Below are 111470 nucleotides of genomic sequence, written 5' to 3' on the forward strand. Positions count from 1 at the left end.
GGGTTGCCGGGGGCCTCGGGGGTGCGGGGGGCCGCAGCGTCTTCGGCGAGGGGGGCGCGGGGGGCGGCGGCGGCCGGGGCCCCCCCCCCCCCCCCCCCCCGGCCCCCCCCCCCCCCCGCCCCCTCATCGATCACCGCGCCGGGCCCCGGCCGACCGGACACGGCACCCGGGGCCCAGCGCCTGCACGTGGACACCCTCGTCCTGGAAACGGAGAACCCTCATGGCCGGAAGTTCCTGGCAGCGTCCGCTCGTCCTGGCGATGGCCTCGGCGGCTCTCGCCGCCGGCACCACATACGCCGTCCAGGCGGCGCAGAGCACCCCGGCAGGCTCCAGCCACTCCACCGATACCCGTCATCCGCCCGGCCACCACGCGGACTGCGGCAAGGGCGGCAAGGGCGGAGAGGGTGGCAAGGGCGGGGCGCCCGGCCGGCCGGGCGAGCCCGGCCGACCCGGTTGCTTCCGCCCCGGCGACCTGCTGCCGGACAAGCCGGAAGGATCCAAGCCCACAGGGGCGGACAAGATACGGATCGTGATGGCCGTGATGTCCGGACACACGACGAGCGCCCAGGCCGCCGAGAAGTACGACATCCCCCAAGACGAGATCGACACCTGGAAGCGGCAGTTCCTCGACGGCGACTGGCTCACACTGCTCGCGGAACACTCCGGCGAGGACTCCGGCGGGAACGGGCGGGGCACCTTCCCCTTCTCCCCGTGACGCACGGAGGCGCCCGCAGACCGCGAAACTCAAGATCAGACCCGGGGGCAGCGCACGTCCAGCGGTGGATGCCGATGAGCGGGCGCCGGCCCCTGCGGATCCCTCCACCAGGGCGCGAGGGGCCGCCGCCGGACGTGTGTCCCGGATGCCTCGGTGGAGGACCGGCGGACGGTCCTCGATCCTGTCGTGGAGAGGGGGCTGGAAGCGCCAGTACGCCGAGGGAGAGACAGAGGGCGCTTCCGGTGCCCCGGACGGAGGCCGTGCTGTCCCGCCCCGGCGGATGCCGAGTGCCCGGTCCCGCGGGTCCGGCCGGCTGCCGGTGTGTTGGCGATCTTCCGTTTCCATGCCGACGATGAGGTCGAATTCGACGTCGGCCTGCGGGAGTTGCAAGGCCAGGATCGACTTGACGTGTTCCGCGGATTCCTTCGGGAGACCGAGAGGCTGCGGCACGCCTGCGGTTCGAGTCTCGTGCTGCCGGGTTCGCGCCAACGGGTGGGTGCGATTCCCCGGGCTGCGGCCCGGCCGCCGCGCGTCGGCCGCGGCAGCCTTCCCGGACGGCGGGACCGCGCGGTGGTCGGGGGTTGCGGCGAGTGCCTCGGTGAGCAGGGTGACCACGGCGCGCGCCGGATCGGGCGTGTGCCGTGGCCGGCGGGTGCTGACGTTCAGCATGCCGACGTACCGGCCGTCGTCGGCGAACAGGCATGGGGCCACGCCGTCCTCGGTGCCGAGGGGACCCAGCACCTCCTGAAAACCCGGTGAGGCAAGCCAGGAACTGCCCGGGGAGGCGCCTGAGCCGGAGACCGCCCCGGGCCGGGCAGCGGAGCACGGGGAACACCGGGTCGTGGTGGAGACGGGTCTTGGTGTTCTCCGTGGCGTCGTCCGGATGATCCCCAGCCGGCGTGCTGTGGCGCCGGCTGAGCGGATCCCACCGCGCCGGCGAGGCGTGGTCGCGCAGCGAGCACGGGGAACGGGCGAAGCGGCGGTACCGGAGCAAGTCCGTCGTGCGCCTACCGGGGCAAAATGCCCGCTCCCCGGGACAGGCGCACGGTGGCCTGCCGGTTGAGCGGGGAGCAGCCGCCGACAGACGGCGCAGACGAGGGAGGGGAACTCGCGCACTCGGCCGAGGAGATCCCCCGCACCACACGGCGGCACGCCACCGCACTCCGCCCCTTCCGCGTTCCCGCAGGCCCGGAGCACCCCCCTTCCGTCGGCGCGGATGCACCTCGTGCATGATCGGTGGAGCCCCTCGACCTCCAAGGCGGGGAGGCGTCTACCGAACGCAAAGGAGATGGCGTTGACCATCTGGGAGTCACTGGCAGTCCTTGTCGCCGGTATCGGTGCCGGCACCATCAACACCATCGTCGGCTCGGGAACGCTGATCACATTCCCGGTGCTCCTCGCCACGGGGCTGCCACCGGTGACGGCGACCGTGTCCAACGCCCTGGGTCTGATTCCCGGATCCGTCAGCGGTGCCATCGGGTACCGGGAAGAGCTCAAGGGACAACGCTCACTGGTCCTGCGACTGGGTGTCGCCGCCGCGATCGGCGGGCTGGCCGGAGCGGTGCTGCTGCTCGTGCTTCCGGAGACCGCCTTCGAAACGGTCGTCCCCGTCCTCGTGGCGCTCGCGCTGGTCCTCGTCGTTCTCCAGCCGCGCCTCTCCACAGCCGTCCAGCGGCGCCGCACCCGGGCCGGAGCCGTCACGAAAACCGACGGCGGCCCCGTCCTCTTCGGCGGCCTTCTGCTTGCCAGCGTGTACGGCGGCTACTTCACGGCGGCCCAGGGCATCATCTACCTCTCCCTGATGGGCATGCTGCTCGACGACACCCTCCAGCGCCTCAACGCCGTGAAGAACGTCCTCGCGGCGATCGTGAACAGCATCGCGGCACTCTTCTTCCTCTTCGTCGCCGACTTCGACTGGACCGCCGTCCTCCTCATCGCCGCGGGCTCCGCGGCAGGAGGGCAGATCGGTGCGAAGATCGGGCGCCGGCTGCCTCCGACGGCGCTCCGCGTCTTCGTCGTCGTCGTCGGCGTTTGCGCCATCCTCCAGCTGCTGCGCTGAGCCCCTCGGGGCCGGCGGTGCGGGTCGGGCGCCCGGGCGGTCGAAGACACGAGCGCCTCGTGCAGCACCCCCTCGCCGGTGGAACCGGCGAGGGGGTGCTGCGGCCTGGACGAGTGATTCCTGACGGTGTCAGCGGTCGTCGGCGATCGGGGACCGGCCGACGTGCCCGGATCACCCGAGTGACTCACCCTGCTGACGGTGCGCCCGGGAGCACAGACGGGGCGTTCGAGACCTTTCCGTGGCAAGCGACCCGGACACCCCGCTCACCGCACCGCACCGCACGTGAAGACCGACGACGAGATCGGGGATACCCGATGGCCGGACCGCCCGCCGTGCCGGACGGATTCCTCCCGGATGTGCAGTGGGCCTTCGAGGACGTCGGCGAGACGGCACTGCCCGACCGGCCCTCCGCCGCCGGCCACACCCTCCGCCCCCCGAACCAGGAGGCGTTCCGGACGACACCGGACGAGCGTCCGGCCGCGATCTCCTTGCGCCTCGGGGTGCCCGGCGACCTGGCCGGTACCCGGCAGGGCGCGCCCCTGAGGCGGGCACCCCGTGGATCCAGCAGGTCACGGACGCCCGGCGGGCCGAGCAGGTCGGGGCATCGCGGGGACGACTCCCGTCATCGCCGCCGAGGTACGCGGCACGAGCAGGCCGGCCCGCAGCGACCGGTTCATGCCGCCGTTCCCACGGCTTCCCGAGGTCGCTGAGTACGCCCTTCCTCGCGGACGGGGAAGCGCATCCCGGGCGGGTACGACCGGCCGAAGCCGTTCCCCGTACCGTGGAGGCCGTGCTCACCTCGTCCCCGTGAGGGCGGACGACCACGGACGGCGCCGTGGAACCGGAGACCCCCGGGCATGCCGCGGGGGGCCGTCACCGTCCGGACGCTCGCGGGCCGCGGCCGCCCGGAGGGACGAGCGGGAAGGCCCCCGCCTCGAATTCGAATCTGACGCCCCGTTGACATGGGAGCGCCTCGGACGGGCATTCGGACAACCACGTAGGAAGTCAAGGAGTGTCTGGCCCGTCCGGGCCGTGCAACCGACAACCGGGAGTATCCCATGGCGAGTTACGGAAGTTCCTCTGTCGAGTCCTCCGGATCGCGCACCAATGGCCTGGCGATCGCGAGCCTCTGCTGCGGTGTCGTCGGACTGTTCGTTCTGAACATCGTCCTGGGCCCCTTGGCCATCATCTTCGGTGCCATCGCCCGCCGCCAGGCGGCGGTCAAGAACGGCGCCGGAATGGCGAAGGCCGGCATCATCCTCGGCATCGTCGACGTGGTGCTCTGGCTCGTGCTCCTGGCCGTCGCCGCCAGCAACGACGGATTCAGCTGGTACGTGGGCGGCTGATGCCCCCCGGGCAGACGCGAGGCATGCGGGCGGGCACCGCCGAAGGCCGGGTGCCCGCCCGCGCCGTGGCCGGAACGCCTCCGCTCTCATGCGTGCCGGGCGACAGCGGACGGGAGCCGGGGGACAGGACGCGGACGTGTCCCTCACCGCCGGCGACGCGGAACAGTTCCTCCGGGACCGTCTCCGCCGGGCAGCAGGAGATCGCCTCGGGCCTGGCGAGCCGCGGCGGGCGATGACCCGGTGTCGGTGGTCGGGCCGGTACCAGAGCCGTACTTCCGCGCGTGCCCGGTCGTCGATGCGGCCTGAACGATCGGCGCAACCTACGGTGCGACCGCCGTGACGGGTGCCGACGGCCTCAGCCCCCCTCCTGCTCCGGCCGGGCCCGGTGGGCCTTGAGCGACCCGGCGTGCGCCTTGCTGGTGGGATCACGACGAGTCTTGATCAGGCTGGCCACCGTGGCGACGGCAAGCACGATCCCGATGACCACAAGGCTGAGCGGAGTGGAGATCTCCGGAACGCTGTGTGAGATGTCCTCGTGCGCCCAGTGGAGGACGAGTTTCGCCCCGATGAAGGCCAGGATCACCGCGAGGCCCGTCGACAGGTAGACGAGTCGATCCAGCAGACCCTTGACGAGGAAGAACAGCGCTCTGAGGCCGAGCAGGGCGAACGCGTTGGCCACGAAGACGATGTAGGGCTCCTCGGTCACGCCGAAGACCGCGGGGATGGAGTCGAGTGCGAACAGGAGGTCGACGCTGCCGATCGCAATGAGCACGATCAGCAGCGGCGTCACCATCCGTCGCCCCTCCACCCGGGTGAGGATCCGGCCGTCGACATAACCCTCGGTGACCGGGAGCAGCCGCCGGGCCGTCCTCACCACGCCGTTGTCCTCCACGTCCGGATCCTCGTCCCGGTGCCGGTAGAGCTGCACGGCCGTGTAGATCAGCAGCAGGCCGAACAGCAGGAACATGAAGGAGAACGCGGAGATCAGCGCGGCTCCGAGCGCGATGAAGACGGCACGCATGACGAGCGCGAGCACGATACCGAAGGAGAGCACCTTCTGCTGGTGCTCCTCCGGCACGGTGAACGTCGTCATGATGATGACGAACACGAACAGGTTGTCGACCGAGAGGCTCTTCTCCACCAGGTAACCGGCGAAGTACTCGGTGCCGTACGTGCCTCCGTAGGCGCCCATGAACCACAGACCGAAGACGACGGCGGCCGCGACGTAGAACACGGACCAGGCGGCGGCCTCCCGGAAGCCGACGCGATGCGGCCTCACCCATCCCAACGTCAGGTCCAGGGCCAGCAGTCCCACGATGACCGAGATCGTCACGACCCACGTGGCCCCGCTGATATCGAGCATCCCCACACCTGCCTCTCCACTCGCACCTTGCGGCGACTGTACTGGCAGGAGCCTCCGAAACAGGCACAACCAGGACGGTCCGGCCTTCGGCGTTCCGCGAGAAGGCGCCGGCTCGCCCGCGCGCCCGGCGGGGACGTCGGGCCCTGCCGGGCCGTGACCCCGCCGCACGGGCCGATCCGGCTACACCGACCTGCTCGTCAGCCACTGCCGCGCGGCCGGCTTCGAACCCCGCACCGAACGCACCGCCCTCCAGGGCACACCGCCCACCACCGGCGTCATCGGCACCGACCGCCTCGCCTCCGTCACCACAGCCCCAGGCCCCGCTGCCGGCGACGCCGTCCGTGTCCTCGCCCCGACCCGCCCGTTCACGTGCCCCTGCGCGCCCTGTACCCCCGAGCCACCGCCCCCGCCAAAGACGCCTTCCTCGCCACCGCCGCCCTGTGACCGCACCGTCCTCGGCCGGCCCGTCGTCGTACCTGAGCCGATCCCGGTGCCGGGTCGTTCACCGCATGTGATCACCGACCGCGTCGGACGCGTCCGCGTCACCTTCTCGGGGCCAGCGGCCTTCGATGTACAGCCGGACAAGCGCGGCGTGGGAGAGCGGGCTGGCGGGATCGGCGACATCGCCGTTGGTGGTGTAATCCAGGAGCACGACGTCCTCCTTGTCGCGGAGCCGCTCGACCAGGTCAGCGACGCGGTGTTCGAGAACCCACCGGTAGGCCGGCAGGTAGATCCGGCGCCGGGCCGTCTCGTAGGACAGCAGCCGGCCGCCGCGCAGACCGGTGCGGTGACCCTGGACGGGGCCGTGTCGACGCACCGTCCGCTTCAGTCCCTTCACCGTGGTGACCTCGAGCTTCGTGGGGTCGACGTCGGAGCCCCGGAAGACCTTGAGGGCCTGCCAGATCCCCTCCACGGACTGGCTGGTCACGTCCTCGCAGTAGGGGACCGGGATGCCGCCGTGCGGGTAGAACGGGCTCAGTCGTACCCATGGTTCCGGTGCCTTGGAGGTCACATCGATGACCTCAGCGCCGGGGAACGCGGCGGTGAGCGACGCCATCGCACGGCGACGGCCGGCAACGCGGATCGACATCCGGGGACTCCCTGCCTCGGTGACACGGGCCGCCAAGCATCCCCGATGCCACTGACATCCGGGCCCTGACCCCGGTCCCTGGACACGGACCATGCGGCTTGCGCCGGCGTGGGGAGCGTCGTCCGGAAGGTGTTCGCGCAGGCGATCGGGTTGCGGTGACCGAGGTGGGAGTGGCGGCGTCGGGTGTCGTAGCGGTGCAGCCGTCGAGTACGCCTCGAGGCGGGCCTCGTGCTCGCTGGGCCGGGGGCTGCTCTGCCCGGTCGTCTGCACGCCGTCGACTCCGGCCCGGGCCACCGGCGCGGGCCGACCGGAGCGCTCGAGGCAAGCGCTGGGCGACGCGGTTGCCGGTGGCGGGGTGCCGGCCTGGTGTCCGGTCAGCGGGTGGCGAGCAACTCGAGCGTGTCGATCACGCGGTTCGAGAAGCCCCACTCGTTGCCGTACCACGCGACCACCTCGACGTGGCGGCCGTCGACGCGGGTGAGGGCCGAGTCGGAGATCGACGGGGCGGGGGTCCTCCACGTCGCACTCCACCGCCCGTCCCGTCCTTCGCCCCGTCCCCGGCCGATCCGGGACCACGCCCGCGCTCGAGGGAAACCTCTGCCCTTTTGTGCGTTCCGTGCCGGGCGGCCGTCACCCCGCTCCCCGGGGACAGCCCGTGTGCGGCCGCCGAACCGGCGTGCGGGGGCACCGCGGACGGCACGGCGCGGATCGAAGCGACGGCGACCGACCACGGCCGGGGCGGACCGGCAGAAGGACGCGCCCGGCGAGCGGCGCAGCCGTCACCTGATCCTCACCGCATCCAGTGTCCGTCGGTGCTCCATCCCAGAAAGCGCCGGGCGCGTCCGCCGTCCGCCGTTCCGTCACCGGCGAAGGCGCCGCCCCCGGCGACCATGTCCAGACCCGCCAGGGCAGGGGCCAGCCGGGCCGCGGCATGGGCCGGGTGGCGGGCCGTCTCCTCGTGCAGGCCTGCGATGACCCGCCGCTGCTCCGCGGGCGGGCACAGGGACAGGTGGAAGACCATCTGACGCCACGCGTAGGCGGCGTCCTTGACGGTGCCCAGCGGCCGCGGGTTGCGGTGCACACGGGAGGCCAGCCGACACACGGTCACGAAACAGCGGCGTGCCAGGTCGGCCCAACCGGGCCGCGGGGCGACGCCCACCCGGTGGACCAGCGTGGCCAGGTTGTGCGTGGTGAGGATCTGCGCCTGCTCGATCACCGCGCCGTTCGCCGCGACGGACCAGGACCGCGATGCCGTCCCGGCCCGCTCGGCGCACAGCCGCGCGAAACCGGGAGAGGTGTGGGCACCGTACGGACGGGTCAGGGCCGTGGCGGTCTCGACGATCGCCAGATCACGGACCGCCGCGTAGTCGATGCCGTAGTAACGCTCGTACAGCGTGCCGCCGAGCAGTTCACCCGCGATCCGCGCCGCCGTGAGGAACTTCGGGCTGAACGTGCCCATGAAGATGTCGGCGGCCAGCTCCTCCACGAACGGGGCACCCAGATCGCGCTGGCGTTCAAGGACACCGAACTCGCGGACCAGTGGATTGGGCAGGAGCGTGCCCGGGAAGGCCTGCACGGCCAACTCGCCCAGCTGCCGCAGCACGGCGAGCGCGCCTTCGCCGTCCGGCCTGCCCAGCACTGCGGACCGCTGCCCCGACACCGCCCGTACCCAGGGCAGTTCCTCGAGGCGCACCTGCCGTTCCAGGTTGAGCAGGAGCAGGGAGCGGCGGTTGCCGAACGCCCGGTGGTTCGCGGCCATCAGCGCTCGCAGCGCCTCGCCGCCGTACGCCTGTGCGGCGGTGACGGCGACCAGCTGCGGCACCAGCTCGGCCAGGACCTCGGCGGACGGGACGACGCCCCGCTCCACGAGCGTGCCGAGCGGTGCGCTCAGCGCGGACTCGACCACCTGGCGGATCACGGCCGGTGCGACCGCTCCGGCGGGCAGGCCGGTCTCCCGGCTCTCGTCCTCGGTCACCGCGTCCAGGAGCGGGGCGACGTCGGTGATGCCCGTCTCCTGCGGGAGCACGGCGAGCCGGCGCAGCATCAGCTGGGCCAGGGCGTGGTGGGAGGCGAGCGCCGCCTGCTCGCCCTGGCACCGGCGCAGGGCCGTGTGCGCGGCGGAACCCGGCAGACCGCGCCGCCGCACCATGGACTGCACCGCGTGCCGCAGCAGACCGAGCCGGCGCGCGTCCAGCGGCAGTCCGGCGGCGGTCTCCTCCAGGGCACCGCGCAGAATGCCCAGGTTCTCCTTGGGATTGCGGTGCTTGGAGCAACGGGTGTGCTCCGCGGCGAGCCGCCGGTAGCGGCCGAGCAGGACCTCGCCGTGCGCCAGCCAGCCGGCATCCGGGAGGATCTCCAGGACCCGCCCGTCCCGCGCCGTCCGCAGCCAGTGGACGAGCAGCTCGTCGCCGAACGGCTGCCACACGGCGAGCGCCTCGCGCTGGGTCTCGACGGCCGTGTTGGGCCGCCGCCGTGCCAGGGCGTCGACGGCCTCGGCGACGGTGTACCGGTGGAGGGCCGCGGTGGCGTCCGGCGCGGGCGCGTCCGCCGGGCGGGGCAGGAACCGCAGCCGGTCGGCGAACGGCTCCAGCTCCGCCACGAGGTCGAGTGCCGCGTCCCTCTCCCCGTGCCGGACCAGCCAGGCCACGGTGAGCAGCGCGGCCTCCTCGGGCACGCCGATCTCGTAGCGGCCGCTGTCCAGCCGGTCCCACAGCCAGGCGAGCCCGGGCTCGGTGAGGCAGTGCGCGAAGAGCGCGCGCCGCTCGGCGGGCACCCCGAAAGCGCGCGCGGCCTCGGTCTCGTACGCCTGGAGCGGACCGCCCGCGCTCGCGGTCCCGGTGGCGAAGCCGCCCCGGACCACCTCGGGAGTCACCAGGCCGGGAACCCGTCCACGGGCGTGCGCGAACCGACCGACAGCCGGCCCGCGGCCATTCCCGCCAGGACCTCCCGCCAGCGCTGCCCGCGCACCTCGGCGCGGCGCCGGGTGTCGGCGTCCTCGTGGGTCAGCGCGGTCACGAAGGCCTTGGCCAGCTGGGCCTTCGGGTAGGACGGGGCCGCGGTGAGGGGCTGCTGCTCAGCGTTGTCGTTCATAAGCCGGCGTGGCAGGTTCCGCCCCTGCGCCCTCCGGGTCTCGAGCCCGGTGCTCTGCTGCTGAGCTACACGCCGATGACGGCCGACGTTAGACGTCCGGGTGATCACCCTGCAACGGGGTTTCCTCGGACGCGGTCCCGGTCGCGGCGGTCGGTGCCGGCGGCCGGCGGACCGCGGGCGTGGTCGGCCGGCTCGGCCCGGTGCGCGGTGAGGACGGGGTGCTCTGCGAGGGGGCGCGGCGAGGAGCACCGCGTCGCGTACGTCCGCGCTGGCGTGGCCGAGGAAGGGGTGGACAGCGGAGAAGACCGCCGGACGCAGATCCCGGAACGCGCGCATCTCCCCGTTCTCGTCGAGGAACCCCTCGCCGAAGTGGCGTTCGCCGGCGGTGACGCACGCGTCGTGGGCGGTACCACCGAGCCACTCGAGCAGGCTCAGCAGGGTCGAGCGGTGCGGTGGCGCGTCGGCGTCGCGGCCGAAGGCGTCTTCCGCGACGGCCGGGGCGGGACCGACGACGCGTGCCGGCGCCGTCGGCAGGGACTCGCCCGTCCCGCGCGGTGGCGAGCGACGCCCAGTCCGTATCGTCCAGGAGCGCTTGGCGGCGAGGTGGCTCGCGGGGACCGGGACTCCCGGTCCGACTGCGGCGACAGGTCACGGGCGGAGGCTATGGCGTCACCGGGCCGACGTGGCGCGGGTGCCGTGTCGTCGGGCAGGGTGCGCTTCTGCAGGAGGTCGAAGCCGGCGACGACGGCGTCTCGGGCGGAGTCGGTTGCCGTTGGCATGCAACGAACCCGAACGGGCAGACGCAGGTCCGGAACGGGAGGAAACATGAGCATGGCGACGGAGTCGATCGAGAGGTCGGAGATCGAGGGGCCGGAGGCGGAGAGCGGCCGGTGCGGTGAGTGCGGCAGCCACGCCGTCCCCTCCCCGGAGGAGGCGCCGGAGACCCCGCGCGAGCGCGTCAACCGCCGGTGGAACGAGATCATGCAGGAGACGCGCGTCGCGCAGACGGGCGTCCAGATCCTCTTCGGCTTCCTGCTCAGCGTCGCCTTCACCCCCCTCTTCCACGACTTGGGCACGTTCGACCATGTCGTCTACGTCATCACGGTGGTGTCGGGCGCGGCGGCGACCGCCTCCCTGATAGCGCCGGTGTCGATCCACCGCTTCCTGTCCGGGCAGCGGATGAAGGACGAGATGGTGAAGACGGCGCACCGGCTCATGATGTGCGGCATGGTCCTGTTGGCCGTGACCATCGGCTGCACCCTGTTCCTGATCCTGCACGTCGTCGTGCCGGGTCTCATGGCGAAACTGCTCGTCGGCGGGGTGATGCTGTGGTTCGCGGTGTCCTGGTACGCCCTCCCCCTGTGGCTGCGCCATCGTTCGGCCCGCCGGGCGGCACAGCGGAACCCGTCCTGAGGGAGACCCCGCAGGCGTCACTCCGGCTGCTGGTCCGCCGACGGCCTCCGCGCCGCCGCCGAGCATCCAGGGCGACCGGTGAGAGAGCGGCGGGGCCCCGGGCCTCAGCGCCGATCCGTGTCCGCGCAGCCGGTGACCGAACCCGGACGCCTCTGCGAGCCGGCGGCCGGATCCCCGATCGACCGGTGACGCGTCCCGCACGGTGGTGCAGCGGGTCAACTGGAGTTCCTCCGGCGCCCCGCACCCGGGAGCCGCGTTCCGGAGCACCCGACGGCCCGCGCGTGCTCGGCGTCGAGGCCTCGACGGCTTCGGCGGGGCTCGGGGGCCATTCCCGATGTGCCGAGGCCGGGCCGGGCCGCTGGGAGCGGCAGACCGGCTCGGCCGATGCCCAGGCGGAGGGCCCAGCCGCGCACCGGGGCCCACGGCGCGCCCGTGCTCGGCGAGCGGGGACCGCCCGGACGTCACCCACCGCCCCGTCGCCGGCCCCGGCCGGGTCGGCGACGGGGCGGGACCCGGCCGACGGCACCGGTCCCGCCCTCCAGGACCTCGTCCGCCGTTGCGCGGACAGACCACGGCGGGAAGGGACCACCACCTGATCACACGGCCGGCGCCGACCGTGTTGCGCCGTCCATGTCTGTGAGGGCGTTGTCCGGGCATACGGATCCCATCCCCAGGAGAGGAGTTCGTTCATGCTCGGCATGGTCGCGGCAGTGCTGTTCTTCATCGCCTTCCTGATCAACGCGGCGGAGATCGGCACCAACGACGTGTTCTCTTCGGTGAACGTCATGCTGCTGGGAATGACTGCCCTGGCCCTGCACCTGGCGGGAATCGGGACCGGTCGGCCCCGCAGGCGCTGATCCGCTCTCGCCGAGGCCCGGTGACACCCTGTCACCGGGCCTTCGTACTGCCCGGGCCCCACCGGCCTCGCACGCGTGGTACCGCTCGCGCCGGGGGACGGCGACGGACGAGCGGCGGGGGCTGGCCCGCACGCGCACGACAGGGCGCGGCCGCGGCGGGACCGGGTGCCGGTGACCGACAGGACCCTCGAGGAGCGGCCTTGCCCTCGAGGCCGCGAGCACTCGCCGGTCCGTCCGTTCACGGACGGTCCGGCGGCCGCCGTTCACTCGGTGTCCGGCAGCCGCAGCCACTCCTCCCACGTCAGGTCCCGTCCGATGAACCGAGGCTGTTCGAACGGCCAGTCCTCGGCGATCCAGCGCGGCACGAACGCGTCCAGCGCCCGCTCCAGCGCACCGCCCACTTCCTCGTCCACCACCCACCAGGAGATCTCGGCGTCGGCTCCCCGCTTCTCCGGCGGGTCGATGTAGACGCAGCCGCGCAGGGCGGTGCGGTCCGCGTTCTCGACGGTGTAGTTGAACGACTGGTGGGCCTCGATCTCCGCGGCGTGCCGCTCCAGGTCCGCGTGGTTCGCCTCGTACGACATCGTGGCCGGCGGCCAGCCCCAGGCGGCGCCGAAGAGCGACCACAGCCGCTCTCGCGAGCCCATCACCGCGGGGTAGTCGAGCGGTGCGTCCGCACCGCTGATCGGACGCAGCCGGTGACCCCCGCCGCCGGGTATGTCGACGTGGAGGGGATGGACGAAGTCGTGAGGAAGCCAGGTCATGGGCGTGAGCCAACCACGCCGGAGCGCACCGGGCAAAAGGATTTGACCCCCCATCGCACCGTCCGGCCGCTCCGGATGCAGCCCGAGCCGGCACGGCGTCCGAGCGGCCGGGGCACCTGCCCGGGGCCGTCCGGTTGCCGGCGCCTGTCCTTCGCGGGCCTTCCGCGGCTCGACCTCGTGGCCGACGGAAGGACGCAGGGGCTTCACCCCGGTCCCGTCACCCAGCCGCTCCGTGCGGGCCCGGGTGGGGACGTCTGGGAGGATGGCACACGTGGACGCAGTATTCGCCCGGACGGTCTGGCGGGCCCTGGAACCCCTGCACGCGGTCACGTACTTCGCGCCCGAGAGCCACGAGGCCAACCGCGCGGTCGGCCTGCGCGGCTTCTGGATGGGCTACTTCGCGGCCCGGGCCGCACCGCTGGGAGCGGTGGCCGCGGGTGCGGTGGAGGCGGTCTTCTACAACTTCCATCCCGCCATGGTGCGACGTGCCATTCCCGACGCATGGGGGTTCGCCGCGCCCGAGGCCGTGCTCCGCGCCCGCGTCGAGGCGGCCGCCGCAGCACTGCGCCGGGTGGTGCCGTCGGTGCCGGATGCCGCGGCGAAGGCCGTCCCTCTGCTGGAACGGGTGGTCGCCGTCGCGGACGGCGCCGGGCGCCCGCTGTTCGCCGCCAACCGCGACCTGCCCGGCCCCGGGGACCCGGTCAGCGCCCTCTGGCAGGGCGCCACGACGCTGCGCGAGCACCGCGGCGACGGCCACGTCGCCGTACTGACCGCCGAGGGCCTGGACGGCTGCGAGGCCCATGTGCTCCTCGCCGCGTGCGAGGAGGTGCCTGCGGCGGTCCTGCGGGACAACCGTGGCTGGTCCGAGGAGGACTGGCAGGCGGCTGTGCACCGCCTCACCGCACGGGGACTGCTGGAAGGCGGCGGACACCCCACCGCCGAGGGGCGCGGCTTGCGCGCCCACATCGAGGTCCGCACCGACGCCCTGGCCGTCCGGCCGTACCGCGCCCTCGGCGCAACGGAGGTCACCCGGCTCATCGGTTTGCTCCGTCCGTCGGCCGAGCGGGTTCTCACCTCCGGCGTCATCCCCTTCCCCAATCCCATGGGCCTTCCCCGTCACGCACCGGCCTGACGAGCCGGGGAACGGTGCGTGGCACGGCTTCCCGCGCCACGCCGGGGCACCGCCGGGTCACGCTCGTCGCGTTCGGTCCGCGGGCAGCGTGCACCCCGCCGGCCCACCGGGCAGGTGCCGGCGGTTGTTCGCCACGAGCCGGTAGACGGCGTGGGCCGCCCAGCGCAGCGGCGGCAGGGTGAGGAACGCTCCCGCGAGCGTCCAGGCGCCGCCGGCGCTCAGCAGCAGTTTCGCCACCGCTTGGGCGCCGCCGTACACCCTTCCGGTCGGTGTCACCCAGAGTGCTTCGTGCCGAGCGCGTTCCCGGGTGACACCCAGGGCCGCGAGGTCGGCCCGCTGCCAGGGGACGGCTTCACACCGGGGACGCACCACTCGCTCGATGAAACGCACCGAGCTGGTGCAGAACCCGCAGTCCCCGTCGAAGACAAGCACAGGCCGGATCCGCATACCCCCCATCATGCCGTGCTCGCCCCGGCGGCCGTGGGAACGAGCCCTCGGCGATCAGGTGGTGGCCTACCGGGTCGCCGGTCGGACCGCCGGCGGCGCGGCAGACGTGGGCACCGGGCGGCATCGGCGTCCGTGCCCGGCGTCTCGCCGTCGACCGGGCGCGATCTCGTCAGGCGGCGTGATGGACGGCGAGCTTGAACTCCGCCAGGACGATGTTCCGCGCCACACTGTCGTCGTGGGTGGCTCGTACGGCGAGCGGGACGGCCGGGTCGACGAAGATGCCCCACTGCTTCGTCCAGCACTGCATGCCGGGACTCGGCGGCCGGTGTTCCGTCGCCGTGGTGTCGCCGGGCGCCGGAGTGAGGCCGAGCGGATCCCGGACGAACTGGTCGCGCAGTTCCTCGTAGTCTCCCGCCTCCCACTGGATCATCGCGTACAGGACGCCCCAGCCGGCCGTACTGGGCCATATCAGCCCGGACCGGTCGTCGGTGTCCCAGTTCGTGATCACGTACCCGTCCGGCTGGTTGACCTGGTGCATGGCGAACCGGTCGGTGGACTCGGCGGTCCCGAAGGGGAATCTGATGACCGTGTAGGGGCTGTTCGCCGGGATCGACTGCGGCGTGTCCCGCTTCAGTGAACACACCTGCACCCCGGGCGGAGCCGTCGTGTCGGTGGGCATGGTTCAAAGCTGCCCATCGCCGGCCGGTTTGATGTCGCTCCCGTTGTTCCGGTGCGAAGGCGGGCCCGGACGAGGTTCCCGGTCCGGGGAGGGCGGATGAGCTCCGTCACGCGGGCCGGCGTCGGCGAACGGGTCCGGCCGGTGAAGGTCTGCCGGTGGCCCTTTCGCGGCCCGCCCCCCGGTGCGCGGCGCGAACGGGATCCCCTTCGCCCGGGTGACGACAGCAGGAGCGACCGCGATCGCGTGCGGCGAAGCCGCGTGACGGGGGGACCGGCAGGGCGACGTGCGGCGGAACGGACCGGGAGGGCGAGGACGGATGCGGTGAGCCGGTTGCGGCGGCTCAGGGCCGTGTACGCGGGCGGTGCGGTCATCTGGTCCTTCTGTCTGGAGGAGGTCTTCCGAACGGGGAGTGGCGGCCCTCCTGAAGGTCGGCCCGGCCCTTGATCCGACTGCGGTACCCGGGCTCGTCGGCCGGGCGCAGGATGTGGAGGGCCTGGCGATCCGCCCGTGGTGCGGGGAGCACACCGATGACCTCGCGTGTCCGGCTGTGCGTGGGGCTCCCCGGTGACCGTCTGCGTTCGTGCCGACAAGCCGGCGGACAGGGGGAGGGGCTGGCACCGCGGCTGTCCGCGCCCGGCGGGCGCTGGGCGAGGCCGCACGCCCAGTCCGGGTCCGGGACGCGCGGCTACACCCTTCGGTCGCCCGACGCCGATGTCACGCAGCAGACGGAGGAGCGACAACCGGTGGGTTGAGGCGGGCGAAACCTTCCTGGCGCTGGTAGGGGAAGTACGGGTAGGGCGCCGTCTTGCCGCTCGCCGCATCGAGTTTCGCCGTCTGGTCGGGCGTGAGCGTCCAGCCGACGGCGCCGAGGTTCTGGCGAAGCTGCTTCTCGTCGCGGGCACCGATGATGACGGAGGAGACGGTCGGTCGCTGCAGCAGCCAGTTGATGGCGATCTGCGGAATGCTCTTGCCGGTCTCCTGCGCGATCTCGTCGAGGGCGTCGACCACGCGGTAGAGGTGTTCGTCCTCGACCGGCGGGCCGTAGTCCGCAGTGTGGTGCAGTCGGCTGTTGGCCGGGAGCGGCTGGCCGCGGCGGACTTTGCCGGTGAGCCGTCCCCAGCCGAGCGGGCTCCAGACGAGGGCTCCGAGACCCTGATCGAGCCCGAGGGGCATCAGCTCCCATTCGTAGTCGCGGCCGATGAGTGAGTAGTAGACCTGATGTGCGACATAGCGCGGGCGGCCGTATCTCTCCGCGCTCGCGAGGGACTTCATCGCCTGCCAGCCGGAGAAGTTGGAGATGCCGAGGTAACGGACCTTCCCCGCGCGTACGAGATCGTCGAGTGTGGACAGGACTTCCTCGACCGGCACGCCGGCGTCGAAGGCGTGCAGCTGGAACAGGTCGATGTAGTCGGTGCCGAGCCGGCGCAGGGCGTTCTCGCACGCGGTGATCAGGCGCGAACGGGAGGAGCCCGCATCGCCTGGGCCGTCGCCCATCGGCAGGCCGGTCTTGGTGGACACGATCACCTGGTCCCTGCGGCCTTTGATCGCTTCGCCGAGCACCTCCTCGGAGGCCCCGCTGGAATAGACGTCGGCGGTGTCGAACATCGTGATCCCGGCGTCGAGGCAGATGTCCACGAGACGGCGGGCTTCTTGCGCATCGGTGTTGCCCCAGGCGCCGAACAGCGGCCCTCGGCCGCCGAAGGTGCCGGCGCCGAAGCTCAGTGCGGGGACCTCGAGGCCGGATGCGCCCAGCCGCCTGTACTCCATAGCTGTTCCTCTCTCGTCACCTGATCTGGCTAACGGTTCTGGAGTTCCGTTAGGGTGTGACCCAACATAGCAGGTGCGAGCAATTAACGAAACTGGAGTCCCGTTATGGGGTTTGAGGATGCGCGTCCGGGGACCGTCCGTCCTGGTGGGCGCACGGCGCGGGTGCGGACGTCGGTGCTGCGGGCGGCCGGGGACGCCCTTGCGGAGCATGGCTTCGCCCACCTGGACCTCGCCGACGTCGCGCGCCGTGCAGAGGTGGGCAAGACCACCGTCTACCGCCGCTGGGGAACGGTGACCAGCCTGGTGGCCGATCTGCTGCTGGACATGGCAGAGCAGTCACTGCCGCGCACCGAGACCGGCTCCCTGCTCGGTGATCTCAAGGCCAACGCCCGGCTCGTGCAGCGCACCTTGGCCGACCCGCGGCAGGGAGCGCTGTTCAAGGCAGTGATCGCCGCCGCCACCTGCGAGGCGAAGACGGCCGAGGCCCTGCACCGCTTCTACGACATCCGCGTCAAGGAGTGGGCACCCTGCGTCCAGCAGGCCGTCGACCGGGGCGAGGTGCCCGAGGGCACCGATGTCCACGAGGTGATCCGTGCTGTCTCCGCCCCCCTCTACTACCGCCTGCTGACCAGCAGCGCCCCCCTCGACGAAGCCGCCGCGGACCAGGCCGCCGAGGCCGCAGTGGCTGCAGCGCGTGCGGGAGCGTACCTGCGGGGCGACGGAGGTCGTGCGTGACCGGCTCCCCGCATCCGTCGCTGAACGCGGGTGCGACGGGCCGGCGGTCCCTGCCCGGGCGAGTCGGCTGCCGCCGCCGGACTCGGACACCCCGGTGCGCTCCAAACCGGCGACCGACCGGCTGACCACCCGCCGGGACCTCCGTCTGCGGGAGAAGACGCTGTGGCGGATGCCCTACGAGACGTGCGCCCGCTCCGAGGAGGTCCCGAACGTCAGCACCGAGGACCCCGACCCGGTCGGCCGTCGCTGCCCGTGAGGGCCAAGGACACCCACGGGACGCCGGGACCGCCCGGATGGCTGGCCCGGTTGCCCGAGCCGCGCCCGCGGGCCCGTGTTCGTCACCCACCGCCGTCCCGGCCCCGGCGAGGTGGTCAGCCCGCGCGACGCCTGCCCGGACACCGGGCCCGCCCTCCTCTCCCGCGGGCAGGCCCGCGCGCTGCTCGATGAGCGCACCACGGTGCGCGGGCCGGGCACGGGCCGGGACCTGCACGAGCACCGCCGTTCCGGCCTGACCCGCCTCGGTGGAGCCGGGGCCGGCCCGCTGGCGCTGACGGCGAGGTCACGGCACGAGAAGACGGAGAGTGCCAGCCGCTGCTCCAAGCCGTTCCCGGACACGACAGGCGACAGGCGGCAGCAGGACTCCTCGCGGCAGAACGGAGAACCGGGACCTGCTTCCGGTCTCCGGCTCTCCTGCCGTACGCGTGGGTCGGGCCGGCGTGAGTCGGCGGTCGGCGAGGGCGGAGCCCGGCGCCGCGCGCCGTCGCACCGCCGTGGAGGAGCGGACGGAGTTCCGCGTCAGCCCCGGCCGAGGACGCAGAACTCGTTGCCCGCCGGGTCGGTCATGACGACCCAGGAGACGTCACCCTGACCCACGTCGGTCCGTGTCGCGCCGAGGCCTTCGAGCCGGGCGACCTCCCTCGCCTGGTCCTCGACGGGGTCGGACATCACGTCGAGGTGGACACGGCTCCGCACGATCTCGTCGTCGGGCGTGCGGCGGAACTCCAGGTACGGACCGACGCCCTTGGCGGAGCGCAGCAGAGCGCGGTCGTCGGTCAGTTCGTGGACGGTCCAGTCGATCGCCTCGCCCCAGAACCGGACCATGGCCCGTGGGTCGGCGCAGGCGACGACCACGGCGGCTATCGGCCCGGTGTCCCGGTAGAGCTCCCGGGGTTCCAGAACGCTGAACACGTTGCCCTCCGGGTCGGCCATCACCGTCCACGGCGCATCGCTCCGGCCCACAGCGGCGGGCGTCGCCCCGAGCTCCTTCAGACGTGCGACCACCTCCGCCTGATGGGCGTCGGATGTGGTGGCGAGCTCGATGTGCACGCGGCACTTCACCGTCTCCGGGTCCGGCACGCGGACGAGATCGATGCAGACGGCGGACGGATCCGGCCAGTCGAAGCCCACGGGCTCCAGGTTGGTGACGCCGGGTCCTTCGCTGGAGACACCCCAGCCGAGCGCCTCCGCCCAGAACCGGCCGAGCGCCGAGTCGTCCCGGGCCTTGAAGTTCACCTGAACAAGTTGCAGCGTCATGCCGCAGTACCTTAGGTGATCCCCCTCGGGCAGGCGTGCGAATCCGGGCATGCCGGTGGTCAGGGGGTGCGGACGGCGTCGTGCTGCCGCACGGTCCTGCGCCGGAGGCCGGCGCGAGCGTCGATCCGGCAGTGTCCGGGCCGGTCGGGCCAGCGGTCCGGGGCCTTCAGCACGGTGGTGGGCGGGACCTGGCCAGGACGCGCACGCTCCACCGGGCTCCCTCGAGGAGATGGGCGCGGTGCGGGCGGGGGTCGGAGGCGGCGATCCGGGTCGGCCTGGCCGCCCGGCAAGGTCGCCGGCCTTGCGCCGGATTCGGTTCCACGGGACACGTCGCTCGGCGTCCGGGGCCCTGCGGGCGACCGCCGCCTCCACCGTCCCGGCTCTGCCGCCGGGCCCGTCCGGCGCGGATGGTCGGTGAGGCGCACCGCCCAGTGGGCCGTCTGCCGGTCGGGCCGGCCACCCGTGGTGGTGCGGACCCGGTCGTAGATCCCCTCAGAAGGGGCGGGTCCGGACGGCGTGCCGCAGTGCTGGAACAGGTCCGGGTTCCGCGGCCCGTCGGCGGACATCCGCGTACTCGCCCCGATCGCCTTGGCGGCGACAGGGCCTGTTCGTCGCGCCGCAACCGACGCCGTCTGCGGCGCCGGGTCGAGCACACGATCCCGGAGCCCGAGGACCGGCGGGCCGACCGCCAGAGGCGTGGCAGCAAGGGCGGCCGTCCGACCGGGTTCGGCGGAGAGACCCACCGACGCCGCGACGAAGTGGGGCGGACGGTCAACAGGCCGAAGGTCTTCCGGGCGGTGGCGACCCGTCACGACAAGCGGGCCTACGTCTTTCACGGGACGGTCGCCGTCGCCTCGATCCGGCTATGGCTGCGCACGTGAGCCTCGCTCGCCGCTACTCCAGCATGCGTTCCGCGTCGTCCGGAACCCAGGGAAAGGGGACGTCAGGCCACCGTGCGGATGCCCACGCGTCGAGATCGACAGCGAGAACAGCGTCCATGAAGGCCTGCGGCGGTCGGTAGCCGTGAGCGGTGATGTAGTGCGTGATCAGGAACGGAGCGGCATAAGCGATGCCGGGCCCGCCCGGAATCCGTACCTCCCCGTTTCCTTCCGGAGCCTCGTCCGCAGGACACAGGTCACACGCGTGCACCCCGAGGCGGACGTTCATCCACTGGACCTCCTGAACGGCCTTCAGCTTCTCCACGAACGCCGTGGGGACCGGTCCTGTCGAGTACGGCCTACCGGCTGCCAGCCACCCGATGTTCAGGCGGGTGTACGCCGGGCGGTACCAGAGCGCGTGGACGCCCGACTCCCTGTCCGTGAACGCGTCCTCGTCCTGGTAGTCGTACTCGCTGAGATCCTCGTGGAACACGCGCACATCATCGCCGCACTGCTTCGTCGACGCCCAGGTGATTCAGGACCCGTCGGACACGGCCCGGGCGCGGAGCCCGGTGGCGAGACGGACGAAGCCGGCGACGCGCGGGTTGAACGTCAGCTCACACTGCTCGCTGAGCGCCGAACGCACGCCCGCCGCCACATCGGCGTCCGGTTCACCGAACACCTCGAATCGCTCCACCCGGCAGTGCTCCATCACCTCTCGGATGTACGGGTCCGCCAGCTTCCAGTGGACGCGGACCGCGTCGGAGTCCTGGTAGAGCTGGAAGCTGTGGGCGAGCATCCGCTCCTCGTCCACGAAGGTCTCCACCATCAGCTGCGGCCCGTGCTGCTCCGCGAACCTCACCGCCCTGGTGATCACGTCGCGGAAGCCGTCCAGGTGACCGTCGATGATGCGCATCGTGTTCCGGAAGAGGAGAACCGTCGAGTCGTGAGTGGTCATGACCCGACCCTCGCCCCTCAACCATGGTTGAGGTCAAGCACGGATTTCCCCGGTGTCCTCCTCGCCGCCCACCGCATCCTGCGGGCCACCGCGGTCGAGGTGCTGCGTGAGGTCTCCCAGCACACCAACATCAGACTGCACTGTGCACCATGGACTCCACCGCGATGGTCGACCCGGGAGGTCTCGCGGGCCCGTCCACGGTCTTCCTCTCCGGCGACGACGCGGAGGCCAAACGGACCACCGGACGCCTGCTCACCGACCTCGGCCGGCCCCCGTCCGCGCAGCTCGACATCGGCGGTATCACCACCGCGCGCGGGCAGGAGCACTTCGCCCTGCTCTTCATGGGCATCGCCGGCGGCCTGGGTTCCCACACCTTCAACATCAACGTGGTCCCGCGAGCCGCCACCTGAGGCCCGGCGGCCCCTTCACGCCGCCCGCAGCGCGTTCGCGGGCGGCGTGAGGGGGGAAGCACCGCGCCGGCAGCTCGGTGGTCAGGAAGGACGTCAGCACCGCCGGGAGCAGCCAGACGGGCGTTGTCACGTTGACCGGCCGGGTGGGACGCTCTTCGGGTTGATCATGGTGGAGGAGATCGTCCGCGGGGAACGCGGTGCCGTCTGACAGAGGTCACCGGTACCGGTCGAGGTGATCTCCCACTGCGTGTGGCCGTCCTTCCGGTTCCCGCCCGGCTTCCGCGAGGCCGAGGAGCTGATGCCCCAGCGTGGTGCGGCCGTCCCGCGTGAGACGGTGCGGCGATGGTGTGGGAAGCCCGGGCAGGCCCACGCGAACGGACCGCACCGCCGTCGGCCCCGGCTCGGTGACGGACGGTGTCCGGACGAGGTCTCCACCAAGGTCAGCGGCGAGCGGAAGGACCTGTGGCGAGCCGTCGCCCAGGACGGCGACGTCCTGGGCATCCTCGTGCAGAGCCGGCGGGACGAGGATGCCGTCCGGCGCTTCCTCCGCCGTCCGCTCACGAGAACGCGTTCACCGCCGAGGACCGTCGTCACCGACAGGCTCCGCTCCTGCAGCGCCGTCCGCCGTGAGGCCATGCCCTCCGCCAGCACCGCTCGCACACGGCTCCGGACAACCGGGCCGAGAACAGCCACCGGGCCACGCGGCAGCGTGAACGCGTGACGAAGGGTTCCCGCCCCGTCGGTGGGGCCCAGCGGTTCCTGTGCGCGTCCAGCGGCACCTCCCCTCACCTTCCGGACCCGCCACCGGCCGGCCCACCACAGCCTGGACACCCGCCCGGACCGCGCGCCCACCGGTCCCTGACACGCCGACAGGCAGTCACGCAACCCGACAGCGCCCGCCGGGGCGCCCGGTGGGCGTCACCGGTGCCGGGCGGTGCCCTCCCTACGTCGATGTCGTGGTCCCGTCGCCCTCCCCGGTGTCCGGTTCGGCGCGCTTGTCGGCGCCCGTCTCCAGGTAGCCGGGGTCGTCGCCCGCGACCCGGCCCACGAAGACGTCGTCGGGCGTCGTCCCCGTCGTGCTGTGCAGGTCCGCCGCCTCGGGGTCCGGCTTACCGCCCGTGTCCTCCGACCGACCCGAACGGGCCTCTGCGGAGGGCTCGGTCGTGCGACCTCCCAGGCGTTCGCGGACCCGTGACCACACGGACATGATGCCTCCCGATCAGGAGATGCGTGCCGGTGCCGACGGCCTGCTCGCGGTGCCCTCGGCACTCAGCGCCGCACCGGGTCGGTTCAACGTCGTTCGCGGCGCATCGCGACGGCCGCGCCGGGCGGGCGCCGCGGGACGACGGGCCGCCCCGTCGGCTGCCGACAGGGTCCGGTGGCGGGTACCCCGGCGCGGCGCGGCACACCGCCTGTGATGTTTCCACCTGCTGCTCGGACCGGTCGCGGCCAGATCACGGCCCGGTCGCGGCCAGGTCCGGTCGCCGGGCACCTCAGGCGCCGGTCAGCAGATCGCCCTCCTGTACCGCCGCCAGGGACAGCGTCTTGTAGCCGACCTGCTCGAACAGCACGACGAGGCGGTCCTCCTCCGTGCGCATCACCGTGCCCGCACCCCACTCCGCGTGACGCACCCGGTCGTTCGGCTCATAGGGTCCGCCGTGCCCGGGCGGGGGAGCGGCGTCCCGGTGCCCGGCCCCGGTGGCGGGGTGCTCGTCCTCGCGGTCGCACACGTCGCACCGCCCGCACGGTGTGTCCAGCTGCTCGCCGAAGTAACCCAGAAGGTACTGGCGGCGGCAGGTCGACGTCTCTGCGTAGCCGCGCATCATCTCGATGCGCGAGCGGTCGACGCGGCGCCGCCGCTCGAACACCCGCGCCGCCCCTTCGACGGCCTCGTCCGCCGTGCGGCTGGGCAGAGCCCGGACCGCGCGGTGCCTGCCCTCGACGGTCACCGCTCCCGCCTCTTCCAGCAGGTTCAGCAGATCACTGGTCTTCCGGCGCGACAGGCCGCACAGCTGGGCCGTGCGGCTACGGCTCTGCGGGCCGTCCTGGCCGAGCAGCGTGGTCATGATCCGGCGCAGCGCTTCGGCGTCCAGGGCCCGGGCCGTGAGGAACTTCTGCAGTCCCAGGTCCTCGGGGCGGTAGAACAGCACGGCGCGAGCCGGCTCCCCGTCCCGGCCGGCACGCCCGATCTCCTGGTAGTAGGAGTCCAGCGACTCCGGGACGGACGCGTGGGCGACGAACCGCACGTCCGCTTTGTCGATGCCCATCCCGAATGCGGAGGTGGCCACCACCACGGCGGGAGCGCCGGCCATGAAGCCGTCGTGGATCCGGCGGCGGTCAGCGGCCTTCATGCCCGCGTGGTACGCCTCGGCGTCCACGCCGTCCTGCCGAAGCCGCCCCGCGTACGCCTCGGCGTCCTTGCGGGTGGCGGTGTAGAGGATGCCCGGTGCGCACGCTCGCGCCGTCCAGCGCGTGACGGCCTCGCGTTTGGCGGGGTCGTCGGTGAAGGTGCGCACCGCCAGATGGATGGTGGGCCGGTCGGTCCCGGTCGTCACGACGTGGGCCTCGCGCATGTGCAGGTGCTCGACGATGTCCGCCCTGACCGGGGCCGCGGCCGTCGCCGTCAGAGCGAGTACCGGCGGACGGCCCAGCCGTTCGGCGGCCTCGCCCAGGTTCAGGTAGTCGGGGCGGAAGTCGTGTCCCCAGGAGGAGACGCAGTGGGCCTCGTCGACGACGAACAGCGAGGGGCCCAGCTCCCGCAGCTGTTCCACGACACTGTCCTTGGCCAGCTGTTCGGGGGACAGGAACAGGTACTCGGCGTCACCGTCCCGGATCGCCCGCCAGCCCCTCTCGGTGGCCGACCGAGGCTGTGCGGAGTTCACGGCCACGGCGTCCGGTGCCGCGCTCTCCCGCAGGCCGGCGACCTGGTCGCGCTGCAGCGCGACCAGCGGCGACACCACGACGGCGGGGCCACCGAGCATGACGGTCGGCACCTGATAGATCGCCGACTTGCCGGAACCGGTGGGCATGACGACCAGCACGTCGCGGCCGTCGAGCAGTGCCTCCATCGCCTCCGTCTGCTCGGCGGCCAGGTCACTCCACCCGAACCGTTCCCGGGCGACGCGGCGCAGCTCGGCGACCCGGTCGTGCACGCCCATCGCGACACCCCCTTCACGGCCCGGCACCCCTGGGACCCGGCCCGGGTACCCCCGTGATCGGCCGCGATGCGGCAGGGCGCGCGGCAGTCGTGCGAGGCCGGGATCCCGGCTGCTCGTCTTCCGTACCACCCGCGTCGTTCGGCCCCGCGTGGTCGCGGCCGCCCGTCACGGGGAGAACCTGGACGAAGCCCAGGTGCCCGCTGCCGGGTCCGTCGACGGCGGCGGTGAAGTCGTCGACGTCGCAGGTTCACCGACCTGCGCCCCGGTACCGGTCAACCACTGCCTGGGAACGACCCCACCGCCGAGTGCCGGAGCCGGCTGCCGCCCGGGGCCGATCGGGCCCCGTCGTCGGGGACCCGACACCCGGCCCGGGGCCCGGCGGTCACGACCGCCAGGGCGAGTCCGGAGCGCGCGTCACCTGATCGAGGTCGTGGACGGCCCTGGCCAGCAGGTCGAGCATGGCGAGTTCGGCCACGGGCCGGGTCCTGCGTCAGACGGTGGGACGGGTGCCGGGGGTGTGACCGAAGGTGCGGCGGAAGACCTCGATGAAGGTGCTGGCGGAGGACCAGCCGCACTGGTGGGCGACGGTGGTGACGGGGGTGTCGTCGGCGAGGAGGACCAGGGCGTGGTGGAGCCTGATCTGGGTGCGCCACCGGGGGTAGGTGAGGCCGAGGTCGTCGCGGAGGCGGCGGGAGAGGGTGCGGGCGCTGGCGCCGATCTGGCGTCCGAGGACGTCGAGGGGGCGGTTGTCGGCCGGGTCGGCGCGCAGGATGCCGTGGAGTTCCCGGAGCAGGGGGTCGGTGGGGGTCGGCAGGTGCAGGGGCTGTTCGGGGGAGGTGGTGAGCTGGTCGAGCATGACGGCGCGCAGGCGCAGGTGGGGTGGGCTGTCGTTGTCGGGGTCGCGGGTGTAGGCGACGATGAGTTCGCGCAGGAGGGGGCTGACGGCGAGGACGGCGGGTTCGTCGAGGCCGAGGGGGTTCTCGGTGGCGGGCAGGCCGACGAGGTGGAGGTCCAGTTCGCCGTGGGCCTGGTGCTGGTGGACGGTGCCGGCGGGGATCCAGATCGCGCGGGTGGCGGGGGCGACCCAGGAGCCGGCGTCGGTGGTCACCGCGATGGTGCCCTTGCTGGCGTAGGCGATCTGGTGGCCGTCGTGGCGGTGCGCGTCGATCTCGCCGCCGGACGCGAGGCGCTGGGTCCGGGTCGGCGCGACGGGAGTGTGGCGGATTTCCTGCATCACCTGTCAATCTATCGAAAGCGCGACACCGGGCAGCTCTCCCAGCATGGGAGGGGTGCGAAGGAATCCATCGATCTTCCTGCTGGCCGTGGGGCACGCCTGCGTCGACATCTACCAGGGCGCCGTCGCGGCGCTGATCCCGTTCTTCGTGGCCGAACGGGACTACACCTACGCGGTCGCCTCCGGCGTCGTGCTGGCCGCATCCCTGCTGTCGTCGGTGGCCCAGCCGGTGTTCGGCGCGCTCACCGACCGGTGGGCGATGCCGTGGCTGCTGCCGGTCAGCACCCTGCTGGGCGGTGCGGGCATCGCGCTGAGCGGCCTGAGCGGCTCCTACGGGCTCACCCTGTTCTTCGTCGCCGTCTCCGGGATCGGGGTGGCCGCCTACCACCCGGAGTCCGCCCGCGTGGCCCGGCTGGCCAGCGAAGGCAGCCACAGCGCGATGGGCTGGTTCTCCCTCGGCGGCAACGTCGGCTTCGCGCTCGCCCCGCTCGTGGTGTCGGCCGCGATCGGACACGGCTCCCTGCACTGGACACCCGTACTCGTCCTCCCGGCGCTCGCCGGCGCCGCCCTGTGCGTGCCCGTCCTGCGGCTGCTCGCCCGGCCCCAGGCCGGTCCGTCCGGAACGGAGGCCCCGCGGGACGCCGATGACGTGGCCTCGTTCGTGAAACTGTCCCTGGCGGTCGTCTTCCGCTCCATTGTCTTCACCGGCCTGAGCACCTTCGTCTCGCTCTACGCCCAGCAGCGCACGCAGGGCAGCACCGCCGCGGGGACCGTCGCCCTGTTCCTGCTGTTCCTGGGCGGCGCCGTCGGCTCGGTGCTCGGCGGGTCCCTGGCCAACCGCTACGACCGCGTCCGCGTCTCCCGCTGGTCCTACCTGCTCTCGGTCGCCGCCGTCACCGGAGTGATCTACACACCCGGCCCGGCCATGTTCCTCTTCGTGGCCCTCACCTCCGTCGGCCTGTACGTCCCCTTCTCCCTCCAGGTCACCCTCGGCCAGGACTACCTGCCCTCCCGCATCGGCACCGCCAGCGGCGTCACCCTCGGCCTCACCGTCAGCATCGGCGGCCTCGTCAGCCCCCTGCTGGGACACCTGGCCGACTCCACCACCCTGAGGACAGCCCTCACCCCCCTGATCGCCATGCCCGTCCTGAGCTGGCTCCTCTTCCGCGCCCTGCCCGAACCCACCGCCCCCACGTCCCGGGCCGCCGCACCCGCGCCCGCATCCGCACGGCAGGACGCGCAGATCCGCACGGACCAGTGAGCACGCGTATGGTCCGCCGGGCGGACGAGGACGTGTCCGAGCACGGATCCTGCCGTCCGCCGGGGCGGGCCGACGGATACGGCGTGGGCGCCGGGACGGAAGGCGCCGGCACCCGGGTGCTGTCCTCCCGGCGCCGAGCCCCACCAAGGGGTGAGGCGGGAAGGTCCCGCCGGACGGAGGTACCGCTGTGATCGTCCGGCTCCTGGGCGGCCCGCTCGCCGGGATCGAGCCGGAGACCACCGACGCGTGGATCGGCCCCAGTGGCCCACGGCCGGTGACGTCGACCGGGGCCCGTCCGTCCCCGTGCACCACGGCCCGGCGACCGGCATTGTCCTGGCGGAGGATCGGATCACCCTCCCGCGCCGCCGGCAGCCGCCCGCCGGCAGTCACCGGAACGCCGGGCCGCCGCGCACGGGACCCCGGGCCCCGCAGCGGGGCCCGGGGTCCCGTGGAGACGGGACAGCGGTCAGACGGTGCCGGTGCCCCAGGAGCCGTGGCGAGCCCGGGAACCGGTACGGACGGTGGCCGGCGGGCCGCAACACCCGTGCCGACGGAGGCGTCCTCCGGCCAACGGGGACGCCGGCACCGTGGTCACCGGCTGCGGGCGGACGGAGGTGACGTCGATGCGCAGCCCTTCCGCCGCCGCCCCTCCACCACCGCGACCGGGCGCTTCTTCCGCCACCTGAGGAAGAGGACGCACGCGATGCCCGGGGTGGTCATCACCGACGAGCTCCGCTCCTGCGGCGCCGCCCACCGCGAGGTCGTGCCCTTGGCGGAGCACCGCTCGCACGAGGGCCTGAACGACCGGGCGGAGACCAGCCGTCAACCGGCGAGGCGGCGTGAACGGGCGATGAAGGGCTTCCGCTCGATGGGCGCCGCTCAAAGGTCCCTGTCCGCGTTCAGCGGTGTCTCGTCCCACTTCCGGCCCCGCCGCCACCTGATGACCGCCTCCGGCCGCCGAGCCGAGGTGACGGTCCGCTTCGCGATCCGGGATCAGGTCACCGGCGCTGCCGGTCGCCCCCACCGCGGCCCGACACCCGCGCGGGCCGCGACCCACCACACTCCGACGCACCGTCGGACAGGCGCCGGCCCGACAACGTGACGGCGTCCTTCGGCGGGCTCTCCGAACAGGCACCGGGTGGCGGGCTGCGGGCGCTGGTGGCCGTGCAACCCGCCCTCCCGAACACCTGACGCCGGCTCACCGCACGGTTAACGTCGTCGAAACGCCGCCCGACTAGCCTTCGGGACCACGCCACCGGGAGACATGCCCGGTGGCCGAGGCCACCGGGCCCGCACGGCCCGGAGCGAGGACTGAGGTGGGCGCCGTGCAACTGACCCCGCACGAGCAGGAGAGGCTGCTGATCCACGTCGCGGCCGACGTGGCGGACAAGCGCCGTGCCCGAGGGCTGCGGCTGAACCACCCCGAGGCGGTCGCCCTCATCACCTCGCACGTCCTCGAGGGGGCCCGGGACGGCCGCACCGTAGCCGAACTCATGGCGTCCGGGCGGCAGCTGCTCACCCGGGACGACGTCATGGAGGGCGTCGCGGAGATGATCCACGACGTGCAGGTGGAGGCCACCTTCCCGGACGGCACCAAGCTCGTCACCGTCCACGCCCCGATCGTCTGAGCGGGGAGCGGCCGCCGTGACTCCCGGAGAGATCCTGTTCGCCGAGGACCCGATCGTCTACAACGAGGGCCGCGAGGTCACCCGGCTGACCGTCCTCAATGCCGCCGACCGGCCCGTCCAGGTCGGCTCCCACTACCACTTCGCCGAGACCAACCCCGGCCTGGAGTTCGACCGCCCGGCCGCCCACGGCAAGCGGCTGAACATCCCCGCCGGCACCGCCGTACGGTTCGAACCCGGCATCCCCGCCGAGGTGGAACTCGTACCGCTGGCCGGAGCCCGCGTCGTGCCCGGGCTGCGCGGACGGACCGGGGGTGCCCTCGATGCCTGAGCTCTCCCGCGCCGCCCACGCCGACCTGTTCGGCCCCACGACCGGTGACCGCGTCCGGCTGGCCGACACCGACCTGCTGATCGAGATCGAGGAGGACCGCTCCGGCGGTCCCGGGCTCGCCGGGAACGAGGCCGTGTTCGGCGGCGGCAAGGTCATCCGCGAGTCCATGGGGCAGGCCACCGCCACCCGCGCGGCCGGAACCCCGGACACGGTCGTCACCGGTGCCGTCGTCGTCGACCACTGGGGCGTGGTCAAGGCGGACATCGGCATCCGCGACGGCCGCATCACCGGCATCGGCAAGGCGGGCAACCCCGACACCATGGACGGCGTCCACCCGGACCTGGTCATCGGCCCCGAGACCGAGATCATCGCCGGCAACGGGCGGATCCTGACCGCCGGTGCCGTCGACGCGCACGTCCACTTCATCTGCCCGCAGATCGCCGACGAAGCGCTGGCCTCCGGCGTCACCACCCTGGTCGGCGGCGGTACCGGGCCGGCCGAGGGCTCCAAGGCGACCACCGTCACGCCCGGTCCCTGGCACCTGGCGCGGATGCTGGAGGCGTTGGAGGCGTACCCGGTCAACATCGGCCTGCTCGGCAAGGGCAACACCGTATCCCGGGAGGCGATGCTCTCGCAGATCAGGGGCGGCGCGGTCGGGCTGAAGCTGCACGAGGACTGGGGATCCACCCCGGCCGTCATCGACGCCGCGCTCACCGTCGCCGAGGGGACCGGCGTCCAGGTCGCCATCCACACGGACACGCTCAACGAGGCCGGATTCGTGGGCGACACACTCGCCGCGATCGCCGGGCGCGGCATCCACGCCTACCACACGGAGGGCGCCGGCGGCGGGCACGCCCCGGACATCATGACCGTGGTCTCCGAACCGCACGTCCTGCCCAGCTCCACCAACCCGACCCGGCCGTTCACCGTCAACACCGTCGAGGAGCACCTCGACATGCTGATGGTGTGCCACCACCTGAACCCGGCGGTGCCGGAGGACCTCGCCTTCGCCGAGTCCCGCATCCGGCCGTCCACCATCGGTGCCGAGGACGTGCTGCACGACCTGGGCGCCATCTCCATCATCTCCTCCGACTCCCAGGCGATGGGACGGGTCGGTGAGGTGATCATGCGGACCTGGCAGACGGCCCACGTGATGAAGCGGCGGCGTGGCGCCCTCCCGGGCGACGGCCGCGCCGACAACCACCGCGTGCGTCGCTATGTCGCCAAGTACACGATCAATCCCGCACTCGCCCAGGGACTGGCCGACGAGATCGGCTCCGTGGAGAGTGGCAAACTGGCCGACCTCGTGCTGTGGGAACCGGCGTTCTTCGGGGTGAAGCCCCACCTCGTCATCAAGGGCGGACAGATCGCCTACGCGCAGATGGGCGACGCCAACGCCTCCATCCCGACCCCGCAGCCGGTCCTGCCGCGCCCGATGTACGGGGCGGTCGGTCGGGCGCCCGCCGCCAACTCGGTCAACTTCGTGGCGGAACCTGCGATCGAGGCCGGCCTGCCCGGACGGCTGGGGCTGGGAAAGCGGTTCGTGACCATCGACTCCACCCGCGGGGTGACCAAGGCGGACATGAGGGAGAACGACGCCATGCCGGACGTGCGCATCGACCCGGACAGCTTCGCCGTGCACATCGACGGGGAACTGGTCGAGGCAACCCCGGCGGCGGAACTGCCCATGGCCCAGCGCTACTTCCTCTTCTGATGTCCCGGGGAGCGCTCCTCGTCCTGGCCGACGGCCGGTTTCCCGCCGGAGGGCACGCGCACTCCGGCGGGGCGGAGGCGGCCGTCGGTGCGGGACGGGTCACGGGGGCCGCGAGCCTGGAGGACTTCTGCCGGGGGCGGCTGCACACGACGGGACTGGTGGCGGCGGCGGTCGCGGCGGCCGCGGCGCTGGGCGTCGATCCGGGGGAGCTGGACGCGGCGGCCGACGCGCGCACGCCCTCGCCCGCGCTGCGGACGGCCGCGCGCAGGCTGGGGCGGCAGCTGCTGAGGGCGGCGCGCGTGGCCTGGCCGTCGGGCGAACTCGACGCGCTCGCCGGGCGGTTCCCCAAGGGCGCGCATCAACCGGTGGTCCTGGGCGTCACGGCGCGGGCGGCCGGGCTGGGGCCCGCGGACGCGGCGTACTGCGCGGCGTACGAGAGCGTCAGTGGCCCGGCTTCGGCGACGGTGCGGTTGCTGGGGCTCGACCCGTTCGATGCGACGGGGGTGCTGGCGCGGTTGGCGCCGGAGGTGGACGCGGTGGTATCGCGGGCGGTCGGGGCGGCACGGGGTGCTGTCGGTGAGGGGGTCGACGCGTTGCCCGCGGCGTCCGCACCGTTGCTGGAGGTCGGCGCGGAGGCGCACGCGGGGTGGGCCGTGCGGTTGTTCGCCACGTGAGGGCCGGGTGCGCCCCGCCGCCCTTTACCGTCCGTCCCCGGGGTCTGGCCCCCGGGACTCTCATCGGCCTGCCTCGTCCTCACACGCCGGACGGGCTGACTACTGGAGGCGTTGCATGCATCTCGGTCATTCCCTCTCCCACGGCGGGCCGGACGCCGTCAGTGCCGGTGCCCGTCGGCCCGACGGGGCGCGGCGGGCCCTGCGGATCGGGCTCGGCGGGCCCGTGGGGTCCGGGAAGACCGCGACCGTCGCCGCCCTCTGCCGGATCCTGCGGGACGAGGTGTCCCTGGCCGTCGTCACCAACGACATCTACACCCGGGAGGACGCCGAGTTCCTGCTCCGCGAGGCGGTCCTGCCGCCCGAGAGGATCACCGCCGTGGAGACCGGGGCCTGTCCGCACACCGCGATCCGGGACGACATCTCCGCGAACCTCGAAGCGGTGGAGGACCTCGAGGACGAGGTCGGCCCGCTGGACCTGATCCTCGTCGAGTCCGGCGGGGACAATCTCACCGCCACCTTCTCCAAAGGGCTCGTCGACGCCCAGATCTTCGTGATCGACGTGGCCGGCGGGGACGACATCCCGCGCAAGGGCGGGCCCGGCGTGACCACCGCCGACCTCCTGGTCGTCAACAAGACCGACCTCGCCCCCCACGTCGGCTCCGACCTCGCCCGCATGGCCGCCGACGCCAGGGCCCAGCGGGCCCACCTTCCGGTGGTGTTCCAGTCGCTGCGGGGCGAGGACGGGGTGCGGGACGTCGCCGCCTGGGTGCGGGAGCGGCTCGCCGCGTGGACGGCGTGAACACCGCCGGCGTACGGGCGGCCGCCCGCGTCCGCGCCTGCGCCGACGGCCGGGGCGGGACCTGCCTGCCCGTGCTCGAAGGCGACGGGCCACTGGCTCTCCGGCGGACGCGGGGGAGCGGCACCGAGGCGCACGTCCTGCTCGTCGGTGCCATGAGCGGCCCCCTCGGCGGGGACCGTCTCTCGGTGCGGGCGGACGTCCGGCCGGGAGCCCGTCTCCGGATCGGGTCGGCCGCCGCGACCCTGGCCCTGCCCGGCCAGCATGAGGCCGGGGCCCGCTACGACGTACGCCTGACTGTCGCCGGGGGAGGCGAACTCCACTGGCTGCCGGAGCAGTTGATCTCCGTCAGGGGAAGCGAGCTGCAGATCACCACGCACGCCGACCTCGACCACGGGGCCCGGCTCGTGCTCCGCGAGGAGCAGGTGCTGGGGCGGGCCGGGGAGGAACCCGGACGGCTCACGACCCGTCTGACCGTACGGCTCGCGGGGCGGACCGTCCTCGACCAGCAACTGGCCTGCGGTCCCGGGGCGCCCGGCGGCTGGGACGGCCCGGCCGTGCTGGGCGGACTGCGAGCGGTCGGTCAGCTCGTGGTCGTGCGGCCCGAGTTCGAGGAGAAGCCGGTCACCGCGAGGGAACTGGGAGGGGACGCCGCCGTCCTGCCCCTCCCGGGTCCCGCCGCGCTGGTGACCGCCGTGGCACCGGATGCGCTGCGGCTGCGCCGCATCCTCGACGGGGCATCGGCCCTCCTCGCCCCGGCGCGCGATTGAGGGAACCTTCCTGTCCGGTTGTCGGACCGGCGAGGAAGGGGCATCGCCCCTGTTTCCGGGAACGGGCCTTGGCCTCTGGTCCTGGACGCACGAGACCCCGGATCCCGGGGACCCGGGGACGGACGTCTCGTGGGCACGAAGCACTGTCCGCCGGAGTGCAAGGCGGACGCGGTCGTGCTGGACGGGGCGCGGCCCGGGGCGGTGGTCGGGCAGGTCGCCGCCGATCCGGGCGTCAACCCCGGGACTCTGCGGGACTGGGCCCGGGCGGCCGGAGCGGACCGGCCCCGGGGGCGCCGCGCGCAGACACCCGCCGAGCGGCCCACACCGCTGGAGGCGGAGAACGCCGCCCTGCGCAAGAAGGTCCGCGGGCCGACGGAGGAACGCGGGATCCTGCGCAAGGGCACCGGGTATTCCGCCGGGGGAGGGGGCGCGCTGGTGAACCGCTTGACAGTTCGTCGCCGGCCACCGGCGCCGCCACGGCGTGAAGCGGCTGTGCACCCTCCTCGGCATCGCCCGCTCGAGCTGCTGCCACTGGTGCAGGGCAGCGGCCGTGAGGGCGGCCCGCCGGGCCGTCGACGTGAAGCCCGCTGCCCGGATGCGCACGGTCCACCGGGCCTCGGAGGGGCCCTGCGACGTCCCCGGTATCACCGCCGGGCTCCGGGAGAACGGCGAGGTGGTGAACCACAGGCGCGTCGCCCGGATCATGAAGGCGACCGGCCGGCCGGGCTCCGCCTGCGCCGCTCCCGCCGCAGCCCGGTCGTCCACGAGCGAGCACTCCGAACGACATCAACCACGCTGACCGAAGCCGCACCACCCGTGTTCGAGATCAGGGGACAGGCCCCAGGTGCGACCACCGCATCAGGAGCCCGAGCCGATCCTGCTCCGGCTGCTGTCGGTGACTGACGTGACGGCCGGTGTCGGGCACTGCCAGTCGCTGGTGCTGCTGTACGGCAACGACCACCAGTCCCGCCGATCGTCCGTGATCCCGGTGCGGCTGACGCCCCAGGTCATCGCAGAGGCCGCACCGGCGGCAACCGGGGCCGACCAGCTCGAGACGAGCACCGCCCACCAGGCCGTCGTGAACGCCTCCGACCAGCACCCCGGCCGGGCATCCAAAACCCGCGCACTGCACGAACTCCTCGGCATGCCCACCGATGAGGCGACCGTCAGCATCACCCGCGGCCGCCTCGGCCGCCTCAGCCGCCTCAGCCGCCAAGGCTTCCTCACCCGACCTGGACGAGACCGCTACCGAAAACGGTCCCGACGTCCACTCAGCTGGCTGGAATCGGCACGGCCGACGGCCGCCACTCTCGCCTGATCAACCCGAACACCCACGAGTCGGACACCTCGCCGTTCACGACGCAGTCTTCCCGCAACGTCCCTTCCCGCACGAAACCGATCTTCTCCAGTACCCGGGCGGATGCCACGTTGCGCGTATCGGTCCCGGCCTGCACTCGATTCAGGTCCAGTGTGTCGAATGCCCACTGCAGCAGGGCGTGCGCGGCCTCCGTCGCGTAGCCGTGGCCCCACATCGCATCGTCGAGGACATAGCCCAACGACGCGCTGCGGTAGTCCGGGTTCCACCCGGTCGGACCGCACCAGCCGACGAAGGCCCCGTCAGGAGCGCGGTCGATGGCCACCCGTGCCCCGGTGCCTTCGTCCGCCATCTTCCGGCAGATCGCGATGAAGCGCTCGGCGCGGGCCCGTTCGGTCCACGGCGGAGAGTCCCAGTAGCGCATCACGTAGGTGCTGCTGTGCAGCGCGAAGAGGGGATCCGCGTCGGCGTCGGTGAAGGAGCGCAGTCGCAGGCGAGCGGTGTGCAGCAGGGGGGTGGCCAAGGTCATGCGCACCGTCCTGCGGCCCCAGGGGTGGGCAGGACACCGAACATCCGATCCCGGCCCGGCCCTCACGACCGAGGAACCGCCCACCACCGACGACCCGGACGTGAACGCCACCCGCGGCCGCCTCGCCCGCCGAGGCTTCCTCACCCCACCCGGACGAGGCCGCCACCGGAAGCGGACTTGACGGCCGCTGACAGCGCCGCGGCCGGGCGCGCTTTCCGGCTGTGGTGGGGCGGCGCGCTGTGTCCGGAGCCGTTCACCTGCGGTCATGGACGGACGGCTGGTGGGGCGCGCCCGGCTCCTGGCCTCGTCTGAGCGGCAGTGACGGTGCCGGAGGAGACGGAAACCGAGACGGGGCTCGCCGTGCTGGTCCGAGTGAGACCCTCGGGGCTACAGACCGCGAAGCGCCTCGTGGAGGTCGCCGTAGGCGCTCCAGCAGTCGATGCCGCCATCGTCGTTCAGACTGCCCATGTACCAGTCCTCGTCGTTGACCGGCTTCACCAGACACAGCCCGTGGAACCCGAGGATGATCTCAGGATGGAGCCGCTCCCCTTCTCCCGGTCGGCCCACCCACGTCACGACGCGATCGGTGTCGAGAGTCATGGAGTCCCGATCCCCGGAGACGTCGCGGATCTCCTCCAGAGTCCACCCTGCCGGTAGCTGCCCGCCTGTCATGAGGTGTCACTTCCTACGTGGGGATCCGCCGTTGACCGTACAGGCACTTTCCTGGGATGCACGAAGCCACCGCGCCGGCTGTTCGTGCCGTCGGCCGGTGATGACGGCACGGACCTCCGCTGAAGCCGGGAGCCGGTCGGCGCGGACGTGTCGGATGCACTCCGGGCAACAGAACGGGCGCAGTATCGCCCGTCCGGCCCAGGGAAACGGCAGCCGATATGCCATCCCCCGTCGCGTGGAGTAACAGTCTCCCTATGACTAGCAGACGAAACGCTCATGCAGGCAGCGGGCGCAGGGCTCACGGCAGCCGGATCCACGCCGTCCTGATGATCCTGGTCACTGCGGCGGTCCTCGGCGCACCCACCCAAGCGGCGGCCTCTCCGTCGACCACCCCGGGCCCGGACTGGGACGCCATCGCCGCGTGCGAATCCGGCGGCGACTGGCAGGCGAACACCGGAAACGGCCACTACGGCGGTCTGCAGTTCACACAGTCGAGCTGGGCCGCGGCCGGCGGACTCCGGTACGCCCCGCGCGCGGACCTGGCCACCCGCAAGGAACAGATCGCCGTGGCCGAACGCCTGGCCCGTCTCCAGGGGATGTCGGCCTGGTCCTGCGCCTGAGCACCCGGTTTTTTCCGTCGGCGGAGCTGAATCCCCCCGGAGCGCGGTCGGTTGAGGATAGGCGGACGGACCGCAGCCGAGTTGGTACGGCCCGGAGGACTGTGGGGGCAGCGGTCGGGGCGCCTCCGGCGCGGTCCCGCGGGCGGGCGCGCCCTCCTCGGCCGGGGCGGCCGGGCTGGTGGCGCGGGGGACTCGTCGCGGCGGCCGAGGACGCGGGTGCGCTTCGCGGGCGCGGCGTGACCGCCGGCCTCCTCGAAGAACGACTGGTCAGCGATTACGGGGAAAGCTCACCCCCGGAGGCGGCGTGGCGCGCAGTTCCCTCACGAAGGCACGCACAACAGCGGTTCCGGCCAGCTGGGACGTGGTGACGTAGCCGACCTGGCGTGTCGGGCGCTCGGGGCCGAGGTCGACGACCCCGACCGAGTCCGGTGCTCCGACCAGGGAGAGCGCGGGCATGATCGCCATTCCGTGGCCTCCGCTCACCAGGGAGAGCACCGCTCCGTCGTCCTCGGCCTCGACGGTCGCCTTCGGTATCCACTCCTGTGCGGCCCACCAGTCGCGGGTGTACGAGCTGCAGTTCTCGGCCCAGTCGACCAACGGCAGCGAGCGCGGGGCACCGTGTCCCGCCGCGTGCACGAGGGCGTACGGTTCCTCGAAGAGCCCGTTCGCGACCAGGCCCGGTGGGAGCGGTACGGAACCACCCAGTGTGGCGATGGCTATGTCGGCTTTTCCGTCGGATACTTCACCGGCGCTGCCGCGCCCCACCTCACGTACGATCCGCACCTGCGGCTCGACCCCGGGATGCCGGGCGCGCAGCCGCTGGAGGACGGGTGACAGCAGGTGGAGAGCCGCGCTGCGGAAGGCCACGATCCGCAGCGGCCCCTCCGGCACGTCGGACCGGACCGCGCCGCGCGCCTCGGCGGTGAGGATGTCCAGCAGGCGCAGGATGCGGCGGGCGTATGCCACGGCCTTCTCCCCGGCAGGGGTGGGGCGGGCGCCGGCACGGCCGCGTTCGAAGAGCACGGCACCGATCTTGCGCTCGCTGCCGCGAATCGAGTGTGAGACCGCGGACTGAGTCAGCCCCAGCGTCCCGGCCGCGGCGGAGAAGCCGCCGGTGTCCGCGACCGCCACCAGCACTCGAAGTTCGTGCGGGGCGAGACCGGAGTCGGTCGTGCGGGCCACGGGGCGCTCACCTCGATGTATGAGAACTGCTCATGGAACGGGATGTCGCATGAGCCCAACCGGCTGCCCACCGGACGCATTCCCGCCCTACGGTCCGGTCATGAACGACACCGCGCTCACCGTGCACCAGATCGCCCGCCCTCACGGCTTCCCCACCGCCGAGCACTTCACCTTCATCGAGTCCACGATTCCGGATCCCGCAGCAGGGAGCGCACTGGTCGAAAACCTCTACTGGTCCGTCGACCCGTATCACCGCGAGATGATGGACGACGTGCCCGGCGGATTCGCGCTCGGCGCCCCGCTGGAGGGCCGCACCATCGGACGAGTGATCGCCTCGCGCACGCCCCGGCTGGCCGAGGGCGACATCGTGTTCCACCGGCAGGGCTGGCGCACGCACATGGTGGTCACGCCTGAGGAGATCCGGCGGTTGCCCCTCTTCGACGGGGTACCCCCGACTGCATACCTGAGCGTCCTCGGTGGCACCGGCCTGACCGCCTATGTGGCTCTGACCCGGATCGCCCGGCTCCAGGAGGGTGAGGACCTGTTCGTGTCAGCCGCGGCGGGCGGGGTCGGCACGGCCACCGGGCGGTTCGCACGGCTGCTCGGCGCCGGTCTGCTCGTGGGCAGCGCGGGCTCGGCGGCGAAGGCCGATCATCTCACGCGGGAGGTCGGCTACGACGCGGTCTTCGACTACCACGACGGGTCAGCCGCCGACCTGCTCGGCAAGGTCGCGCCGGACGGCATCGACGTGTTCGTCGACAACGTCGGCGGTGAGCAACTGGCCGCAGCGGTGGGAGCGCTGCGCGAGTTCGGGCGCATCGTCCGCATCGGCACGATCAGCCAGTACAACACTCCCGACGTGTCGCTGCCGCGCTTCGACCACGCGGACATCGTGGAGAAGAGCCTTCGCATGGAGGGGTTCCTGGTCGGCAACTACCGCGAGGTGCAGGAGGAACTGCACGAGTTCGCGGTGCCGCATCTGCAGAGCGGGCGGCTCGCTCTGGACGAGACGGTGGTGGACGGGTTCGACCACATCGTGGACGCGTTCCTGGGAATGCTGCGCGGCCGGAACACCGGGAAGACCATCGTGCGGGACCAAACGCAAGCCCCGTACGTGAGCTGACTGACGAGCTCGTGCACGCTGGGCGGGGAGACGCCGAGCTCCTGTTCGTCGGTCATGGCTGCGTGGTGGGGAACGCGTCCCGTGCAGCGATCGTCAGCGACCGGGGGACCAGGGGCCTGACGGCGGATGTGATCGCTGGACTCGCTGCCGCGACAGGCCCGTTGTGGCACGAACGGCATCAGGGCAGGCTCGCGGCCAGGCCACGGAAGCGGGCAGTGGGCGCAGGCGCCGAGCACCGGCCGGTGTTCGGCGACCGGCTCCTGGCCACGCTCGTGCACCTCCCGCACGCCACCACGCACGACGTGCCGGCCTGCTGGTTCGGCGTGGACCGCTCCACCGTCACCCGCGCCATCGGCGAGATGTGGCCCCTGCCCGCCGAGCGAGGGTGCACCACCGGCCCCGGCGTGCGGCTGCGGTCCCCGGCCGAGGTCGTCGACCACCTCGGTGCCGGCGGAAGGACCGGGATCATCGACGGCACCGAGATCCGGACCCGGCACCTCACCGCCTACCGTGCACGAGCTCGTGGGCGTTGTCCCGTGAGTGGTCTACGGCATGCCGGTGACCGGCGTCGTTGTCTCTCGTCCGGTGAGGGTGAGGTTGTGCAGGGGAGCGATGCCGGGCATGGCGTGGTGGACACCGTCGTCTTCGGGGCGGCAGTCGCTGAGGATCTGGGCCCTCATGCGGGCGGAGGCGCGCTCGGCGCGGGCACGGACCTTGGGGTGGGAGCGGTCGTGTTCCTGGCAGGAAGCGGTGACGCCCGCGGCATGACGCCCCCGCGCGCGGTGCGGGTGTGGACGCGCCTCATTCCAACGGGGCGCTCAGCTCCATGGAGCGCAAGGCCGCCGCGAGGGCCGGTTCGTCGCCGACGTCGAGGGCCGTGTCCGTCAGCTTGATGACGTGTTCGTCGCCGTGGGCCAGGGCCCGTTCGAGAACCTCTTCGGGAGTGACGGCGCCGGGCGGGGTGTAGGCGACCGGGGCGGCCGGTGCGTACATAGCGGTCACTGCCGCGGACGCCGTCCAGGCTGCCTGCAGGCTCGATGGCCACAGGGCGGGTGGGAGCGCGGGCAGGGCGCGCAGGACGGCGTTGGGAGCCGTGGCCGCGTGGACCAGCATCGTCTCCTCGCCGTGGCCGTGGGTGGCGTACCGGTGCGTCGCCGCCCGCACCAGTTCGGCGAGGTGGCGGTACGCGTCGCTCGGTTCCGCCACCGCGGGCGCCCACACCGGCAGGGCCCTGACACGGTCCAGCCGAGCGGAGAAGCCACCGTCCTGTACGGCGATGGACGGCACCGTGTCGAGCGCGGCGGCCGCACTGTCGGCGCCGGGCAGCGGGTCGGGAACCGCGACGGGCCGGTGGCGCGCGGCCCAGTAGCCGAGGCCGTGAGCGAGTTCAGCCAGACGAGGTTCGGTGATCTCGTCGGACAGGAGTGTGCGCACGGCGTGGCCCACCCGGATCACCGGATGCGTCGAGCCGCCGTACATGCCGGGGAGAAGACGGGGCCACCACCGCGTGAGCACCTCGCGCCACGGACGCTCGGCGACCTCGTGCTCGAAGTAGCGGATCCAGTCGGCCGCGCGACGCGGATCGCCGAGCGCGGAAAGCCAACCGTCGTCCGTGACCGGCTCGACACGGGACGGGAACTCCTCGAGCTTGCGTGCGTACAGGTCGAGCCAGCGGTGCACCGCATGTGCCTGTCCGCGGGCAGCGAGGACCTCGACGGCCATCGGCGCGTGATTGGTGAGCCGCCCGAGCCGCTCGGGCCCCGAGTCGTGCAGTCGCTCAAGAGCCTCGTCCAGAATCCCTGTCGTATCCATGGCAGGAACAGTAGGAAGGACATCCCGGCGGCGTAACGGGCTGGAGGCGTAAGCCCCGCCTAGGACCTTCGACCCACCACCGACACCAGCGTCCGGATGGGCAGGACGCCGTCCCACCGGTTGCGGCCGCCGCCCGCCTCCCGGGCCGCGGCCAGGGACTGCTTGCCCGCGCGCCGCACGGTCGGCACCGTGAACCGTGAGGCTGTCACGCCCTTGCTGCCGTGGCGCCGGGTCACCTCGGCGAACCGGCCGGCACCGGCCTTCGCGGCGAGGCCGGCGACGCCTCGCGGCAGGGCGCGGTAGCGGGGCAGCGCGGGCGGACCGAGCCCGCCGTGAGCGGGCCGGTGCGGCCGGGCATCCTCCGGGTGGGCGACTTCCTTCCCGGTCAGCGCCAGGACACAGGCCGGCCCCCGCTGTTCGGGACCGAGCCGGGAGGGAGTGCTGACGCCGTAGCCTGCGTCGGCGACCGCCCCCTCAGCAGCCAGGCGGCGAGTGTGTCGAGCAGACCGAGCGGGAGCCGCCGCTTCCCTTGGTGGACGACGCCGTCGGGGACTCCCGCCCGGCGGCAGCGGACCGGTTCGTCCGTCCCCCCCCGCGCGGCAGACGCAGCTCCCAGTTCAGCGGGCAGGACGCGGCGTCGGTGGCGGCACGGACACCGACCGCGACCTGGCAGCTCGCCTGCCTGCCGACCGCTCCGCAGCACTGCCGGGCCACCCCCACCGACGCGGCGCCGCACTTCGGAAACGACCTGCGCCGGCCGTCGAGCACCAGACCCCGCAGACAACACGCACCCCACCGCCGCTGATCCCGCCGCGGCAGCGAGGCGAACACCTCGGCAACGAACTCCGCCGACTCACCCCGGAGCCGTTCCACCTCCCCCGGCTCCGCCCCGGCAGGCCGCCCACGACCAGCCGGAACCGCTCAGCGTGACGAAGCCCTCCTGGGCGACCGCAGCCACTGCCGGCGCTGTCGGAGCCCCGCGCGAGAAGGAAACGGCCCTCCCCACGAACACCGCCCTGGCGCCCGCTCGGGCCCGCGCCCCGCAGGGAGGCGGAAGCGCAGGTGTCCACCCGTGGACGGACACCTGCGTACGCCCTGGGGCCGACACCGTTCCCGCCGTGGTCTGATGCTCCGGGCGGGGCCCGTTGCCTAGCCTCACCGGTATGAATCATCTGCCTCGCGGCGCGGCCGCCTCCTTACTCGGTCTGTCCCTCGCCCTGCTCGGCACGAGCGTGGCCCGAGCTGCGCCTCCCGCGCCCACGACGGTGTCGTCGGCCGCCGAGACCGCCCGCGTACGCCTCGAACTGCCGCCGCCCACCGGGTCGTACGCCGTCGGCCGTGACACCCTGCACCTCGTGGACAGCAACCGGCCCGACCCCTGGGTGCCGGAGGCCGAGGCGCGTGAGCTGATGGTGTCGATGTACTACCCGGCACGGCCCGGTGGCGGCCGGACGGCCCCGTACATGACCGCCGCCGAGGCCCAGGCCTTCATCGACGACCGGGAGCTGACCGACGTGGTGTCCGCCAGGACGCTCAGCGGCACCCGCACCAACGCCCGCACCGCCGCCGCGCCCGCACGGGGGACATTCCCGCTTGTCGTGCTGTCACCCGGGTTCACCGTCAACCGCTCCACCCTGACACTGCTCGCCGAGGAACTGGCCAGCCGGGGGTACGTCGTCGCTGCCGTCGACCACGCCTACGAGTCGGTCGGCACGGCCTTCCCCGGTGGGCGCCTCTTGAACTGCGTCGCCTGCGAGAAGATCGTCCCCGGTGGGTACGGCGTGGTACCCGAAGGCCGAGCCGGCGACGTGTCCTTCCTCCTCGACCGGCTGCTCGCCGACCGGCGTCCCGCCTGGCGGCACGCTCGCATGATCGACCCCACGAGGATCGGCATGGCCGGCCACTCCATCGGCGGCGCCTCCGCCGCAACGACCATGGCGGGCGACCAACGGGTTCGCGCCGGGACCAACATGGACGGTTCCTTCATGGAGCCGGTCCCCGCGGAGGGCCTGGGCGGCCGGCCCTTCATGATGCTGGGCACCGGTGACGACGACCGCTCCTGGACACGCGACTGGCCGCTCCTCGACGGCTGGAAACGCTGGATCAACGTCACCGGCGCGGAACACTTCACCTTCACGGACGTGCCCGTCCTCGGCGAGCAACTCGGGCTCCTGCCGCCGGAGGAACCCCTGTCGGGCAAGCGGTCGCAGGAAATCACCCGCGCGTACGTGACAGCGTTCTTCGACCTGCACCTGAAGGGTGTGGACCGGCGGCTACTGGACGGGCCGACTGCCGAGTACCCGGAGGTGGTCTTCCACCGGAAAGACTGAACAGGCGGAGGACCGAAGCAGGTTGTGCCGGGCGGCCTGTCCGCCCGGCACAGGCCCCCATCCGGCGTCCCGTGCGGCGCCGGCCTTCGCGAGGTGTCCACGATCACGGGCGAGCTTCAAGCCGGACACGTCGCAGACCACGGGCGCCCTGGGTGACCACGTTTGCGCACGTCAGAGCCTCGAACCACCTGCAGAGCCATCGGTGTTGCGTCTAGGACGTCGCGCGTAGACGTCACATCGCGGTCGTGCGCCACGCGCGGTCGTGTGTCCATGAGCAGTTCACCGGGCACCGCCCGGGTGGCTGTGTCTGCGGGGGAGAACTTCGGTGTTCGGAATCATCAGGCCATGCCGTCATCGCCTGGGCGAGGGCATGCGTACCGAGTGGATGGCGCATCTGTGTGGGCTGTGCCTGGCGCTGCGCGGCGAGTACGGGCAGTTCGCACGGGTGGCCACCAACTACGACGGCCTGATCATCTCTGTGCTGACCGAAGCACAGTCGGAGCGTACCGGCGACTGGCGACGAGGTGCCGGTCCGTGCCCGCTGCGTGGGATGCGGTCGGCGGACGTGGCGCAGGGTGAAGGAGCGCGGTTGGCGGCGACGGTGTCGCTGGTGCTGGCCGCGGCGAAGATTCGTGACCACGTGGCCGACGGGGACGGCCTGTTGGGGCGCCGCCCGGTAACGCCGGTGGCCCGTCGGATCGCCCAGGGCTGGGACCGTGCGAGTACCGAGGGCGGTGAACGGCTCGGCTTCGACACCGCGGTGCTGCTCGGCGCGGTCGAACGCCAACTGGAGGTCGAGCGGTCGGCGGGCCCCGGCGGCTCGCTGCTGACGGTCACGGAGCCCACGGAGACGGCGACCGCCGCCGCCTTCGCGCACACCGCGGTGCTCGCCGACCGCCCGGGCAACGCCGAACCGCTGGCGGAGGCCGGTCGCCTCTTCGGTCGGCTGGCGCATCTGCTGGACGCGACGGAGGACCTGGACGAGGACGAGGCGTCCGACGCGTGGAACCCGATCGCCGTGACCCGCACGGACCGCGCCGAAGTGCGTCGGCTGTGTGACGACGCCGTTCGTGGGATCCGACTGGCCCTGGCCGAAGTCGAGTTCGTCGACGGACAACTGGTACGCGCCCTTCTGGGCGACGAGCTGCAGCGTGCCGTCGACCGCGTTTTCGATCCCAGGCATCGTCACCACCAGCATCGCCACCGGATACAGGGCTCACGCGTGCTGCCTTGGCTGGGACGCCGTACGGCGACGGAAAGACCTCCGGAGACCGGCACGGCCTGCGGCATCGGGATGCCCGAGGGCGCGGCCCCGGAGGGCGCCTCGATGGCGTCGGGCCGGCCGTCGGAGGGGCAGTGCCGGCGGTGTGGCCAGTGGCGGCCCTTGTGCAACGGCTGCGGGGTGTGCCGCAACTGCTGCATCTGCGTCGAGGACGGAGAGCCCTGGCAGTTTGACGACGGCAACCGCAACGGCGGCTCGGACCAGAACGGTTCCGGGGGCGACGGGTGGTTCGGTGGCCGGGGCGGCGGAAACCCGGGCGGTCCATCCGGAGGTTCGGGTGGAGGCGATCGGGGGTCCGCCGGCTCCGGCGGTTCCGGCGGTGGCTCGGGTGACGGCTGCTGTGGTGGCGGTGGCTGCTGCAATCCGTGCAAGTGTTGCTGCGACTGCTGCGACTGAACTGTGGACGGGCCGGGCCCCGGAGAGGAACTGGGTGCGGCGCCGGTGCGCTGTCCGCACCGCCTCCAGGGCGGGTAGCACCGCGTGGATGTTGCACGGAACGGAGCCCCGGCTCAGCGTGCTCCCCGTCCCGCCGTACTCCTCACGCCGAGACGAAGAGAACAGGGGTGCCCGATGGACGAGGGGCGCCGGGAAGGGCCGGAGCGGATTCGCTCCAGGCTCGAGCCGATCAGGCAGGTGGAGGCCGAGCACGACTTCGGGGTGATCACCGAGGGGACAAGGAACCCGGATCCCGTTGCGGAGCTGCCGCAGGGGGCCACCGAAGTGTTCGGCCCTTTCTCGCGGTTGGGCGCCGACCACTTCCCGCTTCTTTCAGCCCGACGAGATCCAGGGCGCAGCCGCGTGGGCGGCCCGGGCGATCGTTCCGCACTGCCGCCGGGCAGTCCCCTGACCATCGGCTGCGAGCGCCACAGCGCCCCGGAGGACATCGAGTGCGGCTCCGGCATATGGCTGGCCCCCGACGAATCGACGACAGGGGGCGGCACCTGCTGCGGGTCGTGCGCCGTGGCACCGGGGCCGGTGGCGCTCTGCACGCAGACCGCCGGCAACCGCCCGATGCGCCTCGCGGCCAGGCCGGGATCCACGGCGGCGGAGCGGTTCGAGGGGTTCGGCGCCGAGCAGTGGTTCGGCGTGCGGTCGAAGTGGTCCGGTGTGCGGTCGAGCTCGACCTGGTCGCTCTCAGTGCCGGACCGTCAGGGATGGATCTTCTTGTTCTCGGCGAGCATGGCGACGTACTTCTCGATGCGGGCCGCCCGGGTCTCGGGCTTCTTCGCGTCCTGGATCCGGTAGAGGACCGCGTACCGGTTGCGGCTGTCGAGCGTGGAGAAGAAGTCCCGCGCCCTCGGGGACGCGTCCAGAGCCGCTCGGAGGTCGTCGGGCACCGTCGCCTTGCTCTGACTGGCGTACGCCGCCTCCCAGCGGCCGTCCGCCTCGGCCTTCTCCACCTCGCGCAGACCCGCCGCCCGCATCCGGCCCCGTTCGATGAGCTCGGTGGCCTTCTGCCGGTTCACCTTCGACCATTTGCTGCCGGGCCGCCGCGGTGTGAAGCGCTGCAGCCAGTGCTGCTCGTCCAGCTTCTTCTTCTGTCCGTCGATCCAGCCGTAGCACAGGGCCGACTCCAGCGCCCCGGCGTAGTCGACGCCATCCAGTCCGGAGTCCTTCTTCGGGATCTTCAGCCAGACTCCCGGGGCGTCCGCGTGGTTGTCCTCCAGCCACTTCTCCCACGCCTCCTGCGTGGGGAAGGCGAGCACCGGATCCGTCGCGTTCTGTGATCCGCCAGACATGACCCTCATGAAAACCCACCACTTCGGCACGGTCAACCGGTGGACCTTCCCGGTGGTGCCGTCCCGTGCGGGGCGACTGCGCACTCTCGAGCAGGAGCCGCCGCCTGCGCCACCTAGCGTGAACACGTCCCGGGACAGAGCGAGGAGGGCCGTTGCGGCGACCATGTTCGAGCACGTCGGCGGTGAGGCCGCGCTGCGCAGGACGGCCGAGCACTCCGATGAGGCCGTCTTCGGCGACGAGTTGCTCGGCAAGCTGTTCCGGTACGGCGGCTCGCACCACGTGGACCACCTCACCGCCTTCCTGGCCGAGGTGCTGGGCGGTCCGCGCCGCTACAGTGAGGAACTGGGCGAATGCGCTGGTCAAGGCAGGGATGTGTGTCATGCGCACAGTCTCCGGTCGACAACGGCTAACACAATGAGCCGCATGGTTAGTGACTGACCGAGCGCAAGCCAGGTCGAGGGTCATGCGCTAAGCGTTCGACAGAAGCATCCGTGGGCGAATCTCTGTGTGTTCAGGGCCGCTCGGTGCAGTCCGGCCCGACGAGGCGTGCCCCTACTGCCAGGACCATGAGCACTGCGGTGCAACCGCCTAGCAGCATGACCACGGACGGAGAGGTGCGGTCCAGGATGACTCCCCCTACGAGTGCACCAATCGAGATCGTTGCCTGAAAAGAGGCGGTGAACAGGACCGATGCCGCTTCCGGGGCGTGCGGTGCCGCCTTGGAGAACCAGGTCTGCGACGCGACTGGTACGGCGCCATACGCGATGCCCCACACGATCAGCAGTACCACTGCGCCGGTCTCCCAGCGACCCAACGCTGGAAGCAGGAGGGTCACCGCGGCGATCAGGGCGGCCGCGAGCCCGAAGACGGTCCGCGGACACCGGGCCACCCAGGCGCCGCCCAGGAAGTTGCCGAGGATGCCAGCGACACCGTAGAGCAGCAAGAACGTAGTGATCAGACCACCGCTGGCGTGGGTGACCTGTTCCAGAAATGGTGTCACGTAGGTGTAGGTGCCGAAGTGAGCCAGCACAACAAGGAACGTCAGCAGGAGCGCCAAGCGAGTGTTGACGCTGCGGAGCATGCCGTTGAGCACGCCCAGCCGTGTGGTCTGGACCGGAGGAAGCGGCGGCACAAACAAGAGCAGCATGACCAGTACGCCGACCGTCAGAGCTCCCATGACGGTGAAGGCCGTTCGCCATCCAGCGAGATCTCCGATGAGGGTGCCCGTCGGCACGCCGAGGACGGATCCCAGCGGGACGGCAGAGAAGATCACAGCAGTTGCCCTGCCGACCGAGGCCGGCGGCACCAGTCGTTCCGCCAACCCCGCTCCGATCGACCAGAAGCCGCCGATCGTGATCCCGACCATGATCCGGGAGGTCAGTACGAGCCAGTAGTCGGGTGCCGCGGCGGCAAGGAAGTTCGCCAGTGCCAGCAAGAGCATGAAGACGCACAGCATCAGTCGGCGGTCGAAGCGTGCCGTGGCCACAGTGACCAGTGGAGCGGCGATCGCCGCCAGGAAGCCCGGCATGGTCATCATCAGTCCAGCCATCCCGTCCGAGACGGTGAAACTGGATCCGATCGAGGTCAGCAGACCGATCGGCAGGATCTCGGTGGTAACGATGACGAAGATTCCCAGCATCACCGAGACCACGGCCAGCCACCCCATCAGCGGGGACCGAGGGGGTAAGGGTTTGCCGTTGACTGAAGCGGTAGTGGTTGCCTGCATGGCGTTCCGTCCTGTGAAGGCAGCGCGTTTCGCGATCAGTCCAGCAGGCCTCATCGAGAGGTGGCTGGCAGATCCGCGACTGCACCCTTGCTCTTCACGGGTGATGTCGTGTTCCGGCTCACAACGGCCAACGCAGTGAGGCGCCTTGGCCCCGGCTGTGGTGTCCGCAAGGCGGGCTGAGCATTCTGATCACATGAGGGCTTCACCATGGATCGTGTCGGACGAGCTGTGGGAGCGGACCGGACCGCTGCTGCCGTGCAAGCAATGGCGGTTTCGGTGTCCGGGACGCAAGCCCGTGCCGGATCGGAAGGTTCTCTGCGGCATCCTGTACGTGCTGCACACTGGCATTCAGTGGGAATACCTGCCCACCGAGATGGGCTCCGGGTCGGGCATGACCTGTTGGAGACGACTACGAGACTGGAATGAGGCCGGAGTCCGGCAACGACTGCATGAGGCACTACTTGCCGAACTCAATGCCGCATCGCGGGTCGGATGCGCGGGATCACGCCTTCTGAGCTGGGCGTTCGTCAGGTCTTACCTTTCAGGAACACCACCCGCATCGTCCACGAGGCCAAAGTCCCGCGGAAAGAACTACGCATCCGGCGACCACACACCGAACGGCCCCCCTTCGGACTATGCGGCGAGCGAAAGATCGCACCGCTCGGCTGTCCTCACCCCACAGTGGTGCCCATGCCGAACCGAGTAGCCGTCCTGTCCGACATCCACGGAGTCCTGCCGGCCCTGGAGGCAGTGCTCGCAGAACCGGACGTCAGCACCGCCGACCACATCGTGCTCACCGGCGACATCACCGCAGGCCCGCAACCGACTCAGGTTCTCGACCTGCTGACCAGCCTCGGTGACCGCGTCATCTGGATCAGCGGCAACGCCGACCGCGAGCTCCTCGAATACCGCCGGGGACAACGCGACACGATCCCCGATCCGATCGCCCCCTGGGCCGCCGAACAGCTCCGCGAGGACCATCTCGACCTTCTCAGCTCGCTGCCACGCTCACTCTCCCTGTCCGTCAAGGGCCTGGGAAAGGTGCTGTTCTGCCACGCCACCCCCCGCGACGACGAGGAGGTCGTCCTGGTCGACTCCCGCCTCGACCGATGGAAGGAGGTCTTCGGCGGACTCGACACCGACATCCGCACCGTGGTCTGCGGCCACACCCACATGCCGTTCGTCCGCCTCGCCCACGGCCGGCTCGTGATCAACCCCGGCAGCATCGGCATGCCCTACGGACGGACCGGAGCACACTGGGCCCTCCTGGGACCGGGCATCGAACTCCGCACCACGCACTTCGACATCCAGGCCGCAGCCACCCGGCTCAGCCGGGACTCGTCCTACCCCGACATCACCGAATGGGCCGACTGCTTCCTGCACGCACGCGCGACCGACGCCGACGCCCTCGCCGCCTTCGCCCCACGGGACGGACGCGACCACAGTCCGTGACGCTCGCTCCCCATCCCCGACAGCGGGCAGCCGAACACCGACTGCACGATCAACGACGCCTACCGATCGGAAGGGACACCGGACGCGAAACCACCCCGGCCGTCTCCCGCCCCACGGCCCGCCCGGATCCGGCCCCCACGGACACACCGGCGGAAAGCCGATCACGCGCTGAGCCGGTCCTGGCGGCGGCGCCGCCACCAGGCAACCGCACGACGCCGCCGCTGTCATCGCCGCCGCGGTGGCGGTTACGAACTTCCGCCACCCGACGCCACGGCAGCCCAATGGACCCGAGAAGACGCCTCCGAGCAGCAGAGACAGCAAACTGCGACTGGAGTACTAGGGACCGTCGGCGATCTTCTCGGCGATGCGGCCGAGTGCCGCGAGCTCCTCGGGGGTGAGCCGGTCGACGAGGTGCCGTCGCACGGAGGCGAGGTGGGTCGGGGCGGCCTCCCGGAGCGTGTCCCACCCCGTCGCGGTGAGGACCAGGAGGCAGCCCCTTCCGTCGGCGGGGTCCGGTGCGCGCCGGATGAGGTCGCGCGCCTCCATGCGGGTGGCGTGGCGGGACAGACGGCTGCGTGACCACCCCATCTTGGCGGCCTGCTCGCGCAGGGTGCTGGTGCCGTCGGTGCGTTCGGACAAGGTGCTGAGCACCTCGTAGTCCGGCTCGGACAAGCCGTGTGCGGCCAGGTCCCGCGCGGTGCGCACCTGCACCGCGGTCACCATGCGGAGGTACGCCCGCCAGGCGCGTTCCTCGTCGGCCGTGAGCCAGCGGACCGGGGAATCAGCCTTGTTCGTTGACATGTAATCAATCTACCGGCTAAGTTCGTTTCCATGACAACGAAACGGCTCCGCATCCTCGTCCTGGTCTGCAGCACCCGCCCCGGCGCGCTCGGCCCCGCCGTCGGCGAGTGGCTGACCGAGACCCTCGCACCGGGCGCCGAGGCGCTCGACGCGGACCTCGTGCCCCTGGCCATCGGCGATCTGCACCTGCCCTTCCTGGACGAGGAGGAGCACCCGTCGACCGGCGTCCACCACCACGAGCACACCCGCCGCTGGAGCCGGATCGTCGACGGGGCGGACGGCTTCGTCTTCGTGACGCCGGAGTACAACTACGGCATGCCGGCCACGTTGAAGAACGCGCTCGACTACCTGGGCCCGGAATGGGCCTGGAAGCCGGTCGGCTTCGTCAGCTACGGCCACACCTCGGCCGGCACCCGCGCGGTCCAGCACGCCAAGCAGGTGGTGACCACCCTGCGCCTGGTCCCCCTGGGGGCGACCGTCGCGATACGGATCGCGGACGCGATGCAGGAGGACCGTTTCGCCCCCGCGGCGCGTCACGCCGACGCGGCCGAAGGACTGCTGGCGGAACTGGTACGGGTCTCACGGGCACTGGCCCCGCTGCGCGAGCGCGCACACGCGGACGCCGTGGCGGGCCCGCTCCCCGGCTCCTACGCACGGCGCCTCGGTCCGGACGACGCCCCCGAGGTGACGGTGCTGCAGCGCTGCTGCTGGACGGAGGAGGCGCTCGCCAACGACACCCTGGCCATCCCGGCGCTCCACGAGTCGCCGGACGACGTGCGCGCCTGGCTGTCCGACTGGCACACGACGGGACTGTGGCGGGACGGACGGCTGCTCGGGATGGTCCGCACGCGTCGCACCGGCGCCGACCTGCACGTCGGGCGACTCGCCGTCGCCCCCGACCTGCGGGGACTGGGCGTGGGCCGGTGGCTGCTGCGCCGGGCCGAGGCGGCCGCGGAGGGCAGCCGGCGCATCGTCCTGTTCACCGGCGCCGCCAGCCACCGCAACCTCACCCTCTACCGGCAGCAGGGCTACGTACCGCTCCCCGACGCGCCGGACGACGGCGTGGTGAGCCTGGCCAAAGCCGTCCCCGCCTGAGCGCGGGCGCTGTGGGCTCCGGCATGCCCGCGGCCGGAGCGGACGGCAGTGCCGCGGACCAGCCGATCGCCGTGCCGCTCAGGCTGCCCGGCAGGCAGGTGACGCCGACCGCCGCGCCGCCGAGGATGAGCCGGCGCGGGCCGCTGAACCGGGCGGGGGCATCTTGCCGACGCGACCCCGCCCCGGCGCTGCGCCTGGGTTGACTGCAACTCCTGACCGCAGCCCTCGGCTCAGGCGCGTGGGCCGGCGCCGTGCAGCAGGGTGTCGATGATGCGGGTGGCCAGGGTGTCCGGGTCGGCGTCGTCCGCGTTGCCGCGCAGGGATTCCCCGAGGAGCGCGTAGTAGACCCGGCGCACCCAGTCGAGGTCGGCCGCTCCGTCGATGAGCTTGTCGTCCTGGGCCCGCTTCAGCACGGCGATGCACCTGCGGGCGATGTCCTGGTGGAGGGCGGCGGCCTCGCTGTCCGGGTCGGCCGGCAGCTCCAGGGCGAACGCCCAGGCGCTTTTGACCTGCAGCACGTTGGCCGTGATCCGGTGCATCGCCACCAGCGGCGGCGCGGTGTCCGGCCTGCCGTCCTCCACTGCCCGGGCGAGCTGACGGGCGGCGGATGACGCCAACGCCTCGATCAGTGCCTGCCGGTTGGCGAACCGCCGGTGGATCGTCGTGCGGGCCACTCCCGCGGCCGCGGCGATCTGCTCCATGGAAGCGCCGGGTTCTTCGGCGAGCACCCGCTCGGCCGCTTCGAGGATCGCGCGCACGCTGCGTTCCGCGTCCGCCCGCAGTGATCGTCCTGCCGTCTCACCCATCACGCCTCCTGTTGGACCGCTTGTCCGGGAACATCATACATCCGTGATGCGGTGTTGCCCTTAACTGCATCATCGCTGTTGCGGTTCATCGAAGTGTTGATACATACTTCCCCCAGTTGTCCTCGGCTGAAGGAGAAACTCGTGAACAGCACCGCCCTCATCACCGGAGCGTCTTCCGGCCTCGGCGCGGAGTTCGCCGCGCAGCTCGCCGCCCAGGGACACGATGTGATCCTGGTGGCGCGCTCCGGAGACCGGCTCGCCGCCCTTGCCGAGCGCCTGATCGCCGAGCACGGCGTCCGCGCGCATGTGCTGGTCCAGGACCTCGCCGAGCCGGACGCGGCCCGCCGCATCGCCGACCGGTTGACCGCCCGCGGTCTGAACGTCGACCTGTTGGTCAACAACGCCGGGTTCGGTACCTGCGGCCGCTTCGAGGAGATCTCCGGGGACCGCGACCACGACCAGTTGATGGTCAATGTCGTCGCCCTCGTCGACCTCACCCACGAACTCCTGCCCGGCATGCTGGAGCACGGCCGCGGGGCGGTGGTCAACGTCGCGTCCAACGCCGCCTTCCAGCCCGCCCCGTACTTCGCCGTCTACGGTGCGGCCAAGGCCTTCGTGCTGAACTTCGGCCTCGCCCTGCGTCAGGAGTACCGCCGGCGTGGCATCCGCGTGCTCACCCTGTGCCCCGGCCCGGTCGAGACCGCCTTCTTCGACACCATCGGCACCCGCCGGGCGGCCGTCACCGGCTCCATGACCACCGCGGAGCCCGTCGTGCGCGCCGCGCTGCGCGCGCTGGAGCGCGACCGCGGCTATGTCGCCCCCGGCCTCGGCAACGCCCTGGCCGCACACCTGACACCCCGCCGCCCCCGGACCCTGGTCGCGGCCATCGCCGAACGCGTCACCCGCAAGGTCCTTGCCGCCTCGGCCGCCCCCTCGACGTCGCCGGGGCACGCCGCATGAGAGCCTCCACCGCCCCTGTCGGCGCCGCCTCGGCGATGCTGCTCGTCGGCACCTCGACCGCGGTCTCCGCCACCATCGCCGACTACCCGGTCTTCGCAGGACAAGCCTTGCGCTACGCGCTCGCCGCGGTGATCCTGCTGGCCGTCGTGGGCCACCGGCGCCTGCCCCGCGTGCGCCTGACCGCACGTGACGCTCTGCTGCTGATCGCGCTGGCCGCCACCGGACTGGCGGGGTTCAACGTCTTCCTCGTCGAAGCCACCCGGCACGCCGGGCCCGCCATGATCGCCGCTGTGGTCGGAGCAGTCCCTCTCGTGCTTGCCCTCGTGGGGCCGTTGACGGAACGCCGGCGCCCTGCGCCCCGCACCGTCGGCGCCGCAATCGTGGTGGCACTCGGCACGGCCGTCGCCGCCGGCCTCGGCTCGGGCAGCGTGAGGGGCCTCCTCCTGTCCCTCGGCGCACTCGCCGGCGAGGTGGCCTTCTCCCTGCTGGCCGTCCCGCTCCTGCCCAAACTCGGCCCCCTGAGGGTCGCAGCCTATCCCGCCGCTCTGTCCGTACCCATGCTCCTGGCGGCGGGCCTCGCCCTGGACGGTACGGCCTCCCTGCGACTGCCCACACCCGGCCAAGCGGCCGCCTTCGGCTACCTGGGAGCGATCGTCACCGCTGCCGCCTTCTTCCTCTGGTACGACGCACTGCGCCGCCTCGGCGCCGACCGCGCGGGCCTCTTCGCCGGTCTCGTGCCGGTGGGCGCACTGCTCACCACCGTCGCGCTCGGCCTCGGCCAGGCAGGCCCCGCCGACGTCACCGGCGCCCTGCTCGTCGCAGTCGGCGTCGCAGTCGGCCTGGGACCACAACAACCCCGTGCCGGGGTTCACGAGTTGGTCTGATCGGTGTTCTACGGCACCCGCCCCTGCGCACGCCTCCGCGCCGAATCCGGGCGACGCCTTCAGGTCCTGCAGCAGGTCGAAGGCTCCCCGACCCCCGCGACGCCACGCGCGGACAGGCGGCGGAAAGAGCGGTGTTGAGGGTGTGCGGTCCGACCGGCCCGGTGAATGAGCCGTCGTGGGCTCACCCCTGATGCCATGATGCGGGACCAACAGAGAGGAGCACACCCGTGACAGAGGCGACGTCCTTCCTGCTCGAACGACTCCACGCGGCCGGCCTGACCGACGTCGTCGCGATCGAGCCGACCACTGGAGGCCTCGCCGCGACCGCGGGCCTCGCGCGCCGCATTGACGGCACGTCGGTGTTCGTCAAGGCGTTCGGCGAGCCACCGTCGGACGACGCCTTCGCAGCAGAGGCCGAAGGGCTCACCGCGTTGCGCGAGGCGGGCGGCATCGCCACGCCCGAGATCGTCCTCGCGGACCGCGACCTGCTCGTGCTGTCCGTGCTGCAGCCCCGGCCGGACACCGAGGCCTTCTGGGAGCAGCTCGCGCATGTGCTCGCCCACCTGCACACCACCACGCGGTACCCCCGGTTCGGGTGGCACCGGGACAACTGGCTGGGCCGTCGCCGGCAGGTCAACACCTGGGCCGACGACGGGTTCGAGTTCTTCGCCCAGCACCGCCTGCTGCGCTGGCTCGGCGAGCGCCGTGTCCAGGAGGCGCTCGACGCCGCGGACCGGGCGGCGCTGGAGCGGCTGTGCGACCGGCTGCCCGAGCTGCTGCCGGTCAGGCCCGCGTGCCTGACGCACGGCGACCTGTGGGCACTCAACGTCATGGCCGCCCCCGGCGGGCGGCCCGCGCTGATCGACCCTGCCGTGTCGTACACATGGGCCGAGGTCGACCTGGCCCACCTATGGACGACCGCGCCGCCGCCCGAGGCGGCTGTGTTCTTCGAGCTGTACGCCGAGCTGACCGGGCTCGACCGCGACTGGCGCGAACGGATGCCGATCCTCCAGCTACGTCAACACCTGGCCGTGATCGCCCAGTTCGACCCCGACTGGGGAGCCGCCGACCTCGTGCGCGCCACGCTCGCCCCGTTCCGGCAGCGGTCCTGAGCTCCCGCGAGAAGTACGACGCACTGCGCCGCCTGGGCGCCGACCGCGTGGGCCTCTTCGCCGGTCTCGTGCCGGTGGGCGCACTGCTCGCCACCGTCGCGCTCGGCCTCGGCCAGGCAGGCCCCGCCGACGTCACCGGCGCCCTGCTCGTCACAGTCGGCGCCGCCGTCGGCCCGCGACGGCCAGGCCCAGGACCACACCCTCCCCAAGCGGCTGTCGACGAGTCGGTCTGATCGGTGTTCACCCAGACGACAAGGAATCCTTTCCGAATGAGGCCGGTGTTCGGCGATCGTCGCAAGCGGGGTCCAAGGGGGCGTCCGATGATCTTGTCTCCGACGGCCTGTGGGAGCGCGTAGCCCCGCTGCTTCCACCGCTCCCGGAGCGCAGGCACCGGCACCCCGGCCGACGCCGGGTGCCCGACCGAACCGCGTTGGCCGGGATCATCCAGGTGCTCCGCAAGGGCGTCGCCCGGAGGGACGTCCCCGCCTCGCCGGTGGGTTGTTCGGGAGTGACCGCCTGGCGCGGACCTCGTGACTGGACGGAGGCCGGTATCTGGCCCCGGCTGCACGCTGCACTGCTGACCGAGCTGCGCGAGGCCGGCCTGCTGGAGATGGACGGCGCAGCGATCGACGGCTTCCACATCGGGACGCTCGAAGGGGGGCTCATGTCGGCCCATCACCGGTCGACCGAGGCCGACCCGGCTCCGAACACCACCTGATCGTCGACCGGCACGGCACACCGCTGGCCGTCTCCGGCACCGGCGGCAACCGGCACGACGTCACCCGGTTGATCCCCCTGCCGGACGCGCTACCGCCGATCCGGGGTCTGCGCGGCCGACCCCGCCGAGGGCCCGAGCGGCTGTACGCCGACCGCGGGTCCGACGTCGACAAGTACCGCCGCGTGCCGTGGCGCCGGGGCGTCAAGCCCCTCGTCGCCCGTCGAGGAGCCCCCCGACGGATCCGGACCGGGAAGCACCAGGTGGGTCGTCGGGCGGACCTTCGCCCGGCTCCACCAGTTCGAACGACTCCGTGTTCGCTACGAGCAGCGGGCCGGCCTCCACCAGGGCCTGCCCGGACTCGCCTGCGGCGTCATCGGCCTCCGACGGCTTCGACACGCGGTCGAAGTCCGGCATTAAGCTCCCGGCGCATGACCTTCCCTTCGCCCAACATGCCGGTCCCGCCCCACCGCGAGCCCCTCCCCGGATCCCGGACGGCGGAGACGGACGACGACGTGTTGATCGAGAAGCTGCGGGCCCGCGCGTGGGACCCGGGTCGGCGCTTCGACACGGCGGACGTTCCCACTGCATGGATAGCCGAGCGTTACGGCAGCGAGCGGTTGGACCAGGCCCGGGACGACATCGTGTCGTACTGCAGTGACGGAACGGTTCAGCTGAAGGCGTGGACCGAGGAGGTGACCGCCTACTACGCGGACACTCCCCGGGGACCGTTGTTCCCTCCGATCACCCTGGCTGAGGCAGAGGACGCTGAGCGGCGAATCGGACGACCTCTGCCCGAACTGCTCCGGCGTGTCTACACCGAGGTCGCCAACGGAGGATTCGGCCCCGACAGCGGGCTCGCCTCCCTGACCGAAGGCAACCACGCAGCGAGGCACGTGAGCCACTGGCCGTGCGTGGTCAGCGTCTACGAACGCAACCGGACGCGGAGCGTGCCGCCGTCTTGGCTCCCCCTCGCGTACGGCGGCTGCACGATGGAGTGGCACCTCTCCCTGACTGCGGTCGACAACCCGGTGCTGCTCTACGACGCTGACGGCTGGGAGCCCGCATGGGGCGAAAACCCTCACAACGGCCTGCGACATGCGTTCTCATCACTGCGACGCTGGCTCTGGATCTGGGCTGACGGCGGCAGCGTGTGGGACGAAGTCCTCAACCGCCGCCCCGACCGTGAGTGACGTCGCGCCGCACGCCCGTCCTTTTGAAACGATCAGCGAGAGGCCGCGCGGACAGGCGGCCGGCAGGCGGCGTCGAGGATGCGCTCCAACTGGTAGTTCCTCGTGAGGTCCTGCGCTGTCTGCGGCTGCTCCGAGGGCTGGGCAGGGGCGTCCGCAGGCGGTGCAGGTGCCGATCCGGTGCAACGGACAGGACGCGGTGCCGGTGGCGGCGTGGACGCTGACCACGACCCGGCAGTCCGGGGAGGCGGAGCTGCGGTGGGAGCGCGTCGGGGGTATCAACTCCGAACCCGGCCGACGGCTTGGCCTGGTGCCGATTACCGAGGGGCCTGTCAACTCGTGGATGCTGGGGCACACGTTGTTCCTGGAAATTGCCTACCGGTCTGGCGGCGTCCCAGGCACCGGGATCCCGGCCCCCGCGAGGCCCGGATCACCCGGCTCAAGGCAGAGAACGCCAGGCTCCGGGAACGGCTGACCCGATCGGAACAGACGATCGAAGAACTCGCCGACTTCCGTGGTCGGGCCCCGGCCCGGATCGCCGCCCAGCGCGAAGAAGCCATCCGGCTCCGCGAAGCCGCTGTCGGCACAGTCGAGGTCAGCCGGCCACCGCCACCCCGAACCACCGCCATCAGGGCAGGCAGCTGATGCCGCACACCCGGCTGAGCGCTGACCCTCGCACAGTGAGAGCGGGACCCAGCGATCAGATCGGGGCATCGTCGGCCAGTGAAGGCACGGCGTGCGGACGGAGGACCATGAGCGAGTCCTCCGAGGTCGCCACCATGGCGAAGGGGAACCGGTCGAGCTCGAGACAGAGCGCGACGTCGTCGGGATGGGCTCCTTGACGCACGCCCTCCGCCAGCTCGGCGGCGGCGCGCGACCCGGCGGCGCGGCGGAGGAACCCGGCGGCGTCCGTCCCGGCCCCGGTGACCCTCCGGGCGATGTACCGGGCACACGCCAGGTCTTCCTCGGCCCGCCCGTCCTCGCCGGTGACCACGAACGTGACACCGTCACTCCCGCGCGCCCGCAGGAGCCGAGCCGTGGCCTCCGCCACCACGAAGCCGGCGCACAGCACCAGCGACGCCTCCTTGACCGCGAGGGCGCCGACCGTCCCCGCCGTGGTCTTCTGCACGACGGTCCGTCCGCGAAGGTCGACGGACCGCAGCAGACCCGGCGAGTTGACCATGTCGAACCCGGGCGCGGGCGGCCCGTCCTTGAGTGCCGCCCAATCCGGGTGGCGAGCCTTCAGCGCCAGGGCCTCGTCCAGCGACTCAGCGAGAACGATCTTCTCCGCCCCCTGGGCGAAGGCCCAGGCGGCCACCGTGAAAGCACGCATGACGTCGACCACGACCGCCACGGACGGGGCTTCGACCAGCTCGGTGATGCCAACGAAACGAGAGTCCATGCCGGTCATGATCGTGGGTGCTCGACCCCGAGAACCCGGGAAGTGGCCCGCGTCACATGGCGGTCTCGGAATGCGACACCTCCGGCTGCCCGCGTCGCGAAAGCGGTCCGCAGCGACACGCCTGCTCGATCGCCACACGGAGTCACCCGCACACGGCCTCTGCGGACACAAGGCACTGCTCTGCCCGGTGGGTCGAACGCGTCGCCCGCTCGGGGAGGGCCGTGAGCGGGACGCCGACTCCGCCGGGGCGCGCAAGGCCTCGTGGCTGTACTGCTCGACGAGGCCGGCGACCTCACCAGCCGAGGCGGCAGCAGGAACGCCTGCCCGGGCGGCGCGACGTACACGGACCACCACCCGCCGCCCGTCGACCGGAACGTCGGCCACCGTCCGCCGGTGACAGCCGTGCGCCTGTCCCGACGAGGCCCCGCACACCGGGCGGACCGCGGTGGCCGGCGGCGTCCGGGCCCGCACCGCGAACCGCTCACCCTCGTCGGCCACGTCCTCCACGGCCGGCGGGGACGGACCCGGGAACACCGTCTGCACAAGCTCGTCGACATCCATCACACAAAGGTCAGCCACCCTCATGGCGCTCCGCCATCACCGAGCGTGGACAGGGGCGTTCACCGGACGGACCTCCCTCGCCCCGTCCCCGCACCGAGTGGGGACCGCGATCCGCGGTCCGAAACGGATCACTGTCTCTTCGTGGTGCACGTAGGCTCTGGAGGCGCGCGGTCAACCGGGGGCGTGCCGGGCCTGCGCCCGAGGGCTCGGACGAAGGGAGCGTTCCGCTGTGCCGCATGCTCATGAGGAAGAAGTTCTGGCCCGGATCGCCAAGGGGCTTGTCTACACCGAGTCGGAAGCGGCCTTCCAGGGCCCGCGGCGCCGCACCGAGCAGATCTTCGAGTACAACCACACGCCACCGGGCGAGACGGAGAAGCGTCGATCGCTGCTCGTCGCGATCTTCGGCTCGGTCGGTGAACGCACGGTGCTGTTGCCGCCGTTCCATGCCGGTTTCGGCAGCAATGTTCACATCGGTGACGACTTCTTCGGGAACGTGAACCTCGCGTTCGTCGACGACGTGGACATACGCATAGGCAGCGGTGTCATGATCGCGCCGAGTGTGACGCTGACCACGACGGGGCACCCGGTCCATCCCTCACGACGCGCCGACTTCGGACGGTTCTCGGAACCGATCGTGATCGAGGACAAGGCGTGGATCGGCAGCAACGCGGTGGTCCTGCCCGGCGTTCGTATCGGATACGGGTCGGTCATCGGCGCCGGCAGCGTCGTCAGCCGCAGCATTCCCCCGATGACCGTCGCGGTCGGGGCCCCTTGCCGGGTGGTCCGTCCCATCACGGACGAGGACCTCACCACACGTACCGCCGGGCAGTAGTGGCGGCGGAACCCCACGACCACAGCACCGTCCCTCGGGCCGCCGGTCGGGTGGCCGCCGGAGCCGTCGGGGTGGGGCTCGTCCTCGTGGCGTCCGGCCATGACGGTGGCCGGGAACGCCCGGCCGAGCCGTCCGCGACGAGTCCGCACGCTCACACGAGCCCGAGTGATCCTCCGCCGCCGGCCGGGGAAGGCCGGCACGGGCACCCGAGGGCGGGGACCGGCTGACGGGATGACGGCCGGCGACAGGGCGACGACGGTCCGAGGAAGCCGGTGCGAGTCCGGCGCGGTCCCGCCACTGTGATCGGTGAGCGGATCCCGAACGGGCCACTGCCCTGCGAAGGACGGGAAGGCCGGGACGGGCTGTGGCCCGAGAGCCGGGAGACTCACGTCGTCGCCTCCCCGGAGGACGCCGGGGCGGATCTCTCCGGAGAGAGGGGTGTTTCGGCGTGTCCGAGCCAACGGACGACGAGGCGTCCGGCACGGAGGCGGCTGTGCGACCGGTCGGTGGTGTGCCGTGTCGGATCGTCGTGTGCCGGGACCGCTGCTGCGGTACGTCGAAGGTGACCGGCGTCGACCACGCCTGCCTGGACGTGTGCGACCAGGCAGGCGTGGTCGTCGTGCAGCCCTCGTCCACGGGGCGGACGGCCGGAGCCCGGCCGGTGCGGTCCGGCCCGGTGGACGCCCCGGACGCGACGGAGGACACCGCCGCCCGGGTCCGGGCGGGCGGCCCCGGTGCCGCACCCGGCCGGAGATCCTCGACCTGTGCACCTCCACCCCACCGCGCCGACGTACGGCGTCCTGAGCGGCGCGGACCGCCACGGCTCAGAGCGGCAGCGGCTCGCGGCCACGTGCGGGATGGCGCGGGCCGAGGAAGACGACGATGCCCTTGCCGTCGGGGGAGGGGCGGGTGGCCTGGGTCCAGCCCTGGCGGTGGTAGAAGGCCATCGCCCGGGGCGCCCGGACGGAGGTGAGCAGCCAGGAGCGGCCCTCGGGGGCGCCCGCGGTGACCGCGTCCAGCAGCTCTCCGGCGAGCCCGCTGCCGTGCGCGCCGGGCCGGACGACGAGTTCGTCCACCTCGAAGGCGCCACACAGCCAGTCCTCGGTCCGCCGGGCGCCGAGTCCCGCGGCGGCCTGCGGATAGCAGCGGTCCGTGGGGAAGGGCGGGAGAGTGGTCCACCCGCTGGCGAAGCCGAGCACGTCCCGGCCGGTGACGGCCAGTGCGGCGGTGTACCCGGGGCGCCGCGCGTCATGGGGGAGGCGCTCGGCGAACTCGGCGGCCTTGTTCTCGTCCTCGTTCCAGGGCGGTGCGCAGAAGGCGTCGACGTAGACCGAGCGCAGCGCGTCGGCGTGGGCGAGGACGTCCACGCCGCTCAGCACGCGCACGGCGGGCGCCGACGGAGCGTTCACGGGATCTCTCCTCTTCCTGCAACTGGGGTCTTATTGCGACTAGTGTGCAATAAGACCCCAGGGGTCCCGCAAGGGGTACGCCGCCAGTACCGACCGCGACCGTTGCCCCGAGCCGGACCGACGAGGACCCTGCCGTGAGGTCAGGCGTGCACGGCAGGGCGGCCCGCACGCCTCCGGTGGAGCAGCCCGAGCAGAGCGTCGAGGACCAGGAAGGCCAGCAGGGACCAGCCCAGCAGGGGGAACGCCCAGCCGACCGCGACGATCAGCGGCACGGCCACGGCCAGGGAGGGCCAGGGCAGATGCCGCCACGCGCCGCGGGCGGGCGCGCGGCCCACCTGGGCACGGCGGTCTCCACGAGTGGGCCGGCGTTGCCACCACGTCCGGTAGCCGAGCACGATTCCGACGGTCAGGCCGAGCGCGATGACCGCGAGGACGACCTGGTTCGCCAGGCCGAACAGGGTGCCCATGTGGGCACGGACCCCGAGGGTGCTGAGCTTGGCGAGCACCGGGTGGTCGGCCCAGTCGACCCGCGCGGTGATCTCGCCGCTGTGCGGGTCGACGGCCGCCTGGTCCAGGCGGACGGGCCACACTCCGTCGGTCTGGACGACCGTCCAGGTGCTCTTGTCGTCGGCGGGCGTGCTGACCTCCACCGGGCCGTCGAGTCCCGCTGCGCGGGCCTTCTCCAGGACCTGGTCCACGGTGAGCCCCGCCGGCAGGCCGCCCGACGCGGCGGCTTCGTGCCCGCCGGAGTGGTCGTGCCCGGAGGAGCCGTCCGCACCGGACGCTCCGGACGCCGAGGTGTCCAGCTCGGACGGGTAAGCGCTCAGGGAGGTGCGCAGCTCGGTGAAGCGCTCACCGGCGTGCGCCGACCAGGTCAGCCCGGTGGCACTGAGGACGAGCAGGCCGACCGAGATCCACACCCCGGTGATCGCGTGCAGACTGCGGCTGCGACGCACGCCCCGCGCCCCGCGTTCCGGCAGCACGGTGTTCCTCCTGGCGCTGCCCGTGTAGGTGCGGCGGCGTCCGAACCACAGCAGGAGACCGCCCAGGACCAGCACCCACAGCCAGCTGGCGGCGAGTTCGGAGTACAGGCGGCCCGTCTCGCCGAGGTGGAGATGGCGGTGCAGGTCGTCCAGCCAGGTGGCCAGGGGTGTCGAACCGGCCCACGTGGTCAGGGCGCCGCGCACCTCGCCGGTGTAGGGATCGACGTAGACGGTGCGCTGCTTGTCCTGCTCGGCGAGCTCGGGCACGGACAGCACGACCTTGGTGGTGTGGTCCGGCGCCTCGGGCGGGACGACCGAGGCGATACCGCCCTCGGGGTGGGCCTTGCGGGCGGCCGCCACCTGCTCGGTGAGCGGCTTCGCCGCGTCACCCACCTTCTCCACCCGCAACTGCTCGCTGTAGACGAGCCGGTCGAGCTGCGGTACGGCGGTGTACGCCAGCCCGGTCAGCGCCGCGACGAGCAGGAAGGGGGCGACCAGGACGCCGGCGTAGAAGTGCAGCCGGGTCAGCAGAGGCCACCAGCCGGAACGGGTACGGCGGCCCGTGGCCCCGCCGTTCCCGGCCGGTGCGGCCCCGGCGGCGACCGCGGTGGACGTGGCTTCACCGGAGGGAGCGGGTGTCGGCACCCGGTCCGGGGAGCCGGCGGGTGGGGTCCCGTCGGTGGGGGCGTTGGAGGTGGTGCTCATGAGCGGGTCGGCTCCTGGAGTCGTGCCGGCCCGTACGGAGGGGCCGGAGTTCTGTTCGCTGCCGGTAGGGCACGCGCCGTACACCGTCGGCACCGCGGTGAGCGGGCGGGACGGATGCGCGGCGTGCGGGTGGAGGCCGCCGCGTGCGGCCGGATGGCCCCGGGACACGGGCGGTGGAAACACCGGCCGGGCGAGAGGTCCGTCGACTCCCTCGACTCGGCCGGATCAGCGGGTGAACAGAACGGGCGGCCCGCGCCGGGCGAGCGCGTGCCTCAGCACCCGGGTGCGGCACGGCGCCTCGCGCTCCGCCCGGAAGCCCGGCGGGGCACCACGGTGCGAGAGCTCCGCCCGGTACCGCGACCACCGCCGCAACAGGACCAGGGCGTGCAGGACCGCGGACAGAGGTGTGCCCAGCACTCGGCACAGCCGCCACACCAGGGCCTCTCCCTGGCGCAGCCACCAGGCGGCACCGAGCCCGGCGACCAGGTGCGCGAGCAGCATGAGCGGGCTGAGATGGGCGGCGGCCACGACCATGCCCACGGGTTCCGCCCCTGCCCCGGCGGCTCCTGCCACGACCTCGGAGCCGTGATGCCCCGTATGCGGTATGTGCGCTGTGTGCACAGCCGGTTCGGCGTGCCGCCCTTGCTGCGCGTAGGGCAGGGCACGGGGGTGAGCGGGGCCGGCGAACGCGAACAGCAGGTGCAGCGCGCCTTGCGTGACCGTGACCGCGCCCGCGATCTGGCCGAGGGTGCGCTCGCGGCCGGCGAGGCGCCCCGCCGTGAGGGCGACAGCCGTGCCGCCGAGCGCGAGCAGGGCCAGGGACGGTCGATGGCCACCGGCCATGCCGTGACCGGTGGCCGCGAGCAGCACGCACACCAGACTGAAAACAGCCACCCGCACGGCGCGGAGCGGGCCACGACCGGCCATCACTTCTCCTCGCGCTCGTCGGGCGGCTCACGCCTCTCGCGCACTCACTACGTGCGCGGGGCCATCATCGTTCAATCTCGGCGGCGAGGCGATCCCGGTGACGGCCGGAACCTGACGCGGCTGGGCCGTCACCACGAGCGCTCACGGCACGGCAGGGACGCGTGCGATGCAGGGCCGCCAGAGCCCGCCGCGGCTGAAAGCGCCCGCACCGGTGGCCGGTGCCCGAGCCGCCGATCAGGCGGAGCGACTGGCTCTTTTTGATCCATTCGCAGTCGGCGAGCGCGTGGACGGTGGCGAGGCCGATGCTGGGGCGCGCGTCGAAGTCGAACGCCCGCAGGGCCTTCTCCCGAGGGAAGCCTGCTGCCTTGGTCCGCCGTTCCGAGCGGCGTCGGGCCCGGTCGTCGCACTCGGCCATCAACAGTTCGGCGAGGAGGCCGCGGTAGGCCATCCGGTCCTTCACCGCCCGGTCGGCGACCTCGAGGACGGGAAGGAAGTGGTTGTGGCGGAAGTTGCCGATCCGCCCCTCGGCGCCGCCCTTCTCGGGGGCGCCCTCGGTGTCCGGAGGGCAGGAGAAGCTCCCGGTCCCGAAGTGCGGCTTGAAGGCGATCCACCGGTCGGCCTCCACCCCGGCCCGGCTCAGTCCCGGCAGCCGTGCGACGGCGGCCTCGAGGTTGTCGTAGCGGATCTTGCTCCGCGCGACGCCGCCCGGCGCCCGCAACGCGTGGACGTGGTCTTCGAACAAGGATCCAGAGCGATCGCCCGGGGCGGCAGCTCCTCGTGGCTTCGTTCACTTTCAGCAGCAGCGTTTGTCTGCCGGTGTGGGCAGCAGGGGGCGATCTCGGGGCTCGTGGATGTTCACGAGGAACAGCGTCAGGACCTGCTGTCGGCTCGGCATGTCCACACTGATGCCTGCGCGGTCCCGGTTCGGGCGCCTCGAGGATGGTCACCCTGTGGGCGATGACTTCGCTCCAGTGGGGGAGTCTCTTCCTCGAACACCCTGCCGGACGACCACGTGTTCCGGTCCAGGCGCAGTGCAGAGCATGACTCGTGACAGGAGACTCATCCGTATGACTGGTTCGGAACCGGCAGCAGATCGCGGTCCGGGGACCGGGGTCTGGCCACTGATCCGCACTGAGCGAGCGGCACTGGTAGCCGATCTTGCGGATCTGCCCGACGATCAGTGGGCGACCCCGTCGCTGTGCACCGGGCTGACGGTGCGTGAGGTGCTGGCGCATCTCACTGCGGGGGCGAGCCTCAACGCTGTGCGCTGGCTGGCGGGCGTGATCCGCTGCCGATTCGACTTCGACAAGCAGGTGGCAATGCGGCTGGCCGAACAGCTCGGTGCGACCCCGGCCGAGACCCTTGAGCGGTTCCGGCGTGTTGTCCCCGGCAGAACCAAGCCCCCTCTCCCTGTCGTGGCCATGCTCGGCGAGACGATCGTGCACGCGGAGGACATCCGGCGTCCGCTGGGCATTCGTCGCGACTACCCAACTGAGGCGGTCACACGAGTGGCTGAGTACTACCAGGGGACGGATCAGGTGGTCCTTGCCAAGGGACGCATCGGCGACCTGCGCCTCGTCGCGGACGACGGCCCGTTCGAGACCGGATCCGGGGCACTCGTGTCCGGCAGTACCTTGGCCCTGACGATGGCCATGACCGGACGCGCGGCGTATCTCGACGACCTGGAAGGCGACGGTGTCGAGCGCCTCCGTGAGCGCTGCGGAACGGCGTGACGGTGAAGGCGGCCCACCGCCCGTGAAGGCAGCGGGCCGCCGAGGTGGACTTGCGGGGTGTCAGCTGACCTTGGCGGGTTCTTCGGCCCGGGCGCGAGTGGAAGCCAGACGGTGGGAGTCGGTGCCGGTTTCGACGACGGTGCCGTTGGAGGCGGGACGGTCGACGACGGCCGCGCAGAGGCGGGGGTCGGTGAACGTGCCGGTCCAGCCGTCTGGGGCTGGCACTTGTTCCCTCACAAGGGTTGCCGGTGCCACCTGGCCGTATCCCGGTCCTGCAGTCCTCGTCGGTTCTCGCGGTGGCACCCTGGCTCTCCAGGTGCTGCCTTGACCGTTCAGGTGCGAGGAAGGCGTGCCGGTGGCCGAGGCGAGACTCCAGGTCGTCGCGGCCGCCGACCTCGGCCCGGTGGCCCACACGGCCCGGCTCGGCAGGCGGCCACACCCCGTCCCGCTGGATCCCGCATCCTGGCCCGCGTCGCAGCGGTGCCCGGCCCACCGCGAGGCACGGCCGACGGCCAACCCGTACGTGAGGGTCGCCAGGGGAACGAAGACCGGGCGGAGTCCAGCCTCAACCGGCGGCAGCCGGGGCAGCGTGCCGTCCGCCCCTCCCGCCCCGACGACCCCGAGGGGGAACAGCAGCGGGGCCGCGACCAGCAGGAGCGCACCGGCAAGGTCCAAAGGCGCGGGCCCGGCGGGCCGTTCGCCCGGCACGAGGCAGACCACCGCGGCGAACACGACCACGATGAAGGGCACGGACACCAGGAAGATCCACCGCCAGCCGAGCAGCTCGGTGATGATCCCGGAGACCACGGACCCGAGGACGAGGCCACAGCTCGCGACGGCCGCCCACACGCTCAGCGCCCGCGACCTGCGCGGCCCCTCGGGGAACATGAGCACGACCACGGCCATCGCCGCCGGAAGCGCGATCGCTCCCCGGCACCCTGCAGCAGCCGGGCCGGCACCAGCACGGCGAAGGACGGCGCGAGCCCGGCCAGCAAGGACGCGGCACCGGAGAGAGCGGTGCCGAGCAGGAGGATGCGGCGCCTGCCGAGCACGTCGCCCGGTCGGCCGCCGAGCATCAGCAGCCTGCCACCGGTGATCGTGCACCCGACCACGACCCAGGTCAGTGCGTGACCGCCGACGCCGAAGTCGGCGCCGCCGGAGCCGACAGCGCTGCCTCCTCGTACGCCCTCCTTCCCGCGCGACCTCTTGAAGGACCGGGCGGCTCGCAGGAGACTCTGCGGAAGGTAGGGGGATACGACACGGATGGCCCAGCCGCGGCGGCGGGCGTGGCAGGCCAGGGCGAGAACGTCGAGGTTGACGCCGGCGTCCGGATCGTCGGTGCGGTCGGCGACCTGGTAGTAGTCGCGGTGCGCTTCAAGCGCGTCGGCCAAGGCCAGGTTGAAGCTCTCCTCGTCGCCCTCCACGAGCTGCGACAGCAGCACGGCCGGCGGCATGGCGGATCCCCAGTCCTTTGCCTTCTCCGCCTGCTCCAGCGCCCGCCGCACGGCCGGCTCGGGGTCGGTACCCCCCAGGTATGCGTGAAGGGCCTCGCGGTACGCGCTGAAGGCGGAATCGTCCGGGCGGAGGAAGGCGGGACCGGTGAGGACCAGCGGGGCGAGGTCCTGGCGTGCGCCAGTGATCAGGGCCAGGGCAGTGGCTGTCTGCCAGGTTCCGGCGCCGATCTTCTCGCTCCGCTCGGCCAGGTAGCGCAGCGTGCGGCCACCGACATTCACCTCGGCTTCGGTGCCCGGCTCCGCGAGCGCGATGCGGAAGAGGGCCGCCCCCCGTCTGGGAGGCCGTGCGCACGGTGGCGAGCCGGTCGTCCGTGACAGCGTCGGGGCCGGCCGCGCGCCACTTGAACAGGCGCTCCTGACCGCCCATGACCCGGACGAGCCGCCAGAGGGCAAGGGGCTCGCCGTCAGCGGACGTGAACGCCTTCCCGAGGTTTTCCTCGTACCTGGTCTCGATCGCCGGGTCCACCGTCCGCTCCCGGCCGGGACGCTCCACGACCAGCGGGCCCGCGGCGAGGGCTGCGGCCGCGTCCGGCCGCCGGCTGCGGCCGAACCCCGCGACCCTCGGGCCCGGAGTCTCGAAGCCGGTGATCAGCGCGTGCGGGAGGTAGTCGGACCTGACGGCGGGCGCGCCCAGCCCAGGGTCCGGTACGCGAGCGCGGCGAGGGCGATGGGAACGAGCGGAAGGAGAGACCTCGCGGAGGCCGAGGGAGCGTGCAGAGTGCTGTGACCGACGAGGAGGTCGGCCAGCGCGGCGTCGAAGGCTTCCCGGTCCTCGGCCGCCAGGGCGCGCAGCGTGCGCAGCGCCGCGGTGTCCGGCCGGTCCACCAACCGCTCGCCGGTCTCCCGGGCGCGGGTGGCGATGCGCTCGAGGGCGGCGTCGACGGCGGCGAGCCTGGCCTGCGCGCTCGGCGGGTACTCACCACCACCCGTGTCACCCAGGACGACAGCCGTCAATCCGGTGGCGAGCTCGCCGCCGGGGGTTCCCTGCGCCGCTTCGGCGAACTTCTCCCGGGCGAAGTGGAAGGCCTCGCCGTGCCAGGTGACCCTGTCCCCCAGGAGCACCAGGCAGAGCGCGCCGAGACGGCCCCGCTCACCTGACGACGCTGTATCCGCACGGCCACGCTCCTTGATCACATCCTGGCGACAGCCGAGGAACTGATCACAGGGCGGTCGTCTCGAGCACGTAAGCCCGCGTTCGCGGAGTACTCGGAGCGGTCGTGCTTCTCGGCGACCTGTTGGAGCAGGCGCTCGACGCGCACGCACGACAGCCGGCTGCGAACGGTGTGGGGCGGGGAGCGGCGGCTGCGCGTGCGTGGGAGAGGTCATGTCACCGTGCCGGTTGACCCTGACGCAGGGGCAACCTCTCAGCATGTTCGGCATGACCACGAGAACCAATGCGATCGAGGTTGCCGGACCGCACCAGTCATACGGTGACCACGAGGTGGACGCCGGAGTCGACCAGGGACCTCACCGACAGACGATCACCGACATGCCGGCCGGCGGAGAGCAGCGGACCGAGAGAGGCGACACGACGATGCGGCACTTCACGGTCCACCACGACGGCGTCACGATCCCCGTGTCCCGCGGCGGTCGGGGACGACCGCTGGTCCTGTGTCCTGGACTGAACTCGACACAGGCCGACCTGCACGAGCTGACCACCCTCCTGCGACGCGACCACGACGTGGTGACCTTCGACCTCAGGGGCCATGGCCTCGCCCCGGCCGCCGACCGGTACTCCTTCGACGCGTTCCTGAGCGATCTCATCGCCGTGCTGGCGGAGCTCGACCTGCCCTCGGCACCCGTGCTTGTCGGCTACTCGCTAGGCGCGGACCTGGCCGTGCACTACGCCTCCGAGTGTCCCGACACCGTCGCCGGGCTTGTCCTCATCGACGGGGCGAACCCTCTGCCCGAACCGTTCATCGCCGAAGCCGACCTGGCGGTATTCCGCTCGATGGCGGACGGCTCGGCGACGCGACAAGAGGCCGAGCGGGCCAAGGACGCCGCGCGTCAGGTGCTGCTCACCGCACGGGACGTCCTCGACTTGAACCTCGAGATCGATGTGGTCCGGTCCGCAATCCTCGACCGGTACCGGAAGATCGACCACCCCATCAGCATGATCATGTCGACCTCCATCGCCGGCGACAGCGCTGAGGGGCGCGCGCCACAGCACAACCGGCTCTGGCGTGCCGGCATCGAGCGACTCGTCCGCGAGCGGCCGCACATCTCCACGTCCTGGCTCGACACCGATCACCGGCTGGTCTTCACCCACGCCCCGGAAGTCGCGGAGATCATTCGGAGCGCACACCGCCCATCCGACGGGCCAGCTCTTTGAGCAGGTTCGAGGAGACTGGTCCGATGCTGACCATCGGCGAGCTGGCGTCGTACGCCGGGGTGACGGTGCGCGCAGTGCGGCACTATCACACCAAGGGGTTGCTGCCGGAGCCGGAGCGGGACCACTCCGGCTACCGGAGATACGACGCCGGCGCCGTGGTCGAGCTGATCAAGATCCGGACCCTCGCCGAGGCCGGGGTCCCGCTGGCGCGCGTGCGGGAGCTGCTGCAGGCCGATGAGGAGGAGTTCGCCACGGCGGTCGCAGACATCGACAAGCGGCTGCGGGCGGAGATCCGGGAGCGGCAACGACACCGGGAGCGGATCGCCCGCCTCGCGGCCGGGGACGACCTGGCGCTGCCCCCGGAGGTGGTCGAGTACCTCGACCGACTGCGGGCGCTCGGTGTCGACGAGCGGATCGTCCAGGTCGAACGCGACGGCTGGATCCCGTTGGCCGCGCGCTCACCTGAGCGCGTCGCGGAGTGGATGACACGCAAGCGGGAGCAACTCGCCGATCCGCAGTTCATCGGCTTCTACCTCATCCTGGGCCAGGCGCTCGACCGCACCGACGATGACCCACGGCTGGTCGAGCTGGCCGACGGACTGTCCGCCTACATCACGCAAATGGCTGACGAACGGGGAGAGGACTACGTCGACGACACCGACATCGAGCCACCGCTCGTCAAACTGATGGACACGCTGGCGTTCGACACCGTGCCGCCGGCCCGTCGGCTGATGGAGCTCCTGAGGAAACGGGGCTGGACCGGCTGGACCAAGCTCGAACGCGTCACCCCTGAACGGGAGCGGTCGGGACACCGCAGGAAGACACTGCGGCGCGGCGTTCCCGGCGGATGCGGTGACGGCTGCAGGGTTCCGCCGGGCGACGACGTCGGCGACAACCCGGGCGCTGATGCCGGCGTAGGCGACGCAGGCTGCGGATGCTCCCTTCGCCGCTGAGAGGCGTCCGATCAACGTCCATGCCGTTGTGGCGGTCATGTCCGTTTCAATCCGCTGTGCCGGCGTGGATTCTCCCGTCGGTCCGCGGGACACTTTGTCAGTCATCGCCCAGGGGCACCAGCATCGCGGCGGCCTGCGACGGATGGATCGTTCTCGAGGACGAGGCCGGTCAGCCGCTGACACCGCCGCGAGCCGGGTCCTGGGGCCGCCGGGGCTGCACCCCGGTGTCCCGCGTGCGCGGCCGGGGCTCGGGCCGGGTGTCGACGGCGGGCATGACCTGCTGCAAGCCTGGCGAGCGATCACGGCTCCTCTGCTCCGTCCGTGGGTACAAGGCATCTGGTCGCCGGCCGGGCGCGGCATCGGCAACCCTGCCGCCGCCGGCCCCAGCCGGATCGCCCGTGCCGTCAAGCGCAAGCTCACGATGTCGCAGTACCGACCGGAGGCCGTCGACGGCTGCCTCGCCGGCACCGGGCTGAGCCTCCAGGACCGCATCGGTCAGTCCGCGCCCTCGCCTGATGACGTCGCTGTCACGCGAAAGCCGTGCAGTTCAACGTCCCAGATGTCCACCACTGGCTCGGGGGCGTCGTCCTCGCCGGAGAAGCCCTCGACGCAGAAGCCGAAGAATTCCAGCATCGCTCGCTCGCCCAGCGCCAGCGGATGGAACGGCAGCGGATACGGCTCGTCGTCCTCGAAGGGCGGAAGGGGCTCCACCGGGTGCCGGCCCTCCCAGTAGGGCTGCTCGAACGGGAACCGTTCGCCGATGTCCTCGATGATGCCGCTGTCGGGGGACAGGCTCAGCGAGCGGACGAGCGTGCCGTTGTCCCAGACGGCGAAGGCCAGCCAGTCAACGACGCTGTGCATCGCATGGAGGTAGAGGCGTCGGCCTCGGCCGGCGGCCACAAGGTGCTCGGGAAGCTGCGAGGGGCGGTCGAGCATGACGACCCGGTCGCAGACCAGGTCCAGGCCAGATGCCGACAGCGCGCAGACGGTCCCCTCGGGCGGGTAGAGCGCGTCCGCCAGTTCCCATGCCTCTTCGGTGTCCGTGTCGATGCGGTGACGTGGACGGACTCGAGCGACCAGCGCCGCGGCCCGGCCGATCTCGCTTGTCGGCGCGTCCTGGAGCACGTGGGCGATCTCAGCGTCTGCGTAGGCGAGCACTGCGGTCTTCGCTCCCATGCCCCGTCCTCAGCCCGTCTTGTGGAGTCCCGCCGGAAGGATACCGATCAGCTCTGACACGCGGAGAGCAGGCCATCGGTACTGGTGGGCCGACATCGCGAGTCCGGGTTCAGTGCGCACCGGAGGGAGCGCAGGTCCCGCCCGGCGGCCGGATCGGGGTGATCGCCTGTACCGTCAGCCGGCAGTCCGTGCGGTAGCAGACCTGCGGGTGAGCAGGGCGCCCAGTGCGATCATGCCGAGGCCGAGCACGAGATGGAGCCAGTTGTCGGCGGTGTTGACGGGCACGAAGTTGGCATCGCTGTCATGGTCGATGACCATGCCGTACAGCCAGAGAACCAGGTAGACGGCGCCGCCGGCGAGGAGGTAGAGGCGCGCCTGAGGTGCGGTGCGCGCGAGTGCCAGTCCGGCGACGCCGAAGGCCAGGTGCACGATGTTGTGCAGGACGGACACCTGGAAAATGCCGAGGAGCTTGGCCTCCGAGTGGTGCGCGGCGAACTCCATGGTGTCGTAGTCCGTGGTGATGCCGGGGATGAAACCGAGAACACCGACCAGGAGGAACACCGCTCCCACGGTCAAGGCCGCTTGCTGAACGGGAGTGCGGGCACTGCGGGCAGCACGTGCGTGTGTCGACATGACATCTCCGTTCGTTGTGAGCCCGAAGGCGTACTCGGCGGCTGGGGCCGCCAGGCCCACCTCGAGTGCCCTGGACCGTCGCAGACATGCCGCGACAGCACCGTGCCCGCATCACGCGCGACGAGCTACGGCCGACGGTCACACCCGCTCCGCCGCGCGAGGCGGTGTCACGACATCAGGTGGGTCATCGAACGCGCCCGCTCCCACATGCCGGGAACCTGCTCGACCGGACGTTGCTGTTCGCCGTGAAGGGCGTTGAGCACTACCAGGCATCCGGTCAGTGCCGGTACCGCCCACTGCGCGAAGGCCAGCTGCCGCCGGGTCTTGTCGAGGTCAATCGGGTGCCTGTCCGCCTTCTCGGTGTCAGCGGGGTCGGAGGACGAGGCCAGCTCGACCTTCTTGCCGAGAACGCGGGCGTATGCGGTGGCGGCCAGAGCGGCGGCGGTGACGACGGTCTTGGCCGTAGTGGAGGCGCCCACTCCTTGCTGTGTGGCGACACGGTGCGCGTTCACGACGAGCAGCCCGCCGCCGCCGAACAGGTGCGCACCGATCGCGGCGGCGTTGACCGGCGTCCACTTCGCCCAGCCCGCTGAGGAGATCCGGTCCCGGGTCAGTTCCGTGCCCCCTTCGGCCTGGGCCGCGCCGTTGAGACCGATCGCCCCCATCAACGAGCCCCCGAACCAGGCGGCCAGACCAAGATCGTGCAGGCTGCGGATGGCGGTATTGCGTTCAGACATGCAGAGCTCCTTCGCGGGAGGGTGGAGTACTTGGCCGAGGTGAACGGCGATCCCGGTCCCACCCTCACCGGACTCCATGTGTCTCGCCATCACGGTAGGCCGGATGGGTGCAAGAGCAGGCCCTGCTCACCCTGGTGCACCCGCGCAAGAGGGAGACGCGCCCGCGCCGGCAGCCGGCTTCGGTGCTCCGGCGGCCACCGCCCGGCACCACATCGACGAGGCCCTGGACCCCGGACGTCCTCGGGGCCTGGGCGCCGGGTCCGCACGAAGCCCTGGTCGGGCCGGGCGAAGGCGACTCTCGTCGTGGACGGCGCCCCGATCACCACCGACCGCGTCCGTGCGGACGAGCCGTACTGCTCCCGAAAGCACAGGCAGCACGGCACGAACGTCCAGGTCGTCGCACGGCCGGACGGCGCACCCCTCTGGTGCTCCCGTGCCGCGCCAGGCCGCACCCCCGACCTGACCACCGCCCGCGCCCACAAGACCATCCGAGTCCGCGAACGCCAGGGCGTCCCGGTCCTCGCCGACCGCGCCTGCACCGGCGGCGGCCCCCACGTCACCGCCGGCCTCGAACGACCACCCGGCGGAGGATCCGCCCCCACCCAGCGCACCTCAACCGCGCCCCGCCGCCCTGGGCGACGGCGAACCCGCTCCTGTGCGGTGCTCCCGGCGCAGCACCCGGCGGCCGCGGCCCCGGCATTCCGGGCAGGGACGCTGAAGGACGGGGACCCCGCTCAGCCGCCCGTGAAGTACGACGGCGGGCGGACCCGCATGGTGCCGGCAAGCTCTCGGAGAACAGCGCTGCTCACCGGGGGCGTGCGGGCCTGGAGGACTGCGACGGCGTCACCGACCCGCGTGAAGTACTTGACGTGGTCGTAGTTCGACCACCGCCACACCCCGGGAGCCACCGGGCTGCAGGCGGGTGACGGCACAGGGTGGACGTTGGTGAGCGCGGCGCAGTGGGAGGGCGGGGTGAAACCCGGCTGTACGGGGCCGACGGTCACCTGGATCTCCTGACGCAGCTCGTCCATGGTGTTCGCGCCCTTGCCCAGGCTGTCGGGCGAAATCCGGTAGTGGAAGGTCACCTCGCGTGTGGCTGCCGATCCGGTGGTGCCGGCGCCGTCCAGGTGGTAGCCCGCGGGCAGCCGTGGTCCGAGCAGGGGGACACCCGCGTCGGCCAGTTCGTGGTTCTGCCTGCTCCGGGTGAGCTGGGTGGCGGCAAGCGAGTCGAGTGGCATCAGCAGGACCAGCACGAGGGCCACGGCCGCTCGCGGCCACAGCGGCCTGCGCGACTGGGTGAACCAGGACGCGAGGAGGAACGCGCCCGTGTACAAGGCGGCTTGGACGTACTGAGTGTCACCGGGCAGCCACCGGGCCGCGTCGATGCCGTGGACCAGATACCAGCCGATGCCGGTGCCGAGCAGAGCGGTGGGCCAGGACGGCCGGACCGCAAGGACACGCAGGGCGGGCCAGGTGAGCAGAAAGTTCAGGACGGGCAGGAGGTAGGACCACAGGAGGGCGTAGCCGAGGCAGCCGTAGCCGGGCGCGTCCTGGCAGGCGCTGGAGTCCAGCAGCAGCCGCGTCATGAGCGTGGAACCGGCCACCGCGACAAGCCCGGCCCCGGCAGCCCGTACCGCGCGTTTCACATGCCGCGACCGCTCCGCGACCGCCGGTTCGACCACCGCAGCGCCCATCCCGTCCCCCCTTGACCGACACCAGAGCGTAGTGGAGCAACAGCCGCCGTGGCAGCCGACCACTGTCACGCGCACCGCGTCCCGTCCCGCGGGACGTCGCTGCCGAAGGATGCTGTCACGTTCCCGCCGGGCGAAACACCGCCGCCCGCCGAACCGGCAGCCATCGGCGGTACGGGCAGGCTCCTGTGCCGGGGAGCCGGCCGCCACCCGCACCACGCACACCCGGCCACGTCTCCGCCCAGGTGGGCTGTGTCCGGCTGTGCCCGCAGCCCTCACAGGGGAACCCGTGGGGAACGGGCCGCTCAGCTGAGTCGGTCAGTGGGCTCTGCCGCCCGGGGGCGGGTTGCCGCCAGGCCGGCGAGGAGCCTGAGGTGGTCCTCGGAGGTGCTGCCCGGTTCGGCGGTGTAGAGGCTCAGGTCGTGCACGGCGCGCTGCGACACGGGTAGGTCCAGGGACTGGTAGGTCAGCTCCAGGAGGCCGACCTCGGGGTGTTGCAACCGCTTGACGCCCTCGTGGCGGATACGGGCGTCGTGGGCGGCCCACATGGTGCGGAAGTCGGCGCTGAGGGTGGACAGCTCGCCGATCAGTTCGCGCAGGGGCCGGTCATGCGGTTCACGCCCCGGCCTCGGCGCGCAGCAGCGCGACGGTGGCGGTGGCGCCGGCCTCCCAGTCGACGAAGAAGTCCTGTGAGCCAGGGTCGAGGAAGTGGCAGCGGGCGAAGTTGGCGCGGCCGCGCTTGTCGGTGGTGGCACTGTCGAACATCGGCGCGCGCAGGGCCCGGGCCAGCGGGTTGGTGGCAACGACGTCCGGGCGGCCGTTGCGCACGAAGGCGGCGGACACCGTGATGGAGTCGAGCAGCCTCAGCGGGCAGCGCCCGCCCGGCTTCCGCTCGTCGTGCGCGTGCTCGCGCTGGGCACGTTCCTGATGGGCACCACCGAGTTCGTCGTGGCCGGCCTGCTGCCCGAGATCGCGGGAGACCTGCAGGCCAGCGTCGCCCAGGCCGGGCTTCTGATCACCGTCTTCGCCATCGGGACGGTCGTCGGCGCGCCGTTGACGGCGATGCTCACGCTGCGGCTGCCCGCGCGGCTGACCCTGATGCTCGCCTTGGGCGTCTTCGCCGCAGGTCACATCGCCGTCGGCTCCGGCTTCACTCCGCTGCTCGCGGCCCGCTTCCTGACCGCGATCGCCACCGGTGCCTTCTGGGCCGTGGCCAATGTAGCGGCCACCCGCGCTGCGGGCCCGGCTGCCAGCGCTCGCGCCTCGGTCTCGTCGGGGCCGGCGCCATGCTCGCGAACGTCGCCGGCGCCTGCCACACCGGCCGCTTCATCGAGGTGCCTCGACCGGCGAAACTCGCGTTTCCCGCGAGACGCTGCCGTCGGGGCGGCGCGCGGTGCCGCCCCCCGAATTCGTCCCCCTTCCTTTCCGGGAGTCCGCCATGGCAGTACCGCCCGCCCCGTCCACCGAGGACGTTTACCGCTACGACGACCTGCACGCGCTCTCCATCAACTGCACGCTCAAGCCCTCCCCTCAGCTCAGCCACACCCAGGGGCTCATCGAGAGGAGTCGGGCGATCATGGAAGCGCGGGGGGTGACCACGGAGCTCGTCCGCGCGGTCGACCAGGACACCGCACCAGGCGTCCACCCGGACATGACCGAGCACGGCTTCGCCACCGACGCCTGGCCCACGCTGTACGAGAAGGTGATGGCCGCAGACATCCTGGTCCTGGCCGGGCCCTTCTGGCTCGGCGACAACAGCTCCGTCACCAAGCAGGTCATCGAGCGCCTGTACAACTGCTCGAGCCTGCTCAATGCCCAGGGGCAGTACGCCCACTACGGGCGTGTCGGGGGGTGTCTGATCACCGGTGACGAGGACGGCGTCAAACACTGTGCCATGAACGTCCTCTACAGCCTGCAGCAGCGGACAACCCCGAGCACCGCTGAGTACGACGGTGCGCCGTAAGGATTTGGTCATCACCCGAGGGGTGTGGGACGGCCGCCCGCTTCCGTTGAATGGGGCAGGACAGACGAGCTTCCAGGAGGCGAGGCAGAGATGGGACGCGTACGGAAGGTGCCGGTGCGGTCGTTGGTCATCACGGTGCTGGTGGCGGCGGTCGTCGGAGGCGGCTTCGGGCTGTACTGGTTTCAACCGTGGAAGCTGTGGCAGGACGAGACCGTCGAGGAGGCGCTGCCTCCGGTGGCGGAAACCTCCGCTCCTCCTGCGGCGGCACCCTCCTCGACGTCCACCACGCCGACCGGGCCGCAGACGCTGGCGAGCGGTGAGCTGATCAGCCACGAGCACGCGACATCGGGCACGGTGAAGCTCGTGCGGCTTGCCGACGGCTCCCGCATCGTCCGGCTGGAGAACCTCGACACCAGCAACGGCCCCGATCTGCGCGTGTGGCTCACCGACGCACCGGTGAAGGAAGGGAAGGCCGGCTGGCACGTCTTCGACGACGGGCAATATGTCAGCCTCGGCAGGCTCAAGGGCAACAAGGGCAGCCAGAACTACGCCCTGCCCGAGGATGTCGACCCCGCTCGGTACACCAGCGTCAGCATTTGGTGCGACCGTTTCGACGTCTCCTTCGGCGCCGCCGAACTCGCCCGCGTCTGACCCCGGTCCCGGCATGGCGCCTTCGGCCGGCCGGTTCGGCGCGGGTGGTGCAGCCGGTGCTGGCGAAGGCCCACCGGTGGGACCGCCGACAGGCCTGCCGCTTCCGGTGGGCCGTCGGCATGCGGTTCTGGTGTTCGTAGCCGTGGGCCGGGCAGTGGCCTACTGCCGGTTCCACACCCACTGGTACCTGGCGGCGTTCTCGACGGCGCCGGGGACGGCCGTGCCGACCGTTCCGCCGGCCCGGCCGACGAGCACCTTGCCCGGATCCGCTCGGTTGACGACGCCCACCTCGGTGCCCCTTGCTTCATCGAGGATTCCCGCCCCTGGACGTTGGCCCGCCTGACCACGGAGGGAAAGATCACCCTGACCCGTGGACGGGCGGAGATCCGCGCGAAGACGCCCACGGGGCACGGGGCTGCTGCCCGTGATCTGGATGCCGGGCGACAACGGAGTCGAATGGCCCGGACAGGACGGGCCCGACATCTGCGAGGTGACCGGCGGAGAACCGCGGACGGTGTACGGCGCCGTCCGCGGACCGACCTACTGCAACGAGAACGGGATCGGCGAAGCCGCCACCCTGACCACCGACGCCTCGGCGGCTTTCCGCACCTGTGCCGTCGACAAGCAGCCGCACCGCATCACCTGGTCCCTCGGTGCAGGAGCGAGAAGGTCTGCTCGACGACATAGCGGAGCTTGCCCAGGTCCTCGATGCCGGGGGCGCCCTTGCGGGAGATCACCGACAAGACGCGGCGCCTGCGCGGTTCGCGGCGATCGAGGTTGCTGTCGTGTCCCTTGCCGCCGAGCACGGTATCGGGTCGACGTCGTGGCCTGCCGGGCTTGCCGGTCACGGGCGGGACGCCGTCGACCAGGGTCTGGGTGACGTCGTTGACGTTGGCGGCGTGGTGATGACCTCGAGCGGGGTGCCGGACAACGGCCTGGCGTGGCGGAGCCACATGCCGGACCTGGGCGTCTACAACGATGACAAGGTGACCGACTACCTCGGTCGCCCGTCCAACCAGCGGATCGAGCTGGGCGACTGGCGTGACCTCGGTAACCTGCCCGTGGACAAAGGTCAGTGCGACGCGATGGGCTGGGGGAGCGGAGGCAATCCGTGGGCCATCGAGGCGCCGGTGCCGTTGACCGGTGACGGCCCGACGTACGCCCGAAGAAGGTCACGCATGGTGACTCGCCGACGGGTCGGCACACGGAGTTCGTCGAAAACTTCACGCCCTAGCGGCTGAACGTCGGGTGGCCGGGTTGTCCAAGGGCAGCCCGGTCATCCGCAGTCCCCAGGAAAGGGAAGTCACCATGGGATCCGGTGCGACCTTTGTCGTGGTGCCGCTGCTCTTCTACTGCGCGGTGATGGCGCTCTTCTGCCGCCGAGTCGCGCGGAGTTCGACACCGCGCATGGGGTGGGTGATGGCGGGGGGCCTGATCGGGTTGCCTCTCTGCCTCTTTTCCGGCGTGCTGATCGCGGCAGCGCTCTGACTGCCCCGCCCGGGACGGGGCGAGCCGCGACGCGAGCCCCGCTACGGCGGGGCATGGCTGGAACTGACTCCGTCGCCGGCTACGACGGATCGAGGGAGCACCGATGCGCGCGTCCACTGACGGACCGTGTCCGAAAGCACCTCGTGGTCATGGGCCTCGATCCGGCTGGGACAGGGCCGCAAGCGATGGACCCCCGCTGGAAGCGAGCCCACCAGACGTTCGGCATCGCCCTCGACGAACACCTCGCAGCCCACACTCACAGGCCCGGACCCGGACGGGTCTCGGACCGTCACTGTGCTCAAGCCGTTGCAGGACTTGGAGCTCAGGCTGGTTCCGGTTGACGGCCGGCAGCCTTCGTCGCAGGTCCTCCAGAGTTGCATCCTGGGTATCAACGGATCCGAGGCTCGTCTCCGCCACTGATCCAGCGGTCGGCGTGCCTGTGGGAGCCGTCGTGCAACTGCCGCGGATGGCGGCGGTGCCGCTCGGGAGCGGGCGGCAGCAGCGGAGCAAATCGCTCCCACGGGTCGTCAGGAACAAGATCAGCACGCACCCCGACACCCTGCCGGCCAAGATCGTCGAGCACGAGACCCGCAGCTCAACTCATTCTGAATCGATCAGTGAGCGCGGCCGGGGCCGTCGCCGCTGTGCGGTCCACCGCGCCTGACGGCCCGTCGGCTCGAGGATTACCCGGGGTGCCGTTGACTGTGGGGAGCAGGGCTGCGCCGAGCGGCAGTTCCAGCAGATCGCGGCCGAGGACCTCGCCCGGATCGAGCTGTGGAACAGGCTGCTCCTGCACGAGCGCCGCGGCCCCGGCGTTCCGGCGACACTGTCGGCGAACCATGGGGCAGGCGTTGGACCGGTCGCCGGGGTTCGCGCCACGGCCGTAGTCGTGGAGCGGAGCTCGGTTGCGTCAGGCCGGTTGGCGCCTTGAGCGGTGGCGTGAGTCGTCCAGGCGGTCGGGGCCGAGCGATCGGCCGCGACGGAGGCGCGCAACCTCGCCCGGGCCTGCCGGAATGTGGTGTTCGTACCACTCCGCCGTCACTCTTTGATGTAATAATCGTTCTTCAGGTTCGTCTATTACCGACTTGGGGGGAGAGTCTTGTCCTTCGCGCACACGGCCGAAGCCGTACCAGCATGGGTCCACGGCTGGAGCGTTTCGCGCGGCGCGGCCCAACCCGTGTCCCGGGCCTGGGGTTTCACCATCGACGTCGGCCTGCCCGGGCATGTCGTGCGCCACGTCCTGCCCGCCGCGGACGAAGCCACCGTCCACAAGATCACCGAGAGCGCCACCGCCCCCGGCGTCTGGCTGAAGACCTTCGTCCCACACGAGACGCTGGAACCCTGGCTTGCCCCCGGCTGGCGCCTCGCCGGCGGAGCCGGCTTCCTGATGTCCGCCTCGCTGCACGCCGCCCATGCTCAAGCCCCGGCCAAGACACCCGACGGCTACCGGCTGCGCACCTGGACTCGCGCCGGTGTCACCCGCGCCCTGGTGCGCACCACCAGCGGCGCCTTCGCCGCGCGCGGCCAGATCGCCGTCACCGGCCCCACCGTCGTCATCGATCAGGTGGAGACCGACCCGGCCCACCAGCGTCGCGGCCTGGGGCGCCTGGTAATGCGCGTGCTCACTGAAGCCGCCTCGGAACAGGGCGCCACGGCGGGCCTGCTGGGCGCCACGCGGGAAGGCCGGGCCCTCTACGAGACGATGGGATGGCGCGTACTGGCCCCGCTGACCGGCGCCGTGCGGGGCCCGGACACGGCGGACACCTGATCGAAGCAGCCGCTCGCTGACGCCGGCTACGAGGATCACCGCCCCTGGTGAAGCGCCGGCGTGTCACACCTCGCAGCCACCAAGATCCACTTTCGGCGCACGTGCGAGTCCGGCAGCGGACCCGGACTACTCCGCCCCGGGCTCGAAGTCTTCGAGGAAGTAGCTGTCGTGCCGGATACGAAACTGCTTAAGCTCCTCGCCACCGCGCTGCGCCATCTCCGCGACGTGCTCGAAGTATTCTTCGCGCGGGGCACCCGGGGAGAAGAGCATGAGCATGGACATGGGCTCGTCGGTCACGTTTTTGAAGGCGTGCAGGCCGCCGACCGGTACGTACAGGAAGTCGCCCTCGCGGCCGGTGACCCACTTCTCGCCGTTGTAGAACTCCAGTTCGCCGGAGAGGACGTAGAAGGACTCCGACATCGCCCTGTGGAAGTGGGTCTTGGCTCCAGCGGACCGTGCACCCAGCTCCACCTTGTACAGGCCGAACTCGCCGCCGGTTGACTGGTTGGTGGCGAGGTAGTGGGTAGAGGCGCCGGGTGAGGAGACATCCGGCGGGGTGTCGGCCGGTCGGAAAACCGCGTTCACTTCGCCCTTGTCGCCGTGGTAGCGGGGCTCCGGGTACTCGAGGTATTCCAGGTACGACATGATGCGCTCCTTCTGGCGGGTCTCCACCAGCATGGTGGCCCCCGCCCCCAGAAAGCGACATCGGGCCTTCGGGTGGTCTTGGGTCGCCCAGGGCTGGGGACCCAGGCCGTGTTTGAGGTCTCGGCTTGACTCCGGCCGCCACCTGCTCGGGATGGAACCACCGCTGTGCCAGGGCGCCTCCGCAGATTCCGCCCAAGCCGCTGTCGTCGACGCCGCCGATCCCGCGGCATTGCGCGCCCACCACGAGGCGTTCTCCCGCGACCGCGGTCCGGACGCCGGTTCGGCGTCCACCGGTGTCCCGATGCCGATGTGCTGCGGCACAGCCGACCCCTGGCACGGACCGGTGCGCGGAGTCGCTCCACGCACCGGAGCCGCCTTCTTCCCCGTGCCCGATGCCGGTCACCGCGACGGCCGGGTGCGGTCTGCCGAAGGCCTGCCCCATGTCCCGCACCTCCTTGCCACTGGATGACGGTGGTCAACGTCCGCGGCCGGCGCCACGTTCGCCGCGTCCGCGAGGTGCAGGTCCAGGGCGTGGTGACGGACACGGACGGACCGGGTCGTGCCCAGGTGGTCCTCTGTGATCTCCGGCATGACGACCCGGCTCATCCAGCGGTGAAGGCCGTCGACCGCGTTGAAGGCGGCCTCTCACCCGGGCTCGGCCTGGGCCACTGGTTCGGCGCGCGGCCGGGACCGGGGGAGGAAGCCCTCGTCCCGCAGGCCGGGCGACTGTCCCCCGCGGCGGTCCCCGGCAACAGTCGAGGGCGGGGTCAGCCGCCGGACGTCCGTCCCCGGCGCACCTGGGGCGTCTTCGCGGCCTCGGCCTCCGCCTTGGCGTCGCTCACCGCGGCGGCGGCCTGCTTCCCGGCCTCGTCAGCAGCCGTGGCGGCGTCGGGGGAAACGGTCGCTCCTGCATTGAGCTGCGGAATCCGGACTGCGTCCGACGTGTCGTCGGCGGCGGTTCCTGCTTCCCCGGAGGGCACAGGGTGGGCAGGGCCTCCCGCCGACCCGTCACCGAACGCACGGGTGACGGTCCGAACCGCCTCGGTCAGCTCGCCCGGGATCACCCAGAACGTGTTGTTGTCGCTGCCTGCCAGGTGCGGGAGCGTTTCCAGGTACTTGTAGGCCAGGACCTTCGGGTCGGCGTTGTTGCGATGGACGGCCTGGAAGACGAGCTCCACCGCCTTGGCCTCGCCGTCCGCCCGCAGGATCATGGCCTGTTGCGCGCCCTGGGCCTCCAGGATGTCCTTCTGCTTCGTGCCTTCCGCGGTAAGGATCTTGGCTTGCCGTTCCCCTTCGGCGTGCAGGATGGCCGCGCGCTTGTCGCGCTCGGCCCGCATCTGCTTCTCCATCGCTTCCTTGATGGTGTGCGGTGGATCGATGGCCTTGATCTCGACACGGTTGACCCGGATGCCCCACTTGCCGGTGGCGTCGTCGAGGACGGCGCGGAGCCGGGAATTGATCTCCTCACGCGAGGTGAGCGTCTCCTCCAGATCCATGCTGCCGATGACGTTGCGCAGCGTGGTCACGGTGAGCTGATCAATCGCCTGGAGGTAGTCAGCGACCTCGTAGGCCGCCGCCCGCGGGTCCGTGATCTGGTAGTAGAGCACGGTGTCGATGTTCACCACGAGGTTGTCCTCGGTGATCACCGGCCTGGGGTCGGATGAATAGACCTGCTCGCGCACGTCGAGTTTGGTGTTGATGCGATCCGCCACGGGCAGGACCAGGTTCAGGCCGGGTTGCAGCGTCCGGCGGTACCGGCCGAACCTCTCGATGTTGTAGCGGCGCGCCTGCGGGACGATCCGCACGGTGGAGGCCACGAGGAAGACGACGACGAGGACCACCACGAGAATGGGAATGACAACCGGGTCCACAGTGCCTCCGTTGCTGTGTGTTCAGCCGTTCACGGAAGGAGGTCGCGGGGGTGGACGATGGCCGTGGCACCTTCGATCTCCATGACGTCCACCCACGCTCCCACCGGGATCACCAGGCTCTCGTCGAGGGCGCGGGCGGACCATTCCTCGCCGGAGAGCTTGATCAGGCCACGGGTCGCGGTGACCTCCTGCACGACCTCAGCCCGCTTGCCGATCAGTGCGTCGCTGCCCTCGCGTACGAGGGGTTGCTGTGCCATGTGCCGCAGCGAGACAGGGCGGACGATGAGAAGGCCCGCTGCCGCTGCCACTCCGAAGGCCACGAGCTGGCCAAGGACACCGACACCGACACCGGCGACTACGGCGGCAACCAACGCAGCGCCCGCCAGCAACCCGAAGAACAGTGTCAGTGTGAAGAACTCCGCGGCACCCAGCGCTGCGGCGGCGAGTAGCCATACGAACCACGGCATCGGATCGCCCTCCCTCAGGGGCCTTCTTTACCAAGCTACCTTCCGGGACACCGGGCAGACAGAGCACGGACAGCTGTGGTCCCCGCTCGTTGAAGGGCTCGCCCTGATCGGTGGCGGTGCCTGCGGGCAGCTGAACGACTGCCGTGATCATGAGCGTCTGGAAGAGATCAAGGACCGGACGACCACGGTGGCCAAGACGGCGGAGCACGCGTGGCAGGAATGGACGGCGACGCCGGGGGCGGCGGGGGGAGGCTGCGGGCCGGCGCTGTCAGGTCGAGTGGTGGCCTTCTCGGGCGGCATGATCATCTGTCTGGTCGAATCGCTGGAGGGGCCGTCCGGGGTGGCGCCGTCGTACCGGGGGTTCCGCTTCCCTCCGGGGGCCGTCTCCCACTGTGGGTGGCCGTACCACCGCTTCACCCTGAGCCCTGCGCGACATCGAGGAGCTGATGCTCGAGCGCGGTATCGAGGTCGGCCACGAGACAGTCCACCAGTGGACGCGCCGGTCCGGCCCGGCTTATGCCGCTGCCCTGCGTCGGCGCCGCCCGGGGCCTGGTGGCAAGAGGCATCCGGACGAGACGTCCGTCAGGATCAACGGCGTGCGGCGGCACCTGTGGCGGGCCGGGGACCAGCGCGGGAACGTGCTCGACATCCTGCTGCAGAACCGACGGGACGAGGCCGCGGCCAGACGTTCAGAAGCCGATGTAGAGGACCCGGCCGGTGCCGCGGGTGATCGTCACTGACAAGCTCCGTTCCCGCGGCGTCGCCCACCGCGCGGTGATGCCCTCGGTCGAACACCGTTTCCGGCCCCGCCGTCACCTCCTCACCGCCCCGGACCGCCGTGCCGGGATGATCATCCGCTTCGCGGTCTGGGACCAGATCACCGATGTCGCCACCCTGCCCGCCGTAGCCTGGGCAACGGTCGCCACCGAAGCCGGAACGCGCCGAACCGGAGCCCACCCTCAAACACGCGCTCAACCTGACAATGCCCCTGCTGCGCATGCCGCGGTGCTCGCGGACCTGCTGCTCGGCGGCCCGTTCGGCGGCCGCTGTCCGCGCGAACTGGTCGGTGCGGTCCAGGTCCTCGGCGACCTCTCGGGCCCGCTCCTGGCCGGGGGTGGACGGGCGCGGCCAGGGCCTGGCGCTCGGCCTCGGCCTGGCGGTCGAGGGCGGCGGCCGGGCGCTCGACGATCAGCGATGTGAGCCGCTGGCAGGCCTGAGGTCCTGGCGGATCTTCCGCGGGGCCCGGATCAGCCCCAACCGTATGCCCGTCATCACCAAGGCCCTCCTCATCCTGGAGAGGCAACGCTGGGAAGGCTCGCCGTTTCCCTCCCAGCCCCGGACGTGCCGCGGAAGGGCCGCTGCGGTCACCACCGCGACCGGCCGGCTGCGAGGGCCGGCCCTCCGCAGCCATGAGGGCACTGTCCTCACCTCAAGGAGTAACGACGGGGAAGCGGTGGTCCGGAGTGTCCAGGACCGACAGGAGCTGCGCCAGCTGAGAGCCATCACCCGTCATGGTGATGCCGTCGGTGCTCTTGTCGGCGAGCAGTGCGAGGAGCTGGGACCTGGTCATCGTCATGGTCAGCCCCGCGTCGGGGCCGGGGTCCGCGTCGGTGGTCCAGGTGAGCAGGCCGTTGGCGAGGCGGAGGTGCCAGTAGGCGTCGCCGATGTGCCAGTCGATGGCGAGACGCAGCGACCAGGCGGCGGGTCCGTCGACGCGCACGGCCAGTGAGTCGATGAGCTGTCCGACCGTCAGGGCCCGGTGCAGGTCGGGGCCCATGGTGGCCTTGGGGGCCGGCTCGGTGCCGTGCACGAGCTCCTGGGCGCCGGTGAGGTAGAAGTTGCGCCACACCGCGTTCTCGCAGGCGCGTCCCAGGCGGACGTAGAGGCCGGCGAGTTGGCGCTTCGCCTTGGTGTCGGTCGGATCGTTGAAGACGGCGTGGTTGAGGAGGGTCACGGCGAAGCGCAGATCACCCTTGCCGCTGTAGTGCCGGGCACGTGCCCGGACGGCCGCCTGTCCGCCGAGGGACTCGACCCACCGGCGCGCCTCCTCGGTCGGCGGATGTTCCCACAGGTGCGCGGGGTTGGCGTCGAACCAGCCCATGTAGCGCTGGTAGACGGCCTTGACGTTGTGGCTGAGGGAGCCGTAGTAGCCGCGGTTGGCCCATACCCGCTCCAGTTGCGGCGGGAGTCGGAGGCTTTCCGCGATCTCGGTCCCGTTCAGGCCCTTGTTGATCAGGCGGACGGTCTGGTCGTGCAGGTAGCCGTAGAGATCCCGCTGCTGTGTGAGCAGGGCGATGATGTTGTCGTTGCCCCAGGTGGGCCAGTGGTGGGAGGCGAACGCCACGTCGGCCGCGCCCGTGTAGAGGCCGATCGACTCCGTCAGGTACCCGGCCCAGGCGTGCGCGTCGCGGACCTGGGCGCCGCGCAGGGTGAGGATGTTGTGCATGGTGTGGGTGGCGTTCTCCGCCATGCACACCGCCCGCAGGTCGGGGAAGAGGAAGTTCATCTCCTCCTGGCACTCCGTGCCCGGGGTCATCTGGAAACGGATCCTGACCCCGTCGAGGACGACTTCCTCTCCAGTGGCCTCGACGTACCGGGTGGGGGGTATCAGGCCGACGGTGCCGGTGGAGACCGCGAGGCCGAGGCCGCAGCCGACGTGTCCGCCGGCCTCGGTGGGCAGCTTGGTGCCGTACATGTAGCCGGCGCGGCGGGACATGGCCGGGCCGACGTAGACGTTCTCGCTGACCGCGTGCTCCATGAAGCCCTGCGGCGCGAGAACGGGTGTGCCATCGGCGCCGTCGGGCAGGACGCCCCGGCAGCCGCCGAAGTGGTCGACGTGGGGGTGGGTGTAGATCATCGCCTTGACCGGGCGGTTCCCGCGGTGGTCGCGGTAGAGCCGGAGGGCCGCGGCCGCGGTCTCGACGGAGGTCAGGGGGTCGATGACGATGATGCCGGTGTCGCCCTCGACGACGGTCATGTTGGACAGGTCGAGGCCACGGATCTGGTAGATCCGGTCCGTGACCTCGTAGAGCCCTTGGCGGGACAAGAGCCTGGCCTGCCGCCACAGGCTCGGATCGACGGTCGTCGGCGGGGTGTCTGCGGCGTCGGCGAGGAAGCGGTGGGCGTCGGCGTCCCAGGCGGTTCTGCCGGAGGGCGTGGTGATCGGTCCGCCGGTGTACGCGGCGACGAAGCCGCGGTCGGCGTCGGCGAAGTCGGTCCGGTCGTCGTAGGGGAGATCGCCGGTGCGGGTGGGAGACGGCGTTCCGGCGGGCCGGGGGCCGGGGGAGGCCCCGGACGTCTGCGGGTTCAGGGGCACGGTCGCCGCGGCGGCGCCCGCGGCGGCGGCGACGAAGCCGCGCCGGTTCATGGGGTTCATACGTGCGCACCTTTCTCGAGGTCGGTCGCGGGGGGAAGCTGTCGAAGCTGGGAGGGGTGGAGGCGAGGGAGTCCGGCGTCGCCCGTCAGGGCGGGGACGGGGCCCGTTCCGTGTGCAGGCCCATCCGTCGCGCGTCCTGCTCCGGCCGGATGGCGATGACGGCCGACGCGCCCGACAGCAGCATCACCGCGGCCGCGATGAGGAACGCGGTCGCGTATCCGGAGGACGCGGTCTCCGCCGCGTCGATGAGACGGCCGGTGACGAAGGGGGCGATCAGGCCGGGGAGGGTGCCGGTCGCGGCGACGATGCCGAAGACGGCGCCGCGCTGGGCCGCGGGAACGACCTCGGCGGCGGTCACGTAGTGCAGGGGGATCGCGACGGCGACCGTGCCGAAGGCGACCCCGATCAGCAGCAGGCGGATGACGGGGCCGTCGGCGAAGGGGAACGCGGCCATGGCGCAGGCCGCGACGCACACCGCGCTTCCCTGGGCGGCGCCGCTGGACCAACGGCTGGACACCCCTCGCGCCTTGAGGGCGTCCATGAGCGGGGAAACGGTCAGCAGCAGAACGAGGCTGAGGGCGGAGACGGCGCTGACGGTGGTCGCGACCGCGTGGGGGCTCAGGTCGAGCTCGGTCCTGAGGTAGGCGGGCAGCCAGGCGTGGGCCAGGGCGAGCGCCCAGGCGGCTCCGAAGGCACTGGCGATGCTGCCCAGCACGGTTCCGGTCAGCAGCAGCCGGCGGTACGGCAGCCGCTTCGCGGGCCGCGGACTGTCACCCCGCGGGGGACGTGCCTCGTCGTAGGGGCCGTCGTGGCCCGTCCGCCACCACACCAGGGCCCAGAGCAGACTGACGACGGCGAGGGCGGCGTACGCCGATCGCCATCCGAAGTCCGTGATGAGCCAGGTGAGCACGGGCGCGGAGACGAGCGTGCCGATCGCGGCGCCGCCGATCTGCAGCGCCGAGGGAAGTCCGCGCCGCTCGGGCGGGAACCACTTGTACAGCGCGTGCATGGACATCGAGGCCGCCGGCCCTTCCGCGGCGCCCAGCAGGACGCGGCCCGCGATCAGGGTCGGAACCGCCGCCACGGCCAGCACGGGCAGCTGGGCGACCGCCCACAGCAGAGCCATCACGAAGAGCATGGTCCTGCTGGAGATGCGGGAGGAGAAGAATCCGACGACGAGTCCGGAGAGGCTGAACAGAAGGTAGAAGGAGCTCGAGATCAGCCCGTAGGTGCCGTTGCTGATGTGCAGCTCGTCCATGATCGGGACGGCGGCGAGGCCGAGGACCGACTTGTCGGCGAAGTTGACGACCATGAACGTGACGATCATGACCGTCACCAGCCAGGCGCGGCGGCGGTCGTGCGGGCGACCGGCCGTCCGGTCGGTGCTGCGGCTGACGGGGGGCGCGGAGGATCGGGGTGCCATGGGTGACTCCTGCGGATGCGGGTGGAGCAGGGGGTCGGGCGTGGACGTGGTGGGGCCGGCGGAGGCGGGCGGCCGGCGGTGCGTGTTCGGTGGGCGTGCCCCGGCCGGGCGCGCTTGCGGTCCCGGTTCCACCGGCGAGCGGTGGTGTTCGGGGCACGGGGCTCGGAGTACGGGGGGCGGCCCAGGACGCGGGGCCCGGGGCACCGCCCCGGGCGGTGCCCCGGGCCGCCGGTCAGACGAGCGCCTTGACGATGGCGTTCTTGTGGATCTCGGTGGTGCCGGTGACGATTCGGAACATGCGCAGGGTCCGGAAGATCTGCTCCACTTCGTGACCGCGCGTCAGGCCGTCCTTGCCGTGGATCTGCACGGCCTGGTCCGCCGCGCGGAAGCACGCTTCGGCGGTGAACAGTTTGCACATGTTCGCCTCGACCGCGATGTTCTCGCCGCGGTCGGCCTTGGCGGCGGTGGCGAGGACCATCGACCGGGCCGCGTAGAGGTCGGTGGCCATGTCGGCGAGCTTGTGCTGGATGGCCTGGAGCGCGAGCAGCGGCTGTCCGAACGCGACGCGGGTCCTCGCGTGGGCGACGGACAGGTCCCAGGCGCGCCGGGCGGCGCCGATGAGGGAGGGGCAGTGGAGCAGCCGGTTGAGGGTGATGCGGCCGATGCCGATGCGCAGCCCCTGGCCGATCTCACCGAGCAGGTTCGCGGCCGGGATCCGGCAGTCCTCGAGGACGAGGTCGCCTTCCATCTGCTGTCCGGACATGGGAACTGCACCGTCCAGGACACGGCAGCCGGGGGTGTCCAGGTCGACGAGGAAGGCGCTGTACGTCTCCTCGCTGTGCGCCATCCGGGCGACGACGACGGCGAAGTCGGCGAACGGGGCGGCGGAGCTGAACACCTTGTGCCCGTTCAGCACGTACGTGTCGCCGTCCGGGGTCGCGGTGGTCGTCATGCGGCGCACGTCCGAGCCCGCGTCCTGTTCGGTGAGGGAGAAGCAGCAGGCGCGCTCGCCCCGGACCACCGGGAGCAGGTAGCGCTCCCGTTGCTGTTCGGTGGCGTACTTCATGAGGGCGCCGACCCGCAGCGGCCCGCCCATGTCACCGAGGACCGAGTGGGACAGGGCCGCCCCGGAGGCGGTGAGTTCCTCCTTGAGGGCGCACAGCTCGGTGAAGTTCAGTCCCTGGCCGCCGAGTTCCGGGGGCAGGCTGATGCCGTAGAAACCGAGTTCGGCGCTGCGCTTCCAGACGCGTTCCAGGGTGGGCCGGTCCAGCCGGCTCTCGGGGGTGATGCCGTGTGCGTGCTCGTAGGGGAGGAGTTCGTCGGTCAGGTAGGTGCGCAGGCGGCCGACGAGGTCCTGCAGGCGGGGGTTGTCGTCGTAGGAGGGGGCGAGGGTGTAGGGCATGGGGCGGTTCCTGTTCAGTGGACGCGGCGCTCGGCGCCGGACCAGTAGGAGTCGCGCAGGGCGCGGCGGTCGATCTTGCCGTTGGGGTTGTGGGGGAGCGCGGCGACGATGTCGACGGACCGGGGCTTCTTCATGCGCGCCAGGCGCTCGGCGCAGAAGGCGATGAGCTCGTCCGCGTCGAGCGTCGCTCCCGCCCGCGGGACGACGACGGCCTTGACCGCTTCGCCCCACTGATCGTCCGGAACGCCCATGACCGCGGCCTCGAAGACACCGGGATGCTGGTGGAGGACGGATTCCACCTCGACGGCGTAGATGTTGAAACCGCCGGAGATGATCATGTCCTTCTTGCGGTCGACGATGAAGACGTAGCCGTCCCGGCGCCGGCGCGCGAGGTCTCCGGTGAGGAACCAGCCGTCGCGGAAGCTCTCGGCGGTCAGTTCCGGCTCGTTGTGATAGCCGGGCACGACGTCGGGCCCCCGGACGGCGATCTCACCGATCTCGCCGTCCGCCACCTGGACGCCCTCGTCGTCGACGATGCGCACCTCGGCCTCGGCGAGGGGCCGGCCGCAGGACAGCAGCAGTTCCTCGTCGTCGCCCTCGACGGCGCGGCGGTGGTCCTCCGTGGAGAGGAACAGCACGCCGGAGGTCGTCTCGCCGCATCCGTAGCCCTGGCTGAGCACAGGGCCGAAGAGGTCCCAGGCCGCTCGGATCCGGGCGGGTGACATGGGCGCCGCGCCGTAGATCAGCTGGCGGAGGCTGGAGACGTCGTGGTCGCGGGCGTTCTCCAGCGCGAGGACCGTGTTGACCATGGTCGGGACGAGGAACGCGTGGGTGGCGCGTTCCCGTTCGACGGTGGCGAGGAATTCCCCGGCGTCCCAGCGCGGCAGCACGATGGCGCATCCGCCGGCGAAGAAGATGCCCATGAGGGGCATGCCGGAGGCGTGGGTGACGGGGCCGGCGAGGATCTGCCGGTCGCCCGGTCCGACCCGGGTGGCGCTGTTCATCACCGACTTGCGCAACAGGGCCAGACGATTGCCGTACGTCTGCACGGCCGCCTTCAGCTTTCCGGTGGAGCCCGAGGTGAAGTGCAGGACGGCGATGTCGTCCTCGGAGCGCTCGACGTCGACCGGCTCGCGGGAGGTGGCCGCGAGGGTCTCGGCGTAGCCGGGACCGAGGTCGCCGGGACCGTCGTAGCCGATGACGGACTTCACGCCCGTACCGGGCACCGCCCGCCGGGCCGTGTCCAGGTGCGCGGCGTCGGTGAGCAGGACGCGGGCGTCGGACTCCCGCAGCAGGTGCGCGACTTCGCCGTCGCCGAGGCGGGCGTTGATCGGCGCCCGGGCCAGTCCGGCCTTGTAGAGCGCCACTTCCGTGACGACCAGCTCCGCGCGGTTGGCCGCCAGCGTGGCCACGCGCTCCCCCGGGCTCAGGCCCATCCCCGTCAGCGCGGCCGCCAGCCGGTCGCTGTGGTCGTCGAGTTCCGCATACGTCAACCGGACCTGGCCGCAGACCACGGCCTCGGCATCGGGGTGGTGCCCGGCCGTCCGGCGCACGTAACGCCCGAGGTTCATCGCCGCCTCCAGAGTTTCCGAACGTCGTGTTCAATATCAATCTTGCTGTCGGGCAACGTAAGGGCGGCGCTAGGGTCAGGTCAACGGTCCGGACGAGAAGGAATCGAAGTGGACATGAAGCCCGAAGACCGCCGCGTCCGGCGGACGCGCGCCGCGCTCCGCCAAGCCCTGGTCGAACTGGTGCTGGAGAAGGGATTCCAGGCCGTCACCGTCGAGGAGATCACCGAGCGGGCCGACATCGGCCGGGCCACCTTCTACGCCCACTACCGCGACAAGGAGGACCTGCTCGTCGGCATCGTCCGCGACCTCGCGCAGGACCGCGAGCGCCTGCTGCCGGCCGTTCGCCAGGCGCACGCCCAGGGCTTCACCGGCCTGCCGGTCAAGTACATCTTCGAACACGCCGCCCAGGAACGGGGCGTCTACCAGGTGATCCTGCGGGGGGAGGGCGACGGGCGGGCGCTGCGGGAGTTCACCGAACTCATCCGCACGCACGCCGAGGCGGCCTTCCGTGACCGGGCGGAACAGCTCGGCGCGGAACCGAGGATCCCGCTCGGCATCGTCGCCCGCGCCTGGACCGGCGAACTCATCGCGGTACTGAGCTGGTGGGTCGAGAACGACACGGGCTACAGCGCCGAGCAGATCACCGCCCACCTGCGGGATCTTTCCGTCTACGGTCGCGTCTGGGCCACGGGGCTGACCCCGGTGGACGCCCCCGGAGCCGTCGACCTCACCACGGGGCGGCGCGCCGAGCGCCGGTAGCCCTCCTCGCCGGGACCGGACCCTTCCCGGATTTCCGAACACTGTGTACGTTAACGGTTCCCATGATCGGCTGATCCCGAGCGAGCGGAGCGACACGTGACCGGCACGCATTCACTGGCCGACCTCGTCTGGGCCCGGGGGTTCACGGACCCGGCCTGGGCGCGACGGCACACGACGGCAGGTCGGGAGACCATGCCGAGCCGCCGCGTCTGGCGGGGCCCGGGCCGGCCCGGTGACCTGCCCGCGGCCCCGCCCGGCGCCCTCGACGGCCTGAGCGTCACCGGCCCGTACGGACGCACGCTCACGCTGCCGGAGCTGCTCGCCGAGGCCGAGACGGACGCCCTGCTCGTCCTGCACAGGGGCAGACTCGTCCACGAGCAGTACCTGCACGGCTACGAGCCCCACGTCCCGCACTTCAACGCCTCCGCCGCCAAGTCCTATCTCGGCCTCCTGGCCGCGACCCTCGCCCACGAAGGGCACCTCGACCGCGGCGCCCAGGTGACCAAGTACGTCCCCGAACTCGCCGGCACCGCCTTCGGGGACGCCCAGGTCGACCACCTCCTGCACATGGGCACGCGGATGAGCTACGCGGGCCGCCCGTACGACAAGGCCCTGGAGGCGCAGCGCTATTTCGCCGTCCTCGCCCCACGGCTGCGTCCCCATGGCTACTCGGGGCCGTCCACCATCCGCGAGCACCTCGCCACCGCGCGGGCCACGGGTGAGCCCGGCACCGGGTTCCGCTACGAGAACGGCAACGTCGAGGCGCTCGCCGAGGTCCTGCGACGGGTCACCGGCGTCAGCACCTCGGCGCTGATGTCCGAGATGATCTGGTCCCGGATCGGCGCGGAGGAGGACGCGTACTACCTCGTCGACGCGGACGGCGCCGAGGCCGCCTGCGGCGGCTTCAGCGCTACCGCGCGCGACGTGGCGCGCCTGGGCGAACTTGTCCGCTGCGGCGGCGCCGTCGGCGACCGCCAGGTCCTGCCGGAAGCGGTGACCGCCGTCGTCGACGGTGTCCCGGACGGCTACCCGCGCCGCGTCCGCTTCCCCGCGGCACCGGCCGACGCGCCCGCCACCCTCTCGTACCACGACCTGTGGTGGGTCCTGAACGACCCCTACGGATCCTTCATGGCCAGCGGCATCCACGGTCAGCGCCTGTTCGTCTCACCCGCTCTGGGCCTGGTCGTCGTCCACTACGCCTCCCAGGTGGTCTCCCCGGCGGTCCCTCAGGTCCCCCTCGTGCAGGCGTTCCTCTCGATCGGCACGCGTCTCAACGGGTAGGACACGTGCCGCGTGGGCGTCGGCGGCCCGAGCATCCGAGTCGGGTGACCCGGGGCTTCGCGCGGCTGATGCGGCCCCTGCACGCTGCCGGTGCCGACATGACTGCGCTCCCGGTGGCGCGGGGGTCCTGTGTCCCCGGCGGGCCGGCGGCCACCGCGCGCCGGGCGGCCCTCGTCCACCGTGGGGGTCCGGGCGGAGGCGTGGGCGACGGCGCAGTACGCGAGCACGCCGAAGGAAGGAGAACCCGATCGCCCCGCGCACACCGGCTGTCGCTGCGACCGCCGCCACGGCGTCGACGACGAGCTCGACGTGATGCGGCACTCTGGCACAGGGCAACGAGCCGAAGTGCAATGGCTGACACAAGGGCACGCTTGGTGTCACCGGGACGTCTACTCCGAGCGAAGCGCCGGCCTGCCCCGCATCGTCGGCCTGCACTGCGGCGAGGGCCCGGACCGGCGAAATCGGTGACGTGGAAGGAGCGCGCGACGGTAGGGCGTCGGGTGAGGTGGTGCGCATCGCCCAGCGGGTGCGGGGCCGGCCGCGGAACGGGTCGCCGGTCGGGCGGAACGCGAGCTGTACACAGGCGCGGAGGGCACCGACGGACCGGCGGACCCGTGAGATCATCGTGCCCGTGGCTCTGGGCGCCTCGGTGTTGTCGTCCTGCCGGCCACGGGCTGAGCGGCTCGACCGGGGCCCTGGCGACACCGAACCGCGGCACCTGGGGGAATGAGGATGGGCTACAGCGGGACGACGGAAGCGGGCCGGGAGCGTACGCGTGCCGAGCGGCTGACCGAAGGACTGACCGTCGCCGTGGCGTCGGTCCTCTCGTTCGGCCTGCTGGCCGGCCTGGCCGTGGTCTTCGGCACGACCGCCTGGCACCTGGTCACCGAGACCGGCACCAGCGCGTTCAGCCGGTTCGCGGTGCCGATGATCTTCCTCGCCCTCGTGGCGCTGCCGCTCGTCCCGGCTTGCCTGGTGTTCCGCTCGGGCCGGCGCAAGGGCAGCAAGCAACTGACGGCGGCGGTCCCGGCGGCGCTGACGCTTCTCGGCGCGTCCGTCGCGCTGTTCGCGGCTCTGTCCCTGATCATCGCGCACGTGGACTGACCTCCGGCTCCGGCGGTCCGCCCGACGCTCCGAAGGCAGGTCCGTCGTCGCCAGGGGTGCTCGAACCCTCCGGTCGGGGGACCGACGGGTGCAGTGGGTGGTGCGCCGCCACTGACCTTCGGCCGGCTGTGAACCCCGAGTCCCGCCGCCGTCCTCGACGTCTCATTGCCCACCGTGTACGAGCTCGTCAGGCAGGGCGGGGGGATGCCGGAGACACCGGCCGTGTTGTGCAGGACGTGGTCGTGGAGGGGACGGTGTCCCCGGGCCTCACCCATCGCCTGCAGGGACGATCGTCCGGCTGAAGCCCTGCAGAGCCTTTCGCCGCGCAGGCGACCGCCCTTCGCGACCACACATGCTGAGCGGCCCCGCCCGGCCATCCGGCCGGGCGGGGCCGCTTCCTGTGCCGGCACGCCCCGGCCCTGCGAGGCCCGGGGCGTGTCCGGGCGGGTTGAGTGACCGCTCTGTCGGGCGGCGTTGCCTGGACGTCCGCCCCGGTTTGAGTAGTGGTGACCTTGAACAGCCCCCGCCACGATCCTTCTCGTTCTACCGAGAGCCGCAGAGCACTGGCGACGTGTCCGATGGGGGACAGTGCTCCGGTCTCGACCGGAAACGAGCAAGAGGAGTCTCCGATCGTCGCGGAGCCTCAGCAGGCCATCGCAAGCGGTGGTCGAGCTGAGGCTGCCCGCCGACTGGTCGACCACCCTCGTGGAAGGGGATCGACTGGTGAGGCCGACATTTCCTGTTCAGGTACTTCTTGTGATCGTGTCCTTCGTGTGGTCGCTGCTGGTCGCGGTGGTGGCGGGCGTGCTTTCCCACGAGGCAGGAACCCGGGTAGCCGGCGCGGTGCTGTACGGCGGCGGCGCCTTCATCGGCTGGATGACGTTGTGCGTCACCGTACTGACCGCGCTCGGCTTGCTCGGGGTTCCCGGGGAGGGCGGGCGTCCGAAGGTCGAGCAGCCGTGTCGGGCCCAGTGCTCGGCTGTGGCGAGCCGCTGAGCCTCGGCGGACCGCGGTGCCAATTTTTCCAGACGTCGTGAGAGGCTCACGGCACGGGCGGGGTACTCGAAAGAGACGGTGCGCAGGCACAGTTCGGCATAGCCGACGAGCAGACCGGGATGCTCGCCGTCCAGTGCCGGTCCGGCCCGCGAGGTGTGCGACACCGCCTGCCGGGACGGCCTGTCGCCGGAGGCGGCCGGGCCCCACGACGAAGTGGCCAAGGCCCTGCCGCCGCTGACCGTGGCGGACGAGCAGCTGGAACAGGGCCTTGGGCCCCCGACGAGCCGTCACCTCGCGGCCGACAGGCGAACGCTCGCGACCCGAGCGGGCCAGGGCAGGTCAAGACCCAGCCATGACGGAATTCCCCGGTGGCGAACGGGTCACGGGGCGAGCGAAGGGGAGAGCGGATGTCGGTCGACCTGGTGGGTTTCCTCGGTGTCGCTCTGGCGGCCTACGTGGTCCCCGGCCCGGACTTCCTGGTGGTGGTGCGCTCGGCAGCCGAGCACCCCGCCAAGGGACGGGCCGCGGCGCTGGGCGCCCAGGCCGGGTTGTGCGTGCACATGCTCGCCGCCGTTGCGGAGCTGTCGCTGATCGCAGCCCGTTCTCCCGTTGTCTACGGCTCCATCAAGCTGCTCGGCGCGGCCTACCTGGTCTACCTCGGGATCCGGGCGGTCCTGGCCGCCCGGCGGACCGCCCGCGAGCGCCGCGCCGAGACAGCGGCGGCAGACGGCCCGGAGGGGCTTACCGCCCCGCGGACCCCGGCCCCGGGCGATCCGGCCCGCGGCCGGTGGCGATCCGGCTTCACCGAGGGCTTCCTCACCAACGTGCTCAACCCCAAGGCGGCGCTGTTCTTCCTCAGCATCCTGCCGCAGTTCGTGCACGGCGGCGGCTCGACCGCACGGCAGATCTTCCTCCTCGGTACCCTCGACGTCCTGATCGGCGTCGTCTACTGGTTCGCCCTCGTCGCCGTCGCCGCGCGGCTGCGGACCTTCCTCGCCCGGCCGGGGATCCGCCACCGCTGGGTGCTGACGACCGGCTGGCTGTTCATCGGCATCGGCATCGGCACCGGCGTCGCCGCGACCTCCTGAGGCGGGATGGGCATGGGAGACAGAGGGGAGACCGATGCCCCGAGTCCTTCCTCGAGGAGGAGAGGAGGACCGTGTCTTACGGACAGGACTGGCACTTCCGCCGCCTGCTCGAACAACTCGACATCGACTATGCCGTCGCTGTGCCCAAGTCCCAGCGGATCAAGTCCCTGGCCGGCACCTGGCGCATCGAATAGCTCATCGACGAGGCACCCGGTGACGCCTGGCAGCGGCCGTCCTGCGGCGGCGGTGCAGGGACCCGCACGTCTACGACCGGGTCTGCGCACTGAAGTGGTCGGCCCGGAGAAGACGCCGCCAGGCCGTTGCCCGCCCCTGCCACTACCGAGGACGCAGCTCAGGGCACGAACCGCTGCTGGAGTGCCAGGGGCCCTTGCGGAACGACCTTCTTGTGGCGCGGTGGAGTTGTGCGCGATGTCGTGCCGGGGGTGACCTTGGTGCGGCGGAAGCCGTGGGAGGCCAACGACGAGCTGTGGGCGGTGATCGAACCACTGCTGCCCGGGCATGAGCGGCGGTTCCGGCACCCTGGGCGCAAGCGGATCGATGACCGCAAGGCGCTGCAGGGAGTGCCGTTCGCGCTCTGTACCGGCATCCAGCGGGATTGCCTGCCGCAGGAGTTGGGGTTCGGATCCGGCTCCACCTGCTGGCGGCGGCCGGCCGAGTGGCAGCGGGGTGGCCCGACACGGGGCCTCTTGGGCCAACGGTCCACGCGCGTCCTGGGCGTCACCGGGCGCGGCACCCAGAACGCTCGCGCCACTGTGCGGCTCAGCGCGGGAGCCGCAGTACAAGGGAGGTCAACTCCTCGGGAGACTGGTCCGTGTGACGCTCCGCGGAATACCGCACGGTGCAGGCCGCCGAGACCAGCTCCACATCCGAGTACCCGCCGTCTTCGAGCATCCCGGCGGCCATGCCGAGCGGCACGGCGAAGTCGGCTTGGGCCTCCTGCGACATCGCCTCGACGATGCCGGACTCGTCCTCGAGGAGCACCAGGTCCACAACCTGGCGGAGCGTCTCCTTCATGGCCGGTAGGTCCACCTCCCGGAGGATGTCGGCCATGTCGCGGTACTCCGCGAACCCGAACCGATTGATCCGCTGGTATTCCGCGTTCATGTCGTGCCCTTTCGAGGCCTTGTCAGAATGCCGGATCCTCGCGGGCGAGGGTCATGCAGTGGGCGGGGTGGAGGCTGGACCGTCCGGATCATCGGCCACGGCCGATCCTGCGCGTCGAAGAGGTCTGCGAAACCTGCGCGCCGCTGCTCCCGAACGCCACCGTCCCGGCCCGGGCCGGACGGCCGCGCCGCACCCTCGGCTGCCCCACCGCCGCGCCGCACCGCTCCACCGCCGCCCGCGGATCGAGCGCGCACGTGCCGTCGCCGAACAGCTCGAACACCATCCAGCCGTCGTGGCCTTGCCGTTCGAGGGACCGCAGGCAGTCGGACAGGGGAAGTCCGCCGTCGCCCCACGCCAGGTGCCCCGTGGGGCGGCCGTCGATCAGGTGCACATGGCGGATACGGTCGCCGAGCGCGGCGAAGGCGTCCGGCGGTTCCGCCGGCCACGGCCGTCGTCACCGTGCCGAGCACCGCCCCCAGACGGTCGGCGCCGATCTCGTCGAGCATCCCCGCCAGCGTGGGCGAGTCGTTGACCGGGTTCGCCCCGACACGCTGGAGCGGTTCGAGGACGCACGTCACGCCCAGCGTGTCCGCGTAGGCGGCGAGGTCACCGATCGCGTCGACCGACCGGCGCCAGGCGGCGTCCACGGGCTCGTCCTCACCGCCCCGGCCGGGCGTCGGCGACAGTTTCCCGGCGCCGAGTTCGACGCGCAGCTCGGCCGCCCGGAGGAACAGGGCGATGCCCTGCGCACGCAGCCGGCCGACCGGAGAGGCCACGTTCCTCGATGCGGCGGTGCAGGTCGCGTGCCTCCGCGTCACCGGCCTGCGGAAAGTGCAGGCGCGGGGTGATGCCCCGGAGTTCCGGCTTCTCGCGGCCCAGGGCGACCGCGTCGTCCAGGAACGTGTCGCACGGTAGGTGCCGGCAGGTGAAGTCGGGTCCGGTCAGCCACGGCGGACGGGCGATCGGCATGGGGTTCTCCGTTCGTACCGGGGGAGTGGTTCACTTGCCGACACCGTCGGCCAGGCCCTTGACGATGTAGCGCTGGCCGAAGAGGAACAGGAGCACGACGGGGACCGCGGCGATCACCATGCCGGCGAACACGACGGGAAAATCCGTGCCGTGCTTGCTCATCAGGCTCGTCAGGCCGACCGGCAGGGTCTGCACGTCACTGCCGTTGGTGAACACCATGGCGAACAGGTATTCGTTCCACGCGAAGAGCACGTGCAGCAGGACCGTGGACGTGATGACAGGCTTGCACATCGGCAGGATGATCCGCCAGAACGCGGTCCAGCGGCCGGCCCCGTCGATCTGCGCCGCCTCGTCCACCTCGCGCGGCAGGTCGATCATGTAGGCGCGGATGAGGAAGGTGGTGAAGGGGACACGGAAGGCCGTGTAGAGGATGAGCAGTGCCCAGAAACTGTTGTACAGGCCGATCGACTGGAACATGCGCACCAGCGGGACCAGGGCGACGGTCGGGGTGAGCATGAGGCCGCCCAGGATGACGGCGGTGAGCACCTTGTTGAACGGGATGTCCACCCGCGTCAGTCCGTACGCCGCCCAGGCGCTGATGAAGACGGTCGCCACCGTGGACGTCACCGTGACCAGGACGCTGGTCGCGAGGTAGTCGCTGACGCCGCGGTTCCACGCGTCGCGGTAGTTGCCGAAGCTCAGGTCGGTGGGGAGCGCGAAGGGGTTGCCGAAGAGTTCGGCGTTGGTCTTGAACCCGTTCAGGACCATCCACAGCAGCGGATAGAGCACCACGACCGCGAGGCTCAGCAGGAAGGCCCACATGAACAGGCGCGCGATCACGCCGAGGAAGCCGAGACGGCTCACCATTCCACCCTTCTTCTCCGGGTGAACCACAGCTGTGCCATCGCGACCGTGAGGGTGACCACGAAGATCACGGTGCCGATGGCCGCGGCGTGGCCGAAGTCGTTGCGTACGAATCCGTTGCGGTACAGCCACGTGCCGAGCACGTGGGTCGAGTTGTCGGGTCCGCCGCTGGTCATCACCATGACCTCGTTGAACACCTGGAAGGCGCCCGACACGGTGACCAGGACCATGAGCCCGGTCATCTCCCGCACGAGCGGGAGCGTGACCTGGAAGAAGCGGCGGACGGGGCCGGCGCCGTCCAGGGCGGCCGCTTCGTGGAGCTCCGCGGGGATCCGCTGGATGGCGACGGCGAACAGCAGCGTCGAGTAGCCGAAGCCCTGCCACTGGCTCATCGCGATGACCGCCGTCATGGCGGTGCTCTCCTGGCCCAGCCAGGCGTGGTCGAACGTGCCGGGCGCGACCGCCTCCAGGGCGTGGTTGAGCAGGCCGAGGTTGGGCTCGTAGACGAAGTAGAAGAGCAGTCCCGCGACGGTCAGTGAGATCGCGGAGGGGATGAAGTAGATCGTCCGGAGGGCGCGCTGCCACCGCGTACTGCGGATGCTCTCGACGAGTGCGGCCAGCAGGAGGGCACCGAAGACCTGGAAGACGACCGACAGCAGGGCGTACCGGAGGTTGTTGGTGAAGGAGGTCCAGAAGACCGGGTCGGCGAACAGGTCGCGGTAGTTGTCCAGGCCGACGAACTGCTGGCTGCCGCTGTAGATGTCCCAGGTCAGAGTGGAGTAACCGAAGTTCTGGACGAGCGGGAGGTAGACGAAGACCGCGAGCAGGACGAGGGCCGGCACGGTCCACGCGAGCCCGGCTGCTCTTCGGTACAGAGTGCGCACCGGATTGATTCCCTTCAGCCCGCGCCGGTCACTCGGCGGAGTCGGAGGCCCGGCGCACGCCGTCCATGACCTGCTCGGGCGACTTGCTGCCGCTGATGAGGGCCTCGCCGCCGGCCAGCCACGCGTCGGCGACCTCCGGCGCGGTGACCATGTCCAGCCAGCCGGCGAGCCGCGGGGCCTTGTTGACCAGGTCGATCCCCTCCTGGACGGCCTTGCTGGACGTCTGCGGTGTCACCGCGCCGACCACGGTGCTCGGCTGACCGTAGGGCGGCGCGGACAGGGTTCTCGCGTGGGCGGTGCTCGTCACGAACTTCATGAAGTCGACGGCGAGAGCCGCGCGCGGCGACCGGGCGTTGACGAAGTACCCCTCGGGTGCCCCCTCGATGACCTTCGGGTCTCCCTTGGCTTCGGCGGCGGCGGGCAGCGGGAAGATGCCCAGGTCCCCGGGCTTGAGCGTGCCGCCGGAGGTGGTGTTGTCGAACTCCAGGATCTCCTGGTAGTACATGGCGGCCTTGCCCTGCCCGAAGGCCTCCTGTGCCGAGGTGTAGAGGACGCCGTTGGTGCCGCGTCCGGTGTCGGTGCAGACGGACACCAGGGTCTTGAACTGCTTGAGGGCGCTCAAGTAGCCCGGGTCGTCCCACGTGGCGGTCTTCGGGTCGTAGTCGGCCTCGCGGACGTCGGCCGGCACGTTGTGGGCGAAGAGCTGCTGGAGGTAGTGCAGGGCGGGCCAGCCGTCCTTGTTGCCGAAGGCGATGGGCTCGTAGCCGGCCTCGCGCAGGTCCGGGCAGGCGGCGATCAGCTCTTCGAAGGTCTTCGGCACGTCGACGCCGGCCTTGTCGAAGGCCGACTTGTTGTAGCCCATGAACTTGCCGTTGTTGTACAGCGGGACGCCGTAGTAGCGGCCGTCGTGGGCGAACGCCGACAGCGCCGACTCACCGAAGGTCCTGCCCCACGCGGTGTCGGGGTTGATCACCTTGGTGAGGTCCGCCGCGCGGCCTCCGCGGATGAAGTTCTCCGCCCAGTTGCCCGTCCAGGTGAAGTAGATGTCGGGCAGGGCGTCCGACGCGGTGAGCGTCTTGGTCTTGTCCTTGATGCTCTGGTCGGTCTCCTGGATCAGCTCGACGTTCACCTTCGGGTGCCTGCGCTCGTACGCGGCGGCGAGGTCTTCGAAGTAGGGCTCCAGGGGCTCGCCCGCGAATTTGGTGAGGATGCTCAGGGTGCCGGAGTACTCCGGCTTCGCGGTCACGTCGGCCGCGGGACCCTTCGCCGGTCCGGCGAAGCAGCCGGTGAGGACGAGTGCCGAGGCCCCGAGGAGTGCCGCGGACCGCGTCAGTGCACGTGCGCGCATGGGCGTCCTTTCGTCGATGGGAGGGCCCGCCGGAGGCGCGGGCGCGTCGGATCCGCTGCGGGGTGTCCGGGGGACGGCCGCTGGCGTGCGGCGACTGTACAGAGAATCTGATACCGGTACCAGAGTCGGAGCGAAGATCTTCTTCGGAAAGGTGCGAGGGCATGCCGCAGCGTAGCTGCTTCCCTCCGTGCGGATTGATGAAGTGCCAGCTCAGAGCCGCTTATCAGGTGGACTGCAGGCCTGTGGGCGCCTCACCGCTGTTGACGCCGTCGGTGCGCTGTGTCAGCGTGTGGCCCGCGTGATACCGGTATCAGGTCGCTCAGCGCCGCCGGCCGCACCCGTTCCCGAAAGGACGCGAAGATGCTCGGATTCGACGAGCCGGAATTCCTCTCCCAGCTGGCGAGCACGGTGGCCCTGCGCCCCCGGATCGAGGAGCTCGCCGACCGCCTCACGGACGACGGCTTCGACAACCTCTTCCTCGTCGGTGCCGGCGGCACCTACGCCCAGATGTGGCCGTACGAACAACTCGCCCGCCGCACCTCGACGCTGCCCGTCCACGCCGTCATCGCGGCGGAGCTGGTCACCGGGGGAGAGGCGACGCTCGGTGAGCGCTCGGTCGCCGTCTTCACCTCGGTGTCGGGCACCACCGAGGACAGCCTCCGGGCCATCGAGTACTGCAGGGCGAGGGGGGTTCGCACCGTCGGGTTCACGGGCTACGCCGAGTCCCCCGTCGCCCGGAGCGTGGACGTGGCCCTCGTCTCCGAGCCGAAGGCCTGGCCCTTCGACCCGCAGATGCTGCTGCTCATGGGGCGGCTGCTCGCACGCCGGGGCGAGTTCGAGGGGTACGACAAGCTCGCCGGCGAACTCGCCGGACTGCCCGGCATCCTCCTCGACGTGGCACGGCAGGCCGAGCCGACGGCCGCCGCCTTCGCCGAGGCCCACAAGGACACCGACTACCACTTCCTGGTCGGCGGCGGAAACCTGTGGGGGTTCACCTACCTGTACTCCATGTGCATCCTCGAGGAGATGCAGTGGCTGCGCACCACCCGCGTGCACAGCGCCGAGTTCTTCCACGGCTCCCTGGAACTCCTCGAAGAGGACACGAGCGTGCTCGTCTTCCAGGGAGAGGACGAGACCCGCGCCCTCACCGACCGGGTCGAGGCCTTCGCCAAGCGCATCTCCCGCGACGTGACCGTCTTCGACACCCGCGACTACCCGCTGCCCGGCATCAGCCCGGAGTTCCGCGGCCTGCTCGCACCGCTGGTGCTCGACACCGTCATGGGCCGGGTCAGCAAGCACCTGGAGCGGGTGCGCGGACACTCGCTCGACCTGCGCCGCTACTACCGCGTCATGGACTACTGAGACACGCGGCCGGCCGCTGCCGCACCGGGGCCCCCGGTGCGGCAGCGGCCGGCGCGACCCGGCGCGGCGCCCTCGTCCCGCCCGGGGACTGCGGCGCACGACCGCCGTCTCGCTTCCGCACGGTCCGCAGTCCACAGTCCGCACCCGCCGCCCGGCACCGAGTCCGGTGCCGGGCGCCCGTCCGTGCCCCCGCCCCGTGGCGTGCCGGGCCAGCGCACAGGAGAACCCATGAGAGTCCTCGGCTTCGGCGACAACATCGTCGACCGGTTCGTCGACCGCGGCGTCGACTACCCGGGCGGCAACAGCGTGAACGTGGCCGTCTACGCCAGGCGCCTCGGCCTGGAGGCGGCGTACCTCGGAGTGTTCGGCGACGACGCCCTCGGCCGCTTCCTGCGCGAGGCCATCGCGGACACCGGGGTGGCCGTCGACCACTGCGCCGTGCGCGACGGCGAGAGCGGCGTGTCCACCCTCCGGGTCGACTCCGGCGACCGCGTCTTCCTCGGCTGGAACGGAGGCGGCGTCACCGTGCGCGAGCCGCTGGTCCTCGACAGCGGCCTGCTCGCCTACGTGTCCTCCTTCGACCTGGTGCACTCCAGCGTGTACTCGGGCAGCGAGGGCGAACTGCCCAAGCTCGCCGGACTCGACACGCTCACGACCTTCGACCTGTCCAGCGAGGAGGAGTACCGCACGCCCGACTACCTGGACCGGGTCTGCCCGTACGCCGACCTCGTGCTGCTGTCCTGCTCCCACCTGGACGAGACGGCCACCCACGACCTGCTGGCCGAGGCGGTGCGACGCGGCGCCGGACTCGCCCTCGCCACCCGAGGCGCCGAGGGCGCCGTCGCCCACGACGGCCGTACGACCGTGGCGGCGCCGGCCCGCCCCCTGGACGACGGGGAACCCCTCGTCGACACGATGGGCTGCGGTGACGCCTTCCTCGCCGGCTTCGTGGTGTCGCTGCTGCGCGCGGGATGGCGCAGGCCCACCCCGCCCGACCGCCACCAGCTGGAGCGCGCGCTGCACGACGGCGCGGACGCCGCCCACGACCAGTGCTTCACCGAGGCGGCGTTCGGCCGTGGCCGGCCCACGGGCTTTGTCTAGCATGTGGACAGCCGTCGATCACGAGAAGCGAGGTACCGAGCGATGCCAGGAGAGCGGCCCCGCCCGTCGGCGTCCCCGACGATCTCCGAGGTGGCCGCGGAGGCCGGGGTCGGCCGGGCGACCGCCGCCCGCACGCTCGGCGGATACGGATACGTCAGTCCGGAGCTGAAGGAGCGGGTGCTCGCCGCGGCCGAGAAGCTCGGCTATCGCGCGAACGCGCTGGCCCGCAGCATGTCGACAGGGGTGACCCACACCCTCGGGGTCATCGTCGCGGACATCGGCAACCCGTTCTTCGCGGGTGTCGTACGCGGCATCTGCGACACCTCCCGCGCCCGCGGATTCGACACGCTGGTCGTCAGTACGTACGAGAGGCTCGACGAGGAGGTGGCGGCGGCCAACGTCCTCATCGACAAGCGCGTCGACGGCATGATCGTCGCGTCGGCGGCGGTCGACCACTCCTCGGTCGGCCACATCCGCACGGCCCTCGACCGCGGAATCCCTGTGGTCCTCGTCGACCGCGCGGTGCCCTCGCTCGATCTGGACGCCGTCGTCATCGACAACCGGGACGCGGCGCGCGAGGCGGTGGAGAAGCTCGTCGCGGCCGGTCACCGGCGTATCGGATTCGTCTGGGGCCCACCGGTGGACAAGGCTCCCGCGACCCGCCGGGAACTGATCGCCGCCGCGTCCCGCAATCTGTGGACCGACGGGGAGCGCCTGCGCGGATACCTCGACGCGCTCGACGACGCGGGCATCCCCTTCGACCCCGACCTGGTCATGGTCGGGCCGAAGGTGGAGGAGCGGGCGGCCCGGGAGGTCGCCCGGATGCTCGACCTCCCCGACCGCGTCACCGCGCTGTTCTGCACCGAGACCGACGGCGTCACCGGTGCCCTGCGCGCCATCCGCGCACGGGAGCTGTCGTGCCCCGGTGACGTGTCCCTGATCGGGTTCGACGACAGCGCCTGGGCCGCGGTCATGGTGCCACCGCTGACCATGATCGAACAGCCGGTGCACCGGCTCGGGTCCACGGCCGCCGAGGTGCTGCTCGACGTCCTCGCGGGAGCCGAACCCCGCCGGGAGATGTACACCCTGCGCACCCGCCTCGTGGACCGTTCGTCGGTGGCGGCACCCCCCGGCCGGGCGTGAGGGCTGCGCGCCGGCCTTGGCTCCGGGCCCGGCGTCGGACGCACGAGGACGGGCTGTTCGACACCGGCATGGTCGAAGACGGTGTCCAGGCGCCTGAAGCGCTCGACGCCCTGGTCGACCGAGGGCCGGGCGTCTTCCTCGTCGGTGACGTCGCAGGTCGGGGTGGGCGCCTGGCCACCCTCGACTTCGATGAGGCGGGCGGTCCCACGCAGCCCGTCCTCGGGCGGGGCGACGAGGGCGACCTGCGCGCCGGCCCGGGCGGAGGCGAGGACGGCGGCGCGGCCGATGCCGGAAGCGGCGCGGTCCGTGGCGGGAACGGATCGACGGGATGTCCCGCACCAGGGGCTTCGGGCTCTGCCTCTGCCTGTCACGCGTGTTCGCTGCGGAGATGCCGACGGACAGGAGCAGACCGGTCCGCTCGGCGACCGAATGGATCTTCGCGCCCTTCTTGCCGCAGTCCGCGGAATCCGGGCCCGTCAAGTACCCCCTTTCACCGCCCGCATGTTCGCCGGGCCGATCGCGCACCGCGACCGGTCCACCCCACCGCGGGCTCCGAGACCGTCCGGCACCAGGCGGTGGAGCCCGCCCCGCGCCCGGGCCCGACCCCACCCGGTGAACCGCCGGTGCGCGGTCGCTCCCGGCGGGCGGAAACCCGTCAGCGGTGGGCGCCGTGCACAGCACGTCGCGGCCGCGAGCACGATGCCCGCCGGCACCTGCCGGTCCCCGCACCTGCGCCGGCCTCCGCCCTGCGGCCGAAGCCGAGCGGCCGGTGCCACCCGCCGGAACGACTCCCGCACCCCGTCCGGCACCGGACGCTCCACCGTCGCCGTCCCGGCCGCCGGCCCACTGATCGAGCCGGTTGGGACGATCTTCTAGAGTGCGCGGGTGGCCCCTTCTGACGCTGCGTCGAAAACACGTTTCCTGGTTCTGCACGACTACGGCATGGGCGGCGCCTGGTGGTGGGTCCACGCCCGGTCCGAACAGGAGGTGCTGGAGACCTTCGCCGACGTGGAGGTCGTGCACACCGAAGCCGCCCGCGTGGAGGCCGAGACGTGGGGTCTTGACGAGGCCGACGTCGACGGGCCGACCGCACCGCCCGGCTTGGCCGAGGCCCGGGCCAAACGGGACGCCCAGCGCGGCATGCCGGGGTTCGGCGCCTTGGCCGGCCGGGACCTGCTGTACCTGAGCCGTCGTTGGGATGAGGACGACGATCCGGCGGTCTACCTGGTGGAGGTCGGCCCCGACGGTCGTCGGCTCCGCCAGGTCGAGCTGGCCGAGGACGGAACGGCTTGCCGGAGCACTCCGGAGGACTGGCCCTTCAACCCGCCGTGGGTGGACCGCTACAGTCCGGAGTGGGTGCCGTTCGTGATCGGCCGAGAAGAGTTCGAGGCCCAGTGGACCCGGGCCGTCCACGACCCGGGCCGCTGGGACTGACTGGTCGTTCCCCCACGGGTCGAGTCGCTGGCCTTGCCCTCGGCGATCTCGGTCGGCAGGGTGTCCGGGTGCGCGCTGATCTTGTTCCGGACGACCTGTGGGAGCGGGTGGCGCCGCTGCTGCCACCCGCTCCCGGACGACGCCATCGCCATCCCGGACGATTGCGCGTTCCGGACAGGGCAGCCCTCGCCGGAGTCATGTACGTGTTGCGGACCGGCGCTGCCTGGCGCGACGTGCCGGCCGAGACCGTAGGCTGCTCCGGAGTCACGGCCTGGCGCCGACTGCGGGACTGGACCGAGGCCGGCGTTCGGCCACGCCCGCACTCGGCCCTGCTGACCGAACCGCGCCGCACGGACTCGCCGGACTTGGACGACTGCGCCGGCGACGGTTCGCACGTCCGGGTTCTCGAAGGGGGGACCACGTCGGTCCCTCGCCGGTCGACCGCGGCCTCCCCGGCAGCAAGCACCACCTGATCACCGACCGGCACGGAACGCCCCCTCGCAGTGCCGGTGACCGGCGGAAACCGTCACGATGTCACCCAGCTCACCCCCCCTGCCGGACGCGATCTGCCGCGTCCGTGGCCTGGTGGACCGGCCCCGGCACCGACCACCACGGCTGTTCGCCGACCGCGGCCGCGACACCTGCCGACGCCTCCTCCGCGTTCGTGGCATCGCCTCGTGGCATCGCACCGAAGACCGCCCGCAGGGGCACCGTCCACGGATCCGGCCCGGGCAGGACCAGGCAAGCCGTCGAGCGAACCTTCGCCCGGCTCCACCGGCTCCACCGGCTCAAGCGCCCGCGGACCCGCCACGAGAGTCGCGCCGCGGCGCGAGGTCGAACCGGCCCGTGCCGACGCAGTGGCGCCAGGGGGCGGAGAGCCGGGCTGCCGGCTGCCGGGGGACGACGATCCGCACGGTGGGGTTCCTTTGCCGCGGTGCGGTGCGGTGCGGTGCGAGCCTCGCCGGGACGGGCGGGTGGATCAACCGTCCCTGGACCGAGGTGCTGCGCACCGTGGGGGGACGGGGGAAACGGCGTCAAGATGTCGAGCGGTCCGCCGGCCGGAGTTCGGCGTCCTCCCGGTGTCCGCCCCGGCCGGCCGGGGCCCGGCTGGGTGCGGCTGAGCGCGTTCCTGCTCGTCAGTGAACCCGTTCGTGAGCACGTACGACGGATCCTGCGTCAGTAACGATTGCGCAACTTGCGAAAACTGTTGGTTGCCGCGCGTTCATTTTGGGCGGTACACCTTGCTCCTGCTTCGCTGATGACCCATTAGTTTGCGCAAACTATCAGCAGTTGGATCACTGACGACAGATCAGGGAGTTCCCGCGATGATGAGGAGAACCCGCAGCGCGACGGCTGCCGCGATCGGCCTGTGCATCGCACTCGCCGCCGCCGGCTGCGCCGGCGGTGACGACGGCAGCGGTTCGTCCGATGGCCAGGGCACGGTGACCCTCTGGACGAACGCGATGGAAGGGCGCGGTGTGCAGTTCTGGAAGGACGCCGCGAAGGCGTACCACGCGCTGCATCCGGACGTCACGATCAAGATCCAGTCGGTCCAGAACGAGGACCTCGACGGCAAGCTGCAGAACGCGCTCAACTCGAACTCCGCGCCCGACATCTTCCTGCAGCGCGGTGGCGGCAAGATGCAGGCCATGGTCGACGCCGGCCAGATCCAGGCACTGGAACTGACCGACACCGACAGGGCGAACGTGGGCGAGGCGGCCCTCGAAGGCGTCTCGATCGACGGCAAGGTCTACGCGATGCCGCTCGACACGCAGCCCGAGGGCATCTACTACAGCAAGGACCTGTTCAAGAAGGCCGGCATCGCCTCGACGCCGACGACGATGGACGAACTCAAGGACGCCGTCGCGAAACTGAAGGCGATCAAGGTCGCGCCGATCGCGGTCGGCGCCAAGGACGCCTGGCCCGCCGCACACTGGTACTACAGCTTCGCCCTGCGCGAGTGCAGCCAGGAGACCATGCAGGAGGCCGCCAAGTCGCTCACGTTCGACGACCCGTGCTGGACCGAGGCGGGCGAGGACCTCGCTGAACTCCTGGAGACCGAGCCCTTCCAGAAGGGTTTCCTGACGGCGACGTCGCAGCAGGGCGCCGGGTCCTCGGCGGGCATGATCGCCAATCACAAGGCGGCCATGGAGCTCATGGGCAACTGGAATCCCGGTGTGATCGCCGATCTGACCCCGGACAAGAAGCCGCTCCCCGACCTGGGCTGGTTCCCCTTCCCCGCCGTTCCCGGCGGCAAGGGCGACCCGACCGCCATCATGGGCGGCGCCGGCGGATACTCGCTCTCCAAGAACGCACCGAAGGAGGCCCTGGGCTTCCTCCAGTTCGCCGTGACCAAGGAACAGCAGGAGGCCTACGCCGAGGCCTTCGACACCATCCCGGTGAACGAGCAGGCCCAGGGGGTCGTCACCGAGCCCTACAACATCTCGGCACTGCAGGCCTTCAACAAGGCCGCCTACTCGATGCAGTTCCTCGACACCGTGTACGGCCAGAACGTCGGCAACGCCATGAACATCGCCGTCGTGAACCTGATGGCCGGCGAGGGCTCCGCCGCCGACATCGTCAAGGACGTCAAAGCTGCCGCCGAGAAGGGCTGAGTAAGCAGACATGAGCGACACCCTGGGCACTGACACGGCCGACGGCCGCCAGTCGCAGGGCACGCCCGGAGCCGGGGACGCGGCCGCGTCCGTGCCCCCGGCTCCGCCGCGAGCGGCTGCGCACCGCCGAGGCCGTGCCAGGATGCGACTGGAGATCGCGGTCCTGTCCGCACCGGCGGTCATCACGTTCCTGGCGTTCGTGATCTTCCCGGTCGCGCTCGCCGCGTACTACGGCTTCTACCAGTGGAAAGGCTACGGGGAGCCCACCGACTGGGTCGGCCTGAACAACTACAGGCTGATCCTCACCGACCCCGCGTTCCACGACGTCCTGTGGCACAACGGCCTGATCCTGGTGCTCTCACTGGTCATCCAGGGTCCGCTGGCGATCGTCCTCGCGCTCCTGCTCAACCAGAAGATCCGCGGCCGCTCGGTCATCCGCGTCCTGATCTTCGTGCCGTACATCATCTCCGAGGTCATCGTCGGCACCGGCTGGAGCCTGATGCTCCAGAGCAACGGAGCCGTCAACGACCTGCTGCACCGGATCGGCCTGGGCTCCCTGGAAGCCGACTGGATCGCCGACCCGGACCTGGCCGTCTGGACGCTGATGGCCATCATCACGTGGAAGTACATCGGCTTCGCGGTGATCCTGATGCTCGCCGGCCTGCAGTCGATCCCCGACGAGATCTTCGAGGCCGCGCAGATCGACGGCGCCTCCTACTGGCAGATCCAGCGCCGCATCACGCTGCCGCTGCTGGGACCGACGATCCGCATCTGGGCCTTCCTGTCGATCATCGGCTCACTGCAGTTGTTCGACCTCGTCTACATCATCTGGGGCCAGTACGTCTCGGGCACCGCGGGCACCTCGACCATGGCGATCTACATGCTCGCCCAGGGCCGCAACGCGGGCAACTACGGCTACGGCAGCGCCGTCGCGGTCGTGATGTTCGTGATCTCGCTCATCGTCGCGCTGATCTACCAGCGCTTCGTCCTGCGCCGCGACCTCAGGGGCGCCGTCACCGAAGGGACCGTGTGATGAGCGCGACGACCACCACCTCCCGGATGTCCCCCGCGCCGGAGCCGAAGGCGCACACCGGCCGCCGTGACAACCGCGACAAGCCGCAGAAGTGGGGCAGCCCCGTCACCTACTTCATCGCGCTGCTCTTCGTCGGCGTCTGCATCGCACCGGTGCTCTACATCGTGCTCGGCGGATTCCGCACCAACGCGCAGATCACCACGGACCCGGCCGCCCTGCCGCGCCCCTGGGTGGTCGGCAACTACATCGACATCCTGAAGTCGACAGTGTTCTGGGGCGAGTTCGCCAACTCCCTCATCGTCGCGATCACCAGCACCGTCGGCATCGTCGCCCTCGGCCTGATGGTGAGCTTCGTGATCGCACGCTACGACTTCAGACTCAAGGGCGCGATGTACTCCCTGTTCGCCGCGGGCCTGATGTTCCCGATGGTCATCGCGATCACTCCGCTGTACCTCGTCGTCAAGGACCTCGGCCTCGTCGACAACCTGCTCGGCGTGATCATCCCGCAGATCGCCTTCGGCCTGCCGACGACCGTCATCATCCTCGTGCCGTTCCTCAGAGCCGTCCCGAACGAGATCGAGGAGGCCGCCGCGATCGACGGCATGAGCCGACTCGGATTCTTCTTCCGCATGGTGGTCCCGCTGTCGCTGCCCGGTGTGGTCACCGTCGGCATCCTCGGATTCGTCGGCAGCTGGAACAACTACCTCCTGCCCCTGTACGTCCTCAACTCGCAGGCGAACTACACCCTGCCGCTCGGCGTCCAGGTGTTCTCCTCGCAGTACTCCACGGACACCGCGAAGGTTCTCGCCTTCACCTCGCTCGCCATGCTGCCCGCACTGGTCTTCTTCTCGGTCTTCGAGAAGCGCATCGTCGGCGGCCTCACCGGCGCCGTGAAGGGCTGACACCGGTACCAGGACCCGAACCCGGACCGTCCCACCCCTGCCCCTGCCGTGCCTTTCGGCAGGGGCAGGTCGCCGGCCGACGGCACCACCCGGTCCGCGACACCCCGCGGGAAGGACCGCCGCACTGCCCCGCGCCCCCATCGAACTCGACAGGCAGGCCGTCATCGCTCCTGTCCGGCGCCGCACCTCCGGCTCGTTCGTCGAAAGTTCGTCGTGGACCTCTGGTCGACAGCACACACGTTCCTGCCGGGCCACCGGGTGCGCGTCGACATCGCACCGAGGTCGTCACCCCGCTGGGACGTCGGACGCAACGCCCTCGATCCGGCCGGGGCGACCACGGAGCCCCCCGCGGCGGAGTACACGATCCGTCATGGCGCTGCCCGTCCGAGCCGCCTGGTCCTCCAGGCCGTGACCACGGCACCGCGATGAGACCGGCCGGAACGCGCCCGTCCGCGTCACCGGCGCGGCGCTGCGGTCGCCGGGGCGGGGCCGGTGGAGGCACGGACGACCAGCTCGGTGGCCAGCTTCATGCGGGCGGGGGACCGGGTGCCGCCGTCCTCGCCTCCGGAGAGCTCGATCAGGAGCTTGACCGCCGCGGCGCCCAACTCGGTGCTGGGCTGTCTGACGGTCGTCAGCCCGGGGGTGATGTACTGCGCCTCGGGCAGGTCGTCGAAGCCGATGACACTGATGTCCTCGGGAATCCGCAGGCCCCGGGCATCCAACGCGTCGTAGACGCCGAGTGCCATGGAGTCCGCGCAGGCGAAGATCCCCGTGATCCCCGGGTCGCTGTCGAGCAGGGTGTGGGTGGCGGTCGTCGCCTTGGCGCGGTTCCATCCGCCGTGGGCCACCGACACCGTGGCACTTCCGGCGGTCGCCGTGTCGGCCGCCGCGCGGAAACCGTCGACGCGCGCCCGGCTGAAGAGATGGCGGGCATGGCCGGCGACCACTCCCATCCGCACATGACCGAGGGACAGAAGGTGCTCGGCGGCCATACGGCCGCCTTCCCAGTTCGCCACGCCGACGCTTGCCACCCCTGACGGCGGTGTGCTCATCGGATCGATCAGCACCACGGGAACACCTGCGGCGAAGAGCGCGCCGAACTGA

At 71.6% G+C, this 111470-nt stretch carries 97 protein-coding genes, 1 tRNA gene, 28 pseudogenes and 1 riboswitch (1 of these 127 cut by a window edge); of the genes and pseudogenes, 67 read left to right on the top strand and 59 right to left on the bottom strand.

Features of this window, described 5'->3' with window-relative positions:
• The first annotated feature begins 220 nt into the window (after positions 1-220).
• From FHS37_RS16335 to FHS37_RS16350, 4 genes and pseudogenes are all read left to right on the top strand, one after another.
• Complete coding sequence (locus FHS37_RS16335; RefSeq protein ID WP_184821752.1) at positions 221-715, top strand: helix-turn-helix domain-containing protein; 495 nt, start codon at positions 221-223, stop codon at positions 713-715.
• A gap of 138 nt (positions 716-853) precedes the next feature.
• A pseudogene (locus FHS37_RS39430) lies at positions 854-1156 on the top strand (hypothetical protein); the annotation flags it as partial.
• 847 nt (positions 1157-2003) lie between these two features.
• Complete coding sequence (locus FHS37_RS16345; RefSeq protein ID WP_184821754.1) at positions 2004-2774, top strand: sulfite exporter TauE/SafE family protein; 771 nt, start codon at positions 2004-2006, stop codon at positions 2772-2774.
• A 1058-nt stretch (positions 2775-3832) separates the two neighbouring features.
• Positions 3833-4120, top strand: a complete 288-nt coding sequence (locus FHS37_RS16350) for a DUF4190 domain-containing protein (RefSeq protein WP_184821756.1) — start codon at positions 3833-3835, stop codon at positions 4118-4120.
• A gap of 355 nt (positions 4121-4475) precedes the next feature.
• On the opposite strand, the gene FHS37_RS16355 is transcribed toward FHS37_RS16350, so the two are convergent.
• The 5 genes and pseudogenes from FHS37_RS16355 to FHS37_RS16375 all read right to left on the bottom strand — a co-directional run bounded on the left by FHS37_RS16355 (position 4476) and on the right by FHS37_RS16375 (position 9738).
• Positions 4476-5483, bottom strand: a complete 1008-nt coding sequence (locus FHS37_RS16355; RefSeq protein WP_184821758.1) for a TerC family protein — start codon at positions 5481-5483, stop codon at positions 4476-4478.
• A gap of 502 nt (positions 5484-5985) precedes the next feature.
• The gene (locus FHS37_RS16360) at positions 5986-6573 is read right to left on the bottom strand and encodes a DUF6939 family protein (protein WP_184821759.1); all 588 of its coding nucleotides are present in this window, start codon (positions 6571-6573) and stop codon (positions 5986-5988) included.
• Between the two features lie 374 nt (positions 6574-6947).
• Positions 6948-7082: pseudogene (locus FHS37_RS16365) on the bottom strand (type I glyceraldehyde-3-phosphate dehydrogenase); the annotation flags it as partial.
• 281 nt (positions 7083-7363) lie between these two features.
• Positions 7364-9663 (bottom strand): annotated as a pseudogene (locus FHS37_RS16370) (hypothetical protein).
• A gap of 3 nt (positions 9664-9666) precedes the next feature.
• Positions 9667-9738: transfer RNA gene (locus tag FHS37_RS16375), tRNA-Ser, on the bottom strand.
• A gap of 756 nt (positions 9739-10494) precedes the next feature.
• Between FHS37_RS16375 and FHS37_RS16380 the strand changes: the two genes are divergently transcribed.
• Complete coding sequence (locus tag FHS37_RS16380) at positions 10495-11076, top strand: DUF6328 family protein (protein ID WP_373304294.1); 582 nt, start codon at positions 10495-10497, stop codon at positions 11074-11076.
• A 689-nt stretch (positions 11077-11765) separates the two neighbouring features.
• Positions 11766-11933 (top strand): hypothetical protein, encoded by a 168-nt coding sequence (locus FHS37_RS16385; RefSeq protein ID WP_184821761.1) that lies wholly within the window; start codon positions 11766-11768, stop codon positions 11931-11933.
• Between the two features lie 263 nt (positions 11934-12196).
• On the opposite strand, the gene FHS37_RS16390 is transcribed toward FHS37_RS16385, so the two are convergent.
• Positions 12197-12697: an N-acetyltransferase gene (locus tag FHS37_RS16390; RefSeq protein ID WP_184821762.1), complete on the bottom strand. Its 501-nt coding sequence runs from the start codon at positions 12695-12697 to the stop codon at positions 12197-12199.
• A gap of 262 nt (positions 12698-12959) precedes the next feature.
• Here FHS37_RS16390 and FHS37_RS16395 point away from each other — a divergent pair, with 262 nt between their 5' ends.
• Positions 12960-13829: an SCO6745 family protein gene (locus tag FHS37_RS16395; RefSeq protein WP_184821764.1), complete on the top strand. Its 870-nt coding sequence runs from the start codon at positions 12960-12962 to the stop codon at positions 13827-13829.
• A 57-nt stretch (positions 13830-13886) separates the two neighbouring features.
• On the opposite strand, the gene FHS37_RS16400 is transcribed toward FHS37_RS16395, so the two are convergent.
• The 3 genes from FHS37_RS16400 to FHS37_RS16410 all read right to left on the bottom strand — a co-directional run bounded on the left by FHS37_RS16400 (position 13887) and on the right by FHS37_RS16410 (position 16722).
• Positions 13887-14276: a thiol-disulfide oxidoreductase DCC family protein gene (locus tag FHS37_RS16400; protein ID WP_184821766.1), complete on the bottom strand. Its 390-nt coding sequence runs from the start codon at positions 14274-14276 to the stop codon at positions 13887-13889.
• A gap of 169 nt (positions 14277-14445) precedes the next feature.
• On the bottom strand, positions 14446-14955 hold the full coding sequence (locus FHS37_RS16405; protein WP_184821768.1) for a hypothetical protein: 510 nt from the start codon (positions 14953-14955) through the stop codon (positions 14446-14448).
• A 714-nt stretch (positions 14956-15669) separates the two neighbouring features.
• Complete coding sequence (locus FHS37_RS16410) at positions 15670-16722, bottom strand: aldo/keto reductase (protein ID WP_184821770.1); 1053 nt, start codon at positions 16720-16722, stop codon at positions 15670-15672.
• 105 nt (positions 16723-16827) lie between these two features.
• On the opposite strand from FHS37_RS16410, the gene FHS37_RS16415 reads away from it, so the two are divergent.
• Together FHS37_RS16415 and FHS37_RS40755 are read left to right on the top strand one after the other, a co-directional pair.
• On the top strand, positions 16828-17457 hold the full coding sequence (locus FHS37_RS16415) for a TetR/AcrR family transcriptional regulator (protein ID WP_184821772.1): 630 nt from the start codon (positions 16828-16830) through the stop codon (positions 17455-17457).
• Positions 17458-17551: 94 nt separating this feature from the next.
• The gene (locus FHS37_RS40755) at positions 17552-17713 is read left to right on the top strand and encodes a hypothetical protein (RefSeq protein ID WP_184821774.1); all 162 of its coding nucleotides are present in this window, start codon (positions 17552-17554) and stop codon (positions 17711-17713) included.
• A 539-nt stretch (positions 17714-18252) separates the two neighbouring features.
• Here FHS37_RS40755 and FHS37_RS16425 read toward each other — a convergent pair.
• Complete coding sequence (locus tag FHS37_RS16425; RefSeq protein ID WP_184821776.1) at positions 18253-18990, bottom strand: VOC family protein; 738 nt, start codon at positions 18988-18990, stop codon at positions 18253-18255.
• A 524-nt stretch (positions 18991-19514) separates the two neighbouring features.
• On the opposite strand from FHS37_RS16425, the pseudogene FHS37_RS16430 reads away from it, so the two are divergent.
• Positions 19515-19871: pseudogene (locus FHS37_RS16430) on the top strand (transposase family protein); the annotation flags it as partial.
• Positions 19872-19884: 13 nt separating this feature from the next.
• Here the strand turns inward: FHS37_RS16430 and FHS37_RS16435 are convergent.
• Together FHS37_RS16435 and FHS37_RS16440 are read right to left on the bottom strand one after the other, a co-directional pair.
• The gene (locus FHS37_RS16435; protein WP_229890005.1) at positions 19885-20367 is read right to left on the bottom strand and encodes a DUF7919 family protein; all 483 of its coding nucleotides are present in this window, start codon (positions 20365-20367) and stop codon (positions 19885-19887) included.
• Positions 20368-20403: 36 nt separating this feature from the next.
• Positions 20404-20826 (bottom strand): TopoII/MutL transducer domain-containing protein, encoded by a 423-nt coding sequence (locus tag FHS37_RS16440; protein ID WP_184821778.1) that lies wholly within the window; start codon positions 20824-20826, stop codon positions 20404-20406.
• Positions 20827-20966: 140 nt separating this feature from the next.
• Here FHS37_RS16440 and FHS37_RS16445 point away from each other — a divergent pair.
• Positions 20967-21236, top strand: a pseudogene (locus FHS37_RS16445) (NAD(P)-binding domain-containing protein); the annotation flags it as partial.
• A gap of 197 nt (positions 21237-21433) precedes the next feature.
• Positions 21434-22025 (top strand): annotated as a pseudogene (locus FHS37_RS16450) (IS6 family transposase); the annotation flags it as partial.
• 154 nt (positions 22026-22179) lie between these two features.
• On the opposite strand, the gene FHS37_RS16455 reads toward FHS37_RS16450, so the two are convergent.
• The 3 genes from FHS37_RS16455 to FHS37_RS16465 all read right to left on the bottom strand — a co-directional run bounded on the left by FHS37_RS16455 (position 22180) and on the right by FHS37_RS16465 (position 25628).
• The gene (locus FHS37_RS16455) at positions 22180-22443 is read right to left on the bottom strand and encodes a hypothetical protein (protein WP_184821782.1); all 264 of its coding nucleotides are present in this window, start codon (positions 22441-22443) and stop codon (positions 22180-22182) included.
• 286 nt (positions 22444-22729) lie between these two features.
• Positions 22730-24394 carry a RecQ family ATP-dependent DNA helicase gene (locus tag FHS37_RS16460; protein WP_184821784.1) on the bottom strand — a complete coding sequence of 555 codons (1665 nt, stop codon included), beginning with the start codon at positions 24392-24394 and terminating at the stop codon, positions 22730-22732.
• Positions 24395-24884: 490 nt separating this feature from the next.
• The gene (locus tag FHS37_RS16465; protein WP_184821786.1) at positions 24885-25628 is read right to left on the bottom strand and encodes an AraC family transcriptional regulator; all 744 of its coding nucleotides are present in this window, start codon (positions 25626-25628) and stop codon (positions 24885-24887) included.
• A 55-nt stretch (positions 25629-25683) separates the two neighbouring features.
• Here FHS37_RS16465 and FHS37_RS16470 point away from each other — a divergent pair, with 55 nt between their 5' ends.
• The 11 genes and pseudogenes from FHS37_RS16470 (at position 25684) to FHS37_RS16520 (ending at position 34117) form a co-directional block, all read left to right on the top strand.
• Positions 25684-26889 (top strand): MFS transporter, encoded by a 1206-nt coding sequence (locus FHS37_RS16470; protein ID WP_184821788.1) that lies wholly within the window; start codon positions 25684-25686, stop codon positions 26887-26889.
• Positions 26890-27556: 667 nt separating this feature from the next.
• A pseudogene (locus FHS37_RS41065) lies at positions 27557-27794 on the top strand (DDE-type integrase/transposase/recombinase); the annotation flags it as partial.
• Between the two features lie 420 nt (positions 27795-28214).
• Positions 28215-28517, top strand: coding sequence for an urease subunit gamma (locus FHS37_RS16480; protein ID WP_184821790.1), 303 nt, complete (start codon positions 28215-28217; stop codon positions 28515-28517).
• Between the two features lie 16 nt (positions 28518-28533).
• A complete protein-coding gene (locus FHS37_RS16485) occupies positions 28534-28845 on the top strand; it encodes an urease subunit beta (RefSeq protein ID WP_184821797.1) in 312 nt (103 codons plus the stop codon).
• Positions 28838-30559 carry an urease subunit alpha gene (locus tag FHS37_RS16490; RefSeq protein WP_184821800.1) on the top strand — a complete coding sequence of 574 codons (1722 nt, stop codon included), beginning with the start codon at positions 28838-28840 and terminating at the stop codon, positions 30557-30559. Before FHS37_RS16485 ends, FHS37_RS16490 begins: the two co-directional genes overlap by 8 nt.
• Positions 30559-31233 carry an urease accessory protein UreF gene (locus tag FHS37_RS16495; RefSeq protein WP_184821802.1) on the top strand — a complete coding sequence of 225 codons (675 nt, stop codon included), beginning with the start codon at positions 30559-30561 and terminating at the stop codon, positions 31231-31233. The genes FHS37_RS16490 and FHS37_RS16495 overlap by 1 nt, the downstream gene beginning before the upstream one ends.
• Positions 31234-31348: 115 nt before the next feature.
• Entirely contained in the window at positions 31349-32032 is a 684-nt protein-coding gene (gene ureG, locus FHS37_RS16500) for an urease accessory protein UreG (protein ID WP_184821804.1), read from the top strand.
• Positions 32020-32799, top strand: a complete 780-nt coding sequence (locus tag FHS37_RS16505; RefSeq protein ID WP_184821806.1) for an urease accessory protein UreD — start codon at positions 32020-32022, stop codon at positions 32797-32799. Before ureG ends, FHS37_RS16505 begins: the two co-directional genes overlap by 13 nt.
• A 129-nt stretch (positions 32800-32928) precedes the next feature.
• Positions 32929-33150 (top strand): annotated as a pseudogene (locus tag FHS37_RS41070) (transposase); the annotation flags it as partial.
• A gap of 244 nt (positions 33151-33394) precedes the next feature.
• Positions 33395-33598, top strand: a complete 204-nt coding sequence (locus tag FHS37_RS41075) for an IS3 family transposase (protein WP_184821808.1) — start codon at positions 33395-33397, stop codon at positions 33596-33598.
• A gap of 45 nt (positions 33599-33643) precedes the next feature.
• Positions 33644-34117 (top strand): hypothetical protein, encoded by a 474-nt coding sequence (locus FHS37_RS16520; RefSeq protein WP_184821810.1) that lies wholly within the window; start codon positions 33644-33646, stop codon positions 34115-34117.
• Here FHS37_RS16520 and FHS37_RS16525 read toward each other — a convergent pair.
• Positions 34071-34643, bottom strand: coding sequence for a GNAT family N-acetyltransferase (locus tag FHS37_RS16525; RefSeq protein ID WP_184821812.1), 573 nt, complete (start codon positions 34641-34643; stop codon positions 34071-34073). The genes FHS37_RS16520 and FHS37_RS16525 overlap by 47 nt on opposite strands.
• A 387-nt stretch (positions 34644-35030) precedes the next feature.
• Positions 35031-35315, bottom strand: coding sequence for a hypothetical protein (locus FHS37_RS16530; protein ID WP_184821814.1), 285 nt, complete (start codon positions 35313-35315; stop codon positions 35031-35033).
• Positions 35316-35569: 254 nt separating this feature from the next.
• On the opposite strand from FHS37_RS16530, the gene FHS37_RS16535 reads away from it, so the two are divergent.
• The gene (locus FHS37_RS16535) at positions 35570-35935 is read left to right on the top strand and encodes a transglycosylase family protein (RefSeq protein WP_373304292.1); all 366 of its coding nucleotides are present in this window, start codon (positions 35570-35572) and stop codon (positions 35933-35935) included.
• Positions 35936-36202: 267 nt separating this feature from the next.
• On the opposite strand, the gene FHS37_RS16540 is transcribed toward FHS37_RS16535, so the two are convergent.
• On the bottom strand, positions 36203-37117 hold the full coding sequence (locus tag FHS37_RS16540; RefSeq protein WP_184821816.1) for a LysR family transcriptional regulator: 915 nt from the start codon (positions 37115-37117) through the stop codon (positions 36203-36205).
• A 100-nt stretch (positions 37118-37217) separates the two neighbouring features.
• Here FHS37_RS16540 and FHS37_RS16545 point away from each other — a divergent pair, with 100 nt between their 5' ends.
• The gene (locus FHS37_RS16545) at positions 37218-38240 is read left to right on the top strand and encodes an NADP-dependent oxidoreductase (RefSeq protein WP_184821818.1); all 1023 of its coding nucleotides are present in this window, start codon (positions 37218-37220) and stop codon (positions 38238-38240) included.
• Positions 38241-38482: 242 nt separating this feature from the next.
• A pseudogene (locus tag FHS37_RS41080) lies at positions 38483-38617 on the top strand (transposase family protein); the annotation flags it as partial.
• 168 nt (positions 38618-38785) lie between these two features.
• Here FHS37_RS41080 and FHS37_RS39440 read toward each other — a convergent pair.
• The 5 genes and pseudogenes from FHS37_RS39440 to FHS37_RS39450 form a co-directional block, all read right to left on the bottom strand.
• A complete protein-coding gene (locus FHS37_RS39440; protein WP_373304297.1) occupies positions 38786-38920 on the bottom strand; it encodes a hypothetical protein in 135 nt (44 codons plus the stop codon).
• A 121-nt stretch (positions 38921-39041) separates the two neighbouring features.
• A complete protein-coding gene (locus FHS37_RS16555; RefSeq protein ID WP_184821820.1) occupies positions 39042-40052 on the bottom strand; it encodes a questin oxidase family protein in 1011 nt (336 codons plus the stop codon).
• Positions 40053-40111: 59 nt separating this feature from the next.
• Complete coding sequence (locus tag FHS37_RS39445) at positions 40112-40261, bottom strand: hypothetical protein (RefSeq protein WP_229890007.1); 150 nt, start codon at positions 40259-40261, stop codon at positions 40112-40114.
• A gap of 60 nt (positions 40262-40321) precedes the next feature.
• Positions 40322-40621 (bottom strand): annotated as a pseudogene (locus FHS37_RS41085) (transposase); the annotation flags it as partial.
• Complete coding sequence (locus tag FHS37_RS39450; protein ID WP_308439491.1) at positions 40527-40925, bottom strand: transposase; 399 nt, start codon at positions 40923-40925, stop codon at positions 40527-40529. The pseudogene FHS37_RS41085 and the gene FHS37_RS39450, both read right to left, overlap by 95 nt.
• Positions 40926-41215: 290 nt before the next feature.
• Between FHS37_RS39450 and FHS37_RS16565 the strand changes: the two genes are divergently transcribed.
• Both FHS37_RS16565 and FHS37_RS16570 read left to right on the top strand, forming a co-directional pair.
• Entirely contained in the window at positions 41216-42382 is a 1167-nt protein-coding gene (locus FHS37_RS16565) for an alpha/beta hydrolase family protein (protein ID WP_184821822.1), read from the top strand.
• Between the two features lie 325 nt (positions 42383-42707).
• On the top strand, positions 42708-44060 hold the full coding sequence (locus tag FHS37_RS16570) for a DUF5685 family protein (protein WP_184821824.1): 1353 nt from the start codon (positions 42708-42710) through the stop codon (positions 44058-44060).
• A gap of 752 nt (positions 44061-44812) precedes the next feature.
• Here FHS37_RS16570 and FHS37_RS16580 read toward each other — a convergent pair.
• Positions 44813-45412, bottom strand: coding sequence for a YdeI/OmpD-associated family protein (locus tag FHS37_RS16580; RefSeq protein WP_184821826.1), 600 nt, complete (start codon positions 45410-45412; stop codon positions 44813-44815).
• A 154-nt stretch (positions 45413-45566) separates the two neighbouring features.
• Between FHS37_RS16580 and FHS37_RS16585 the strand changes: the two genes are divergently transcribed.
• Positions 45567-45842, top strand: coding sequence for a globin domain-containing protein (locus FHS37_RS16585; protein ID WP_184821828.1), 276 nt, complete (start codon positions 45567-45569; stop codon positions 45840-45842).
• A 73-nt stretch (positions 45843-45915) separates the two neighbouring features.
• On the opposite strand, the gene FHS37_RS16590 is transcribed toward FHS37_RS16585, so the two are convergent.
• On the bottom strand, positions 45916-47130 hold the full coding sequence (locus FHS37_RS16590) for an MFS transporter (protein WP_184821830.1): 1215 nt from the start codon (positions 47128-47130) through the stop codon (positions 45916-45918).
• Positions 47131-47323: 193 nt separating this feature from the next.
• On the opposite strand from FHS37_RS16590, the pseudogene FHS37_RS16595 reads away from it, so the two are divergent.
• Both FHS37_RS16595 and FHS37_RS16600 read left to right on the top strand, forming a co-directional pair.
• A pseudogene (locus FHS37_RS16595) lies at positions 47324-47620 on the top strand (transposase); the annotation flags it as partial.
• 200 nt (positions 47621-47820) lie between these two features.
• Positions 47821-48582 carry a metallophosphoesterase family protein gene (locus tag FHS37_RS16600; protein WP_184821832.1) on the top strand — a complete coding sequence of 254 codons (762 nt, stop codon included), beginning with the start codon at positions 47821-47823 and terminating at the stop codon, positions 48580-48582.
• 336 nt (positions 48583-48918) lie between these two features.
• Here FHS37_RS16600 and FHS37_RS16605 read toward each other — a convergent pair whose 3' ends face one another.
• A complete protein-coding gene (locus FHS37_RS16605) occupies positions 48919-49383 on the bottom strand; it encodes a MarR family winged helix-turn-helix transcriptional regulator (protein ID WP_184821834.1) in 465 nt (154 codons plus the stop codon).
• A gap of 30 nt (positions 49384-49413) precedes the next feature.
• On the opposite strand from FHS37_RS16605, the gene FHS37_RS16610 reads away from it, so the two are divergent.
• Entirely contained in the window at positions 49414-50478 is a 1065-nt protein-coding gene (locus FHS37_RS16610) for a GNAT family N-acetyltransferase (protein ID WP_184821836.1), read from the top strand.
• A 230-nt stretch (positions 50479-50708) separates the two neighbouring features.
• Here FHS37_RS16610 and FHS37_RS16615 read toward each other — a convergent pair whose 3' ends face one another.
• Positions 50709-51284 (bottom strand): TetR/AcrR family transcriptional regulator, encoded by a 576-nt coding sequence (locus tag FHS37_RS16615; protein ID WP_221499858.1) that lies wholly within the window; start codon positions 51282-51284, stop codon positions 50709-50711.
• Positions 51285-51425: 141 nt separating this feature from the next.
• On the opposite strand from FHS37_RS16615, the gene FHS37_RS16620 reads away from it, so the two are divergent.
• The 5 genes and pseudogenes from FHS37_RS16620 (at position 51426) to FHS37_RS16640 (ending at position 56148) form a co-directional block, all read left to right on the top strand.
• Entirely contained in the window at positions 51426-52244 is an 819-nt protein-coding gene (locus FHS37_RS16620; protein ID WP_184821840.1) for an SDR family NAD(P)-dependent oxidoreductase, read from the top strand.
• Complete coding sequence (locus FHS37_RS16625) at positions 52241-53128, top strand: DMT family transporter (protein ID WP_221499859.1); 888 nt, start codon at positions 52241-52243, stop codon at positions 53126-53128. Before FHS37_RS16620 ends, FHS37_RS16625 begins: the two co-directional genes overlap by 4 nt.
• 227 nt (positions 53129-53355) lie before the next feature.
• Positions 53356-54240: a fructosamine kinase family protein gene (locus FHS37_RS16630; RefSeq protein ID WP_184821842.1), complete on the top strand. Its 885-nt coding sequence runs from the start codon at positions 53356-53358 to the stop codon at positions 54238-54240.
• A 340-nt stretch (positions 54241-54580) separates the two neighbouring features.
• Positions 54581-55375 (top strand): annotated as a pseudogene (locus tag FHS37_RS16635) (IS5 family transposase).
• Positions 55376-55386: 11 nt separating this feature from the next.
• On the top strand, positions 55387-56148 hold the full coding sequence (locus tag FHS37_RS16640; protein ID WP_245005511.1) for an SMI1/KNR4 family protein: 762 nt from the start codon (positions 55387-55389) through the stop codon (positions 56146-56148).
• A 697-nt stretch (positions 56149-56845) separates the two neighbouring features.
• Here the strand turns inward: FHS37_RS16640 and FHS37_RS16645 are convergent.
• Positions 56846-57547: a 2-phosphosulfolactate phosphatase gene (locus FHS37_RS16645; RefSeq protein ID WP_184821844.1), complete on the bottom strand. Its 702-nt coding sequence runs from the start codon at positions 57545-57547 to the stop codon at positions 56846-56848.
• A gap of 329 nt (positions 57548-57876) precedes the next feature.
• Positions 57877-58108: pseudogene (locus tag FHS37_RS39460) on the bottom strand (ISL3 family transposase); the annotation flags it as partial.
• Between the two features lie 229 nt (positions 58109-58337).
• Between FHS37_RS39460 and FHS37_RS16650 the strand changes: the two are divergent.
• Positions 58338-58940 carry a sugar O-acetyltransferase gene (locus tag FHS37_RS16650; protein ID WP_184821846.1) on the top strand — a complete coding sequence of 201 codons (603 nt, stop codon included), beginning with the start codon at positions 58338-58340 and terminating at the stop codon, positions 58938-58940.
• Positions 58941-59203: 263 nt separating this feature from the next.
• Positions 59204-59326: riboswitch (cobalamin riboswitch) on the top strand.
• Positions 59327-59433: 107 nt separating this feature from the next.
• Positions 59434-59744: pseudogene (locus FHS37_RS39465) on the top strand ((2Fe-2S) ferredoxin domain-containing protein).
• Between the two features lie 20 nt (positions 59745-59764).
• On the opposite strand, the gene FHS37_RS16655 reads toward FHS37_RS39465, so the two are convergent.
• From FHS37_RS16655 to FHS37_RS16670, 4 genes and pseudogenes are all read right to left on the bottom strand, one after another.
• The gene (locus tag FHS37_RS16655; protein WP_229890010.1) at positions 59765-60349 is read right to left on the bottom strand and encodes a GNAT family N-acetyltransferase; all 585 of its coding nucleotides are present in this window, start codon (positions 60347-60349) and stop codon (positions 59765-59767) included.
• A 140-nt stretch (positions 60350-60489) separates the two neighbouring features.
• Positions 60490-62037: a PepSY-associated TM helix domain-containing protein gene (locus FHS37_RS16660; protein WP_184821848.1), complete on the bottom strand. Its 1548-nt coding sequence runs from the start codon at positions 62035-62037 to the stop codon at positions 60490-60492.
• 225 nt (positions 62038-62262) lie between these two features.
• Entirely contained in the window at positions 62263-62964 is a 702-nt protein-coding gene (locus FHS37_RS16665; RefSeq protein ID WP_184821850.1) for a hypothetical protein, read from the bottom strand.
• A gap of 214 nt (positions 62965-63178) precedes the next feature.
• A pseudogene (locus tag FHS37_RS16670) lies at positions 63179-63442 on the bottom strand (ATP-binding protein); the annotation flags it as partial.
• A gap of 589 nt (positions 63443-64031) precedes the next feature.
• On the opposite strand from FHS37_RS16670, the gene FHS37_RS16675 reads away from it, so the two are divergent.
• Positions 64032-64697 (top strand): maleylpyruvate isomerase family mycothiol-dependent enzyme, encoded by a 666-nt coding sequence (locus FHS37_RS16675; protein ID WP_184821852.1) that lies wholly within the window; start codon positions 64032-64034, stop codon positions 64695-64697.
• A gap of 60 nt (positions 64698-64757) precedes the next feature.
• Here the strand turns inward: FHS37_RS16675 and FHS37_RS16680 are convergent, their stop codons facing one another.
• From FHS37_RS16680 to FHS37_RS40490, 4 genes and pseudogenes are all read right to left on the bottom strand, one after another.
• Positions 64758-64922 carry a hypothetical protein gene (locus FHS37_RS16680; protein WP_184822208.1) on the bottom strand — a complete coding sequence of 55 codons (165 nt, stop codon included), beginning with the start codon at positions 64920-64922 and terminating at the stop codon, positions 64758-64760.
• 342 nt (positions 64923-65264) lie between these two features.
• A pseudogene (locus FHS37_RS16685) lies at positions 65265-65926 on the bottom strand (MFS transporter); the annotation flags it as partial.
• A gap of 12 nt (positions 65927-65938) precedes the next feature.
• Positions 65939-66604, bottom strand: a pseudogene (locus FHS37_RS39470) (immunity 49 family protein); the annotation flags it as partial.
• Positions 66605-66799: 195 nt separating this feature from the next.
• The gene (locus FHS37_RS40490) at positions 66800-67591 is read right to left on the bottom strand and encodes an Imm49 family immunity protein (protein ID WP_308439492.1); all 792 of its coding nucleotides are present in this window, start codon (positions 67589-67591) and stop codon (positions 66800-66802) included.
• Between FHS37_RS40490 and FHS37_RS16695 the strand changes: the two genes are divergently transcribed.
• From FHS37_RS16695 to FHS37_RS41295, 3 genes and pseudogenes are all read left to right on the top strand, one after another.
• A complete protein-coding gene (locus FHS37_RS16695) occupies positions 67581-68543 on the top strand; it encodes an alpha/beta fold hydrolase (protein WP_229890012.1) in 963 nt (320 codons plus the stop codon). The genes FHS37_RS40490 and FHS37_RS16695 overlap by 11 nt on opposite strands.
• Positions 68544-68566: 23 nt before the next feature.
• Positions 68567-69335: pseudogene (locus FHS37_RS16700) on the top strand (MerR family transcriptional regulator); the annotation flags it as partial.
• Between the two features lie 274 nt (positions 69336-69609).
• Positions 69610-69983: pseudogene (locus FHS37_RS41295) on the top strand (hypothetical protein); the annotation flags it as partial.
• Positions 69984-69991: 8 nt separating this feature from the next.
• On the opposite strand, the gene FHS37_RS16705 reads toward FHS37_RS41295, so the two are convergent.
• From FHS37_RS16705 to FHS37_RS16715, 3 genes are all read right to left on the bottom strand, one after another.
• On the bottom strand, positions 69992-70672 hold the full coding sequence (locus tag FHS37_RS16705; protein ID WP_229890013.1) for a DUF6928 family protein: 681 nt from the start codon (positions 70670-70672) through the stop codon (positions 69992-69994).
• A gap of 174 nt (positions 70673-70846) precedes the next feature.
• Positions 70847-71305 carry a DUF4383 domain-containing protein gene (locus FHS37_RS16710; protein ID WP_184821855.1) on the bottom strand — a complete coding sequence of 153 codons (459 nt, stop codon included), beginning with the start codon at positions 71303-71305 and terminating at the stop codon, positions 70847-70849.
• Between the two features lie 167 nt (positions 71306-71472).
• Positions 71473-72042 (bottom strand): hypothetical protein, encoded by a 570-nt coding sequence (locus tag FHS37_RS16715; protein ID WP_184821858.1) that lies wholly within the window; start codon positions 72040-72042, stop codon positions 71473-71475.
• A gap of 113 nt (positions 72043-72155) precedes the next feature.
• Here FHS37_RS16715 and FHS37_RS41090 point away from each other — a divergent pair.
• Positions 72156-72600: pseudogene (locus tag FHS37_RS41090) on the top strand (transposase family protein); the annotation flags it as partial.
• A gap of 176 nt (positions 72601-72776) precedes the next feature.
• Here FHS37_RS41090 and FHS37_RS39485 read toward each other — a convergent pair.
• The 3 genes from FHS37_RS39485 to FHS37_RS39490 form a co-directional block, all read right to left on the bottom strand.
• A complete protein-coding gene (locus FHS37_RS39485) occupies positions 72777-73736 on the bottom strand; it encodes a hypothetical protein (protein WP_229890014.1) in 960 nt (319 codons plus the stop codon).
• A gap of 302 nt (positions 73737-74038) precedes the next feature.
• Positions 74039-74431 carry an MmyB family transcriptional regulator gene (locus tag FHS37_RS38830; RefSeq protein ID WP_229890027.1) on the bottom strand — a complete coding sequence of 131 codons (393 nt, stop codon included), beginning with the start codon at positions 74429-74431 and terminating at the stop codon, positions 74039-74041.
• A complete protein-coding gene (locus tag FHS37_RS39490) occupies positions 74349-74576 on the bottom strand; it encodes an MmyB family transcriptional regulator (RefSeq protein ID WP_308439495.1) in 228 nt (75 codons plus the stop codon). The genes FHS37_RS38830 and FHS37_RS39490 overlap by 83 nt, the downstream gene beginning before the upstream one ends.
• Positions 74577-74660: 84 nt before the next feature.
• On the opposite strand from FHS37_RS39490, the pseudogene FHS37_RS38835 reads away from it, so the two are divergent.
• The 3 genes and pseudogenes from FHS37_RS38835 to FHS37_RS16735 all read left to right on the top strand — a co-directional run.
• Positions 74661-74936: pseudogene (locus tag FHS37_RS38835) on the top strand (MFS transporter); the annotation flags it as partial.
• Between the two features lie 235 nt (positions 74937-75171).
• Positions 75172-75651 (top strand): annotated as a pseudogene (locus FHS37_RS16730) (flavodoxin family protein); the annotation flags it as partial.
• Positions 75652-75786: 135 nt separating this feature from the next.
• Complete coding sequence (locus tag FHS37_RS16735; RefSeq protein WP_184821861.1) at positions 75787-76347, top strand: DM13 domain-containing protein; 561 nt, start codon at positions 75787-75789, stop codon at positions 76345-76347.
• Between the two features lie 159 nt (positions 76348-76506).
• Here the strand turns inward: FHS37_RS16735 and FHS37_RS40495 are convergent, their stop codons facing one another.
• A complete protein-coding gene (locus tag FHS37_RS40495; protein WP_268254592.1) occupies positions 76507-76635 on the bottom strand; it encodes a hypothetical protein in 129 nt (42 codons plus the stop codon).
• A gap of 497 nt (positions 76636-77132) precedes the next feature.
• Here FHS37_RS40495 and FHS37_RS16745 point away from each other — a divergent pair, with 497 nt between their 5' ends.
• The 3 genes from FHS37_RS16745 to FHS37_RS16755 all read left to right on the top strand — a co-directional run bounded on the left by FHS37_RS16745 (position 77133) and on the right by FHS37_RS16755 (position 79603).
• A complete protein-coding gene (locus FHS37_RS16745) occupies positions 77133-77588 on the top strand; it encodes a hypothetical protein (protein WP_184821863.1) in 456 nt (151 codons plus the stop codon).
• 16 nt (positions 77589-77604) lie between these two features.
• Positions 77605-77835 (top strand): hypothetical protein, encoded by a 231-nt coding sequence (locus FHS37_RS16750; protein ID WP_184821865.1) that lies wholly within the window; start codon positions 77605-77607, stop codon positions 77833-77835.
• Positions 77836-78934: 1099 nt separating this feature from the next.
• A complete protein-coding gene (locus FHS37_RS16755; protein WP_184821867.1) occupies positions 78935-79603 on the top strand; it encodes a GNAT family N-acetyltransferase in 669 nt (222 codons plus the stop codon).
• A 126-nt stretch (positions 79604-79729) separates the two neighbouring features.
• Here FHS37_RS16755 and FHS37_RS16760 read toward each other — a convergent pair whose 3' ends face one another.
• The 3 genes from FHS37_RS16760 to FHS37_RS16770 form a co-directional block, all read right to left on the bottom strand.
• Positions 79730-80248, bottom strand: a complete 519-nt coding sequence (locus FHS37_RS16760; RefSeq protein ID WP_184821869.1) for a cupin domain-containing protein — start codon at positions 80246-80248, stop codon at positions 79730-79732.
• A 767-nt stretch (positions 80249-81015) separates the two neighbouring features.
• Entirely contained in the window at positions 81016-82119 is a 1104-nt protein-coding gene (locus FHS37_RS16765; protein ID WP_184821871.1) for an SPFH domain-containing protein, read from the bottom strand.
• Between the two features lie 29 nt (positions 82120-82148).
• Positions 82149-82586 (bottom strand): NfeD family protein, encoded by a 438-nt coding sequence (locus FHS37_RS16770; protein WP_184821873.1) that lies wholly within the window; start codon positions 82584-82586, stop codon positions 82149-82151.
• Positions 82587-82884: 298 nt separating this feature from the next.
• Here FHS37_RS16770 and FHS37_RS16775 point away from each other — a divergent pair.
• Positions 82885-83495: pseudogene (locus FHS37_RS16775) on the top strand (IS6 family transposase); the annotation flags it as partial.
• Between the two features lie 520 nt (positions 83496-84015).
• Here the strand turns inward: FHS37_RS16775 and FHS37_RS16785 are convergent.
• The 4 genes from FHS37_RS16785 to FHS37_RS16800 all read right to left on the bottom strand — a co-directional run bounded on the left by FHS37_RS16785 (position 84016) and on the right by FHS37_RS16800 (position 90358).
• Positions 84016-85962: an alkyl/aryl-sulfatase gene (locus FHS37_RS16785; RefSeq protein ID WP_184821875.1), complete on the bottom strand. Its 1947-nt coding sequence runs from the start codon at positions 85960-85962 to the stop codon at positions 84016-84018.
• A gap of 85 nt (positions 85963-86047) precedes the next feature.
• Entirely contained in the window at positions 86048-87385 is a 1338-nt protein-coding gene (locus FHS37_RS16790) for an MFS transporter (RefSeq protein WP_184821877.1), read from the bottom strand.
• A gap of 232 nt (positions 87386-87617) precedes the next feature.
• Positions 87618-88787, bottom strand: a complete 1170-nt coding sequence (locus FHS37_RS16795) for an acyl-CoA dehydrogenase family protein (RefSeq protein ID WP_184821880.1) — start codon at positions 88785-88787, stop codon at positions 87618-87620.
• Positions 88788-88801: 14 nt separating this feature from the next.
• On the bottom strand, positions 88802-90358 hold the full coding sequence (locus FHS37_RS16800; protein ID WP_184821882.1) for an acyl-CoA synthetase: 1557 nt from the start codon (positions 90356-90358) through the stop codon (positions 88802-88804).
• 114 nt (positions 90359-90472) lie between these two features.
• On the opposite strand from FHS37_RS16800, the gene FHS37_RS16805 reads away from it, so the two are divergent.
• From FHS37_RS16805 to FHS37_RS41095, 7 genes and pseudogenes are all read left to right on the top strand, one after another.
• Entirely contained in the window at positions 90473-91117 is a 645-nt protein-coding gene (locus FHS37_RS16805) for a TetR/AcrR family transcriptional regulator (RefSeq protein WP_184821884.1), read from the top strand.
• Positions 91118-91213: 96 nt separating this feature from the next.
• Positions 91214-92398, top strand: a complete 1185-nt coding sequence (locus FHS37_RS16810; RefSeq protein WP_184821886.1) for a serine hydrolase domain-containing protein — start codon at positions 91214-91216, stop codon at positions 92396-92398.
• 732 nt (positions 92399-93130) lie between these two features.
• Positions 93131-93502, top strand: coding sequence for a hypothetical protein (locus FHS37_RS16815; RefSeq protein WP_184821888.1), 372 nt, complete (start codon positions 93131-93133; stop codon positions 93500-93502).
• A gap of 663 nt (positions 93503-94165) precedes the next feature.
• Positions 94166-94498 carry a hypothetical protein gene (locus FHS37_RS16820; protein ID WP_184821890.1) on the top strand — a complete coding sequence of 111 codons (333 nt, stop codon included), beginning with the start codon at positions 94166-94168 and terminating at the stop codon, positions 94496-94498.
• A gap of 407 nt (positions 94499-94905) precedes the next feature.
• Positions 94906-95586 carry a LysE family translocator gene (locus FHS37_RS16825; RefSeq protein WP_184821892.1) on the top strand — a complete coding sequence of 227 codons (681 nt, stop codon included), beginning with the start codon at positions 94906-94908 and terminating at the stop codon, positions 95584-95586.
• Positions 95587-95663: 77 nt separating this feature from the next.
• Positions 95664-95869 (top strand): annotated as a pseudogene (locus tag FHS37_RS41300) (IS701 family transposase); the annotation flags it as partial.
• A gap of 166 nt (positions 95870-96035) precedes the next feature.
• A pseudogene (locus FHS37_RS41095) lies at positions 96036-96434 on the top strand (transposase); the annotation flags it as partial.
• On the opposite strand, the gene FHS37_RS16835 reads toward FHS37_RS41095, so the two are convergent.
• The 6 genes and pseudogenes from FHS37_RS16835 to FHS37_RS16855 all read right to left on the bottom strand — a co-directional run bounded on the left by FHS37_RS16835 (position 96367) and on the right by FHS37_RS16855 (position 100776).
• Entirely contained in the window at positions 96367-96711 is a 345-nt protein-coding gene (locus FHS37_RS16835; RefSeq protein WP_184821894.1) for a hypothetical protein, read from the bottom strand. The pseudogene FHS37_RS41095 and the gene FHS37_RS16835 sit on opposite strands and share 68 nt — an antisense overlap.
• Positions 96712-96799: 88 nt before the next feature.
• Positions 96800-97102, bottom strand: a complete 303-nt coding sequence (locus FHS37_RS39510; protein WP_229890016.1) for an IolE/MocC family protein — start codon at positions 97100-97102, stop codon at positions 96800-96802.
• Positions 97103-97181: 79 nt separating this feature from the next.
• Positions 97182-97529: pseudogene (locus tag FHS37_RS41100) on the bottom strand (TIM barrel protein); the annotation flags it as partial.
• Between the two features lie 181 nt (positions 97530-97710).
• Positions 97711-98547 (bottom strand): carbohydrate ABC transporter permease, encoded by an 837-nt coding sequence (locus FHS37_RS16845; RefSeq protein WP_184821896.1) that lies wholly within the window; start codon positions 98545-98547, stop codon positions 97711-97713.
• Positions 98541-99428 (bottom strand): carbohydrate ABC transporter permease, encoded by an 888-nt coding sequence (locus tag FHS37_RS16850; RefSeq protein ID WP_184821898.1) that lies wholly within the window; start codon positions 99426-99428, stop codon positions 98541-98543. The genes FHS37_RS16845 and FHS37_RS16850 overlap by 7 nt, the downstream gene beginning before the upstream one ends.
• A 28-nt stretch (positions 99429-99456) precedes the next feature.
• The gene (locus FHS37_RS16855) at positions 99457-100776 is read right to left on the bottom strand and encodes an ABC transporter substrate-binding protein (protein ID WP_184821900.1); all 1320 of its coding nucleotides are present in this window, start codon (positions 100774-100776) and stop codon (positions 99457-99459) included.
• Positions 100777-101136: 360 nt separating this feature from the next.
• Between FHS37_RS16855 and FHS37_RS16860 the strand changes: the two genes are divergently transcribed.
• From FHS37_RS16860 to FHS37_RS16870, 3 genes are all read left to right on the top strand, one after another.
• Positions 101137-102138, top strand: a complete 1002-nt coding sequence (locus tag FHS37_RS16860; RefSeq protein ID WP_184821902.1) for an SIS domain-containing protein — start codon at positions 101137-101139, stop codon at positions 102136-102138.
• Positions 102139-102366: 228 nt separating this feature from the next.
• Positions 102367-103239 carry a PfkB family carbohydrate kinase gene (locus FHS37_RS16865; protein ID WP_184821904.1) on the top strand — a complete coding sequence of 291 codons (873 nt, stop codon included), beginning with the start codon at positions 102367-102369 and terminating at the stop codon, positions 103237-103239.
• 42 nt (positions 103240-103281) lie between these two features.
• Positions 103282-104382, top strand: coding sequence for a LacI family DNA-binding transcriptional regulator (locus tag FHS37_RS16870; RefSeq protein ID WP_184821906.1), 1101 nt, complete (start codon positions 103282-103284; stop codon positions 104380-104382).
• 62 nt (positions 104383-104444) lie between these two features.
• On the opposite strand, the pseudogene FHS37_RS40760 reads toward FHS37_RS16870, so the two are convergent.
• Positions 104445-104753: pseudogene (locus FHS37_RS40760) on the bottom strand (SDR family oxidoreductase); the annotation flags it as partial.
• A 514-nt stretch (positions 104754-105267) separates the two neighbouring features.
• Between FHS37_RS40760 and FHS37_RS16880 the strand changes: the two are divergent.
• The 6 genes and pseudogenes from FHS37_RS16880 (at position 105268) to FHS37_RS16905 (ending at position 110795) form a co-directional block, all read left to right on the top strand.
• Positions 105268-105816, top strand: a complete 549-nt coding sequence (locus FHS37_RS16880) for a hypothetical protein (RefSeq protein WP_221499861.1) — start codon at positions 105268-105270, stop codon at positions 105814-105816.
• 68 nt (positions 105817-105884) lie between these two features.
• A pseudogene (locus FHS37_RS16885) lies at positions 105885-106639 on the top strand (IS5 family transposase); the annotation flags it as partial.
• A 502-nt stretch (positions 106640-107141) separates the two neighbouring features.
• On the top strand, positions 107142-108431 hold the full coding sequence (locus FHS37_RS16890) for an ABC transporter substrate-binding protein (protein WP_184821914.1): 1290 nt from the start codon (positions 107142-107144) through the stop codon (positions 108429-108431).
• Between the two features lie 142 nt (positions 108432-108573).
• Positions 108574-109464, top strand: coding sequence for a carbohydrate ABC transporter permease (locus FHS37_RS16895; protein ID WP_229890017.1), 891 nt, complete (start codon positions 108574-108576; stop codon positions 109462-109464).
• Positions 109464-110366, top strand: coding sequence for a carbohydrate ABC transporter permease (locus tag FHS37_RS16900; RefSeq protein ID WP_184821918.1), 903 nt, complete (start codon positions 109464-109466; stop codon positions 110364-110366). The genes FHS37_RS16895 and FHS37_RS16900 overlap by 1 nt, the downstream gene beginning before the upstream one ends.
• Positions 110367-110579: 213 nt before the next feature.
• Positions 110580-110795 (top strand): CocE/NonD family hydrolase C-terminal non-catalytic domain-containing protein, encoded by a 216-nt coding sequence (locus FHS37_RS16905; RefSeq protein WP_268254594.1) that lies wholly within the window; start codon positions 110580-110582, stop codon positions 110793-110795.
• 26 nt (positions 110796-110821) lie between these two features.
• Here the strand turns inward: FHS37_RS16905 and FHS37_RS16910 are convergent, their stop codons facing one another.
• Positions 110822-111470, bottom strand: the 3' portion of a protein-coding gene (locus FHS37_RS16910; protein WP_229890018.1) for a LacI family DNA-binding transcriptional regulator. It continues 368 nt past the right edge of the window; 649 of the gene's 1017 nt are visible here — the last part of the coding sequence; the start codon falls outside the window, past its right edge; its stop codon occupies positions 110822-110824.

Origin of the sequence: Streptomyces griseomycini, assembly GCF_014203535.1 — a bacterium.
Taxonomy (GTDB): Bacteria; Actinomycetota; Actinomycetes; order Streptomycetales; family Streptomycetaceae; genus Streptomyces; species Streptomyces griseomycini.

Excerpts from the sequence above, each read along its gene's own strand:
- FHS37_RS16805 (WP_184821884.1), top strand. The coding sequence starts at position 90,473 with ATGAAGCCCGAAGACCGCCGCGTCCGGCGGACGCGCGCCGCGCTCCGC.
- FHS37_RS16525 (WP_184821812.1), bottom strand. The coding sequence starts at position 34,643 with ATGACCTTGGCCACCCCCCTGCTGCACACCGCTCGCCTGCGACTGCGC.
- FHS37_RS16410 (WP_184821770.1), bottom strand. The coding sequence starts at position 16,722 with ATGGAGTACAGGCGGCTGGGCGCATCCGGCCTCGAGGTCCCCGCACTG.
- FHS37_RS16895 (WP_229890017.1), top strand. The coding sequence starts at position 108,574 with ATGCGACTGGAGATCGCGGTCCTGTCCGCACCGGCGGTCATCACGTTC.
- ureG (WP_184821804.1), top strand. The coding sequence starts at position 31,349 with ATGCATCTCGGTCATTCCCTCTCCCACGGCGGGCCGGACGCCGTCAGT.
- FHS37_RS16360 (WP_184821759.1), bottom strand. The coding sequence starts at position 6,573 with ATGTCGATCCGCGTTGCCGGCCGTCGCCGTGCGATGGCGTCGCTCACC.
- FHS37_RS16640 (WP_245005511.1), top strand. The coding sequence starts at position 55,387 with ATGACCTTCCCTTCGCCCAACATGCCGGTCCCGCCCCACCGCGAGCCC.
- FHS37_RS16465 (WP_184821786.1), bottom strand. The coding sequence starts at position 25,628 with ATGCAGGAAATCCGCCACACTCCCGTCGCGCCGACCCGGACCCAGCGC.
- FHS37_RS16860 (WP_184821902.1), top strand. The coding sequence starts at position 101,137 with ATGCTCGGATTCGACGAGCCGGAATTCCTCTCCCAGCTGGCGAGCACG.
- FHS37_RS16400 (WP_184821766.1), bottom strand. The coding sequence starts at position 14,276 with ATGCGGATCCGGCCTGTGCTTGTCTTCGACGGGGACTGCGGGTTCTGC.
- FHS37_RS16675 (WP_184821852.1), top strand. The coding sequence starts at position 64,032 with ATGACTGGTTCGGAACCGGCAGCAGATCGCGGTCCGGGGACCGGGGTC.
- FHS37_RS16380 (WP_373304294.1), top strand. The coding sequence starts at position 10,495 with ATGGCGACGGAGTCGATCGAGAGGTCGGAGATCGAGGGGCCGGAGGCG.
- FHS37_RS16405 (WP_184821768.1), bottom strand. The coding sequence starts at position 14,955 with ATGCCCACCGACACGACGGCTCCGCCCGGGGTGCAGGTGTGTTCACTG.
- FHS37_RS16530 (WP_184821814.1), bottom strand. The coding sequence starts at position 35,315 with ATGACAGGCGGGCAGCTACCGGCAGGGTGGACTCTGGAGGAGATCCGC.
- FHS37_RS16835 (WP_184821894.1), bottom strand. The coding sequence starts at position 96,711 with ATGAACGCGGAATACCAGCGGATCAATCGGTTCGGGTTCGCGGAGTAC.
- FHS37_RS16545 (WP_184821818.1), top strand. The coding sequence starts at position 37,218 with ATGAACGACACCGCGCTCACCGTGCACCAGATCGCCCGCCCTCACGGC.
- FHS37_RS16710 (WP_184821855.1), bottom strand. The coding sequence starts at position 71,305 with ATGTCGACACACGCACGTGCTGCCCGCAGTGCCCGCACTCCCGTTCAG.
- FHS37_RS16495 (WP_184821802.1), top strand. The coding sequence starts at position 30,559 with ATGTCCCGGGGAGCGCTCCTCGTCCTGGCCGACGGCCGGTTTCCCGCC.
- FHS37_RS16815 (WP_184821888.1), top strand. The coding sequence starts at position 93,131 with ATGGGCTACAGCGGGACGACGGAAGCGGGCCGGGAGCGTACGCGTGCC.
- FHS37_RS16585 (WP_184821828.1), top strand. The coding sequence starts at position 45,567 with ATGTTCGAGCACGTCGGCGGTGAGGCCGCGCTGCGCAGGACGGCCGAG.
- FHS37_RS16605 (WP_184821834.1), bottom strand. The coding sequence starts at position 49,383 with ATGTCAACGAACAAGGCTGATTCCCCGGTCCGCTGGCTCACGGCCGAC.
- FHS37_RS16855 (WP_184821900.1), bottom strand. The coding sequence starts at position 100,776 with ATGCGCGCACGTGCACTGACGCGGTCCGCGGCACTCCTCGGGGCCTCG.
- FHS37_RS16610 (WP_184821836.1), top strand. The coding sequence starts at position 49,414 with ATGACAACGAAACGGCTCCGCATCCTCGTCCTGGTCTGCAGCACCCGC.
- FHS37_RS16390 (WP_184821762.1), bottom strand. The coding sequence starts at position 12,697 with ATGACCTGGCTTCCTCACGACTTCGTCCATCCCCTCCACGTCGACATA.
- FHS37_RS16335 (WP_184821752.1), top strand. The coding sequence starts at position 221 with ATGGCCGGAAGTTCCTGGCAGCGTCCGCTCGTCCTGGCGATGGCCTCG.
- FHS37_RS16580 (WP_184821826.1), bottom strand. The coding sequence starts at position 45,412 with ATGAGGGTCATGTCTGGCGGATCACAGAACGCGACGGATCCGGTGCTC.
- FHS37_RS16715 (WP_184821858.1), bottom strand. The coding sequence starts at position 72,042 with ATGTCTGAACGCAATACCGCCATCCGCAGCCTGCACGATCTTGGTCTG.
- FHS37_RS16870 (WP_184821906.1), top strand. The coding sequence starts at position 103,282 with ATGCCAGGAGAGCGGCCCCGCCCGTCGGCGTCCCCGACGATCTCCGAG.
- FHS37_RS16565 (WP_184821822.1), top strand. The coding sequence starts at position 41,216 with ATGAATCATCTGCCTCGCGGCGCGGCCGCCTCCTTACTCGGTCTGTCC.
- FHS37_RS16345 (WP_184821754.1), top strand. The coding sequence starts at position 2,004 with ATGGCGTTGACCATCTGGGAGTCACTGGCAGTCCTTGTCGCCGGTATC.
- FHS37_RS16625 (WP_221499859.1), top strand. The coding sequence starts at position 52,241 with ATGAGAGCCTCCACCGCCCCTGTCGGCGCCGCCTCGGCGATGCTGCTC.
- FHS37_RS16615 (WP_221499858.1), bottom strand. The coding sequence starts at position 51,284 with ATGGGTGAGACGGCAGGACGATCACTGCGGGCGGACGCGGAACGCAGC.
- FHS37_RS16845 (WP_184821896.1), bottom strand. The coding sequence starts at position 98,547 with ATGGTGAGCCGTCTCGGCTTCCTCGGCGTGATCGCGCGCCTGTTCATG.
- FHS37_RS16555 (WP_184821820.1), bottom strand. The coding sequence starts at position 40,052 with ATGGATACGACAGGGATTCTGGACGAGGCTCTTGAGCGACTGCACGAC.
- FHS37_RS39440 (WP_373304297.1), bottom strand. The coding sequence starts at position 38,920 with ATGAGGGCCCAGATCCTCAGCGACTGCCGCCCCGAAGACGACGGTGTC.
- FHS37_RS16825 (WP_184821892.1), top strand. The coding sequence starts at position 94,906 with ATGTCGGTCGACCTGGTGGGTTTCCTCGGTGTCGCTCTGGCGGCCTAC.
- FHS37_RS16455 (WP_184821782.1), bottom strand. The coding sequence starts at position 22,443 with ATGTCCGTGTGGTCACGGGTCCGCGAACGCCTGGGAGGTCGCACGACC.
- FHS37_RS16900 (WP_184821918.1), top strand. The coding sequence starts at position 109,464 with ATGAGCGCGACGACCACCACCTCCCGGATGTCCCCCGCGCCGGAGCCG.
- FHS37_RS16890 (WP_184821914.1), top strand. The coding sequence starts at position 107,142 with ATGATGAGGAGAACCCGCAGCGCGACGGCTGCCGCGATCGGCCTGTGC.
- FHS37_RS16460 (WP_184821784.1), bottom strand. The coding sequence starts at position 24,394 with ATGGGCGTGCACGACCGGGTCGCCGAGCTGCGCCGCGTCGCCCGGGAA.
- FHS37_RS16600 (WP_184821832.1), top strand. The coding sequence starts at position 47,821 with ATGCCGAACCGAGTAGCCGTCCTGTCCGACATCCACGGAGTCCTGCCG.
- FHS37_RS16695 (WP_229890012.1), top strand. The coding sequence starts at position 67,581 with ATGTTCGGCATGACCACGAGAACCAATGCGATCGAGGTTGCCGGACCG.
- FHS37_RS16795 (WP_184821880.1), bottom strand. The coding sequence starts at position 88,787 with ATGCCCTACACCCTCGCCCCCTCCTACGACGACAACCCCCGCCTGCAG.
- FHS37_RS16660 (WP_184821848.1), bottom strand. The coding sequence starts at position 62,037 with ATGAGCACCACCTCCAACGCCCCCACCGACGGGACCCCACCCGCCGGC.
- FHS37_RS16770 (WP_184821873.1), bottom strand. The coding sequence starts at position 82,586 with ATGCCGTGGTTCGTATGGCTACTCGCCGCCGCAGCGCTGGGTGCCGCG.
- FHS37_RS16350 (WP_184821756.1), top strand. The coding sequence starts at position 3,833 with ATGGCGAGTTACGGAAGTTCCTCTGTCGAGTCCTCCGGATCGCGCACC.
- FHS37_RS16415 (WP_184821772.1), top strand. The coding sequence starts at position 16,828 with ATGGGGTTTGAGGATGCGCGTCCGGGGACCGTCCGTCCTGGTGGGCGC.
- FHS37_RS16440 (WP_184821778.1), bottom strand. The coding sequence starts at position 20,826 with ATGACCACTCACGACTCGACGGTTCTCCTCTTCCGGAACACGATGCGC.
- FHS37_RS16665 (WP_184821850.1), bottom strand. The coding sequence starts at position 62,964 with ATGGCCGGTCGTGGCCCGCTCCGCGCCGTGCGGGTGGCTGTTTTCAGT.
- FHS37_RS16590 (WP_184821830.1), bottom strand. The coding sequence starts at position 47,130 with ATGCAGGCAACCACTACCGCTTCAGTCAACGGCAAACCCTTACCCCCT.
- FHS37_RS41075 (WP_184821808.1), top strand. The coding sequence starts at position 33,395 with ATGCGCACGGTCCACCGGGCCTCGGAGGGGCCCTGCGACGTCCCCGGT.
- FHS37_RS16760 (WP_184821869.1), bottom strand. The coding sequence starts at position 80,248 with ATGTCGTACCTGGAATACCTCGAGTACCCGGAGCCCCGCTACCACGGC.
- FHS37_RS16355 (WP_184821758.1), bottom strand. The coding sequence starts at position 5,483 with ATGCTCGATATCAGCGGGGCCACGTGGGTCGTGACGATCTCGGTCATC.
- FHS37_RS16865 (WP_184821904.1), top strand. The coding sequence starts at position 102,367 with ATGAGAGTCCTCGGCTTCGGCGACAACATCGTCGACCGGTTCGTCGAC.
- FHS37_RS16490 (WP_184821800.1), top strand. The coding sequence starts at position 28,838 with ATGCCTGAGCTCTCCCGCGCCGCCCACGCCGACCTGTTCGGCCCCACG.
- FHS37_RS16705 (WP_229890013.1), bottom strand. The coding sequence starts at position 70,672 with ATGGGAGCGAAGACCGCAGTGCTCGCCTACGCAGACGCTGAGATCGCC.
- FHS37_RS16395 (WP_184821764.1), top strand. The coding sequence starts at position 12,960 with ATGGCACACGTGGACGCAGTATTCGCCCGGACGGTCTGGCGGGCCCTG.
- FHS37_RS16800 (WP_184821882.1), bottom strand. The coding sequence starts at position 90,358 with ATGAACCTCGGGCGTTACGTGCGCCGGACGGCCGGGCACCACCCCGAT.
- FHS37_RS16385 (WP_184821761.1), top strand. The coding sequence starts at position 11,766 with ATGCTCGGCATGGTCGCGGCAGTGCTGTTCTTCATCGCCTTCCTGATC.
- FHS37_RS16790 (WP_184821877.1), bottom strand. The coding sequence starts at position 87,385 with ATGGCACCCCGATCCTCCGCGCCCCCCGTCAGCCGCAGCACCGACCGG.
- FHS37_RS16425 (WP_184821776.1), bottom strand. The coding sequence starts at position 18,990 with ATGACGCTGCAACTTGTTCAGGTGAACTTCAAGGCCCGGGACGACTCG.
- FHS37_RS16645 (WP_184821844.1), bottom strand. The coding sequence starts at position 57,547 with ATGGACTCTCGTTTCGTTGGCATCACCGAGCTGGTCGAAGCCCCGTCC.
- FHS37_RS40490 (WP_308439492.1), bottom strand. The coding sequence starts at position 67,591 with ATGCCGAACATGCTGAGAGGTTGCCCCTGCGTCAGGGTCAACCGGCAC.
- FHS37_RS16735 (WP_184821861.1), top strand. The coding sequence starts at position 75,787 with ATGGGACGCGTACGGAAGGTGCCGGTGCGGTCGTTGGTCATCACGGTG.
- FHS37_RS16535 (WP_373304292.1), top strand. The coding sequence starts at position 35,570 with ATGACTAGCAGACGAAACGCTCATGCAGGCAGCGGGCGCAGGGCTCAC.
- FHS37_RS16785 (WP_184821875.1), bottom strand. The coding sequence starts at position 85,962 with ATGAACCCCATGAACCGGCGCGGCTTCGTCGCCGCCGCCGCGGGCGCC.
- FHS37_RS39485 (WP_229890014.1), bottom strand. The coding sequence starts at position 73,736 with ATGGGCGCTGCGGTGGTCGAACCGGCGGTCGCGGAGCGGTCGCGGCAT.